This window comes from Shimazuella kribbensis DSM 45090, from assembly GCF_000428065.1.
Lineage (GTDB): Bacteria > Bacillota > Bacilli > Thermoactinomycetales > Thermoactinomycetaceae > Shimazuella > Shimazuella kribbensis.
Genome location: NZ_ATZF01000003.1, coordinates 1 through 115,343, shown reverse-complemented (window position 1 = coordinate 115,343; position 115,343 = coordinate 1). Strand labels below are relative to the sequence as shown.

Genomic DNA, 115,343 nt, shown 5'->3' with positions numbered 1-115,343 from the left:
CGCAGTCTCCAAACGTATATCCAATTATGCCTTATAGGGCTAAGTTTAACAGGAATGACTTTCGCTACCTTGTACTGGGCAGAACAATATATTTCTTCTGGTTTGGCGGCTTTACTTTCTTCCACAGGTCCTATCATCATTAGTTTTTTCTCAGCGATTTTATACAAACAAAAGTCAACACCCTTACAAGTAATGGGGCTGATTATTAGTTTTTTAGGAGTAAGTGTTATAACATTACCTTCTATTCTGGGTACCATTGATACCAAATGGCTGGTGGGAGCAATCGCAGTAATTATTGGAGAGGTATTTTATTCGTTAGGTACAGTTAAATTAAAGTCAATATCTTCCTCCAACTATTCTCCCTTCTTATTAAATGGAATTCAGATGTTTTTTGGAGGTATTGGTTTATTGATTTTCTCTGTATTAACGGAAAGCAAAAGCATTACTCTAGCGATGAATATGCAAGGGATGCTTTCTATTCTTTATCTTACGATTATTGGATCAATAGTTGGTCATGGAATTTATGCTTGGCTGATCAAAAAAACGAATCCACTGTTCCCATCCACTTGGTTATATATTTCTCCTGTGGTGGCATTGATTTTAGGATCTGTTCTCCTTAAGGAAGAGCTTTCTTTTTATATTTTTATTGGAGGATTTATGATTTTGTTGGGGTTATTCTTTGTGAACGTGAGGGCTTTGCAACAACTTTTTTTGAAAAGAAGACTAGTAGAAACAAGTGATACTTCTTCTAAGATATCGTGAAAAATAGTATTTCTTCTTAAATCCTTCTTGCAAGAGATGCGAGAGAAGAGATAGGGAAACTTGTTTATAAGAATATCGAAAAGAATGGATAACTTGCTGGAGAGAACAGAGGAAATGTCTTTATCCAAAATTCGAAAAGTCAAGACGAAGAATGAAAACAAAGCAGTTTAGGAACATTGTTCCTAAACTGCTTTTGTTAACAATTTTTATTTTTACTACTCACTAAACAGGTGATTTTGTCTATATCAATGATGTCGATGTCTACGACATCTTACAACGATTCTAGTTCCTCGTCTTAAGGAAATTACTCTAGTAAAACGAGGTCTACCACAAACAAAGATAAAAATACGTCGAGAACTTCTGCATACAGCTACTAATACTTCTCCGCGACGTATTCTGCGGGTTATCGTTCTACCAGAAAAAGTCCCGCAAGTACGTGTAGCTGTTTGACCTGGACGTAGGAAAATAATTTCTCTTCTAAAACGAGAGGAGCAATTTGTAATAGTGGACAATTCACTCACCACCTTTTCACAGGATTACTATAAGTTATGAAAAAGTAAGGAAAGAGGAAAGAGGAAAATGTCTATTTTTTTCTATATCTATACATATTTCGTAATAAATAGTCGATTGGATGATAGAACTCAATAAGCAGGAAAAATGATAGGAAAGTCATTAGAAAAGGAAATTATATATGGATGGATCTAAGAGCCTTTAGGATGGTTATAGAAAACCTCTTTTTATTTACTAAATTTCGAATAATGGTTTTTTACTAAAAACAGCAATCTATTTTTTTCTGAAATTCTATGTGTGGTTGCCACTCATGAAAAAGATTAAAATAGAGAGAGAAAATATGTTACATAGAAAGGGTTTACATAAATGCTTACGACATTGGTTGCACAAGAAACACCCTTGCATAAGGTTTTCAGTGATGATTATCTGTTTACGATTCCTGCTGTTCAGAGACCATATTCATGGACACAAGATCAAGCGGGTGAATTATTGGATGATTTGCTTGAGTTTATCGAACATCATGGAATAAATGAGAAAAATGTAGAGCAAGTACCTGAACCATATTTTTTGGGCAGTATTGTGTTGGTAAAACAAGAAAAACCTGAATCAGAAGTATTGGATGGACAACAAAGGCTTTCGACTTTGACGATACTGTTATCCGCTTTACGCAGTATTTTGTCGGATGAATATGCAAATGAAATCGATGAACTAATTGTACAAAAAGGAAGTCGGATCAAGAAAACAGAGGATACATACCGACTGCAATTGAGAAAGAAAGACAATGATTTCTTTCGGAAATATATACAAGAACGAGGTGGTCTAGCAAAACTATCTGACAAGACACCAGTTAAAACGGACAGTCAAGGATTGATTCGCGATAATGCACTCTATTTTCTAGATCGATTTAATGATTTGGATGAATCTACATTAGCTACTCTCCCTAGTGTTGTTGCAACTCTTTGCTACATTGTAATTGTTTCTACGCCTAATTTTGATTCCGCTTTTCGTATATTTACCGTCCTGAATGATCGAGGTCTTGATCTGATGACAAGTGATATTCTGAAAGCTAGAGTGATTGGGGATATAAACGAACAGGAGCAAGAGCTTTATACAGAGAAATGGGAAGATGTAGAGAGTGCACTTGGTCGAGATAAATTTAATGAGTTGTTTTCTCATATTCGGATGATTTTACAAAAACGCAAAGGTGTGGGCAATTTAAAAGATGAATATGAGGAAATATTCAAAAGGGTAACAGGAAAACCATTTGTAGATGAAATACTGATTCCTTACAGCGATATTTATATCCAACTAACTAACTATCAAGCTACGAAAGCAGATGTGGAAAAAGCCAAAGTCCTCGAATTTTTAAATAGAATTGATAACATCGATTGGATACCAGTAGCTATGCTGTATTTAAATAAGTATCATCATTCGCAAACGACTGAGTTTTTAAAGCGGCTGGAACGATTTGCGGCGATTCATATGATACTTAGGAAAAATTTCAATTGGAGACAATCCAAATATTCCATCATTTTGAGGGAATTAGAGCAAAACATTGACCCTTTCTCACTGAATAGTACGCTAAATATAACCGTTCAAGAGAAGTTAGAGGCTTTGGAAGCTCTCCATAGCGATGTATATAAGAAGCTAAAAGATACAGCGAAAAGATATATTTTACTCCGATTAGACGCACTTCTCTCGGAAGGTCAGCCAAATTACAATTACACAACAATCACAGTAGAGCATGTATTGCCACAAACTCCAGCACAAGGAAGTGAATGGGAAGAAAGATTTCCTGTCTTAGATCCATATGTGCACAAACTCGGTAATCTGGTTCTACTTACCAGAAAGAAGAATTCGCAAGCGAAAAACTTTGATTTTAAGAAGAAAAAGAATTCCTATTTTCAGTCACGCAATGGAGTGACCAATTTTGCATTAACCACTCAGGTCATTCAAGAGAAAGAATGGACGATTGAAGTATTGGAACGAAGACAAGATATGCTTATCAGTTTATTGGTGGAGGAATGGAAGTTAAATTGATATTTCCATATAGTCAAAATAAGCAAGGAATAATTAGATTATTATTCCTTGCTCTATTAAACTATTGCTCATACCAATTGTTCAGGGTGAGGAATATTTGCACACTTATGTTTTATTATTTTATTTTATATAAATTTATAATATTATGATGTGTATTTGTTATATATATGATATAAATTATATGTCTATTCGCTAGAATTTGTCGGAGGTTAATTAGCTAGTTGTTATTCATTTTCCCAATCACTAGTTATCTTCATTAAGTTGAACTTCTGATCTAATGATGTAAAAAGGAAGTATTCGTATCATAACAACACTAGTAATCAGTTTGTCTGAATACTAACTTCTAAATAACAGAAGCAAATACTAATTTTTCAAGCGAGGTTAACACATCAAATGGAAGAGAACAACCTAACAAAATTCAAATTGTTTTTAATGGTAGCAATTTATTTTGTCACTACTTCGATTGCTGCATTTGCTTTTGGAATCCTACAGCCGCATATTGGTGTTCCTACGGTTATCATTCAATTCACTCAATTTGGTCCAACTATAGGAGTTTTGGTAATCGCACTTATATTCTTTAAACAGCGAGGTTGGAGTGTTTCATATGGGCTTGGATTTACACCCATTGTCTTACGACGATTATTGGTAGTCATTGCAATGGTGGTTGTCATATTTGCTATATCTATCATTTGGTTTCAGATCACTGGCAATCAGGTGGACTATAAACATCCTTTTTCTCTTTCAGAGCCTTTTTGGATTATCATTATTGCACAATTTATTGGAGCTGCTGGGGAAGAATTCGGCTGGCGTTGTTTTTTACAGCCCTTACTCCAATCTAGATTTAGCGTAACTGTTACTTCTATCATAGTGGGGCTGTTATGGGGAGTATGGCATGTGGGTATTTTTGCTGAAGGATGGCTGTATACATTGTCTTTCCTGCTCTTCACTGTATCTATCTCTCTTATTCTTGGCGAACTATTGCGGAAGACAAATGGCAGTAATCTCATTATAGCAACTTTATTTCATACACTTATAAACCTGGGACTTCTTTTGTTTTTTAAAGAAGAAAGTGGAAATGTAGTTGCCATGGCTACCACTGCTGTTGCTTGTTTTATCGTGGCAGTAGCCATCATATGGATTCATGCTATTCGTTCTAAATCTTCTTCTAAAGATACTTGATTTTCAGCAACAAAGCGTTATCTTATCTCAAAATCTAGGGAACATGAGAGTTCTCACTATTAAAAATGATTTTTTGGACAGAGAATGGTCTGAAGAAGCTGTTTCATAAATTTTTCGGAAGCTGTGGAAGAGGAAGTAAGGAATAATATGTGATGGAGTAAACTGTTATTAAGGTATCTGGAAGTATAGATGAACATCATATGTGTAAATAAAAAAGCAGCTTAAAAATTGAAATTTTAAGATGCTTTTTTATAATAAATGGTTTTCGATAAAATAACATACTCCTTCTTCATCATTGGTAGGTACATGAAGAGAAGCACATTGCTTAACAAGGGGATGAGCATTTGCGACAGACGCTGATAGTCCTGCTAATTGCATCATTGTGATGTCGTTGCAATGATCACCGATAACAGCGGTGTTCTTGGCAGGGATTTGGAGCATTCGATTGAGGTAGTGCAAAGCATATCCTTTTGAAATTCCCTTTGGCACAACTTCATAGTAATATTCATGTGATTGAATCAAGTCACATTCTTCTCTCAATAAATGATTTGAAGTAATGGTGTGAATTATTTGCATGGTGCTAAGTGAGCCAATCAATTGTAATTTAATGATTTTCTCTTGAACTTGAGCCAATGAATGGACAGGAGAAGCAGTTATACCTAATTTGGATAATTCGACTGCTTTTTGAGGACTAAGCCGTAAGGAATAGATCTGAGTAGAGCTAAATAACAATATATCGATAGCTGAATCGGTTTCCTGTATATCAGCAAGTATCAGTTCTGCAATATGATGGGGTAACGTTTTAAAAACTTGTAATTCTTCTTCGTGTGGATAATACAGCATTGCTCCGTTACATAAGATCACAGGTAGGCCTAGTTTCAGTTCATCTATGATGGTACGGGTCTCTATTAAACTTCTTCCTGTGGCAATTGTAAACATTCCTCCTTCTCTTTGATATTGATCTATTGATCGTCTAGTACGTGAGGAAATTTGGTTGTTGCTTGTTAAAAGTGTACCGTCAAGATCAGAAACCAAAAGTGAATAGTGGTTCTCCATTTCATCATCTCCCTCTTTAATTGTTACCAACGTATCACTGTGTGGTGTGTAGGTTTTTTATCTGTTTTACTGGTTCAGTATAATCTCTCTTTGTTAATAGAAATTGGTAAATTTAATATGTTTTCTTTAAGGTTTTATAAATGGATTATATGGAAAGATTGTAAAGTTAGAGTATCTTAGATAATAGGGTATGGAGAGGGCCAATCTTATTGCGATAATGAATGAAACAAAGAGGTACAAGGAATAAAAAAGAAGACATTGTTATAAAAGGGCAATGTCTCTTTCGTAAATTACAATATAGTTGCTGGTTGCTTTTCCTACACGGTGATGTTTTTGTATAACATCTCTTATTTTGAATGTATCATTATATTGCGAAATCGGAAATCTATACAGTTATCTGATGATTAAATCTAATTCGAAATTACAGATAGACATCCTGATAAATTTTATATAGGCTATAAAAAAGGAGGCTGATAATTTTGTCAGATCAAAATGAAAACGATTACAGTAAGATTACACAATCTTCGCTCTTCCAAGAACTGATTCAAAAGAAAAAGAATTTTATTATCCCTACTACTATTTTCTTCTTTGTATTTTATTTTGCTCTACCTATTTTGACCTCTTACAGTACGGTATTAAATACACCAGCTTTTGGCCCTATCTCGTGGGCATGGGTCTTTGCTTTTGCCCAGTTTGCGATGACGTGGGGATTATGCCTCCTCTATTCGAATAAAGCAAAATCATTTGATAAGATCGTGGAACAGATCAAGAAGAATGGAGGCGAAACGAAGTGAATTATACTGCTTTTTGGCTATTTTTACTTATCGTTGCAGCTACTTTGGTGATCACTTTTTTCGCAGCCAAAAAAACAAATACGACAAATGAATTTTATACGGCTGGTGGAGGTTTAACAGGTTGGCAGAATGGATTAGCTATCGCTGGGGATTATATGTCAGCTGCTTCGTTTTTAGGAATCGCAGGAATGATAGCGCTTACCGGTTTTGATGGTTTTTTCTATAGCATTGGATTTTTGGTCGCATATTTAGTTGTTTTGTATTTGGTCGCAGAACCATTGCGTAACCTTGGTAAATACACGATGGCGGACGTCATCGCTTCTCGCTTCAAAAATAAAAATATTCGCAGTGTAGTAGCATTGAATTCGATTGCTATCTCTATTTTTTATATGATTGCTCAGTTAGTAGGTGCTGGTGCATTAATTAAATTGCTACTAGGCTTAGACTATGCTACTTCTGTTCTGATTGTTGGGGTTTTAATGACGGTTTATGTCGTGTTCGGTGGAATGATGGCTACGAGCTGGGTTCAGATTATTAAAGCCGTTTTACTCCTCGTAGGAACTTTTATTATTTCCATCATGGTATTTGCAAAGTTTGATTTTAGCATTACAAATATGTTCCAACATATGAAAGAAGCAACTCCACTTGGCGATGCTTTCTTAAACCCAGGGAACAAGTTCAAAGATGGATTGGATAATATTTCGTTAAATTTGGGCTTAGTACTGGGTACTGCCGGATTGCCTCATATTTTGATTCGCTTTTTTACGGTAAAAGATGCTCCTACCGCACGTAAATCTGTTGTTAATGCAACTTGGATTATCGGTATCTTCTATATTATGACCATTTTCTTAGGTTTTGGAGCAGCTGCATTTGTTGGAACAGATGTGATCGAAAAAGCAAATAAAGCAGGAAATATGGCGGCTCCGTTGCTAGCAAAAGCATTAGGGGGAGATTTCTTATTTGCCTTTATTTCCGCCGTTGCTTTTGCGACTATTCTCGCTGTCGTTGCAGGTTTGGTGTTGTCTGCTGCTTCTGCCTTTGCACATGATTTTTATAGTCACATTATTCGAAAAGGCGAAGCAACGGAACGTGAACAAATGAATGCAGCAAAATGGGCGTCTGTAGGTGTATCCATTATTTCTATTATACTTGCGTTGTTTGCTCAAAAGCTAAATGTTGCTTTTTTGGTAGGATTGGCTTTTGCGGTTGCTGCTAGTGCCAACTTGCCAGTTATTTTATTCACCATGTTTTGGCGCAGCTTTAATACAACAGGAGCAATCACCAGTATGTTGGTTGGGCTATTTAGTTCATTGATCCTCGTTGCGATCAGCCCCAATGTGTGGAGTCCAGAGGTGGGGAAAGCGATCTTAGTCGGGGAACCTCTGATTAGTTTGACCAACCCAGGTATCATCTCGATTCCATTAGGGTTTTTAGCAGGATATCTAGGGACGATTTTTTCTTCGAGGAAAGAAGAAGATAACTACGATCAGATTTTAGTGCAGTCTCAGATTGGGATGAAATGAGAACATCATTTGTTAATATTAATTAATGAATATGAGTAATACCTATGAGTAAGTAAAAATATGAGGGAGATCAAATGATGAGCTCCCTCATTTTCGTATGACTTCTAGCAGGAGGATTGACATAAGAAATATTTTTATTAAAATAAAGTAGGGCGTCAAAAGATGCTCTACACTGTTGTTGTCTCAAGGAGGCAAAGTGACCACTCCATCTGGAGAATCCAACGAAACCCCGCAGACCACTCACATGGGAGATGTGGGGGATGTCGCTGTATCTGGCGAGGGCATGGATGAGGCGATGTCGTCTTCTGGTGACGAGTAATACAGGTAGCATGCCGCTAGATAATTAATTATTACGGCATGCGAGTTGGTGTGGCTCAGTTTCAAATATGGACCACACCAACTCCAAATTGATTTCTACCTTTGTTGTATTTGTATAGTACCTATCACTGTCTTGAAAAATAATCTGCATTTTCATCTTCAGCTATATCCAACAATTCTCTCCTTTTTTCTTTAACCTCTGATTGGTCTACAATATTTTCGGAAATAACAATCATTTCGTCTGAAATTGTAATTCATAAGAAGAAAAACTATCTATGCCTTTATTCCGTCTTATCTTTTTTCGTAAGCCTAATTATAGTTACCTTTATGGATTCGCAACATATTCCTGCAATAAAATAGTTTTAAAGTGCTGGAAATCTTTGGCTTTTGTGAGTTCAGCAATTTTTTGTCGATCCGTTAAAATCGGAATCAAATTTTCATATAATAGCATGAAATCTTTTCGTTCCTCTTGTTTAATAACGATTACGATTACTACATGAACAGCATAGTCTCCCCATTTGATGGGCTTTTCCAAGATCATGGTACCAATGGCTGTTTTATTTGCGCTCATTTGCATTGCATGAGGAATCGCAAAATGACTTGCAAATGAAGTAGGAGAAATGTTTTCTCTTTTCAAGATGGAATCCACATACGATTTGGAAACGAAATTTCTTTGAATCAATTCGTTGCCAATATATTGAATAAGCTCAAATCGGTCTTCAAACAGAAGATTTTTGTAAAATAGATCTTCATGAAAATATTGGTCAATGTATGTCTTTAACAACTGCAATTGTTTTTGCTTATGAAACTCAGTCATAAATTTCGCGAACTTGGCTTGATCATTTTGATTGAAAAAGGGCGAGATTTGTACAATAGGAATATTCAATTCTATATCCATAGGTAGAGTAGATAGAATCAAATCGACTTCAAGACTGTTAAGCTTTCTTTGATCATATAATGTGGAAACATGGATAGGATTGATAGATAGGTGATAAAGCTCTTCCATTTTATGAATAAAGTCTGTGATCTCTTTGAAATATTTAGAGTGGATAATGGCCACCTGTAAGGAGTTGCGTTTTTGTTGATTTATTTTCTCATAGGTGGTGCCAACATGAAGTGCAAAATAGCCAATTTCATCCTCACTAAAAGCATAACCAATGTTTTTATAGAGTTCATTGGTGATAAAAATAGCAATCTCAAAGATAAAAGGATAGTTTGATTTCAATTCCGTTAACAAAGGATTTTTAATGAGTAAGCCATTTTGCACGCGTTCTACAGCTGTTTTTGTATGAAGTGCTAGATTCAGATTTAACTCATCATCGTGTAGATGGACACCAAAAGCTGATTCTAACTTTTGCAATAAACGTTGGATGATAGGGGTGTATTTTGTATTTAATGCATTGTTTAATGGCGTGCTTGTATGTGTGCTACGGTTGGAAATCTTTTTCCCGATAATTAAATAGCCTAGATAAATGATTTCTTTTTCAGGGATTTGGATGTTGTACCTTAACGATAATTCTTTCCCGATATCTAATGCACATTTGTATTCAGGCATTTCTTGGCTGATGATTAAGTCCGTGTCTTTGATTAAGTTGGCATCTTGAACCCGATCCAGTGTAATTGCGATGTGGACTACTAAGTTCACAAGGGAAAGATCATTGATGAGCACATCGTATTTACTAGTGATGGATAAAACAACTTCGGATATGAATTCCAATTCATAATGTGGAAAATACGGTTGATAGTTTTGTAAATTAAAAAACGAATTTTTTGTTTCCTGAAAAAGGATTTCACTTACAAGCGCGCGTTTTTCTTTTTCATATCCTTGAATATAAATATTGTCGCCTTTTTTGATGATGGTAATATCGGAAATTTGGTCGAGTAAGGACTGTACTTTTTTGAGATCTTTTTCAATCGTTGAGGTGCTTACATAAATTTCTTCTGATAAATCATAAATATGGATGTGATTTTGTGTCATCATTTTTCGAAGCAAATAAAAGATTCGTTCATTTTGGGTGTGTGGAATAATTTTCGAATTATCATGGTAGATTTGTTTGGTTACAAAATCGTGATCCAACAACTTGTAACCTTGGTTTGAAGATGCAATAACCGTTTTCTTTTGCAATTGGTTAATTTTACGAATATCATTGCCGATCGTTCTTGGTGTCACGGATAGATGAGAGGCGAGCTCCGAACTCCTCATCCATTGATTTTTTTTATGCAGAATGGATAGTAGTTTTTTTTCTCGTGCGTTTAAAAGGGACAAGCCCATCACCTCCATATAGTTATGGATGAAAGATGGATTGGATTCTATACATATCATCCAAACGTTTCCATTCTTTTTGTACATGCTATTTTATTTTACTTAAAGAAGAAAGTATTTTTTTTCCGAGCTCATAGGAAAAGAATAAATGGATCGTACAGTCCTCATTTTACTATATTTACAGTAAACACAAGAATCATTGGAATGTGTAATTACAAGTTTTGGAAGAAGGGTGTGTACGGCATTGGATTATACAGAAACGATAGAAATTGCATTTCGGATCATAAGTAGTGCAGGAGATGCTCAATCTTTACTTTTTCAAGCAATCCAAGATGCAAAAACAGGAAAAGCTACAGATGCAAATCAAAAATTGGAAGAAGCAAATGAATTATTATTACAGGCACATCAATCACAGACCCAATTGATTTCCAAAGAAGCGCAAGGCCAGAAGGGAGAATACTCCATCATCATGGTTCATGCCCAAGATCACTTGATGAACGCAATTCTCATGCAAAAGTTGACCAATGAATTTTGTGAGTTATACCAAAGGTTAGATAAGGAACGTGAGAGTAATGAAGCCTAAATGGGGTATGATTGCCACTTGGCGAATGGCATACGAAGGTATAGTTGAAGCAGTTCAATCATTGGAAAGAAAACAATACGCTAATGATTGTGTGGAACTGGCAATCCGTCATGTAGAAGATTTTCCATTCTATAAATCAGTAGGTTATGGTGGTTTGCCAAATGAACAGTGTGAAGTGGAATTGGATGCAGCATTTATGGACGGAAACACACTCGCTATTGGGGCGATAGGCGGGATAATGGATTTTAAAAATCCTGTTTCTATTGCTCGTAAATTGAGTGAAGAACGCTATAACAATTTTTTGGTAGGTGCAGGTGCAGAGAAATATGCTCATCATAATGGATTTGAACGAACCAATATGCTTACCGATCGTGCGAAAAAATGGTGGGATAAAAGGGTAAAAGCGATCCATGAAAAAGGATTAAGCCCTTATGATGGACACGATACAGTTGGTATGGTTTGTTTGGATTCGATGGGAAATATGGCGACCGCCACTTCTACCAGTGGGTTATTTATGAAGAAAAAAGGCCGAGTTGGAGATTCGCCCTTAAGTGGATCAGGATTTTATGTGGATAGTGACATTGGTGGTGCAACTGCAACAGGGCTTGGTGAGGATATTATGAAAGGATGTCTTTCCTACGAGATTGTCCGATTACTTTCCGAAGGAAAACATCCACAAAACGCTGCTGATCAAGCTTTGTATCAATTGACAGATAAATTGCAACGTAAGTATGGTACAGCAGGTGCTATGTCCGTTGTTTGTATGAATCCTGATGGGGAATGGGGAGTATCGACAAATGTTGAATTCTCTTTTGTTGTCGCTAGCCATGATTTGGAACCAACCATCTACATTGCCAATCCACAGAACAAGCAGACCGTGATCGAAGTAGCTAGTGAAAAGTGGCTGGATCAGTACCAAAAAAGGATTCATCAGCCAGTATGATGGAAATCAAATTCCAGACTTTTGCCAAACACAAATGAGTAGTCCAACAATAAGGGGGAAAAGTTATGAATAGGCTGTTGAAATTAATGGAAGAGAAATTGTTACCGTTTGCACATCGAGTTGCAGGACAGAGACACTTAGGTGCCTTACGCGATGGTTTTATTACATTAATCCCTTTGTTAATCATTGGTTCTATCTTTTTGATTATCCAAAACTTCCCGATTCCAGGATGGGATGTCAAACAAGTAGAATGGTTCGGAGCTGCATTTCCAGATCTCATTACGCTGCCAGCTAAAGCGACCTTTGATTTACTATCTCTTTATGTTGTATTTGCGATTTCATATCGCTTGGCACAACATTATAAAATGGATGCCATTACAACGGGGATATTGAGTCTTGTGTCCTTTCTTATTATCGCACCCAAGACACTGAAAAGTGAGTCTGGTGAGGTAATTTCAAATGTAATCCCAATGGGTGAATGGTTTGGCTCCAAAGGATTACTTGTTGCTATTATCATTGCAATTTTGGTTACAGAGATATATAACTTCTTTTTAAAACGAAAAATTATTATTAAGATGCCAGAACAAGTTCCTCCTACGGTTGCGAAAGCTTTTTCCGCACTTATTCCTGCTTTTACGATGTTCTCTTTGATGTTGGTCGTTAGTATTCTATTTTTACAAACACCCTATCATTCACTTAATGAATTTATCTATGTAATGTTAGCGAAACCGATTACTCTATTTATTGCTAATAATGTATTTGGTGCATTGGCGACTTGTATTTCGATTACCCTGTTGTGGAGCATTGGGATCAACAGTGGGTCTCTAGTCAATGGTGTACTGCGGCCATTCTGGCTTGATTTGCAAAAAGAGAACATGAATGCAATTCAAGCAGGCCAACCTCTGCCTAACATTATTACCGAACAATTTTTCGATATGATTTGGATCGGTGGAGCGGGTACTACCTTGGCTGTTGCAATCATTTTAATCTTCCGAGCCAAATCGCGGCAGTTTAAAGAACTTGGTCGTATCGCGGGTGCTCCAGGGCTTTTTAATATCAATGAACCAATCCTCTTTGGCTTACCTATCATCTTAAGCCCTCTCATGCTTATTCCTTTTAACTTGGCGCCTGTTGCGATCACTGTGGTCAATTACTTCGCCATGTATTTTGATCTCGTCGCTCGACCAACAGGAGTTGTGATACCTTGGACTACCCCGCCTATTATTCAAGGATTTATGATTACCAATAGTTGGACAGGAGCTGTGCTGCAAGTTGTAGACCTGATCATTGCTGGGCTCATCTATTATCCATTCATTAAAATGGTGGATCGTCAAAAATATAAAGAGGAAATTACCGAGAAATAAAAGGGGTAATGCGAATGTTGATTGAATGTATTGCCACCACATTGGAGGATGCAAAGAGACTAGAACAATCAGGTGCAGACCGGATAGAATTGGTTAGTTCGTTAACCGAAGGTGGCTTAACTCCTAGTTTTGGCTTAATTGAGAAAGTGATCAAAGACATAAAAATTCCTGTAAATGTGATGGTACGCCCACACGCGCAATCGTTTTGTTACACTGATGATGAAATCAATATCATGAAAAGAGATATTGAAATGATTCGTGTAATAGGAGCCAATGGCGTGGTTTTGGGTGTATTGGATGAACATCAACAGATCGACCTACTCGCTCTAGAAGATCTTTTAGAAGGAACTATTGGTTTAGATGTGACATTTCATCGCGCAATTGATAGCCTAGCTGATCCGGTGGAAGGGGTTAGAAAATTAACGAAGTATAAAGAGGTCACCACGATCTTAACTTCAGGTGGGTTTGGTGATTGGACAGAACGCTTACAAACGATAAAAGAAATGAATCGTGTTTCCAAGCATATTTCGATATTAGTTGGAAGTGGGTTAACCAAAAATAATATTTCAGATGTCCATGAACGGATACAATTGAACCAATATCACTTTGGTACCTCCTTAAGGGAGAAGCAAAGCCCGGTTCATCCTATCGATGTACAAGCAGCAAGAGAAATAATGGAGATTTTACAAGGTAGAGGAGATGGAAACAAATGAAAATCATATTGGCCTGTGATGCAGGAATGTCTACTAGTATTATGGTTACCAAAATGAAAAATGTAGCAGATGAAAAAGATATAGCAGCAGATATCCAAGCAATTCCACTAAAATTTTTAGATGAAAATTTAGAAGGTACAGATGTTGTTCTTTTAGGACCTCAAATGAAGTACACACTTGAAAAGATTCAAACACGTCTTGCGGACCACAATATCCCAGTTGATGTGATTGATTCACTTGATTATGGAATGATGCGAGGAGACAAGATTTTAGAACAAGCACTACGACTTGTTAAATAAAGTAGACTTGAAGTGAAACTATAAAAAACAAAACAGCGTCCTCTAATGTTTCTCGTCCAAATATGACAAGGGAGAATGTTAGAGGATGCTATGTTTTTTAGAAACATCGTGGCGAAGGCGAGCTGGATCTGGAAAGAAATTCGCTTGTACGTTTTGGGAAAAGGCTGGATTGTTGAGTAATTACTAGTATTGTTCCTCCAAAGGAATTCACTGTATTAATAGATTAATTCATTTATTCAGTATTATCAAAATAAAATATGCGGCACGGCTGCCATAAAAAATAAAAGGACTCCGCACTAAGCGAAATCCCACACTTCAAATAAAAGGAAGAATCGGGTACTACTTTACTCTTGTCTTTCGCTCCGCCAGACCTAATAAATAATCAGCTAATATAGCAAGAATGGCTGTGATGATAGCACTGCTGTATATTTTTACGGGATCTCGTAAGTTGATCCCGGAGTAAATCTCTTTTCCTAGACCGTCTCCTCCAATAAAGGGAGCCAAGGTAGCTACGCCAATGGCGATCACTGCTGCCAAACGAATACCAGAAAATATAAAGGAAAGAGACAATGGGATTTGGACTTTGCGCAGCAGTTGTAATTTGGTCATTCCTACACCTTTACCAGCTTCCATAATGCTCTGATCTACTTCTTTTAACCCCACATACGTATTTCGAATAATAGGGAGTAGGGAGTACAGAAATAAGGCAATGACGACGGAATAAAATCCAATACCGAACAGAACCATTAGCATGGCGAGTAAAGCAAGACTGGGGAAGACTTGAATCAAGTTCGCAATAGCTAAGATGTATTTGCCTGCTCTCTCATTTTTTGCTGATAAAATACCAAGCGGAATGCCCACGATTAATGCCAATATCAATCCACATAACACCATAACAATATGTTGTCCAATGAGTAAGAGCAAGTTATCCCAATTGTGTTGTAGATAGCGGATTACCATATCCATTTCTTCTCCCCTCACTCATTTGAGTAGTCCTTGTTGTTGTAAATATTGTTTTGCTACTTGTTCTGGGTCTTGCATGTCTATATCGACTTTGGCGTTGAGTGTTCGGATGGTATCGATATTTATTTTTCCTTGTAGTTTTGTCAAAGCATCATCGATTTTAGGATACTTTTTCAGTACTTCTTGCAATGCGACTGTAGATGTCTCATAAGGTGGGAAAAAGTTTCGATTGTCCTCCAATGTGACAAGGTTGTACTGCTTGATTCGTGCGTCAGAAGAATAAGCTAATACGATATCCATTTGCTTGTTGGTGACAGCTTTATATACCAAGTTGATTTCCATCGGGAAGACATTTTTGAATGTTAAACCATATGTTTTGACAAATGGTTTGTATCCATCATTATCACGTTCCATCCAAGAAGTATCTACTCCCAACCGCATGTCTTTTGCTACGGACTTTAGGTCCGATATCTTTTTTAAGTTATACTTGTCAGCCATTTCTTTGGAAACTGTAAACGCATATGTATTTTCAAAGCCAATCGGATTGTACCACTTAAACTGATAGTATTTTGCAAAGCCTGCTTGTGCTTGGTTTAACACTTTTTTCTTATCTTTTGTTTGCTGGATCGGGAACCAGTTGTTAAAAATTTCCCCTGTGTACAATGTACCCAGTTCAATTTCTCTTTCCTTTAAAGCGTTTACGATAAACGGGCTAGAAGAAAGATCTGTTTTTACTTTTACTTCTACATTGTGATTACTTTGTTCGATCAAATACTTGTACATATAACCTAATATTTTCGTCTCTGTAAAAGTTTGTGTTCCAACTGTAATGGTGTCTTTGGTAGAACAACCAGCAACAAGCATGCTGATGAAAAGAACAATAGGGATTAATGCTTTTTTTATGCTCATATGCGTACAACAGACGAAATACCTGTTGGTCTACCTCCTTCTTATTGAATGTTAACTAGACGCAGACTGCTCCCTGCTTGTTGTTTGTCTTGTTAATAGACGTTCCAGTGAAGCTAATAGGAGATCGATTACGATAGCAAGGAGCATCGTTGTAATCGAAGAAGCAAAAATGAGCGGTTTGTCATACACGCTCAACCCTCCATAAATCAATTCTCCCAATCCTCCAGCTCCGATCAAGGTAGCCAGTGTAGCCCAACTAATCACATAAATGGTGGTCAATCGAATTCCTGACATCAGATAAGGTATTGCTAAGGGTAATTCAATTCGAAACAGACGTTGTCTACCGTCATATCCCATGCCACGTGCCGCCTCAATTACACTGGGATCGATGGATTTAAATCCAGAATACGTATTTCGCAAAATAGGCAGCAGGGAATAGAGGAAAAGTGCAACGATCGCAGGGAATTTCCCAATTCCAATCAAAGGAATAAGGATCGCAAGTAAGGCCAAACTTGGGATCGTTTGAAAAATGTTTGTAATCGTAAATGCTACCGATCGAAGCCAAGTGTACCTGGTTTTCACTAAATAGATTCCTAATGGTACAGCAATGATAATTCCCAGTAATAATGCAGCTCCAGATATGATGATATGTTCCAACATAGCGCTTCCTAAATCTTTCCAACGAGTAGCAAATATATTGATATAATCCATTTACAACCCTTCATTTCCAGAATAAATATCCGATAGATGCCCCACAATGGTTCCTCTTGTCACTAGACCTACTAAAGTTTGATCATCTTTAACAACTGGAACGTAAGGAAGCTTGTGTTCATCCATCAATTCTATTGTTTGATTGAGCAAAGTATCAGGCGCAATGACATGCTCAAACGTATGCATGATGTCTCCAACCCGTTTTGTTTCATCTTTAAATTGCTGTAATACATCGTAGATGGTGATATAACCTTGTAGTCGATCCTTTGTATCTACTACCATAAGGGAATCTACTTGTTTGCGTTCCATGATTTTAATCGATTCAGCTAAACCTCTAGAAGGTAAGATGGTTACTGGTTTACGAGTCATCACTTCTTCTGACTCTGGAATGGCTTCAAACTGAGCGAGCCGCTTTTTCCCAATAAAGTTTTTGACAAAATCATTAGCAGGACGACGCAATATTTCTTCTGGTGTTCCTTCTTGTAAAATTTTCCCGCTCCGCATCAAGACAATCTTATCAGCGATGCGTATTGCCTCATCCATATCATGGGTAACAAAGATGATGGTCTTTTTAATATCTTTCTGCAAGCGAATCAATTCATCTTGGAGTTGTTCTCGACTGATTGGATCAAGGGCACTAAAAGGTTCATCCATCAAAATAATCGATTGTTCTGCTGCAAACGCACGAATGACTCCAATTCGTTGTTGTTGTCCGCCGCTCAGCTCAGAAGGATAGCGATCAGCATAGGTATCTGCTTTCAGATTTACCATGTCCAGCAGATTTTTTACTTGTTTTTGAATACGGTCTTCCTCCCATTCCAAAAGCCTAGGTACGACTGCAACATTATCTGCGATTGTCATATGTGGAAATAAACCAACATGTTGGATCACATAACCAATACTCCTCCGTAGTTTCACTGGGCTGATGGTAGAAATATCCACATCATTGACGAGTACTTTGCCTTTTGTTGGTTCGATTAATCGATTGATCAGTTTCATCGTTGTCGTTTTCCCACATCCACTGGGGCCGATAAATACAGTTATTTCTCCTTCTTTGCAATGTAGATTTAAATTTTTCAATACGGTATGACCGTTGTCGTATTGTTTATAAACATTTTCAAATTTGATCATTCGTTTTTAATCAGTCCTTTTTGGATATAAAAATTGCGATCCATTCCATCATTATCCTAAAAATTTCGCTTCTTACTTTGCTGTTATATTGTCCAAAAGTGGCGAAAAAAATGAGGAGTAGTTTGGGTAGTTGGTGAGGTTTTTTCAAGAGGCTGGAACTTTATATTTCGTCAGGCGAAGGACATTCTTTGAAATAATGATAAATGTTTTTATATTATCATGCAAATTTAGAAGGTATTGGATCATTTGCAACTTTACAAATTCATAACATTTGCAGCTTAGAACGAAGAAAAATATTTTTATTTTCTATATAATGTAGATAAGGGAGAAAGGAGAATTCCATCAGTATATTATTTGAAATATGTTTTTTAATTGGTATCGTTTTTTGTATATTCAGTTTCTTATTGGGGGATCTTTTGGGAGATTTATTTGCTGCACCATTATCTTTTCTACAGCCTATTTCCTTGTTTGTTGGGTTGAGCCTTTTTGGTGGAGCTGGTTTTATCTTTACAAACTGGACCTCATTTACTTACTTTGAAACCCTTCTGAGTGCTGCTATGGTTGCCCTTATAGGCGTTGTATTTTTTTATTTTATTGTAATACGGCCTTCTGAACGTACAGAGAGTTCAACTGGTTTTCGTTTGGATGATTTAGTAGGAAAACAAGGGGAAGTATGGATCACGATTCCAAGCGATGGGTTTGGTGAAGTGGTGATTACGATAGCAGGAGGAAATACCAATCATATCGCTGCAAGTATAGCTGGTAAGTCGATTCCCGAGGGTACAAAGGTATTGGTGAAAGAAGTCAGAGATCATGTCATTTATGTACAGCAACTGGAAGGATGATTTCATTTGTTAATTATTCAAACTGCTGGAATTGTAGTAGGAGTTATTTTCATTTTCTCCTTAGCATTTTGGACAAGGTATAAAACCGTTGGTGCGGATGAGGCAATGATTGTAACCGGTAACATTTTAGGGAAGAAAAATGTTCTAGCAGATGAATCTGGCAGAAAAATTAAAATTATTCGTGGAGGTGGTGCTTTTGTCGTACCTATCTTCCAGCGAGCAGAAAAATTAAGCTTGTTATCCCATAAATTGATGGTAAACACTCCTGAAGTTTATACAGAACAAGGAGTACCCATTATGGTAAATGGAGTGGCGATTATTAAAATCGGTAGCTCGATAGAAGATGTAGCTACTGCTGCTGAGCAATTTATGGGGAAAACCAATGAGATTTTAAATGATGAAGCACGCGAAGTATTAGAAGGACATTTACGTGCCATTTTAGGTACCATGACAGTAGAAGAAGTGTACAAAAATAGAGAGAAATTTGCGCAACAAGTACAAACAGTAGCTGCACGTGATCTAAAAAAGATGGGTCTGAGCATCGTGTCTTTCACGATCAAAGATGTAAAAGATAAGAATGGTTACCTAGACGCTCTAGGTCGTCCTCGTATTGCGATGGTAAAAAGAGATGCAGATATTGCAGAAGCAAATGCTGTCCGAGATACAGAAATTCAAACAGCAAAAGCGAGAGAAGAAGGTACCAAAGCTGCGTTGATCTCAGAAACCAACATAGAAGAATCTAAAAAGGACAAAGAATTAAAAGTTGCAGCATTTAAGATTGAACAAGATAAGAAAAAAGCAGAAGCTGACCAAGCTTATGAATTACAAGGCAATAAAAATCAACAGCAAGTTGTCGAAGAAGAAATGAAAATTGAACTCGTTCGTAAACAAAAGCAGATCGAATTGGAAGAAAAAGAAATTTTGAGAAGAGAAAAGCAGTATGATGCAGAAGTTCGTAAAAAAGCAGATGCGGATCGTTATGCGAAGGAACAAGAGGCAGTTGCAAATGGTTTCCAACAAGAAGCACAAGCAAAAGCAGAAGCAGCCGCAATCAAAGCCAAAGGCCATGCTCTAGCAGAGGCAGAAAAGGCCAAAGGTTTTGCTAAAGCAGAAATTGAGAAAGTGGAAGGGATCACAGAGGCAGAAGTCATAAAAGCCAAAGGTACTGCAAAAGCTGAAGTCGAACAAATGGAAGGTACAGCAGAGGCTGAAGTTATACGGGCCAAAGGTCTAGCAGAGGCAGAAGCCAAACAGAAGCTTGCTGAAGCTTTTCAACAATATGGACAAGCTGCTGTGTTGGATCTTATTGTAAAAATGATCCCAGAATTGGCTAAGCAAATTGCAGAACCGATGCAAAATATTGATAAATTGACGGTTATTGATTCTGGTGGAAATGAAGGGGCAACAAAAGTTAGCAATTATGTTACAAAGTTAATGGCTCAGACTCCAGAGATGGTAAAACAAGTTTCTGGATTGGATCTAGAAAAAATGTTGACGAATTGGAATGACACTCCAAATAAGAAACAGGACGAAAGAGAGTAATAGATTGTAGGGTGGTTATCTCTTGATAGCTACTCTTTTTGGTCTATTAACCTTTATTGGAATTTACTTTTAAACCTTAATTTTCTAATTTATACCTTTTTTTAAGAGGTTGTAATTGATCTAGTAACAAAACAATGATAATTTTAAGATATATCCTACTCCGAATGAAAAAGAATGCATTTTTTATAGACAAAAACGATTTGAAAGGAGAGCAACGTGAATAGGTACTATTTGTTTCCGCAATGGAGACCAAAAGGGAGCTATTATCAACTCAAAAGAACCCCAAATGCCTCTCCCTCCCAACAAAAAGTAGCTTGGGAAGGAGTTTTAGAGTATCTTTCTCTGAAGAAATGGTATCGACGTTTTCCCTTTCGTTTTAAGGAACCTTGGCTTTCTTGGGAACTGCATGCTACAGGAAAAGAATTATATTATTATTACTGGGCTCCAGACAAGGTACATGGATACGAAATTGCTCAGCGTCTTGCTATTATTGATCCAGCTTTAGAAGTATCTATCGCAGAGCCTCCTGAAGCGTTAAATTTTCAACAAGCACACTATGGGTATAAAATGCAGTTTGAAAAAAACTTTTGTCTCCCAACAGGATGGGATACAGCATCGATTGAACAAGCATTGCATGAATACCTTAGCAAATTAAAAGATAACCAACGAATAATTTGTCAATTTTTGATCCGACCAGTATATGATTATCAAATTACCCGTAAGTTTACAAATGCTCTTCATTCGCTAGAACGGAGCAATGGAATAGATTCAGAAGAAAAAAATCGATTGCATGGAGCTATTTTCCAGAAGCAACAACAAACCAAAGCAGAAGTAGTAATTCGGTTGCTTGCTTTTGCCGATACAATAGAAGAAAGTAAACAAATTTTAGAACCTTGTGCGCAAATATTAGCAGTCTCTGACAATGCAGAACGGAATAATTTGCAATGGCGCGAATGGTGGAGAATGATTCGTCCGTTATTCCGTTATGAGTTTACCCATAAGCTTTTCCCTTTTCGCAAGCAAGAAAATGCTTTGATCATGGGGTCAGATGAGCTGGCAAAAATGATTCATCCTCCCAGCTATACTCCTTCATCTAAAATCCCTTGGTTAGGAGGGAAAAGGGTAGCAGAACCTTTGGATATACGTAACCAACAAAGAGATGATAAGGGTATTCGGATTGGGACAATGGAGAAAAACTTAAATGTTCGAACCAACCAATTATCGATTCGTAACTTAGAAAGTCATTTTGCCGTATTTGGATCATCAAAAACGGGAAAAACAACTACTTTGGTTAATGTGCTTGTAGATTATATGAAACAAAGAACAGATGAAAATCGATTAGGATTTACTGTATTGGATATTCAGGGAAAATTAGCAAATCAGTTGTTGGAGCGTATCCCTCGCTCGCAACATCATCTGGTAAAGATCATTCGTTTCAAGAGGGGACAATATCCATTTAATTATTTTGATATCGATTTTGCTACCTCTGACCATCAAAAAGCACGAATTGTTTTGGAAATTTTCCATAGACTTGGGAAAGGTTATTGGACTCCTTTTGTGTCTGATCATCTCTTATATGGTGCGATGGCTTTGCTCAAACTAGGAAGAGCGACGCTTTTTAATTTACAATTATTAATTGAAGATAATGAGTTCTGTATGCGAGTAATTCGTCAACTCAATCCAGCTCACCCTATTGAAGCATCCATTGCAAAATTTTTTAAGCGTTATTTACAAGACCAACAGCAAAGTAACTGGAAAGAAGAATTTTATATGAGTTCGATGATAACTCGGTTACGCGAACTCAATATGTCAGGAATGAGTACAACTTTGAATCATTATTCCAACGGTATTCGTTGGAATGAAGCGCTAAATGAAGGTCATTTTCAAATCTTTGATCTTTCTGGGTTAAATGCTGGCGATCGACCAAGAATGGGTGCATCTGTAGTTACCTTATTTCAGGCTGCCATGCTTACAAGAGAAGAAAAACGGGCGAAAGGGGATTATTTACCACTTCATCCACTTGTATTAGATGACGCTAGTATTTATTTAAATGAAGCATTTGGGGATTTAGAATATTTTCTTCATGAGGCAAAAAAATATAGGATGCCACTATGGATGGGTTTGCCTGGGATTACGAATTATATAAATCAGTCCGTTGCAGAATCTATATTTCGAAATGTAGAAACTATTCTAAGTTATCGACTTGCGAATGCAACAGATGCTGATTTTATTCATGAACATATGCATACAGTTGGATTGGAGTCCCAAGATTTCCAAATGCTTGATCCGTTTTATGGTTATCTACAAATGGCAATAAATAATGTGGGACAACGAACTTATGCATTTACAAACCGTGGATACTTGCCAAGTGATGCCCTTTTGAATCAAGCAGAAATCGATGAGTTGGAAATGGCTTATTTAGGAGAGATAAGTAAGCGAGAACAAAATTGGGAAATGGCACCATGGAAATCAAGTAGTGAAAAGGAAGAGAGGATGGAACAGATAGAGGCGGGATCTGATGAAATCGATGAATACCTTCGAATTCTCTATGGAGACTCATTAGGGACGAATTATTTGAAACCTTTTTAATCGAAGGAAATAAGAGTAGATTCTCATTTTATTTGGAGGTACCAGTGTCAACGGCCTATTCCTAAGAGGAGGGCGGCTTGTAACAATCCGGTCATGCGAACGTCTTTCGACTCCGACCTTGAATTGATGTTATCAAGGCAGATTGACAGCTGCCCGTTCTCTATCAGACATGCTGATAAAGACACTGTGTTTAGGTACTAAAAATTCCCAAGGTAACAGAACCTTTCCGATAGCTTGAATCTTTTACGTAAGTAGAGCATTACCTACTACAACTTTATAGATACAGTTGTCAAAGAACACAAGGAGTGCCTAAGCCAATAGGCGAACGGTTTTCTCCTGGTGTATTCATTCGACACATATGTTTGTAATCCTTCTGAAAAAAGGTGGTGAAAAAGACAGGAGCAAGGAATGGTCGCTCGAAGCATCCCAATAAGGGATACCGAGCAACGCCGACATTCCTTTACGCCAATGAATTGGCGAGTTTTCTGTCGGCAATCTCATGAAAAGATATCACCTTATGCCTTTTGCGATTCCAAAGGGAGTATATTATAAATTAGCAATTCAAGCTGGCGATAAACCAAAATACAAACCAATGGCGCAAGTTTGGAATCAAATGCTTCGATTTTTAAAGCGGCGATGGTATGAGCGGATGCCTTTTTCGGTGCAGGAGCCATGGGTTGCTTGGGAAATTCATGCTCATGCAGGAAATACACAATATGGGTGTTGGGCTTCCAATCAAATTTATGGGGAAAGAATGGTAGATTCCCTTCAATCTGCTTATCCAGATATACAAGTAAATCCAGTTGAAAAACCACCCACTATCGATTTTTCACGCCCTCATTCTGGTGCCCGGCTTTTACTTGAATATGATTTTGCATTGCCGCTCCATGTTGCATATCCAGATGATCTAGAAACGCATGCTAATTTATTAGAATTGATCAGTCAACTAGAAAAAGATCAATCCATAATCTGTCAATTTCTTATTCGGCCCGTTTACGAACATCAAGTAAAAGGATCTTTTTCAAGGGCTATTCGTGATGTGAAAAGAGATAAAAGTGCTCCCACCGGAGAGAACCAGCTTTATTTGCAAGCGTTGCAAACAAAGAAAACCCATACCAAAGCCGAAGTTGTTATTCGCATCGTAGCATTTGATCGAACCAAAGAACAAGCCGATCAGTTAGCTACACAATGTAGTAAGGCATTTAGCTGGATGGAACATCCGCATTTTAACCGCTTTCTTGTCCGGGAATGGTGGCAAACCATCAAACCTTTGTTTCGATTTGAATTTTCTAATCGCATTTTTCCTTTTCGATTGAAGAAAAATGTCGTAGTGCTGGGAGATCAAGAGTTGTCCGGTTTGGCAAGAGTTCCTTCTTTGTCTCGAACAGCATTTATCCATAATCGTAATATGCAATTGCCATTAGCGCCAATGGAAATCCAAAACTGTGCGAAACAAACAGATACTGTTTATTTAGGAAGTAACTCACGTGGACCAATCGAGTACCCCATTCATCTTCCAATCGAAAACCTTACAGAAAATATGGTTGTCTTTGGAAGAGAGGGTATGGGGAAGACTACTTTTATTCTCCATTGGCTTCTACAATTCTTGGAACAACGAACAGACGAGAATCTTTATGGATGTACAGTATTGGACATGGACGGGACGTTGACAAGTCGGTTGTTGACGAAACTTCCGGAAAAACTCCATTCTCATGTAAGAACCGCAAGAATTCGTGACTGGAAAATGCCATTTAATCCATTTGATATCGATTTTCCACAGGCAGAGTATGGGTATGTAGGTGAGATATTACGAAGATTGGATTCCGATTTTTGGGGACCTCAAGTTCCTGACACCTTTATGATGACTGCTACAGCATTGGACTTGATTGATCAAGGCTCTATTTGGAATATGCAGCGTGTTTTTGAAGATCCGGAGTATGCAAGAGCAGTCTATGATCAAATACCAGAGGATAATGACCGCAATCGCTCCTTACGAGAACAATTACGAAAATATATTCACCCAGAGACAGGAGCTGTCAACTGGCCGCAAGAGTTAATTCGAAGTCCTTCGTTGACAAGGCTACGACTTTGGAATTCCGGTGAAATGGGAAGAATTTTGAACCAACGTACAGATGGTTTTCGCTGGCTTCAAGCAATTAAAGAAGGACATATTCAACTTTTGGATTTATCTGGGTTGACGTATGATCAAAAAAAATATGTCGTTTCCAAAGTATTTATGTTTTTTGAGATCTTTTCGTATCCAAGAGAGATGAAACGGATGCGAGGTCAGTTTATACCGATCCATCCACTTGTTTTAGACGAGGGTTCCTATTTTATCCAAGATGTTATGCCAAATCCATACGGATATTTGCGTGATATGAGCCATAACCGAACCCCTCTGATCATGACAGCATCGGGTTTAAAAGATTACCTTTCTCCGCAAATGATCGATTGTTTGTTTCGGCAAAGTGGGAACATTGTATCTTTTCAGGTTTCCCCAACAGATGCTCATTTGATTGCACGAGGGATGAAAGATCGCGCTGGTCAAGTAACTCCAAAGGACTATGAATGGATTTTGCCTCACCATTGTTATATGAAGTTGGCTCCTAAAAAAGATTCTGTTTTTGTTTTGAAGACTCCTGAACTTCAAATCGTGCCAGATGAGAAGAAAATTCAAACCCATTTGGATCGTTCTTATGAGAGAGCGATGGTATATGAGAGGGAAAGAAGAGCCAATGGTCCAAGAGTACACACACCAATTGTTTGAAATAGATAACGTACCACCCTTTTTTATAGTAATCGGTTAGTATAAAAAGAACTCTTTCGCAAAAGAAAGAGTTCTTTTTATATGCTTATTGCCACCCAAACAATGTAAATAACTTAAATAAGAGAAAAGCGATGATTGCGGTAACTGGAAGAGTTAGTACCCATGCATAAACAATTTTCGTCGCAATGCTCCAGCGTACACTTCGGATACGATCTGCGACCCCTACTCCAATGATTGCACCTGTAATTGTATGGGTGGTGCTGACAGGTATACCGATTTTTGCGATCGTAGTGAGCAAGATTGCGGCTCCGGTCTCTGCAGCAAAACCTTGTGGAGTTTCTAAGCGGCTAAGTCGAGAACCCATCGTCTGAATGATTTTTCGACCTCCAGCTGCTGTACCCAAAGCCATCGCGAGTCCACAGGAAATCATTACCCAGAAAGGTACAGTGAATTCGGTATAATAGCCACCTGCAAGTAATGCCATCGCGATAATCCCCATTGCTTTTTGTGCATCAGATGCACCATGACTAAATGCCATAAATGCAGCAGAAAATAATTGCATTGGTCGAAAGGTGCGTTTTACTTTGGATGGTTGCTTGTTTCGGAAGATAGCACGAATGAGTTTGATAATAAGAAAACTAAGTAAGGCCCCTAAAACGGGAGATAAAACCAATCCCAATAGAATGACTAAGATACCATTAATTTTAAGAATTCCTACGCCTTTAAAGGCAATGGCTGCACCAATCAGACTTCCAATTAATGCATGAGAGGAGCTAGTAGGCAAACCCATTAATACCGTTGTAATATTCCAAATAATAACGGATAAGAGAGCGGCTACTAATACAAGTAAAGATATATTTTTAGCGTCGACAATATCTTTCCCAATTGCTTTGGCTACTTCGGTGAAAAAAAGTGCACCAACCAAATTGAGGATAGCTGCCATAATGATCGCTTTTGTAGGTGACAGTGTTCTTGTTCCAACTACGGTAGCGATTGCATTTGCTGTATCATGCCACCCATTTGTAAAATCGAATATCAGTGCTAGTATGACAACGATGACAACCAACGAGACAAGCGGCTCAGGCATACTTCATTACCACGCTTTCCATCACATCCATTAAATCTTCGAATGTGTCGGTTACCCCTTCTAACCTCTCATATATTTCTTTCATTTTGATCAAATTGAGCATATCTACAGGTTCTTCAAACAAAGTATAAACACTTTCTCTCATCAGACGGTCTGCTTCGTTTTCTAATTCATTGATTTCAATTGAAATTTTTCTTATGGTGCGAAATTCTTTTTTCTCCAGTGCAACAAATGCTTGGTGAAGCAAATTAGCACACTTTCCTAGATTATCTGCAAATTGAATAAGGTAGGGCGTAGTTTGATCGATTCTGCAATATACAAATCTGGCTGTACATGATTCTACTTCATCTAGTACATCATCCAGATGGCTTGCAAGTGCCATGATATCTTCTCGATCCATAGGAGGAACAAAGGTTTGATCCAATTCTTGCAGGATAAGATGGGTATAATCATCCCCTTTGGATTCTAGCTCCTTCATTTTATTTGCATATTGTTCTTTCTCTTGAAGCGTTTCCACATTTTCACGAAATAACTTAACAGCTTCTACAATGTTTAAAGTTATCTCTGTAAGCGTTTGGTAAAAGAAACGGTCTTTCGAGCGATTAAATAGCAAGATGAATTCCTCCTGAACTATAAGTGCTTAGCTACATTTTTATATTACATAAAGAAAATGAAAAAAAAAGCAAATCTTAATGAAATGGAGATAAACTTAACCATACCTTAACAGTTAGTATTGTGTACTTTTTGATTTTTCCCTAAACCCATCAAGCCTATTCTCATTAGGCCCCCAATGGCAATGCCAAGAACATTCATGATGAGATCATCAATATCAAATACTCCTCGATTGGTCATTACTTGTGTGATTTCTACCACAAACATAATGATCAAACCATACAAAATCGATTTTTTGAGAGATGTAGTGAAGGAAACAAAGAAAAAACCCATTGGTACAAATAATAAAGTATTGCCACCAAAATACCAGATTATTTCTGTAAGTGACAAGGACTGGAGCATTTGAAAAGAATGGACAAAGGGAACAAGGTTCCAACCATGTGAAGAAAAATGAACGGATCGAAAGATTAACAGTGTACTCATCCATGTAAAGTATATGGTTCCCATAATGAAATGCCAATTAATTGAAAATCCATTGCGAATGTTAGAAATGAGAAAGACCAATGAGACAGTCAAACAAATAAGCATCATATGAGAACGCGTATCTGTTAAGGTTTGAAAAATGAAATAGCAACAAATAGCACTTATGGCCAAGCTACTGAGAAAAAGAAAAGAAAAAAATCGCAATTTCAAGCAATCACCACCTTTGTTCTTTTGTAAAAGAAAGTAAATTTTTGATGGAGCATATCTTAGTCAAAAGGAAGGGTGTATTCATCTGTGTAAATATTTTATTAGTTATCATCATAAATTCCCATCTACACAAAACGACAAAATCAGAGTATAATTTAGCCATGGGAAACTTTTTTAGTTAAGACTAACAAAATTGTTTTAAACAAATTGATGAAAAATACAAGGAGGAATGGATAATGAATTCTGCGTCGGTAGAAAAGGAAAAAATATCAAAAGAAACGGGATGGCGTAGAGAAAGAGCAAATCCTTCCTTACGTGAAGTGCATCGATCTATGCCGGTACCAAAAAAAGGTTCAACCTTTCGAAAGTTTTTAGCTTTTGTTGGGCCTGGTTATTTAGTTGCTGTTGGATATATGGACCCAGGAAACTGGGCAACCGATCTAGCCGGTGGTTCAAGCTTTATGTATACCTTGCTATCGGTGATTTTATTATCCAATCTAATGGCAATTCTCCTCCAAGCCTTGTCCGGGAAATTGGGGATTGTTACAGGAAGAGATTTGGCACAAGCTTGTCGAGATCATTATAGTAAACCGGTTTCTTTTGTATTATGGATTCTCTGTGAGTTAGCTATTGCTGCGTGTGATTTAGCTGAGCTCATTGGATCTGCTATTGCACTCAACCTTTTATTTGGAATACCGCTTTTATATGGTGTAATTCTTACAGCACTCGATATTTTGTTTGTACTTTTTTTACAAAACAAAGGTTTTCGATATATTGAAGCAATAGTCATATCATTAATTGCTATTATAGGTTTATGTTTTGTCGTTGAACTGGCATTGGCATCACCTGATGTAGCCCAAGTAGTAAAAGGTTTCGTACCAACAACCGAGATCATTACCAATCCTGCCATGCTTTATATCGCTATTGGGATATTAGGAGCCACGGTTATGCCGCATAATTTGTACTTACACTCTAGTATTGTACAAACAAGGGCATATGATGAAAGTCCAGAAGGAAAACGCAGTGCAATTAAATTTGCCACATGGGATTCTACCATAGCGCTCATGTTTGCCTTGTTTATCAATGCGGCTATTTTGATACTATCTGCTGCTACTTTTCATGGAACGGGTAAACCTGTAGATGATATCAGTCAAGCTTATGAGTTGCTCACTCCTCTTCTGGGTACTTCGATAGCCAGTATTTTATTTGGAGTTGCTTTGCTGGCATCTGGGCAAAATTCTACTTTAACAGGGACTTTGGCAGGACAAATTGTGATGGAAGGATTTCTTAATATCCGGTTAAAACCTTGGCTGCGTCGATTAATTACTAGATTAATAGCCATTGTTCCAGCGATTATTGTGACAGCTTTGTATGGATCATCAGGTACAGTGCAATTACTCGTATTTAGTCAAGTTATTTTATCTCTACAACTTTCTTTCGCAGTTTTTCCGCTTATTCAGTTTACGAGTGACAAGAAAAAAATGGGCGAATTTGCGAATCCGCTTTGGCTGAAAATACTAGCGTGGTTCATCGCCTTTGTTATTGCTGGGTTAAACATATATTTGCTCTATAGTACTTTTGTATCTTGGCTTCAATAACTTTCCTAAATAAAAAATGAAAAAAAGCAGAACTTCGTCCATTACGGGTGGAGTTTTGTTTTTTATAATGGAAAAAATATATTTTAAAATTAAGGGATTGACAACGCAAAGAGAAACATACATAATAAGTAATGTAGTTACTTAAAGTAAGTCATTAAGCAATGATAAGTTTATAACATATGGAGGCATAGTAATGACTAACACATTTTTAGATGCTGTAAAAGCAAGACGTACGTACTATGGATTGAGCAAAGAAGAAGTAGTAAAAATAGAGCGAGTACAAGAAATTGTAAACGAAGCGGTGAAACATACCCCTTCTTCTTTTAACTCCCAAAGTTCACGTGTAGTTGTTCTATTTGGCAAAGAATCGGATAAAGTTTGGGATATTACGAAAGAAGAGTTGCGTAAAATTGTTCCAGCTGAAAACTTTGCAGCTACAGTAGAACGCATTAATGGATTTGCTGCTGGATATGGTACTGTTCTATTTTTTGAGGATCAAACCGTAGTCGAAAACTTACAAGAACAATTTGCTTTGTATGCAGAAAACTTCCCAATATGGTCTAACCAAACTTCTGGTATGTTGCAATATGTAGTATGGACTGCGTTGGAGCTAGAAGGTTTAGGTGCATCTTTGCAACACTATAATCCTTTGATTGATGAAGAAGTACGTACAGCTTGGAACTTGCCAAAAGAATGGAAATTAATCGCTCAAATGCCTTTTGGTAAACCAACAGCAGAGCCTAGCAACAAAGAATTTCAACCATTGGAAGAACGAGTGAAGTTCTTTTCAAACTAATAGATGACAGAAGCAAGAAGGGATAACCGAACAAGAGTTATCCCTTCTTTTTTTCTTTTCTTTCCTTTACAATGTATGGAGTAAGAATCAAACTGTAATTCTTACTTTTTGAAATAATAGTACGACAGCCACGGATTTGTAAAGAAAAAAGTATTTTCATCAGTGCACCAGACATGTAGAATATTATTCAAGCACGTATTAAAACTCATTAGGAGGAGAAATAATGGAGCGGTCTCGTCTGATAGACCAAAATTCTGTTGATTATCTATCATCTCTAGTAGTGAAGGGGAATGTGGATCAACATCACACACTACTAGGAGAAGGTTTGAGTGGACAAGTATTCTCCTTTGAAGATTTTGCAGTGAAAGTATACAAAGAAGACTTTAGCGAAAAAGATGACCATTTGATGCTAACCAATCTAAATGCTCATCCTATGTTTCCTAAGCTTCATTTTCAAAATGACAAATTTATGGTTGTGGATCAAGTCAAAGGTTATACTTTGGCACAATTGCGTGATGAAGGGTATAAGCTAAATGATTCACAGTTCCGTCAATTAGAGAAAACAATTGAAGAATGTTATGCATCGGGTATTATTCCTCATGACATTCATCTAAATAATATAATGTTAGATGAGCATGGCAACCTAAAGATTATTGATGTAGGTCGCTTCTTCTATAGTGATCACAAAGAAGATTACCAAGATAAGATTCGCGAAGATTTAGATAAAATCAAATATCATTGCGGTCTGTTTAGTCTGTTCTCTTCTTCTAGGAGAAAACGCCGTCGTCATTACACCAGCAGCCATCCGCGACGTCGCCACTATACCTCTTCATCCCATAAACACCATCACCGCAGACATCGCTCTTCTTTTTCTTTCTCCTTCTCATAGGAGATAGAGGATGCCCTGAAGCACATGCTTTGGGGTATTTTTTTGTCTATAAAATGGGTCCGGCACTGCAACCGATGGTGATGGTCGCAGTGCCGGGGTTGCCCAAGGAGTCGCCGTTACTTGGAGAGTACGGCGTTACGGGACTTCAGCCACTCGATGGCGAGCTTGTTGAGCTTCTCCATGAAGACCGGGTTGGAGGAGTTGTTCGCCGGGTCCTTGTACTGGTCCGCGATGCCCTCGATCCAGTTGAGATCGAGGACTGCCAGCTCCTTGCAGGGGCCGGTAACATTCTTCAGACGCTCGGTGATGATGTCCTTGTTGATGGTGTTGTGATTGTCGTGGTAGAGATTGAAGAAGATGAACCCAGCACGCTTGCCACTACGGTCATTCTTCACCCTGTTGGACATCTCGTTCATGTCCTGCTGGTTCGTCTCGTACCGGAAGTAGAACTTGCCGGCGTAGACGTCCTGCCAGTTCTTGTTCTGCTCGAGGAGCCGCAGGACGGCATCCTGTGCCTTGACGTTGTCGAACGGGGGCTCGAGCGCACGAACGTCGCACGTGTTGCCCTGCCAGGGCTTCGAGCTCGGGACAGCGGACTCCTTCGGAGCCGCCGGAGTCGCCGTCGGGGCGGGCGTCTGCGTACGAGTCGGAGCCGGGGACTTGGTGTGCGTCGGCTTCGGCGAAGCGGTCTGCGACGGGCTGGCGGTGCTGGACGGCACGGCGATCGGCTTGGAGTTGGCGACCGGCTTGGAGTCACCACCCATGTTGAGCAGGATGCCGATCATCAGCACGATTACACCGAAGGCAACGGCAAGCCCGGTGAGAGCCTTGCGGTTGTTCTTGCGGTGAGTGCCCTTGTAGGGCTTCTCATTCAGATCCGACAGGTCCAGCTTCTCGGTGTTGTCGAGGTTGTCGTCCATTTGTCCTCCTTGGACAAATCGGTCCCCAAGTAGGGGATGGCGTATACTTCTATTTATTATTATATATGATATTGTCAATATTGATAATGTACAAAAACTAACAACCTCTTGCAGATGCAAGAGGTTGTTAGTTAGGAATGGAAATTAGAAATCGATTGGCTGATTTGTATAAATATAAAATAATTGTAAGAACAAGAAAAACAGGAGTGGGATCGAGCTGGTGATGAGTCCGATGACAGTAAGGAGACTTCCATTAGTAACATAGTAGCTGTAAATACTAACGATAAGTGCAATAATGCCAATGATGTTGGTGAGGATTTGGATACTCGGGAAAAATACGAAGATAAATGTTACAATTCCTAGTATCATAGAGGCAAGAGCTAAGTTCGTAGGGGTGAGATTTTTTAATGGATTGGGAGTAGTTTGATTCCCATTTGGATTAGGATTTGACTCCATTGCGAGCACTCCTTTGTGTTAACAATACAAAAAGTATAACAAATGATATCTTATGATGGGAACAAATTCATAAAAAGGATGATGAAATATGAACACTCGAATCGATCAACTAACAGATTGGATGCGCTTACATAAAGTAGATGCTGCCTTTCTTACATCAAGTGCGAATGTATTTTATTTGACTGGTTTTTCTTGTGATCCACATGAGCGTTTATTGGGAGTATGGGTTTTTCCAGATCAAGAACCCTTTTTGGTCTGTCCGCTGCTGGAGCTGGATCGTGTGAAGGCATCAGGTTGGTCTAAGCGGGTATATGCCCATCGTGATGGAGAAAACACGTGGGCATGGATGAAAGAAAATATTTTTTCAGATGCTTCAGGGTTGAATGTTGCTGTGGAGGAAGATCATCTTACATATGGTAGAGCATCACGTATGCAGATGGAGCTTGGTATCTCAAACTTGGTTGCGATTGATGAACAAATTCGCACGATGCGAATGGTAAAAGATAAAAAGGAACTCCAAATATTAAAAGAAGCTGCTAAATTTGCAGACAAGGCCATACAATATGGTATAGCATCGCTGAAAGTCGGTTGTACCGAATTGCAAGTTAAAAATCACATCGAACAAAAATTGAGGGAAGATGGCATCACTCATATGGCTTTTGAGACTATGGTGTTATTTGGTGAACGAACAGCTCTGCCGCATGGAGAAGCAAGTAATGTAGAGCTTCGCGATGGTGATTTTGTGTTATTTGATCTGGGAGTGGTGGTCGAGGAGTATCGCTCTGATATTACAAGAACCGTCATTTTTGGATCTGCATCCAAAGAACAACAAAAGATATACGAGACTGTTTTAGGTGCGAATGAGCAAGCCATTGACCTGCTCAAACAAAAAAATGCGAAGACATTTGGTGAGTTGGATCAAGTTGCACGTAATCATATTGCTCGAGCTGGCTATGGAGCCTATTTTACTCATCGATTGGGACATGGCTTAGGTCTGGAAGCTCATGAATATCCTTCCGTATCCGAAAATAATGAACTTCCCTTGCAAACTGGGGTTGTTTTTACCGTTGAACCTGGTGTTTATGTTCCACATATTGGTGGAGTACGTATAGAAGATATGGTGTACATAACAGAAGAAGGATGTGAGATACTCACTTCTTTTCCAAAAAATCTACAAGTTGTGTCACCGTAAAAAGAATGGAGCGATGTGATTGGTTTCTAGAACGACTGGCATGGTACTAACCGCTTTGTTGGTAACTTTTTTGTGGGGAAGTGTAGCTCCTGCTATCAAATTGGGTTATCAGTCGCTGGGGATTGAAACAAATCAAATCGGAAAACAGGTCTTGTTTGCTGGACATATCACATTGTTGGCTTCCTTTGTGTTGTTTCTTTTTCTTCGAACCAATCGTCAATCGCTTCGTTTAGCTTTTTCGGAAATGAAGCTAGTAGGGAAAGTGGCTTTCTTTCAAATTTTCCTTAACTATTTGTTCTTTTTCCTGGGGGTTAGTATCAGTACTGGGGTTATTGGTTCAATTATGGCTGGTACAACTTCTTTTTTTCAACTTTTATTCGCTCATTTTCTGTTCAAAAATGAAAAGCTGACATGGACAAAGAATGTTGGTTTGATTCTTGGCTTAATTGGACTTATGATGCTAAATATAACGCATTCTTTTCATCTTACTTTTGGTTGGGGTGAAGGTTTGCTTTTGGCTAGTGTTCTTGCAGGTGCATGGGGAAACTTACTAGCAAAAGACGTTTCTCGTAAGGTGGATACGAAAAGGATGACAGCATATGCCATGTGTTTTAGTGGCATTGCTTTGTCCCTGATTGGAATCATATGGACTGGTCACTATCCTTTTTCTTTTACCGTAAAAGGGATGCACATCTTGTTTTATTTGGGGATCATGTCAGCTACTGCACTTCTTCTGTGGAATGAGTTGATGCATCGATTTCCAGTAAGTCAAGTTTCCTTATTTCTTTTCTTAATTCCTATTTTTGGTGTAATGATTTCCTCTTTTGTATTGGAAGAGCAGTTACAAGGCAATGCAATAGTGTCACTTTTGCTTGTTGCGTTTGGCATAATGGTCATCCATTTTTCTTTTTCCACGATGAGAAAGGATAGCTAAGTAAGTGTCCTTTGTCCTTCTTCATTTACGGAAATCGATTATCTATATTTTCTTTTTGTCTAGAGTTTTGGTTTACATTATTTTTACCCGAAAAATATTTGATACATATTCCAATTTACGCAGGAATACGCGACGTTTTTGTGCATGGAATTGGTATAAAAACGGGAAATACTATACCTGTTTTTCCTGTCAGGTGGAGCCATCATCTCAGCCCAAAACAGGAATACAGGTGGGGATCGATTTGGGTGTAAAACACCTTGCCACTACCTCGGATGAACAATTTTTATCAGCGCCGAAACATCTGAGAAAATCGGAATCACAAATCAAACGACTACAACAATCTATCTCCAAGAAGAAAAAGGGCTCCAAACGTAGAAAGAAAGTAGTGGAAGTCCTAGCTCGCACCCATGAGAAAGTAGCAAACAGGCGGAAGGATTATGCTCATAAACTAAGCCATTTGCTTGTTCAAGCATATGATTTCATCGCTTTTGAAGACCTTTCCATTCCGAATATGGTAAAAAACCATCGGCTTGCCAAAAGTATCGTCGATGCCGGATGGGGACAACTCGTACAATACACGACTTACAAGGCTGAGAGTGCCAGTAAGCGAGTGGTACTTGTAAATCCTTATCAAACTAGTCAACGCTGCTCTTGCTGTGGGAAGATCGTGAAAAAAACACTTGCTGAAAGGATGCATCGATGTACTTGCGGATATGAACAAGACCGAGATATTAATGCTGCTATCAATATTCTGCACCTAGCTCAACAAGTAGCAGCATCCTAAAACGGAATGGGCTAGGGACTAGCCTTCGTGGAGGGACCGGCATGAGTCGACCCAATGAAACGAGAAGCTCTCCAATTCATTGGAGAGAGGTTCACTAAATTTCGGACCGATTATGTTATTCGTGTTATTCTATATTTAATAGAAATTATGCTCACTATAAAGGAAATGACTCATATACAAATTGTTGAGATATGGGTAAGATGGGAAAGGGTTAAACAAATTAGCGTTGATCCTTTATGAGATATGTTAAAGTGGATAGGAAGAAAGAAAGGTAATACGTTTGGGGAGAGATATATGCTGGAGTTTGCGTTTACCTTTTTAGAGCGTTGTGGAGTATGGGGACTTTTTGGAGCAACAGCAATAGAAGCATCCTCGTTACCTTTTCCAGGAGCATTATTTGTATTGCTCTATGGTTTTATTATGCAAGTAAGTGCGTGGAAGTTGGTATTGATCGGGCTGATGAATAGTCTGATCTTTAGTGTTTTTACACTTATTCCATACGCTATTGGGTATAAGTTAGAAAGTTTTTCATCTAAAAAAATGGGTGATACAAAAAAGATAAAGAAAGCGCAAGAATGGTTTCGTAAATATGGTGAGTGGAGTATTACGTTATCAAGACCATTAAGCGTTGGAAATTATGTATCCTATATTGCTGGTTTAAGTAAAATTAGGCCGATACGTTTTTTCTTTTTTACCCTTTTGGGGGCGTTTCCTTGGAATACAGCTTTGTTGTTTATTGGACGATCAAGTAGTGTCGAAGGGATTCAGAAATTATTGAAGACCATGGGCAAATTTGGAACCATTACTGGAAGTGTGGTAATTGTTGCAGCATTGGTTTGGATTATCATTTGGTGGTATCGCAAAAAAAATCAAAGTCAAAAAGAAGAAAATAAAAGCGGCTTATAGCCGCTTTTTATTTTAGTAAACGAATGTGTGCTTTTTTTATGGATTGGGGTCCGCCTGTGATTTCAAGATATCCTTGGTTTACACCGACTTTTGTGTCAAAGATGAGCATGACATTTTTCCGTTCCAGTGGTTCTATTTGTTGATGGAAAAATCCTTTTCCTCTGCCATTTAGTAGTAAGTCTAAAGATATATCAGGTTCAAATACATTACCTTGGTCATCGATTAATCGAAACATATCGGGTTGGATCGTGACAGGTTGGCTACTCTGGTTTATGATTCCGATACTTACCGTAAGATAAGCAATATCAGCCTTATGGCTAGTGCCATTTAAGGTAAGTTGTTTTTTTTGTTGAACATCAGTAAGGACAATGGAAAAGGGGCGAGCCTTGACATAATCGCCAGCGATTGGATCAGGACTATCTGGTTTTACATAATTTTCTTTTACACCTGCATTAGGTAATGTGGTATTTACAGGTTGGCAAGCGGTTAATAATAAAAAAATCAGCCCTATAATAAGACGTAGTTTCAAAATGAAATCCTCCTAAACCTTGTTTTGCAAGCTATTTTCTAACTATGTTATAGTAGGCACGAGCGCGTTTTCATGGAGGGATTGAGATGTTTTCATCGTTTGTGCCAAATCAATATGTACCATCCATTTATAAGATTAACCTAGAAGAGTTGAAAGAAAAAGGGATGAAATCGATCATTGTTGATTTAGACAATACTTTGGTTGAATCTGATCGACGAGCTGCAACTCCTCTTTTGATTGAATGGTTAGAGCGGTTACAAGAATTAGGATTTCAAGTCATGATCGTGTCCAATAATAATAAAACAAGAGTGTCCCAATTTGCTATACCATTACAAATACCATTTATTCATAAAGCGAGAAAACCTTTGCCCAAATGCTTCCGTAAAGCCATGTTGGAATTAAAAACCGACATAAATCGTACAGTAATGGTTGGTGATCAGTTATTGACCGATGTACTAGGCGGCAATCGTATGGGGTTATATACCATTTTAGTCGTTCCCATTTCTAAAACGGAAGGTTTTTTTACAAAAATGAATAGAAGAGTAGAGCGTTTTGTTTTTCGTTGGATGGATAAGCGCGGGTTGCTTCCGAGAGAGGGGAATCATTAATCATGATGTTTTGTGAAGGTTGTGGAATACAGCTTCAAATGGAAGAGGAAAGCAAGCCAGGATATATTCCTGATGCTGCATTGGAGCGAGAGCATAAATACTGCAAAAGATGCTATCGTATACGTCATTATAATGAACTTTCTACTGTAGACCATGACCCTGGTATTTATTTGCAAATTTTAGGACAAATAGCCCAGACAGATAGTTTGGTAGTGCAGATTGTAGATCTATTTGATATTGCAGGTAGTTGGATCCCTGGTATTCACCGACATATAGGCAATAATCCGCTATTACTATTCGGGAATAAAATTGATTTGTTTCCTCAATCCGTTAAAACAGGAAAATTAAAAGAATGGATGCACAGTTACGCAAAAGAATTGGGCGTAAAGCCAGTGGATGTCGTCGTAGGTAGTGCAGCCAAGCAAGAGAAGATGCAAGAAGTTCGAGAAGCAATTGAACGTTATCGACAGGGAAGGGATGTATATATTGTTGGTGTTACAAATGTTGGGAAATCCACTTTTCTCAATTATTTGTTAGAGGAACCTATTATCACCACTTCTCCTTATCCAGGTACTACCCTCGATGTGATTCATATTCCTCTTGATGATGATCGCAATATTGTAGACACACCAGGCATTGTAAAGAAAAATCGACTAAGTGAATGGATCTCACCAAAAGAATTGGGTGAAGTGATACCAAAAAGTCGCTTAAACCCTAAAGTTTATCAACTCCATAGTGATCAAACTATTTTTTTGGCTGGTTTGGCTCGGATGGATTATGTGGAAGGGAAAAGACAGCCTTTCACTTGTTATTTTTCTAATCGTATGTACTTGCATCGTACGAAGACAGAGCAAGCGGATGTCTTTTCTGAAAAACATCTTGGAGGGATGTTGCAACCGCCTGCTGACCCAAAAGATTTACCTGCACTGCAAAAACATCGCATTGTTCTAACAGGCACACAAAAGCAAGATATAGTAATTTCGGGACTTGGTTGGATTGCATGTGGAAAAGAACGAGGCGTTGTAGATATTTTTGCACCAAAGGGAATCGAAGTGACCTTGCGTCCTTCTATTATATAAATTAGATAATAATCGAGGAGAAAAAGGATGAAATTAACAGCAACTACTCGTCCTCTAGGATTAATTGGACATCCTGTTTCCCATTCCAAGTCACCAGAAATGTTGAACGAAGTATGCAAAATATTAGGGATTCCTGCTGTTTATTTGGCTTATGCAGTAGAGCCGAATCAATTGGAAGAAGCAGTGAGAGGGATGAAAGCTTTGGGTTTTATTGGCTTTAATGTAACCATTCCTCATAAAGTAGCCATCATTCCTTTTTTAGATGAATTAGATGATACTGCAGCTGAAATTGGTGCTGTAAATACTGTAGTGAATCAAGATGGAAAGTTGATTGGGTATAATACAGACGGGGTTGGATATTTGCGGTCCTTAACAGAAGAAACAGCTTTTTCCCTTCGTGATAAAACGGTTACTATTTTAGGTGCAGGCGGTGCAGCTAGAGCAGTCAGTATTACGTTAGCAAAAGCTGGTGTGAAAGAATTGTTCATCGCCAATCGTACAGTAGAAAAGGCGGAGCAATTGTCTGAAGTAGTGACGAAGTGGACTAGAGCTAGTGGTGTTTCCTTGCATGAATCCAATGAAGAAATCGCAAAATCCCATTTGCTGGTAAATACTACTTCAATCGGGATGACTCCTAGTGAAGAACATTCTCCTATTCCATTAGAATATCTTCATCCAGCGCTTTTGGTGAGTGATCTGATTTACCGACCGAAGGAAACCAAATTGTTGCAAAGAGCAGCTTCGATAGGTGCATCTACACATGGAGGGTTAGGAATGCTTTTGTATCAAGCTGCTGTTGCGGTAGAGCATTGGTTTGGACAAAAAGCTCCCATTGCTCAAATGCGAACCATTTTGGAAAACGGGGATTGAAATGAAAATAGGAATAATAGGTGGAACATTTGATCCGATACATATCGGTCATTTGTTAATAGCAGAACAGGCTCGAGATCAAATGCAATTGGATAAAGTGTGGTTTATCCCTACAGGACATCCTCCGCATAAACAAGGCCATCAAATTACAGATGCACAGCACCGGTTAGCAATGGTAAAAATTGCTGCGGAAGAAAATTCCGCTTTTGAGGTGTTAGATTGGGAGATAAAAAGGGAAAAACTATCTTATACCATCGATACAATAAATTGGGCTGTAGAGAGTTATCCTTCTCACCAATTTTCTCTCATCGTTGGTACAGACATGGTCAATAATCTTCCTAGCTGGTATCAGATCGACAAGTTAATCCAGCTCGTATCGATTATTGCTATTCGTCGCCCAGGATTTGCAGCTGAGTCTCTTCCTGATTTCATTCAGGAAAAACTACGTTGGGTGGAAGATGCTGTAGAGATTTATTTATCCGCTTCACAACTCCGTGACCGTATCACAAGTGGTCGTTCTTTTCGTTATGCTGTTCCAAATGAAGTTTTCCACTATATAAAGGAGCATCGATTGTATGAATAGACAAGATTACCTTGATCGTACGCAAGAACAGATGCCCTTAGCAAGGTGGGAACATACATTACGTGTAGTGGAAACAGCTGCCATCTTGGCACGAAGATTTGATGTGGACAAAGAAAAGGTAGATACAGCAGCTATTCTTCATGACTTTTGTAAATTTTGGACGGCAGAAGAATTAATTTTTGCAATAAAACAGTACAAACTACCCCAAGATCTATTATTATATAATCAAGAGCTATGGCATGGGCCTGTAGCATCAGTAGTGGCTACAAAAGAACTAGGGATACAGGATCAGGACATTAAAAATGCGATTTTTTATCACACTACAGGAAAACCCAATATGGGGCTTGTAGAAAAAGTCGTATTTCTAGCAGATTACATTGAACCTGCAAGAAAAATGCCTGGGGTAGAAGCCGTTCGACTACTTGCCCAAAATAGTTTGGATGAAGCCATAGTACTTTCTTTAAAGCAAACGATTCAATTTCTCATTTCGTGTGGTCAGAGGGTGTATCCGTTAACGTATGATACACTTCGTGATTTGGCGAAACATGAAAATGACATCTGAGGGAGGAATCCGGTTGAATCTAGTGGAGATCGCAAAACTTGCGGCTACCGCTGCCGAGGAAAAAAAGGCGCAAGACGTATCTGTGTTGGATATTCGTGACGTTTCTGCTTTTGCTGATTACTTTGTGATTTGTCACGGAGGTTCTCGTACACAAGTAGAAGCCATTGCTACAGCAATTAAGAAAAAATGCGAAGAGGAAAATATTCGCATTAAAGGCGTTCAAGGACTACAAGAGGCTCGTTGGGTGCTGATTGATATCGGTGACGTAGTGGTACATGTTTTCCACCGAGATGAACGGGATTTTTATGATTTGGAACGTCTCTGGGGAGACGCTGAACCCGTTAGAATCACAGGTTAATTGCATAGAAGTACAAAGTCTTTGGGAGAAATCCCAAAGGCTTTTCATATTTATAGAGGAAAAGAACAAATAACTTTTCGATTATTTCATGTTATAATAAACTTCAAACAGCGTCTCTTTACGGGAGTTTGGTATGTCCAAGAAGCGTCCGAGCGGTCTGAACGGCTGGAACAAGATGGTCATCAACTCGCTCCAGCATTTGGAGCGTGCCGGCTGTGGTGATGTCCGAGAACTCCGTCAGCAGTTCTATCTGCTGAAGGGAGCGGTTCTCCAGCACCATCGGGAGTCATGGGGTAGGAAGTGGAAGTTCCGTCTGAAGAGCTTGAACGACAACAAGTTCAACGGGTTGACCTTTCCCCGCAACATGCTCCAGCAGGAGATCGACTTTCTGCGACAGCTCCAGGCATGTTTGGAGGACTGTGGGCTAAAGAAGCTCACGCGCAAGGTCTCCATGGTGATTGCCATGGGGATTGACTCCATGGAGTGGTTCGAGGATATGGATAAGATGCTTGACGATCTGTTCGATCTGTCTTAGCGACGAATTCCAAAGGTGAGACGCGGTACCCGCTGATCTTGGTCATTCAATTGACTTGGATTGGCGGGTACGCGAATTTTATAAGGTTTACCTTTGATTTAGTTATCATTTGATTGGAAAGAATAATCGATTTCCTTATCTACAGGTTTACCAATGTTAATTTCACATTATGAAGTTTTTCTTTCTTTTAGGAGTATGAACACCTAAGTTATTTTGCTGTTTTTTAATTATTGATTCCATCAGATTACCTCTGTAATCAATAAACACCAGCCGGAGTGGAGTGGTGCTTGACTGATCACAATATTCATTTATTTTTCTGTTTCACCGTCTCCGCCTACATAATTATTTGGGTAATCAACTATCGATTTTTCAAAATAAAACATAAGACCTCTCCTCTCTGGGGAGACGCTGAACCCGTTAGAATCACAGGTTAATTGCATAGAAGTACAAAGTCTTTGGGAGAAATCCCAAAGACTTTTCATATTTTTGTTAAATTAGGGTAACGAAAGGACAGATTTATTTTAGAGAAATATCATGGATGATAAGCAAAGATATATTTTTTCATTCAAAGCAATGCGACAAAAGAACCGTCCCCATGTCGCAGGGGGTAAATTTTTCTCTAATATGCGCACTCCCCGCACCGACCAATGTCAGCACGGGGAGCTTTACGCGATGGATGGAGTTGGTCTGTTACCTCATAGGTAACGAGAACTCACGTCCAGCGAGTGTTTAGACGATGACGCAGTAGAACTTCTTGGACAAGGGATTCTGGTAGACCACCAGCCACTGGCCGTCCTCGAGACGGATCGCATCCGCCCTCCCATAGCCGAGATCCCAAAGGTCGTACATGCTGTACTCACCCTCGACTTGACGCCAATCCCAAATGAGCTTGGTCAGCTGATTGGGGATGGTGATGAACCACTCGGAGGAATCAGTTCCGAGCTGTTCGTTGATGAATGCCAACGTTTCGTCAGCAGTCTTCCAGTCCCCATCAGGGAATTCGGTGAGGACGTGCATGAGTCGCTGTCTCATCTCGTTGATGGAGATGACATCATTGGACTCGTCAGCAGTCTTCTGGGCGGTGGGAGTGGTTTCATCAAGCATCTTCGTTACTCTTTTCTGGACGTTGTATAAACATCTAAATCGCGCGAATGGTGACCTTACTATTTCCATTATCACCGCACGATAGCAAATATTCAAGTGAAACTGAGGACAGTCGTAGGGCTAAGAAATAGGTAACGAAAAACCATAGTAGCAGGCTCTCCTGTTCGCAATAGAGGTTCCAGGACTACAAAAGGGACGTTGGGTGCTGATAGATACAGGTGATGTGGTGCATGTTTCCGAAAGATGAACGGGATTTTACGATTTGGAACATCTCTAGGGAGGAACAGAGACCGTTAATATGGTATGAGGAGTATAATGTTCTAAATAACAGAAAGAACGGATTCTTCTCTGGGAATCCGTTCTTTTTCTGCAAGCGGAGGTTCATAATCAGATAATAATTTAATAACCTCTAGTAGCTCACTTTTCATTTTTTACATTTACGTCAAAGGATTGTGGTGTGTTATTGCTATATCCTTCCATATGAATGGTGAATGGTTGGTTAAAATCGATAGCAGGAAACACAATCACACCATCTGCAACAGTACCAGGAAGGTTTTCGTATGGCAATGTCTTATATGTTTTTGGATCAAAGGATTTTTGTTCGACTTTGTATTGTGTTCGATTTTGAATTAGGTGAGTTACATAGGAACGGAACGTGTTCTTAGAATCATTTGTGATTTTTAGATAGACTCGTGTTTGTTTCTCTGCTAATTCTACTCTTTCTACTTTGATCTTGGTTTCAAATTGATTTTTCTCCTGCTTCACTTGTATTGTTTTAATAGTTGGATAAAACGCTGTTATATAATCGGATTTCTCTATTTTTGTGGCGGTAATCATTGGAGAATGGAGGGTATTGTCCAGACTATTTTCGTATTCATAGTCTCCAACAACTACACCACTTACTTTTACATACTCATCTTCTTTCCATTGATCCGTTTTTCCTTTGATAAAAACATCATTGGCTAAATCAGGATCAGAGTAGATTTGAAGCTTTTCGCTTAATACATTGAAGATTTTCCCATAAATAACGATAGAACGATCCTTAAACTTATCTGGTTTTGTGTAGAAAGTAGGCATCTCCTCTGTTTTTATTAAATTTTTATTTGAGAAATTGGCCTTGCTGGTAGGTTCATCTGAAAATATAGAGGCAAAAATAGAGTAGAGTATTAAAAAAATAACAATGGAACCTATTAGTTTTCTCATATGATATTTCTCCTCCATAAATGGTATATGTACGAATAATAGCATAGAGATTTATTTATAAATAGAATCCGATTACGACTGACCGGCTTCGTTGATGAACATGTTACTATTGATTTTGTCATTCATTGATTTGAATAAGCGGGTTATAAGGATCAATTTTGATTTTGTTTTCATTGTTATTCTGCGAAGACTTCTATGAACTACGATTCGTATTTCGTTTGAATAGTGTGACCAATTTATATACTTATCAAGAATAACGGGATTTTTATGATTTGGAACATCTCTGAAGGAGGTGTCGAGCCTGTTAAAATAACAGTTAATCGTATAGAAGAGACAAGAAGTCTTTGGAGAGTCTCGAAGGTTTCTTTTGTTTGGATGTACTTCACTTATTTTTTATGGGAGAAAACAAAAGAGTGCAATTCGGACTCTACAGTGAATAGGTTAACGATCACTTCGTATTTTTAATTTTTTTATTATTGATATGCTATTATTTTGAATAGAAATTTATTTATATTATTGTTATAATTTAAAATCTAATGTTGATGATTTTGCTACTATCGAATGAAGAGAGGATTTTATTTGAATAAGCTTTCTATACCCACGGGTTTACTGATTTTATATCGCCCTTCTCAAGCGGCTGAAAAAATCGAAAATAATCATAATTTTTGGCCTCCTCTGCTTTTGTTGTGTCTATCTTTTTTTCTATTAGGTGCTGTGTCAGGATATTTTGCTCCCTATCTTGATCCTACAATGATGGAACCAGGAGATTCAGTTGAAGTGGTAGCTATCATGATGTCTGTTTTCATGGGATTATTTATGTTTTTTATGGCTGTTCTTTTTTCCATTATCGAAGCTTTATTTCTCTATGGTTTTGCTAAGCCTTTTAAAAGAAAGGTATCGTTTCGAACCTTACTCACATTGACTTCTTTTGCATCTCTTATACTCGAACCTGGATTTTTATTAATCAATATTTTGAACGATCCCCTAATGACTGGATTAGCTATTACAGGATTAGGTTATTGGATTCCTTCTTCTGGAATGGTAGCTATTGTACTAGATCAAATTGAACTATCGTTGATATGGAAAACGATTATTCTGTTTTTTGCTTTTCGAAGGATTGCGAAATTAACTACGCTTCAAGCGGGAATATCTGTAGGTTTTTTCACGCTATGTTCTGCTTTAATGGATATAGCAATGTATGAATTTGAAATGTAGGAAAGTCCATTTTCTAGATGATTGTTAGAACAATTTTTAGCATTATATTTTAACAAAGTACACCTCCATGATCATGGGGGTGTACTTTGTTTTCTGAATTGAAATATACAATGGATAATACTGTTAAGAAATAATTATAGATATTATTTTTATTTTTTACTATAATCATTTTAACGAAATAGAACCAATGGTTCTAATATAGGTACAAGGTGATGATATGAGCTTAAAAACTTTAGAAAATTCTTTGCGTTTATTAGAATTTTTTACGAGGGATACTCCGGTTTGGGGTGTTCGAGAGTTGGCGAAAGAATGCGGGATGAGCCATTCTGTTGTACAAAGAATATTGTCAACCTTTGAAAAAAAGGGTTTTTTGATGAAAGACGCTCAATCGCAAAAGTATGAATTGGGTATTAGTTTTTGGGAATATGGGCAGATGGTGCAAGAGAAAATTCATTTGGATGATCTCATCCATCCCATTATGGAGACGATATCTCACAAAGCAGGAGAGTCCATTTGCTTTACTATTTTGGATGGGAATGAAGGTGTTTGCATTGATATTGTGGAGAGTTCACAAATCATCAAATATGCCATATCGGTAGGCAGCCGAACCCAATTGTATGCAGGGGCATCCAACAAAGTGATGATGGCTTATTTACCAGAAGCACAACAAGAAGAAATTATTAATCAAGGTTTGATACCTGTGACATCCAATACGATTATTCATGCGGAAAAATTAAAGAAAGATTTGAATGAAATTCGGCAAAATGGTTGGTGTTACTCGGTTGGGGAATATACAGAATCCGTCTTCGGAATTGCAATACCTCTTTTTAATTACCGAAACGAAGTGTTTGCATCGCTGACGATATCTGGTCCTGCATATCGTGTGAATGAAGATGAGGTGAAAAATCTGCTGGAACTACTGCAAACAGAAAGTAAAAAAATACAAGACTATTTTTATCGACTGAGAATTTCAAAGATTTGAGCTAGATGACCAAAATTTTTTAGCTCTTAAAAGTATAAAAATATTTATTTTTAAAAGTTTATCTATTCGTAAAAGGAGGTTTATCCATTGGCAGGGTATATCATGAGGCGGCTTTTGTATATGATTCCAGGATTTATAGGAATTATCCTTATCACCTTTGTCTTATCTCGTGTACTTCCAGGCGATCCAGCAGTCATGATAGCAGGTGAACAAGCTCCGCCAGATGTTGTGGCGAAAATTCGCGTTGACCTTGGTTTGGATCAACCTATCTATATACAGTTTATGGATTATGCAAAGAAGCTCTTTCAAGGGGACTTTGGAATTGCTTGGCATACTGGTCACACCGTTTTGCAAGATTTTGCTTCCCGATTTCCAGCAACAATAGAGCTCACTTTATCCAGTATTTTTATCGCCATTTTGGTAGCGATTCCAGTGGGGATTATAGCAGCAGTAAAGAAGGAGTCCATCCTGGATCATATTTCACGTATATTTTCCTTGATCGGGGCTTGCGTTCCACTGTTTTGGCTAGGACTCATGCTTATTTTTCTCTTCTATTCCAAGTGGGATATACTTCCCGCGCCGATGGGAAGAATCAGTGAAGGTATCAATCCTCCGACATCCATAACAGGTCTATACCTATTAGATAGTCTGTTGTCCGGAGATATGATTGCATTCAAAGATTCCCTGATGCATTTGATTTTACCAGCAATTTGTTTGAGTACAGGTACGATGGCTATCATTGCAAGAATGATGAGATCTAGCATGTTGGAAGTAATCGGACAAGATTACATTCGTACCGCTCGTGCCAAAGGGATGAGAGAGTCCCAAGTAATCATGAAACATGCACTTAGCAATGCATTTATTCCGACACTGACCCTGCTGGGACTGCAATTTGGTTTTTTAATCGGTGGGGCAGTAATCACAGAGACCATATTTAGTTGGCCTGGGGTTGGAGGGTACATCACTGATTCGATTCTCTCGACAGACTATGCACCAATTCAAGCATTTACCCTTATCAGCGCGATTGTTTTCAGTTTAGTGAATTTGATCGTAGATCTGCTTTATGGAGTATTGGATCCGCGAATTCGCTATGAGTGAGGGAAAGGAGGGGGATTATGTCTGCAGCTGAAGTGAGTTTGTCACCTGTTTCAGTTAAGAACAAGAAAAAAAAGAAAACATTTTTCACTTTGATGTTACGTAACCGTTTGGCGTTAATTGGGTTGTTTTTTATCATCATATGGACATTGTTTGCGCTTGTTGCTCCTTTTATTGCACCGCATTCACCAACAGAAACAGATACGATCTCTAAGTTACAAGGTCCAACAGCTGCTCATTGGCTGGGAACGGACAATTATGGTCGTGATATTTTAAGTCGGATTCTTTATGGTGCACGTATTTCGATTTGGACTGGCCTGATTGGCGTTGGGATCTCTTTTCTTATCGGGGTTCCGCTAGGAGCGATTGCTGCTTTTTATGGTGGGAAAATTGGAGATTTTATTATGCGCTGTATGGATGTTTTGCTCGCTTTCCCATCATTAATTTTAGCAATGGCTATCGCAGCTTCCCTAGGTCCAGGTTTAACCAGTGCCATGATTGCGGTTGGTATTGTTGGAATACCAGAGTTTGCTCGTTTGATGTATGGACAAACCATTACGTTAAAAGAAAAAGAGTTTGTGGAAGCAAGTAAGGCGATAGGGGTAAAAGATACGACTATTTTATTTCGTCATATTTTCCCCAATGCATTAGGACCAATTTTGGTACACGCTACGCTAAGTATGGGTTTCGCCATTCTTGTGGCTTCGAGTTTGAGCTTTTTAGGTCTAGGGATTCAGCCGCCTACCCCAGAGTGGGGAGCCATGATTTCTGAAGGCAGGGAGTATATCATTACAGGCCAGTGGTGGTTGGTTACCTTCCCAGGACTTGCAATTGCAACATCTATTCTTGGTTTCAATCTACTTGGTGATGGATTACGTGATGTTTTGGACCCGCGCCTTCGCTCAAGTAAATGAAATAGATCATCATTCATATAGAGGAGTGGCTATAATGCTTGTGAAGAACAAATGGAAATCTTCGTTAGCTCTATTGCTTGCAGGAGCTTTGGCTTTAACTGGTTGTGCATCAAATGCAAACTCCAATCAAAGTAACAAAAACAAAGGGACATCGATGACCATCGCTTATTCTGATGGTGGACAAACCCTTGATCCAGCTGAAGCGGGTGATTTGACTTCTGATACGCTGACCATGAATGCCTATGATCAACTGGTTACGTATGGAGTGAAAACAGTAGATGGTAATCAAAAAGCAAATACAGAAGACATTAAACCGATGCTTGCAAAAGAGTGGAAAGCTTCGCCTGATGGGAAAACATATACGTTTACCTTGCAAGATAATGCTAAATTCCATAGTGGAAATCCAGTAAATGCAGAATCTGTTGTTTATTCGATGGATCACGTGAAAAACTCACAAAATGGAAGTTTTATGTACAAAATGGCTTCGATTAAAAAGGTGACTGCCAAAGATGAGAAAACCGTAGTAGTAGAATTAGAACGCCCCAATCACTTATTTTTACAGATGGTTGCGATGTATACCTTTTCCGTCATTGATTCCAAAGAGATGAAAGGGAAAGGGAAAGATTATCTAAAAACAAATACGGCTGGTTCAGGTCCTTATAAAGTAGAAAAATGGGATCCAGCCTCAGAAGCTGTCCTAACTGCGAATGCAAACTACTGGCAAGGTGCTCCAAAAGTAAGTAAAGTAACGATGAAATTTATTAAAGAGCCTTCTAATCGTGTGATGCTGCTCAATAAGGGTGATGTCGATCTTGCGATTGAAATTCCACCGAAAGATGTAGACAGCATCAAACAAAATGCAAAACTTAATGTCACATCTACTCCGAGTAATCGAATTCTCTATTTTGCATTTGATCAAAAAGTAAAACCTTTTGATAATGTGAAAGTCCGTCAGGCAATCAATTATGCAATCCCTTATGATCAATTAGTTCATGATGTCATGTATGACCAAGCCAAACAACTAAAAAGTTCGATTCCTAGTAGCATGCCAGGATATACCGAAGAAGGTTTCGTGTACAAACATGACCTAAACAAAGCCAAACAATTACTAAAAGAAGCAGGCCTATCAAATGGATTTACCTTTGATTTTACCCTTGGCTCAGGATTTGATGATTGGAAAGATGATGCTGTGCTCATTCAAGCAGAGCTGCAAAAAATTGGTGTGAAAATGAACATCAAACCGATGGCACGCCCTGAGTTTTTAACAGGTGTGGATCAAAGAACATTAACTTCTTATATTTCGAAATGGACTTCTTTTGTTAATGATCCTGGATATCATCTTGGTTTGTTGCTTTACAGCAAAGGTTCATCCAATGCATTTGGCTATAACAATCCACAAGTTGACAAACTTTGGGAGCAAGCGGAACTAGAGAAAGATCAACAGAAAAGAGAAGGTTTATACAAACAAATGCAAGTGTTAATCAATGCAGATGCTCCATGGGCGTATCTCTATGAATATAACCGTGTGATTGGCGCAAAGAAAGAAGTAAAAGGATATGTGACTTATCCAGATGAGTGTATCCGTTTCTTCCCGCTTTCAAAATAAATATCATTCCCCCGCGAGAAATGTTCTTGTGGGGGGGCATTTTCAATAGGAGTGTGAAATCAGTGGATTTTCAACAAAAAGTAGTAGATGAAATCGAAAACCATAAAGACGAATTGCTTTCACTTTGTTCTTCCTTGTTGCAGATGAACACGGAAAATCCACCTGGAGATACAAGGGAAATTAGTGATTTTATTATCCGATATTTGTCTTCGTTTGGGATTGAGACCGAAGTTCATGAATCAAATTCCAACATGTTTAATTTGATATCTTCTATCGGCGAAGGAATGGATGACAAGCATCTCATCTTGTGTGGTCATACAGATGTGGTTCCTGTAGGGGATATCGAAAAGTGGGATTTCCCACCGTTTTCTGGTCATATTGAAGATGGCTATATTCATGGCAGAGGTGCTAGTGATATGAAATGTGGACTAGCAGGATTGATCTTTACCATGGGATTTTTTAAAAAGTTGAATATTCCATTGAATGGAAAGCTTTCTTTATTAGTTGTACCAGATGAAGAGACAGGCGGAGAGTATGGAGTTCCTTGGGTATTGGATCGAAGACTCGTACATGGATCAGCTGCAATCATTGCAGAACCTTCACATCCACAACATCCGACTATTGGGCAAAAAGGAAGCTGTTGGTTTGAAGTGGAGATCGAAGGAACTCCTGGACATGGAAGCCTTTCTCCTGTTATTGGAGATAGTGCGATCTTAAAAGCGGTAAAGGCAGTGGAAGTCCTGCAAAAAATATGGAACTTTGAAGTGGAAATTCCAGATGAAATGAAAGAAATAATTGCCATCACCAAAGGCTATATTCGAGAGAGGGAAGACACAGATACGAGTGATGTATTGGACCATATAACGGTTAACATTGGTACGATTCAGGGTGGTACCAAAGCAAATGTAATTGCTGATCGTTGTGTGATTCAAGTAGATACAAGACTTCCATTCGGTGTTTCCAATAAAGAGATGATTCCTAAGGTGAAAAAACTATTAACAGATGCAGGAATAGAAGCAAAAGTCCATCCGATTGGTTTTCAAAGCTCAGCAAATTGGACTCCACCTACGGATGAGATTGTATTTTCTTTAGTAGAGAGTATCAAAGAAGTAAGTAAGAAAGATGCCTATGGAGTACTACAGTGGGCCTCTAGTGATGCACGCCACTTTCGTGACCATGATATTCCTGTTTTGCAATATGGTCCTGCTGATTTGCCAACGATTCACGCTTACAATGAACGAGCGCCAATCGATCAAGTAATCCAAGCGGCAAAAGTATATGCACTCACCTCTCTCAAATACTTGGGTGTGAAATAAAGGAGGGGTAAACAAATGGAGCCTTTACTGAAAGTAGATGACTTACGTACTCAATTTCATACGGATGCGGGATTAGTGAACGTAGTAGACGGTGTTTCTTTGGAGTTGAAAAAAGGAGAGATCTTGGGTGTTGTTGGTGAATCGGGTTGTGGGAAAAGCGTTACTTCTCTTTCTGTGATGCAACTTTTGCCTAAAGATATCAGTAAGGTGGCTTCAGGGAGTATCACCCTTGAAGGACAAGATATTTTAGCCATGTCGCCTTCCCGATTGAGAAAAATGCGGGGGAACCAAATCTCGATGATTTTTCAAGAGCCTATGACTTCCTTAAACCCCGTTTTTAAAATAGGAGATCAAATTATGGAAGCAATCCGCTTTCATATGAAAATATCCAAAAAAGAAGCAAAAGTATATGCGATAGAGATGTTGAAAAAAGTAGGCATTTCTCGGCCAGAATCCGTAGTGGATGAATACCCGCATCAATTGTCAGGCGGTATGCGTCAGCGGGTAATGATTGCCATTGCGATGGCTTGTGAACCGAAAATTTTGATAGCGGACGAACCAACGACTGCTTTGGATGTGACGATTCAAGCACAAATATTGAACTTAATGCGACAACTACAACAAGAAAAAGGTACCTCTATCATGTTGATTACACACGACCTAGGAATCGTCGCTCAGATGTGTGATCGGGTGGTAGTGATGTATGCAGGTCAAGTAGTGGAAGAAACGGATGTGAAATCCCTATTTAAAAATCCAAAACACCCTTATACAAAAGGATTATTAGCATCACTTCCACAACTTTCCGGAAATCAAAATAAATTAAAGTCGATTCCAGGACAAGTACCTGCATTGGATGAAATGCCAACAGGTTGTCGATTTGCTCCTCGGTGTGAGTTTCGTATGGATGAATGTGATACAAGTAAACCGAATTTGCTAAATGTAGCAGAAAATCACACCTGTCGATGCTATCTATATCAAAAGGAGGAAATTCCATCATGAGTACATTGCTCAAAGTGAACAACTTGATAAAGCATTTTCCTGTTACCAAAGGATTTTTTCAAAAACAAGTTGGCGCAGTAAAGTCTGTCGATGGGATTTCCTTTGAGATAGAAGAAGGAGAGACACTCGGGATAGTTGGAGAGTCTGGCTGTGGAAAATCGACAACTGGCAGAGCTTTACTTCGCATATTGGAACCGACAGAAGGCGAAGTGCTGTTTGATGGGGTGGATATTGCAAAATTGCCCAAGAAGGAACTTCGAGCATTTCGTACCAATATGCAAATGATCTTTCAAGACCCATATGCATCATTAAATCCTCGATGGACCGTGCAACAAGTATTAGAAGAACCATTGATTACACATGGTAATCTGACCAAAACAGAAGTAAAACAAAGAGTAACAGAATTAATGGAATTAGTAGGTTTGTCTCCCCAGCAAGCAAGCAGATATCCGCATGAATTTTCGGGTGGTCAACGACAACGGATTGGAATCGCACGTGCATTGGCGTTAAATCCTAAATTTATCGTTTGTGACGAGCCGGTATCGGCGCTAGACGTTTCCATTCAGGCGCAAGTTTTGAACTTAATGAAAGACTTACAGCAAAAATTTTCTCTCACGTACTTGTTTATCTCTCATGATCTATCTGTTGTGAAATTCATTAGTGATCGAGTAGGTGTGATGTATCTTGGTAAATTGGTAGAACTTTCTCCAACAAAATCCATTTTTGCTGAGCCCCTGCATCCCTATACAAAAGCACTCATGTCTGCGGTACCTATACCAGATCCAGAAATCAAAAGAGAGCAAATCGTCCTTTCTGGTGATGTACCCAGTGCGCTGCACCCTCCGGCAGGATGTGCGTTTCATACAAGGTGCCCAGTCGCGATGGACATTTGTAAAACCCTGGTTCCAAAATGGTCAGAAGTATCAGGCGGACGAAAAGTAGCTTGTCACTTATATGAACAAAATCATACAAAAGAGGAGCAAGGATCATGTCATTGAAGCAGACGATTACAGCATTGGAAATTCTTGATGATAGCTATGTAACAGGTGACAAGGTGAAATCATTATTTGCTGATATGGAACACGTTGAAGTAGAAGTAAAGACAGTTCATGGTGCAGAAGGTTCGACTGATTTTATTCAATTTCGGATTGCTGGTACAAATGGAAAATCAATGGGGGGAGATGCACCTACTCTTGGTATTATTGGCAGGCTGGGAGGAATCGGAGCTCGCCCAAGTCGGATCGGGTTGGTATCGGATGGTGATGGAGCAATCGCTGCTGTAGCAAGTGCTTTAAAACTAGCGGATATGGCTCAGAAAGGCGATCGACTTCTCGGAGATGTGCTGTTAGCAACACATATTTGTCCAGATGCACCAACACTCCCGCATGAGCCAGTTGATTTTATGGATTCTCCTGTGGATATTTTAACGATGAATCAATATGAAGTATCAGCAGAGATGGATGCAGTCCTATCGATTGACACAACAAAAGGCAATAGAGTGATCAATCATAAAGGTATCGCGATTTCTCCCACTGTCAAAGATGGATATATACTACGAGTGAGTGAGGATTTACTGCGGATTATGGAAATGACAACGGGACAGTATCCTGTTACTTTCCCAATCACGACTCAAGATATTACACCATATGGTAACGATGTGTATCACGTCAATAGTATTTTGCAACCATCAGTAGCAACTTCTGCACCTGTAGTAGGTGTTGCGATCACTGCCCAATCGATGGTTCCAGGCTGTGGAACTGGCGCTAGCCATGAAGTGGATATTGCACAAGCAGTTCGCTTTGCTGTAGAAGTTGCAAAAGAATATACAGGTGGTACATGTGCATTTCATGATCGTTTGGAATTTGATCGCTTGGAAGAGCTGTATGGTTCGATGAAAGTGCTTCAAACAGCAGGAAAACAAAACGTTAGTTGACGAAGGGGTGATTCCAGTGACGAAAAGAATAGGTATCGTAACCATTGGACAAGCACCTCGTAAAGATATTGCCTCGATTTTTGATGCGTATTTTAAAGATGTAGAGATTCTGCAAGCTGGAGCATTAGATGATTTAAGCAAAACGGAAATCGATGAAACAATGTCCCCAGTGGATGGGGACTATGTACTTACAACACGTCTTGTGACTGGTGACTCTGTTGTCGTAGCAAGGGAAAAAATAGAGCCTTTGTTACAACAGAAGATTTACCAGCTTGAAAATGCTTCTTGTGACCCGATATTGATACTTTGCACAGGGGTGTTCGAAGACCTACGAACCAACAAAAGTGTTTTAGTAGAACCAGATCGTGTACTTCCTCCTGTGGTGGCTGCTTTAGTCCAAAATAGGAAACTCGGCATCATCGCCCCTTTAGTAGAACAAGTTGGCTCCATAGAGGGAAAATGGGTAGATGTAGATCTTTCCCCACTTATTGCTGCTGCATCACCCTATACTGGAAGTCGATCTGATTTTGAGGAAGCAGCGAAAAAGTTAAAAGAACAAGGTGCGCAAGTTTTGTTACTAGATTGCATGGGATATGATGAACAGATGAGGGAGTATGTAATAGAGATCTCTGGTCTTCCAGTCATCTTATCCAATGCATTGATTGCCAAATTGATGTCAGAGCTCGTGTAAGGAGTGTGTCCATTGTCCGATTCAGTAGAGATTTGTGTAAATGTCCTAAAAGACTGTTTAGCATTACAAAAAGAAGAATTGTTTCTCGTCGTTACAGATGAAAAAAAAGCAGATTTGGCACAACATTTGTATCAAGCAGGGAGAAAAATAGGTGCGGAATCGATGTTACTATTGATGGAGGAACGAGAAAAATCAGGGCAAGAACCTCCTGTGCCTGTTGCCGAAGCGATGAAGAAGGCTGATGCAGTTGTTTGTATTACCGAACATTCACTTACCCATACGATAGCGAGAAAAGAAGCAGTAGCCACGGGTACAAGAGTAGCCACGATGCCTGGTATTACTGCGGATATGTTCTATCATGGTGCGATTACTGCAAACTACCAACAAGTAAAAGTATTGACGGAGAAGATCACCGCTTATTTGGAGAAAAGCACAGAAGTGAGAATTGAAAAAGATGGAGAAACGCTAACTTTTTCTATTGCAGGTAGGCATGGAATTGCGAGTACTGGCGTGTTAACTGAACGTGGTGATTCAGGCAATCTACCATCGGGAGAAGCGTTTATTGCACCATTGGAAGGGACAGCATCTGGGAAAATCAAAGTAGATGGTTCGGTGGCCGATATAGGAATTTTACATTCTCCTCTTTGGCTGACAATAGAAGAAGGTAGATTGGTAGAAGTAGAAGGAGAAGCGGCAGAACAACTGCTCACCTTATTGCATTCCGATGAGAGTAGACAACTAGCTGAATTTGGCATTGGTACCAATAACAAAGCACGAATCACAGGTGTCGTTTTGGAAGATGAAAAAGTGTATGGTACGATCCACTTGGCATTTGGAAGTAATGTGACTTTTGGTGGACAGATTGAAGCGGGAGTTCATATAGATTTGGTGATTAAAGAGCCTGATGTGTATTTGGATGGAGAAAAATTTATGGATAAAGGGATTCCTATGGTGGATTGAGTTTAAAGAAGAACGCTTATAAGTAATAGGAAAAGTTACTGATAAGCACTTTTTAAATAGGAAAACGGAAAAGTAAATTTCAGAAAGGATATTTTTATTGTGTGGGACTCGTCTCGCAGGTTTGCGAGCGAGTCCCAACAACAGTTGTGGCTTTTAGCCGCGGCACCACATCTGACGCCACATCCGGCGCCACCAGCTGACACGATGACCGTAGATGCTGCCGCCGGCGATCATGCTGCCGGCTCCAGCAGCCATCCTGCTACCGTTCACCGTCGCCGTGACAGGACCACCGCTGGTGTCAGAGCCACCGGCCGAACAACCGATGATGTCACCTTCCGAGACGATGCTGTCACCAGCGTGGGAGTTCGTGGCGTTTTGAGCGATGATGCTGCCACCAGCGTGGGAATTCGTGACTTTTCGGCCGTAGAGGTCACCATCAGTGTGGGCACCGTTGATGTCGCGGTCGTAAGGGTTCGTCATAGCCAAATGCCTTTCCATGAGGTCACTGTTGTGGAGAAGCACATCTGTAAAAGAAAATGCTTTGATCTATTATAATATTATCAAACTACTCTTTCAATTACATATGTTTTAAAGCAAACTAAAATCCTTTTTTCAATACCTTTCATACAACCTTCCTTCTCCTATCCTTGACATGGAACGCAAAGCAGGGCATAATGATGGCAATATCATTGAATGAAGCTAGGATGGAGAGTAGTAGCTTGTTTTTCTCAGCTTAGAGAGTTGGCATACTGGTGCAAGTCAACCTGAGAGATAGTGAACTCGCTTCATCGCTCCAAAGGGGAATAAAGTATCCTTTGGCGTATGCCTACGTTACAGGTTTGAGCCGAGTGCCATGATGGCACTAATTAGGGTGGTACCGCGGGAATACAACCTCTCGTCCCTAGCATACAGCTAGTGGCTTGAGGTTTTTATTTTTTAGATGAAGAAAGGTTGATTGGCATGAAAGAGTATGCGCATCGGAAGATTGAAACAAAGTGGCAAGCATACTGGGAGGAAAATGCTTTACACCAAACAGAGGAAGACAAAACGAAACCAACATATTATGCATTAGAACAATTTCCATATCCATCTGGAGATGGACTACATATGGGTCATGTTCGTGTTTATTCCATTGGAGATGTCATTGCCCGTTTTCGAAAAATGAATGGATACCGAGTTCTTCATCCTATGGGTGCAGATGCATTTGGTTTGCCAGCAGAAAATGCGGCAATTCAACGTGGGATTAATCCACGTGAATGGACCATTAATAATATGGAACGGATTCGCAAAGAACAAGCGTTATTAGGTGGTTCCTATGATTGGGATCGTTATGTAGGTACCTGTTTACCTGATTATTATCGCTTTACCCAATGGCTTTTCCTTTTATTTTATGAACGTGGATTAGCATACCGAAAAGAAGCTTCGGTGAATTGGTGTCCGAGCTGTGCAACTGTACTGGCCAATGAGCAAGTAGAAGACGGCAAATGTTGGCGTTGCGGATCAGAAGTGATTAAAAAAGAATTGGAACAATGGTTTTTACGGATTACCGACTATGCAGAGCGTTTGCTTGATGGATTAGATACATTACCAAAATGGCCTGACAAAATTAAGACGATGCAACGGAATTGGATTGGTAAAAGCAAGGGAGCAAATGTCACCTTTACATTGCCGTCCGCTGGGGAAGAAGTGAGTGTGTTTACTACTCGACCGGATACATTGTATGGTGTCACCTATATGGTATTAGCGCCAGAACATCCTTTGGTTCCGCAGTTGATTGCTGGTAACAAACAAGAACAAGAAATACTAGATTTCATTCAAACCATGCGTAAATCAACCGAGTTAGAGCGAACTGCAACAGATGTAGAAAAAGTGGGATACGATACAGGTGCGAAAGCTATCCATCCATTAACAGGGGAAGAGATCCCGATTTGGATCGCCAACTATGTATTATTTGATTATGGGACAGGTGCTGTGATGGGAGTTCCTGCCCATGATGAGCGGGACTTTGTATTTGCAAAAAAATACGATCTCCCTATCAAAGTGGTGGTGCAGCCAGAAGGTGAATCTCTAGTGGAACCACTATCTGAAGCCTTTACAGGTGAAGGTAAGCTGGTTTCATCTGATCAGTTTAACGGAGTGTCCAATCAAGCAGCGATATCCACAATTGCTGATCATTTACATGAACAGAACAAAGGCGGTAGTGTCGTTAATTATCGTTTAAGAGATTGGCTGATTTCTCGTCAACGCTACTGGGGCACTCCTATACCGATGATTTATTGCGATAGCTGTGGACCTGTACCTGTTCCAAAAGATCAGCTACCAGTTGTACTTCCTGAAGATGTTGTGTTTGATGGAAAAAGTAATCCATTGACGACATCGGAAAGCTTTGTACACACCAATTGCCCAACTTGTGGTGCAAAAGCACGTCGGGAAACAGATACCATGGATACTTTTATCGATTCTTCTTGGTATTACTTACGCTACGTAGATGCTAAGAATGAAGAAATCCCTTTTGCAAAAGAAAAAGCAGATGAATGGCTGCCCGTCAGAGAATACATTGGCGGAATTGAACATGCTGTTTTGCATTTGTTATACTCCCGTTTCTTTACCAAAGTACTTTATGATGCAGACATGGTATCCGTAGATGAGCCATTTGAGAGCCTTCTTGCTCAAGGGATGGTGCTTCGTGATGGCGCCAAAATGTCCAAATCAAAAGGGAATGTAGTCAGTCCGTTGGAGATTATTGAGAAGTATGGTGCAGATACAGCTCGATTGTTTATTTTATTTGCTGCTCCGCCAGATCGTGATCTGGAGTGGAGTGATGCAGGAGTAGAGGGAAGTTATCGCTTTATCAAGCGCGTTTGGCGATTGGTTCATGAACACCAAGCGTTGTTTACGAGTGATAGCTCTAAGTCTGCCGATCTATCCTCCACAGCAAAAGAACTACGCCGATTGACACATCATACCATTCAAAAGGTAACCATAGAAATCGGAGAGCGTAATCACTTCAACACAGCGGTAAGTGCAGTGATGGAGTTAGTAAATGGTATTTCTAGCTATCCAGCTAATGAAGACCATGGTGTATTACGAGATGCATTAGAAAATGTCGTATTGTTGCTTGCTCCGTTTGTACCGCATTTATCAGAAGAATTATGGCAAGTGATGGGTCATCAAGATTCCGTCAATCACACTGCTTGGCCGACTTTTGACCCGGCAGCATTGGTGCAAGATGAAGTAGAAATCATGGTACAGATTAACGGCAAAAACAAAGAAAAATTAGTTGTAGCAAGCAAAGCAAGCAAAGAAGAAATTGAAGCGATCGCAATAGCGAATGAAAAAATCCAAAGTTTGATCGCAGATAAAACAGTGAGAAAAGTGATCGTCGTACCTAAAAAACTAGTTAATGTGGTCGTAGGGTGACCAAGTTTTAACATAGAAAAGATCCGCAAGGCATGGGAAAAGAAGTCTATCTACGTTCAGATAGGCTTTTCTTTTATGATTGTTGGATATTTGCAAAAACAGTCGATGATGAATAGATAATACTTGACAAAAAAATATATTTATGCTATAATTTACAAATAATATTTGTGGCTATATAATAGGATTCTCCTGGCCGGGGGAATCCTATTTTTTTGTCCAAAAGGAAGGGGTGTATTTGCGTGGAAGATAGCAAATCAAGTTTAACTTCTTTGATCTCTGCTTTTGGCAGAGCTTATCACAGTCGACACGATACGCCAAAAATTTTTGATGACGATATAGCCAAAGATTTAATCTCGCAAAAAGAGTTTAATGATATCAAAGAAAATATGGTGCAAAACATTTCGTTCTTCAACAAAGATATTGCACAAAAATATAAGGGGAATACGGAAGAAATATTAAAATGGATTACCCAGATTCAACTTTCTCCGATTGCCTTGTCACGTGCCGCATATTGCGAAAGGGTATTACTGAATGAAATGATGTTAGGCTTAAAACAATATGTCATACTTGGTGCGGGGTTAGATACTTTTTGTTTTCGACATCCGGAATTAAAAAACATCCTAGAAATTTTTGAAGTTGATCACCCTAATACACAGGAATTTAAAAGAAAAAGATTGGATGAAGCCAATTATAAAATTCCGAGTAATCTTCATTTTATTCCGATGGACTTCACCAAAAAGTTTTCTTTTCCAGCTCTAATAGAAGGAGGATTGGAAAAGAAAAAAACCTTCTTTAGTCTTTTAGGAGTTTCGTATTATTTAACGAAAGAAGAAAATGCGAGTTTGATAAATGAATTCTTCTCCAGAGTCCCGTCAGGGAGTTCCATCATATTTGATTATGCTGACGAACGTTTATTTGAAGAAAAAGGAATTTACAATAGAGTGGAAAACATGGTAAAAATGGCTTCAGTTGGTGGAGAACCAATGAAATCGTGTTTTTCTTATGATGAAATGGAGGGTTTACTAGAAAAATCAGGCTTACTCATTTATGAGCATTTATCACCAGTTCAAATTAACGAGACTTATTTTAGTAATCGAGAAGATTACTTATCAGCCTTTGAAACCATCCATTTCCTTCATGCTGTAAAACAGTAATTACATCAAGGGGAATATTGAAATAGATTTTGCTAGAATTTGTTTAGGCTTTTAACGAAAAAGTGCCGTATGATTGAAAGTTGCAATCTGCTACAATGAAAGGGATTTCATCGTGATCTTATTACAAAGGAGTTTTTCTATTGAAGCAAGCACTACTAATCATTGACGCACAGCAGGCATTAGTTGAAACAGTCTTTCAAAAAGAGAAGCTTTTGGAAAATGTAAATAAGGTTATTCAAAAAGCATTACAAGCCGAAGCGGATATTATTTTTATAAGAGATACGGATGTGGGTGAAGGGAAAGGCGCAGGATTTGAAATTCATTCCGACATAACAGTTCCGCAAATCGCCAAAGTATTTGATAAAACAGCTACCAATGCATTTTATAAAACTCCTCTATTGGCTTACTTAACGGATCGTGAAGTGAGACATATCGTTATGATGGGATGTAAAACGGAACATTGTGTGGATACAACAGTTCGCACAGCAACCGTCCAACATTTTGATGTCACTTTAGTAGCAGATGGACATTCCACCACGGACTCTAACGCCATACCAGCGGAAACCATCATCAAACATCATAATGAAACGTTGCATGGCCACTACAATATAGACAATTTTTCTGTTGTTCGACCTAGTGATGAGGATTTGTTTGATCCGATCCACGATAATTATCGTGATTAGTTTATATAAAAAGAAACCGAGCTATCTTTAAAGAGCTTGGTTTCTTTTTATATTTGACCTCTAAGACAAAAGATTAGTTTCTTAACCTAAATAATTAGATGACAAAAGAGAAAATTCAATCTAAAATAAAAGTATTCGGTATTTCCGTTCGAACGCTGGAGTTGAACATGGGTAAGATCATGGACAAGTTCATCGCTGTTCTCCGCATCGCTGTCGGCCTCGCTCTGCTGTGGTTGCTGTGGCAGTTTGCTGAGAATATTGCCGAGCAGGTCCTCCACACGAGTGACCCGAGTCTGTCAATGGTCTCATTCATCTGGATCGTCATGGTCTATGTCGTCCGCGGCCTTTTGAGTGACTTCATCCGCATGTTCTGAGCGTTCCTAGGTGGTTTCTCAGTATCCGTGCTAATCGCATGTGATACGGGGAAACCACCGCTCATTTTATAGTTATCTGATGACGATTTTCTGTTTTAATTTGTCAGATGGATGATGTCAAAGTTCCAGAATAGATATTTCAATACAAACATTGATCCTTTGTATTCAACTAATTTTTTCTTTTGGAGAGTTCCTACTAGGGATAAATTAACTAAATTTTCTGTTTTTAATCCAAATATAGACCTTAACTCGATATGGCAGGCATACATTCAAATGGTGTCTTTTTTAAATAAAGATTCTATGTGGTTTTTAGCTCTGTCTATCTCTGCTTGCATGATGTAATATCCCAAATAAGCGTAGAGATTAAATAGTTTTTCGTCTGTACACGTTCTTACGAATTTCTTATAGGGAGTGAGGTTCACTTCTGTTAATGCTTCCAGCTTTTGAAAAAATATCAGTAATTTATATCTGCTGATAGTTTCATCATGTAAAAATTTCGAGAGCTCTATTTCTGGATTAGTGTTGATGGTATGGTAAATGATATTTTTAATTTTCATTGCCATATATTAAAATTATACCTGATGGAGTTCGGAAGACAGTGACGTTTTTGAGATGGATAAAACCGATCTCAAAACCTTTGATGGGTTCTATTTCCAGCTCTAATGAAGAAACGTTTAAATCTGATAGAGGTAGTCCTGGTAGTTTTAACATAGAAAACACTCCTTATATTTGATTAGGTCGTTAGTAAAATTATAGGATTTAAAATGAAATATTTCAATATTTATATTTTTCTTATAATTCGTAATGAAATCTTCTGAATTTGCAGGTGAAAGAGGATTTTTCATGAATACGTAATATAAAATTATCTTTATATTACGGGAGCAGTGTTTGATGAATAGAAAACTGTTAGGAGTAAAACTGAAAGAGCGCAGGAAAGAACTTGGAGAGAGTATGGATAGTATTTCTGATGAATTTATATCTGCTTCTACTGTTGGAAATATTGAGCGAGGTTTACCTAATGTAGCTGAAGAAAAGATTCGATATTATGCGGAAAAAATAGGATTGGGTAGTGAACTTTTTGGGATTCTGAGTATGGCAGAGAAAGAAGAGAAGGAGTTAGAAACAGAGCTCTCATCATTAGATGAAGTTTTATCTGCTGACCTTGATAACTCTATGAAAAGACTCCATGAGCTTAGTTTTTTAAATAAAGATAGTAGACTCTCACCTCTTTATCATTTTTTGCTTGGTCGCTGCTATTTTGTGAAGAGAACAACTAGCTGGGAAAAGATGTTGTATAAAGCGCAGTGGCATTACAATGAAGTACTTCAATTACTTGTTAAAACTTTAGAACATGATAGTGATAACTTGAGAGCAGCTACTTTAAACGAATTAGGTAGAATCTTTTATTATTTAGGTAACTTGAACGAAGCGTTAAATTGCACGGAGTTAGGCATAAAAGCTTATAATGAAACTGGTAAACGTCAAGCTACTATGTTTTATCTTCTGGTAAATAAAGCGATGTATTTAGAGCGTTTAAATGAAGATGAAAGAGCATTGCAAACACTGGAATCACTTTGGAAGAGGATATCTAATTCAAACGCTACTAATATTTTGGCTATACTACGTTTGGAAACATTTTTGCAAATCCATATTAATTTTGCAACAGTGCTTAATAAAGTGAAGCATTATCAAAAAGCACTTGAGTTCGCACAAGCAGGAGCAAAAATTGCAAGGCAAAATGGAAACTATGACAAGTTAGCATTACTTTGGTCTACGACTGGGTCTATACTTGAAAATGGAAATATTGATGAAGCAGTTCAATATTACTTAAAAGCATTAAGTATCAGGGAAAAGGTCAAAAAACAAAACATCGTTTATGCACTGAAAAATCTTGGTTTCCTTTATATAAAAATGAAGCGATATAAAGAATCGCAAAAAATTATAGAAGAAGCTGTTGGAATCGCAGAACAACGTAAAGATGAGTTGACAATATTAGATACGTTGGTAGCACAAGGTACCTGTTACCGAGAACAGGGTTTGTTTCAAGACGCAATACCTTCATTTAAAGGGGCACTTAATCTAGCGATCAAACATAAACTGGTTAAAAAGCAATATGAAAATATTGTTAGTCTGTGTTATTGTTATAAAAAAATAAACAATATGGAATCTCACCAATATTATTTAGAAAAGACATTTGACCTTCAAGTTAGTATGATGGAATGGGAAGATACCCATCGATGAGGCTAGGAGGTGTCAAGATGCGAAGTAGAGGTCCCGAAGATACCATTGGAGTTGATTAGAACCTGTTTAATTACAGGTTTTTTTCATGTGTAGATTGAAAAAGGGTGACCTTTGTGGATTACAGAAATATAGTAGATGAAATCTTATGTAATTATGAGGATGTAGATAGGTTAAACACATCATTAAAAGGTATAGCGCTTATGGGAAAAATGCGAAGCGGCAAAGATACGATTGCAGAGTATGTTTATAAATACTATGGATTTACCTGTTATGCCTTTGGTGATGCACTTAAGAAATACGTACATCACTATTCTGGCATACCGCTAGATAGCAACAAACCATGAACTTTGTATCAACAATTTGGGCAAAAATGCAGAGAGATTGATGAGAACATTTGGATTAAATATTTGATAGGCAGATTAAATAAAGAAAAGCCTGCGCTCTTTGTTATTTCCGATTTGAGGCTTCCGAATGAGAGGCTTTTTGCTTTCGAAAATGAGATACCAGTTATAAAAATGGAGAGTGATTACATTGTACGTTTGGAGCGGATGAAAAAAGAAAACGATGACTTTAATCCAAAATCTTTTAGCCATGAAACGGAAATTTGGCCTGATTTGCTTATGTCTGATTTTAAAATAGAAAACAATTCATCTATCGAAGAAGTGACAAAGCAATTTGATGAACTAAGAGAACGTTTTCTATGAAAGATATAATTTACTTACGATGGAGGAAGAATCATTCTAGATAAAACAAAAGTAATGGCTTATTTTAGTGCAGTTGGTGATGAATTTCCTTTGGAGGTAGTTACCAATGTTCTTGGTATTGAGCCCACAGAAACTTTTAAAAAGGGAGATGTTATCGAAAGATCTAATAATCCCAATCTTATATCAACCAAAATCAGATGTAGAAAAGAGACTGATTGGACTTTAAGCACTGGATATCAAGAATCATACGATATAAATAACCAGTTACGTATTATTCTTAAATTGCTTGAATGGAAAACGGAACAATTAAAGCACCTCAAGGAGAAATATGGTTTAGCGTTCCTTTTCATGGTCGTAATTCAAGTAGAAAATAACGAATCACCCGCAATGTATCTACAGAAAGACATTATAGATTTTGCTAGTTTGATTCAAGCGGAGATTCATTTTGATTTATATATATTTAGTTAAAATAAAAACGCTGTTGATCTTGCTATCAATAGCGTTTTCTTATGTAATTATTGTTGAATAATTACTTTGCGATTGTTAGGGAGGAACATGACGTGTTTTATCGCGTCAAAGTAGAACCCATTAATCATAGATGGCACTCTTTATTGTTATCTAGATATCAAATCTTGAGAGGTTTTATATAGATAGAAGCTTAAACCGATATATTAGGTTTTATCATCCCATGTTTCATCCAAATGTTGTGCATAGTAGAGAAGTCCATGTTTAAAGTATTGCAGTTTCTCGTCAGAAGTAGTTTCAAGCAAATTGGTCATAAGAAGTTCTACTGCTTCTTTGTATTGTTCAGTATTATAAAGTGCTAGAGAAAGATGAGCTTGGAGGGCTCGATTGTCTGGGAATTCTCTTACACCATGTTGTAATATTTCTACTGATTTTTGATAGTATCCTAAATAACGATAGGTACTGCCAAGTCCAAGTAAGCATCTTTCTAAATCTGGTCCACTAAGCCCAAGCTCGATTGCTTTGACATAGTAAGGGACGGCTTCCTTTCCTAAGCCTGAGTTATCATGAGCCACGCCGGTTTGAAACTGGATCTCTGGATCATTTGGATACGAAGTGGCAAGAACCAAAAGCATTTGGCGAGCTCGAGCTAATATAGATAGATCTTGTTTGGCTCGTCCTTCTTCACGTAGTTGAACTGCTTGAGTTAATAGATTTTGCTTCATTTGTTACCATCCTTTTTGCGAATTTTAGCTGTGTAAACGAGAGGAAACTATGTGATGTGATCAGTCTAAGGGGTAAAGGCTTTACCACAGTCAATGATAGAATGTTCTTTGTGGGTAAACAGCTCCAAAAGGACGTCTCTTTATATTATTTATTTCAAGAATACTATTGTTTTTGTATCGTAACTCCTATTTTTTTGAGGGTGCTTTTCTTGTTATTGTTCAGTGAAAAGTTCAGAAAGAAAGTAATGTTCAATTATCCATTTGAAGATATGTAATCGTGTGGTGGTAAAACAAAAACCCTTCATTACCATGTTGAATGAAGGGTTTGGTTCCTTATACAGCAGTAGTGGCATACATGATTTCTTCCTCTAAGAGTTGCTTAAAGTGACCTGCTTGTTCTTCGTTCCAGCCAAAATAATTGCGCATGTATTCCAATACAGGTTTCTTCCATTGTTTTACCCAATCAATGTGGAAGAACATCGCACCTGTACGACGAGCAAAGAAATCTACTGGATTGATAACCATCTCTTTTTCTAAACTGTAAACCAGTGATGCGAAGACAGCAGGGGGTAGATTGGCATCTACTGCTTCTTGTTGGCGATGGCTTATAATCTGGAACACTTCATCTATATTGCTGCCATACAGTTTTACAAGTTTCTCGGCTTCGATTTCGGTTAATCCTAAGGAGATACCTTGTTTTTCCTTTCGTTCCAAATAAGAAAGGAGATTTTTTGATCCGCCAACATTCCCTCCAGACAAGGTGATGTTCTTCGTTTTACTAGGACTCAATGGTTTATCAGAAATATTTTGAGCTGCGATGTCTACAACACGCTCAGCCATTTTTCGGTATCCTGTCAATTTACCACCAGCAATGGTGATGAGTCCAGACTCGGCATGAAATATCTCATCATGTCTTGATATTTCAGATGGGGCTTTTCCTTCTTCATGAATGAGCGGACGTACGCCTGCCCAACTGGATTCAATATCATCTTCTGTTAGTTGCAGGGAAGGGAACATGTGATTAGCTGCGGCGACCAAGTATTGTTGGTCTTCCCGAGTTGTTCTTGGATGGATCAGATCTGCATGGTAGTCCGTGTCCGTTGTACCGATATATGTTTTACCATCTCGTGGTATAGCAAAAACCATACGTTTATCAGGTGTATCAAAATAGATGGATTGTTGCAATGGAAACTTGGATTGATCGATAACCAAATGAATCCCTTTTGTCCAGTGAAGGGTTTTTCCTTTTTTGGAACCATCCTTTTCTCGTAACTCATCTACCCAAGGGCCGGCTGCATTAACGATTTGTTTGGCGAATACGTTTCGTTTTTCTTTGGTTAGTACATCCTCGATGACAGCGCCCTTGATTTTTCCATTTTTATAAATGAAATCTACTACTTTTGTATAATTAAAAGCAAGTGCTCCATATTCGATTGCTTTTTTTAATACTTCGATGGTTAGTCGGGCATCATCTGTACGGTATTCTACATAGTAGCCAGAACCTTTTAGTCCTTCTTTTTTCAATAAAGGTTCTTTGTTTAATGTTTCTTCTCGGTTAAGCATTTTTCGTCTTTCGGTTTTCTTCACACCTGCTAAATAATCATACAACCGAATACCAAAGGAAGTAGCGAGTTTTCCAAAAGTCCCACCTTTTACGATGGGTAAAAGCATCCACTCCGGTGTGGTGACATGGGGTGCATTTTCATATACAATGGCTCTTTCTTTGCCTACTTCAGCCACGATGCCAACTTCGAGTTGTTTCAAGTAGCGCAAACCACCATGGACTAATTTGGTAGATCGACTAGAAGTACCTGCAGCAAAATCCTGCATCTCTACCACAGCAGCTTGAAGGCCTCTGCTTTGTGCGTCCAGTGCAATTCCTGCTCCGGTGATCCCACCACCAATAATCAATACATCTAATTCGGTTTCGGTTACTTTGCTAAGTGGCGTAGTCCGATTCATTTAAATTCCTCCCTGTAAAAAAAGAAGACCACAAGCCCAACCACTGTATACAGTGTTGGGATATGCGGCCTTCTCCTCATCTGACGGTCATAATTAACTTTTTATTTAAAAACACGTGTTGCCTCTACAGCTTTTATCCATCCATCATAGTGCATATTTCTCGATTTGTCATCCATACGAGGATTAAATGTCTGATCAATATCCCAATTATCCGCGATTTCTTGTTTGTTTTTCCAGAATCCTACCGCTAGTCCAGCAAGGTAAGCAGCTCCTAATGCAGTAGTTTCTAATACAACTGGTTTTTCAACAGGTACATCTAGCATATCGCTTTGAAACTGCATGAGGAAGTTGTTGGAAGTAGCTCCACCATCCACACGCAATTTTTTCAATTGGATTCCAGAGTCTGCTTCCATCGAAGAGAAGACATCTTTGGTTTGAAATGCCAAAGATTCAAGTGTGGCACGTGTCAAGTGTGCTTTGGTAGTACCACGTGTGATGCCAAATACGGCACCTCTAGCTTCGCTATCCCAATATGGAGTTCCAAGCCCTACAAACGCAGGAACGACATATACTCCATCTGTTGAATCTACTGAAGTTGCCAATTGTTCAGAGTCTGCTGCATGTTGAACGATTCCAAGTCCATCACGCAACCACTGAATAGCTGAGCCTGCTACAAAAATACTACCTTCTAAAGCATATTCAACTTTTCCATCTATGCCCCAAGCGATCGTAGTTAACAATCCATGTTTGGATCGAACCGCTTCTTCACCAGTATTCATTAACAAGAAGCAACCTGTTCCATATGTGTTTTTCGCCATTCCTGCATCAAAACATGCTTGGCCAAAGAGGGCTGCTTGTTGGTCGCCAGCCATACCAGAGATAGGCACTTCTTCCCCAAAGAATAGAATTGGCTCGGATACAGTGTAAACCTCGGATGAAGACCGTACATCAGGCAGCATAGATTTAGGTACAGTTAAAATATCGAGTAGTTCGTCATCCCATTTTAAATCATAAATGTTATACATCAAGGTACGAGAAGCATTGGTGTAATCGGTTACATGTGTTTTGCCGCCGGATAGCTTCCAAACGAGCCAAGTATCAATGGTTCCAAAAAGGAGATCCCCATTTTCTGCTTTTTCACGTGCACCTTCTACATTGTCTAAAATCCACTTTACTTTGGTACCTGAGAAGTATGCATCAATCAAAAGGCCTGTTTTGCTTCGGAATAGGTCATCATGACCCTTTGCTTTTAATTCTTCACAAATATCCATGGTTTGCCGAGATTGCCATACGATAGCGTTATAGACAGGTAAACCGGTATTTTTATCCCATACCACAGTTGTTTCTCGTTGGTTGGTTATCCCAATGGCAGCAACTTCGCTTGCGGAGACTGGGTATTTTGCTAATACTTCGGAAATGACACTTTGTACAGATCCCCAAATTTCCATCGCATCATGTTCGACCCAACCAGCTTTCGGGAAAATCTGCGTAAATTCTTTTTGAGCTACGCCTGCAATTTGACCAGCTTTATCAAAAAGGATCGCTCTAGAGCTTGTTGTTCCTTGGTCAATCGATAAAATATATTGTTTGTTAGACATCAAGTTATCCCCCATTTGGCATTCTTTTTATGGTTATTTAAAACAATCCCATGTATAACAAAGCAGCGATAACAGCACCAATAATTGGACCAATAACAGGTATCCAAGCATATTTCCAATCAGAAGATCCTTTTCCTGCTATTGGCAAGATTGCGTGTGCAATACGAGGACCTAAATCCCTAGCAGGGTTGATGGCGTAACCAGTTGTCCCACCTAAAGACATCCCGATTGCTACGATTAAAAATGCTACAACGAGTGTTTTTAATCCATCTGCAAATACAAGACCCTTTGCTCCAAAAGCCAATAGGACAAATACAAGGAAAGCGGTACCAATAATTTCACTAAGTAAGTTGCCAAAAGTACTACGAATAGCAGGTCCTGTGGAGAATACTGCAAGTTTTGCTTCCTGATCTTCTGTTTCTTTCCAGTGAGGAAGATAATGAAGCCAAACTACTACAGCACCTAAAAATGCACCAATCATTTGGGCTAATATCATGGATGGAACTTGTGCCCAAGCTAATTTTCCAGCTACTGCAAAACCAATGGTCAGGGCAGGATTGAGGTAAGCCCCACTAATGTGTCCTACCATGTAAGCAGCAATCATGACCGCAAATCCCCAACCAAAAGTGATGACTACCCAACCTGCACCATTGGCTTTGGATTTGTTAAGTACGACACCAGCAACAACCCCACCACCAAGTATGATTAACACCATCGTTCCGATAAGCTCTGCCATAAAAATGGACATACATTGTCCTCCTTCAATTATAAAGATGATAGCAGCGGATGAGAGAAAAAGGAGACAATAAAAAATCACAAAAATTACCCCCCTTAGAAAGGGCATTTTTGTGATTCTCCTCGTCTCATCACATGGATTAACTTTTAAATGAATAGCATGTAAACGTTTACAATTAGAATAATATCCTATTTATAGACACAAATCAACTATTTTTTTAAAGTTGTATCCCAAATATCGGGATCAGAAGTCGTAACCGCAATAGCCCCAGCATCAAGAGCCAATTTGACTTCTTCTCTTGTACGAATTAATCCACCTGCTAAAAGCGGAATGTTTGTTTTGATAGCAACTTCATGAATGACATGAGGCATGATCCCCGGTAATACTTCAATGTAGTCTGGTTTAAAAGTGTCCAGTAAACGATAACTTGTTTCTAGTGCATGGGAATCTAGCAGAAATAGACGCTGGATTGCAATAAGTGATTTTTTCTTGGCTTCTTTTACAACAGGAGTTCTTGTGGAAATCAGGCCTGCTGGTTTTATGGTTTGACATAAGAATTGGGCAGCGTGTTCGTCGCTTCGTAAACCTTGAATCATGTCAGCGTGTAACAATACTTTTTTCTTGTGTTTCGTGGCTAGCGATACCAAACTTTGCAGCTGGCCAATATGGGTATCCAATAATACAACATATTCATAATTCGAAAGTAACATCTTTTCCAATTGTTTTACATTTTTAGCGGCAGGTAATATTTTTTGATTTGCGAAATGAGACATAACCATACAATCTCCTTTTTAAATAACCATTCACTTCGTGTAAGCAGATTGTAACATTACCTATGCCTAATTTCATATGATGGAGAAATGGGAAATAACAGAAGGTGACACAAGTGCGCATTCGAGCAAAAATGGAGCTTTCTCCATATGAAATAAAGCAATTAGTTGAAAAATACTATGGATATGAAATTTTGGATATACAAAAAGTAAGAGCAGTGTATAAATTAGAGACAGATCAAGGAACCGTTGCCTTCAAAAGTGCAAAAAAAATAAAAGATATTCATTTTATCGATTCGGTCATCCATCATCTTCATTCGCATGGTTTTTTGTTTGTTCCTTCGTTGAAAAAAACAAATAGGGATACACTGCTTTTAGCCTATGGACAGAATGATTATGTAGTAGAACAATGGCTTCCTTCCGATGTTCACGAAATTCATCCATATGAGCGAGATTGGCTATTCTTCGCTGGTCAAACCTTAGCCGAATTTCATTATGCAATTGCATCTTATCCTTTTCATCATGTCTCTAAAAAACGGGTTCGTCGACCGTGGGGAGAGTGGTTCGATCATAAGCTCCATCAACTAAAGTATACCCGATCAGGGAACGATACAAAGTTGAACTATTGGCTCTTGGATCGTATGAAACATGCCAAAGCACAACATTATCATTATCCTACTATTACAACACAGTTATGTCATGGCAGTTTACACCAAGAGAATATAATGATGAATTCAAATAAAAAGGTGTGGTTGATTGATTTTGAACGTCTTACCTATGATGCGATAGGCAAAGATTTGGCACAAGTGTTGATGTATCATTTTCGATTTCATCCATGGAATAAAGAAGATGTGGAACAGTTTTTAACCGGTTATCAGAATATATCTCCACTAAGGAAAGAAGATTTACACCACTTTTGTACAAGAAGTTTGATTTTAGATAGAAACATCTATGCTTTTTTAGAAGGGAAGCAAGTAGTTTTCGATGTGCAACAAGAAAAAAGAAAAGAAGCGGTACTCCGTGAAATTATTCCGTCTTACTGGGATGGATATAATTAAAGGTGTGAAAGGGTGCGGTAAGTCTTCTTTCCAACACCCGATCACTAACCTTCATGGAAATGATATGGGATTAAAAATCCTTTTTGATCTCTTCTATTTGCAACGCAATTCCTTTTTCAATATCAAAAGTTGGTTCGTAACGGAGTAACTTTTTTGCTTTCGAAATATCTGCCCATGTATGTTTAGGATCACCAGGTTGTGGGGGAAGGTAGTTTTTGAGTGCTTTTTTTCCTGTTTGTTTTTCCATTATGGTAATTACTTCGTTGACCGTGAGATGGGAAATACCACCTATATTGAATATTTCACCGCTCGAAGGCGCATGTGCTGCAAGAATATTAGCTGTGACAATATCATCTACAAAGGTAAAGTCGCGAGATTGTTCTCCATCCCCATAAATAGGAATCGGTTGCTCTGTTAAAATGCGAGTAATGATCCGATGAAAAGCCATATCTGGCCGTTGTCTCGGTCCAAAGACCGTAAAATAGCGAAGGGATTGGACAGGAAGTCCAAAGTTAATATGATAGAGCTGACACAACTGTTCAGCAGAAAGTTTGGTCACACCATAAGGAGAGATGGGATGAGGGGTATGATCCTCAATGGTTGGACCATTCATTCCTCCATAAACAGAAGAAGAGGAAGAGTAGACGATCTTATTAATGGATTTGCTTTCTTTCGCTGTTTCTAGGAGACGTTGTGTTGCCAGTATATTGTTATCTACATAAGAACGAAAATCAGCTCCCCAACTTGTACGAACACCAGGAAGAGCAGCGAGATGAAAAATGACGTTTACACCATCTAGAAGCGGAGAGATTTCTGCTGTGATGAGATCTTGTTCGAGAAAATGAAACCTAGGTTGCTGAGATAGCCAACTTAGGTTTCTTTCTTTTCTGTTTCGGTCATAATTGGAGCGAAAACAATCGATGCCAATTACAGTATGACCTTCTTTTATCAGTTGTTCTGCTAACGTAGATCCAATAAAGCCGGCGCATCCAGTAACAAGTAATTTTGCCATAAGACTCCTCTATTTCTTTTTGTTTTCGTTTGGACTTTCCCAAACAGATAAAATATCATTTGCAACCCGCTTAAATCCATATTTTTGAATAGCTAATTTTCGTCCGACTTCACTCATATGCTTTTTTAGTGCTACATCAGAGAGTATGGTCGAGATGGAAGTGGCAAAGGCTTCAGGATCTTCGGGATTTTGAACAATTAGTCCATTTTCTCTGCTCTGGATAACTTCTGGGTTTCCTCCGCGAGCAGTAGTGACAATCGGCAATCCAGCAGCCATTGCTTCATAGTGTACTCTGGCAAGTGGCTCTTGCCACAGAGAGGTACAGACGAAGATATCTCCTGCCCAAAACCATTTGTGGACTTCTTTTGGATCGACAAATCCTGTTGTTACTACAGGTACGACTGATCGTTGAGCTAAAGCATGGACATAGGCGACATAATCACTTATTCCTTCATCGCTATACCATTTGCTTCCCACTAAGACAAGTGCAATATCAGGGTGCTTTTTTTTGAGTGAATGCATCGCTAGCACTAATTTATCTACGCCTTTTTTTGCAGTTAATCTGCCTACAAATAATATTACTTTTTTGTTTTGCAATTGATGCTGGCGTCTCAGTGCCTCACGTTCTTGTTTGCGGACCATTTCAGAACTAGGAATATAGCGCTGGATATCGACACCGGAATAGATTGTTCTTAATTTCTCTTGTGCTTGAGGGTATTGCTTAGCAATCGTATTTCCAACATAATTGCTGACAGTAACGATTTTTTCCAATGATTCAATCGCTGTTGTTGCTGTTCCAAGGTCGATTTTTTCCAATAAAAACATGTCATTATGCATGCTGAGGATTAATCTGGCATGAGGTGCTACTTGTTTGATTGCAGGAACAAATTTCGGGCGATTGAAAACATGAATGAGATCATACTGTTTTGCGTTTCCTTTTAGGTACTCTACTACATGTTTTATATAGACATCTGGTAATTTCCCTGGGACTCGAACATATTGAATACCTGCTAGTGTTTGCCTATTTGGTAAGCTGGGATCATCTACACTTAAAATGCTAAGGTTGTGACGTTTACTTAATAAAGAAGAGACTCCATCAATATAGGTTTGAATTGCTCCTCCGCGAATAGAAGGGACAGGTAATTTTTCTGTGCATATCATAAGAATATTCATTTCTTTACACCCCTTCTTATTAACAAGGGATTTAACCATATTTCAATTAATCTGATGTTTTTTTTCTTGGGACTTGGTTTTGTTCCGATGCTTCGTTTTTTCTGAATTGGTTTTGTACCGAATGTTCTTTTCTTTGGAACAGGATGTTTGCCAATATGCCTTTTCCTTTTGTTCAATGGTTTTTTAGGCGTACGTAAAGGAGTTCTTCTTCTTCGATTTAATGGGGCTCTGCTTCCATGTCTTGGAATCATTTTTCTTCGTCTTCTACGAGGGATCGGCGTGCGAACCGGGGTTGTTTCTGGTGCGGATTCTGGATTTTGTATTGGATTTTCTGGTGGTGTTACTTTTGTTTGGTCTACTGGATCAAGTCTTCGGAAGCGTTTGGCTGGTGCATTTTCACGCGAGAATTTCTCCCAGTTTGGAATATTTTTACCGCCAACTTTCCACTCTTTGCTGAGTTGTTGTAAGGTAGTCCATTTGGTAGAATCTTGGTTTTCAATATTGGTCAGTAATACCTCTAATTGCTCGTTCATCAGTGTTGTTGGACTGAAAATAATTTCTTTTACATGTTTGTAAAATTCATTTGGCAACATCATATCAGTGAGGAAGACTTCAAATAATTCAGGACTGATTGGATTGGCCTGATGATAAGCTTGAATCATACTATTCATCCATTCCACATCCCAAGCTCCTTTATCTTCCATGGAGCTTGTGACCAATTTACGCAAGTCGCGAATGGGTAAATCGAAAGATACTCCATCTAAGTCGATAACCCATACTCCATTTGGTCCGAGCTGTCCATTGGAAAATCCGTAGTCTTGGTGAGCAAGTCCCCAATACTGTTCTCCTTTGGCGATTAAATCGTAATAAGGAGTTGTATTTAAGCGTTCCAAAGCTTTTATTGCTTGTCGTTCGTATTTGTCCACCATTAAATACAACATTCTGCTAGCTGGCATTTCTGGATAGGCACGAGCTAATTCTCGAAACCAATTGATTTTAGTTGCCATTTTTTCATATTGTTTGGGGTATGAATGGAGTCTGCTTGAAAATTTAGATCCAAATGGAGGATCGTACCCTTTCGAATGCTGGTGAAATTCTCCCAGTCCATAGCAAAGCATACCAAAGCCTTCAACGGTGGTCTGATCAGCAGGTGTTAAATCGATCCAATCTGTTACGATCCATAGCTTTCCGCCAGCTTCTATACAATTTTTTCCTGTTTTCGTACGGATCAGTTTTGGTACTCGAGCCCCCTGTTTTACGACATATTCTTGAGCCCCTACACTAAACAAGCTTCTTTCTGGAGTACGATGTAATACTTTTAAACTACGAAGTCCTTTATCCGTATCAATTCGCCAAATGGCACCGCCTTTGTCAGGCTTAGAGGTGATCATCTCTATACTTATAAGTTTCATGTCGTAGTGAGTTGTTACTTTTTTTGCTAGGTTGGTTAGTTCAATTGGTACATCTTCAAAATCTTGTTCGGCAGTGCCCCAAGGCTGAATGATATACTCGCTCATTCAAAGCCCTCCCACTTAAAATCTTCATTTGTTTCAAAATATGTTTGTAGGAAAGAAAAGTAAGGGCAACTATCTGTTTATCTACAAAAATAGGTGTTTTTCATTGAAATAACATAATTTTATGGATCAAATAATAGACACCAAACATATAGTAAGAGCACCAATGAAATATAGATAGATGGAGAGGCGATGTCATGAACGTTGCAGTGATTGGCATGGGCTATGTCGGAACTACCATGAGCGTTGCTTTGGGTTTAGATGGGCACCAGGTATTTGGGATAGAGAAAGATAAAAAGAAAATCCAATCTTTAGAGCAGGGGAGCCTTCCTATTTATGAGGATGGTTTAGAGGAGAAATTGCGAGAGTTATTGTTATCCAAACAAATTTCATTCTCCCAGTATATATCTGCTATAAACTCATGCAGTGTAGTGATGATTGCAGTCGGAACTCCTGCCTCCGAGGATGGTAGAGCCGATTTAACCTATGTGAAAAAAGTAGCGAGTCAAATAGGGAAACATATGAAATCGGAGAAATTGATTGTCATCAAAAGTACTGTTCCGGTGGGTACAGGGGATGTGGTCAAACAGATTATCGATCAAGAACTTAGAAGAAGAGGGGTAGATATTCCATTTGAGATTATATCAAATCCGGAATTTCTTAGAGAAGGAAGAGCATTACAAGATGCAAGAAATCCAGATAGAATCGTAATTGGATGTACTTCTTCATCTGCCAAAAAAACAATGGAAGCATTATATCAATCTCATATAGATAAACTCTATTTCACGACCGTGCGGAACAGTGAATTGATTAAGTATGCATCCAATGCCTTTTTAGCTACTAAAATTTCATTTGCTAATGAACTAGCACGGCTATCTGAAAAAGTAGGAGCAAATATTACGGATGTAACAAAGGGAATGGGAATGGACAATCGTATCGGAACGCAATTTTTACAAGCTGGTATTGGATACGGTGGTTCCTGTTTTCCAAAAGATACAGATGCTTTGCTTCAGATAGGAAAAGATGCAGGGATTGATTTTACATTGTTGCAAGCTGTAAAAAATGTGAATGATACACAAGTAAAGTGGTTTTTAAATAAAGTAGAGACGACCATAGAGGGATTAGCCAATAAAAAAATTGCTGTACTGGGTCTTACTTTCAAACCACATACAGATGACATTCGAGAATCGCCCGCTATTCGTATCTTGGATTTTCTTTTACACAAAAAAGCGAGAGTATCCGCTTATGACCCCAAAGGAATTCCAGCTATGCAGCGAATTTTTCCAGATGTAACGTATAGTGCTGACCCGTTGGAGGCAGTAGATCAGGCAAATGCAGTCATTTTAGCCACAGAATGGCCCGATATTGTGAAGATGGATTGGGATATGGCGTTGCGCAAGGTGGTTAATCCTATTTTATTTGATGGGAGAAATGTTGTAGAGTCACATTTGTTGCGTGGCTGGGATTATTATGGAGTTGGGGTGTGTGTATCATGAAAGGGGTAATTTTATGTGCAGGGAAAGGGACAAGGATGCAGCCCTTTTCTTTGACTACACCTAAAACCATGTTACCAGTTATGAATCGTCCGCTCGTTGCATATTGTCTCGAAAAATTTTATAAAGCTGGAATAGATGAGATTGCTGTTGTTGTGCATCCGGAGCAAAAGCCGCTTATCGATTATATGAGTAATTTGACTCCGAAACCAGTTATTATATATCAAACGGATCAACTTGGAATAGCTCACGCTCTTACTCTAGTAGAATCGTTCGTAAATAACGATTCTTTTGTTCTCTTGTTAGGTGATAATTTAATCAAAGAGCCTTTAGAAACATTAATTTCAGCATTTCAAGGAAATCATGGATCGATCTTACTTTCCAAAGTAGAAAATCCTAGTGACTATGGAGTAGCAGAAATTGTCGAAGATCGAGCTGTTAATATCGTAGAAAAACCTGTTAATCCGAAAAGTAATCTAGCAGTGATTGGTATGTATCATTTCTCTCCTGCTATTTTTGAGGCAGTCCGAGCAATTCGTCCTTCTTCGAGAGGAGAGTATGAAATCACAGATGCGATTCAATGGCTGATTCATCAAAATTATGCGATCTCTTATTCAATTACAGATAAACATTATACAGATGTAGGAACGATCGATCGTTGGCTAGTTGCAAACAAGTGGATGTTGGAAGATACCATGCATACATCCATTCATATTGGAAAAAATACGAAGTTGGAAAATTGCACCGTGAGAGGTCCAGTCGTAATTGGTGATCATTGTGTTCTCTCCAATTCGATCATTGGACCAAATGTCACCATAGGTAATTATGCGATACTAGAAAATTGTAAAATAACAAATAGCATCTGTTTGGATTATGCAACCATACGAGATGTAGGTAAGCCTGTGATCGATAGTGTAATTGGACAGTATGTTAGGTTAATTGGAGATCATCAAACACACGATCAAGGGGTACGATTTGTGCTAGGTGACCATTCAAGAATGTCGATATCGGAGTAAAAATACCCATCTTGGAAGAAAGATGGGTATTTTTTTCTGCAAACGGACATACTTACCCCAAATAACTAGGAGGGGATAGTATGGATCAGCAAAAAACAGAAAAACTACAAGCAGTTGGAGCAAGTAAAGAGCATGATGAAGAGCTGGCCAAAAAAGGTACACCACTAGGTGAGGCAGTAGAAGCAAATAAAGAAAAGAAGATAAAAGGGAAAAACTTCCCTGCTACCTAGATTGTGATGGGATTGCTGAAAACTCCTGATAAAATAGGAGTTTTTTGTTTTTTTAATAGAGGAGAAACATTTTTTGGGATAATATTCCTTTTTGGTAGGGGATTTATGAACAAACTGCGAATTGGTAAAGGAGTCAGTCGTATTTGGAGGTTATGGTATGAGTCCTTTTACATGGTCACCGAGGGAAAAAAAATTAGCTATTGCTCTTGTGGCAATTTTGGTTTTTGCTATTGGAGCATTACTTTGGAATCAAGACGATCTTTCGTTACAGAATACTTCTTTACCTATGTATCAGCAACAACCCCAAGTTAAACCAGTAGAAACAAAGAAACAAGCTCAAATTGCTACCATTGATGTAAAAGGAGCAATTAAAAAGCCGGGGATATATAAACTTCCCGTTCCTGTACGTCTGTATCAAGTTTTGGAAGCAGCAGGAGGAGCATCCGAACAAGCAGATACGAACCGAATGAATCTAGCTAAAATAATAGCAGATGGATCGATGATTTATATTCCAAAAAAAGGAGAAGCAATACCTTCGGAAGCCTCTCCCATTCAGACGAAAGAAGACAATAAAATTAACTTAAATACAGCTACTTTAGAGGAATTGGAAACATTAGAAGGCCTGGGACCAACAAAAGCCAAAGCGATCATTCAGTATCGTGGAGAGCATGGAGGATTTCGGTCGGTTGATGAGTTGTTACAGGTTTCTGGTATTGGGGAACGTACTTTGGAACGGATAAAAGAAAAGGTATTTGTTAGTTAGAACCTTTTAATAGAACTTTCAATTCAAATTTAATTCGTATCAAAATAAACAAACAAGGTATTCACTTTTAAAATGTTTCATAGTATGGAGGATACATATAAGGATAAAATGGTAATCGCAATCTTGGAGCCAATGGTGCTCTTGAAGGATTTCTAGTTTGTTCTTGAAAAGGTCCAAAAGGTTGTTCATGAGGTTTACGTGGCTCCAAAGGTTCGTGTGGTTCGTGTGGTTCATGTGGTACATGAGGAGCAGGATCGAACGTGATGAAAGGTCTAGACCTTAAATAGTAATGATTCATTTTACACATCCTTTGTTTTATTCCGATATCCTCAACTTATGCAAAGGCAAAGAAAAAGGCGAGGATATCTCCTTGTTTGCGATTCATAATACAAAAAAAGGCCCCTGACTAAGCAGGAGCTTTTTTGTATTAGCTTAATATTTTTTTCACCAAAGCAAGAGCTTGATCTAATTCTTCTCTTGTGATGGTCAAAGGTGGGGCAAAGCGGATGGTGTTGTCATGAGTTTCTTTGCAAAGTAATCCTTCATCCATTAATCGTTCACAGTATGGACGTGCTTTTTCATGTAGCTCCATTCCAACAAATAATCCTTTACCTCGAACTTCTTTAATCACTGGGTTTTCGATTTTTTGAAGTTCTTCTTTGAAATATGCTCCAAGCTCACGTGATTTTTTGGTTAAATCATCTTCTTCCAATACTTCAAGGGCAGCTATAGAAACAGCACAAGCAAGCGGGTTTCCTCCGAATGTGGAACCATGAGAACCGGGTTCAAATACACCCAAAATCTCTTTATCCGCAGCTACAGCAGATATTGGCATCACACCGCCACCAAGTGCTTTACCCATAATATACATATCTGGCTTGACATCTTCCCAATCACAAGCGAATAGTTGACCTGTTCTGCCAAAACCAGTTTGGATTTCATCTGCGACAAATAATACATTGTTCTCTTTACAGATAGATTGAGCAGCTTTTAAGAAACCTTCAGGAGGGATAATAATTCCAGCTTCCCCTTGGATCGGTTCTAAAATGAGAGCAGCCGTGTTTGGTGTGATAGCATTTTTGAGCGCTTCCGCATCTCCATAAGGAACTACTTTGAATCCCGGGGTCAATGGTCCAAAACCTCTTTGATAATCTGGGTTGGATGACATGGAGATGGTAGATATGGTTCTGCCATGGAAGTTATCTGCGCATACGATGATTTCAGCCTGATCTTTTGCTACCTTTTTTACATCATAAGCCCAACGACGAACAGCTTTGATAGCCGTTTCGACAGCCTCAGCACCTGTATTCATAGGCAACACCATTTCTTTGCCCGTAATTTGTGCTACTTTCTCATAGAATGGTCCAAGCGTTTCGCTGTGAAAGGCTCGAGAGGTAAGTGTAATTTTATCTGCTTGATCTTTTAGTGCTTGAATCAGACGAGGATGACGATGGCCATGATTCAGTGCAGAATATGCACTCAACATATCCATATAGCGGTTACCATCTGCATCGGTAACCCAGATACCTTCCCCTTCTACCAATACGATGGGAAGAGGATGATAATTTTTAGCCCCAAATTTATCCGTTAGATCAATAATTGATGCGTTTCTTGACATAGTTACTCCTCCTGAAAAATATTTACCAGTTCTATTTTAACGGAAACGTTTTCAAAAATGCAAAGAAATGTTTAGTTAATCATTTATTTGTATAGTATGTACAAATGGTATAGATAATTATTGATTTTATTTTAATAATAATTATCTATATGAATGAACATGCGTTATCGGTTAAGGTGAACTTGCTTTTCTGTCAGCCACAAAATATAACAGATAGGTAATGCAAATGAGAATAGAAATACAAAGGCAAAGATCTGTACGTAATGGAGAATGAAGCGTAATAGGAATCTGCTTAAGAAATGTTGATCCCAGTAGTGCAAACGATTCATTATTATTTTAGTAAAAAATGGAAGAGTGTACCTTTTGTAGAGAAACCAGTTGTGAGGTAAACATGCAACTAGATAAGCAAAGAAAATGCCTTCTATTAGCACTAGCTGATTTGCGAGTAACCAGTAGACCAAAAATGTTACAATGAGTAGAATATACGAAGTGATCCAGATTTTCTTAGGTGGCGATAAGAGTAAGGATTTCAACTTATTTGTCACTCCTACATAATAAAAATAAGCAATTGAAAGGATAGTTTAACAGTATGACAATTAAATCAGATAGATGGATTCGTAGTATGGCATTCGAACAAAAAATGATAGAGCCATTTGTAGAACGTAATGTCGGAAAAGGGGAATTTGTAAGTTTTGGTTTATCCAGTTACGGATATGATTTACGTGTTTCGGACGAGTATAAAATCTTTCATAATGCACTAAATCCAATTATTGATCCAAAGGCTATTGATGAAAAATCCTTTATTGATTATAAAGGCGAAGTTTGTATCATTCCACCAAATTCGTTTGCCTTAGCAAGATCTGTAGAATATTTTCGAATCCCTGAAAATGTATTAGCTATTTGCGTAGGGAAATCGACCTATGCACGCTGTGGGATCATTACAAATGTTACCCCGTTTGAGCCTGGCTGGGAAGGATATGTTACATTGGAAATTTCCAACACGACTCCGCTTCCTGCGAAGATATACTCACATGAAGGTTTATGCCAAGTGTTATTTCTAGAAAGTGATGAAACCTGTGAAGTATCTTATAAAGATAAGTCTGGGAAATACCAGAATCAAAATGGAATCACCCTTCCAAAAGTATAGGGAATATATGTTTGACTAAATTTTCAAAATATGGTAAATTCGCTCTAATCTGGAAATGGGAGCGAAAAGTGTGCATCGACCACTAATTAGCGTAACATGCGGTTGGATAATAGGCGAATGGCTGGCAAATCAAGTAAATAGTGTCAGTTACTTATGGATCGCTATCTTCATCCTGATAGGCGGGTGTCTCTTTTATTGTAAATACAGGAAAGGGATGCCTGTTATTTTATTATTCATTGGTTTTTCTACAGGAGCAACTTATTTTCAATTATACAACGAAGCAAATACGTCCGCTTTTTCGCGTGAACTCACCACGAGTGGAATAGGGGAAATCTCGCCCAAGCCAATCATTGATGGAAACCATGTTCGTTTTAATTTAGAGGTCAAATATATTCAAAATCAAGGATATACGAAGCAAATTCCAGGAGAGACCATCCATATAACAACAAAAGCGCAAAATCAAATAGAATTAGGTTTCGCTCGACATTGGTATTCTGGTTGCCTTATTAAGTTGCCAATGAAGTTAGAAAGACCACCTAAAGCAAGAAATCCCAGTGGATTTGATTATGCCATTTATTTGCATCGTTATGGAATTCATTGGCAAACTGAAATTCCCTCTGTCTCACAAATACAAGTTATTGGTTGTCAAAGAACCCTTTATTCCAAGATAGAAGCATTACGACAAACATTACATAATCGGCTAGATCATCTTTATACAGCGCCATTCTCTGGTATTTTACAAGCAATGTTGATAGGGGAACAAACACTGGATGTGCCTACTCAAGAAATTTTTTCTACGCTAGGTTTGATCCATGTATTATCCATATCAGGGCTTCATGTTTCTCTTCTCGTGGCAACATTGTATTTTCTTTTGCTATTATGTGGACTTTCTCGAGAAAAAAGTGCTTTGTTGATTATTTTATTTTTACCGTTCTATGCTGTTTTGACAGGGGGAAGCGGTCCTGTTATTCGCTCCGTTATCATGGCTGGTATGATGCTATTTGCTGTGATATTGAGAAAAACTTCGGATTCGGTATCTTTTTTGGCATTAGCACTTTTGCTGCAATTGATCTGGAATCCATATCAGTTGTGGGAAGCAGGATTTCAGCTTAGTTTCTTGATCACTTTGGGATTGATCTTATATGTAGAGCCGTTGTCTCATCACATCCCAGTCCCTTGGCATCGATTTCGACAGGCAATATCCGTCATGATCGTATCGCAAGTACTGTCTTTCCCCATTATTTTAGTATATTTTTATCAGTATTCTTGGCTCTCTGCTCCTATAAATTTGCTATTTGTTCCTATTTATAGTGTGGTTGTTTTGCCCCTATCCAGCTTATCTCTGGTTATTAGCTTTTTATTGATTGGCTGGGGGAAAATTTTTGCAAACATTACTTCATGGATTATGGATCTAATGGACAAATGCCTTTCTTGGATTGCTAGTTTTTCGCAAATCACGTATTCATTTTCTCCACCGAGCCTATGGTGGGTGCTCTGCTATCTTTTTATATTATGGTTTTCGTTTATCACGATTGTATCAGATCGACGTTTTGTACAACGTTTACGTTATGTGACGCTGTCTGTTCTTATCTTCCAGCTGGGAATGTTAATCTACAAAGGGGAAAAACCGGCCACTCTGATTACAATGGTGGACGTAGGGCAAGGCGACGCAATATTAGTAGAAACTGCTAAGGGAAAAACTTTTTTGATCGATGGCGGAGGAACGATGCCTAGGAAAGTAGAGCCTTGGCAAAAGCGTCGGAAAGTTTTTGAAGTTGGACGCGATGTATTGGTTCCCTATTTACGATATCGTGGAATCAATCATATTGATACAATGGTTATGACGCACGGTGATGGAGATCATATTCGAGGGCTTGATGCTGTTGCAAGACGGTTTTCGGTGGGGCAAGTGTTACATAGTGCAGCACCCCCGGCTGATCGATTTGAACAAGATTTACTTACTTCTTTCATGAAGAAACAAGTGCCCATAAAATTAGTCCGTTCCGGAGAAAGCTGGCAAATAGAAGAGGGGATACAGATCAAAGTGCTTCATCCTGCGTCGATCGTACCTTCGTCCAAACCCAACAATGGATCTATTGTTATGTTACTATCCATATATGATACAAATATTCTTTTGACAGGAGATATGGAGGAACAAGCAGAGCAGGATGTTTTATCCAAATACTCTTTCCCTCCTATTCACATTTTAAAAGTGGCTCACCATGGAAGTAATACATCAACAACAGATGCTTGGATTTCCAACATAAAACCACATCAAGCACTTATATCTGTTGGTTTACATAATCGATATGGTCATCCTAAACCAGAGGTTCTAACTCGATTACGTCAAGTAGGTGCTCGAATTTGGCGTACGGATCAACAAGGAGCGATTCTTATTCGGGTCCAACAAAATGGATATCAAATAGAAAGTAATTGGAAAGGTGATGACGAAAAGAGTGATAGATAACCTCCCTGCTGTTTCTTTATACTATGGAGTCGAGTCTTTTCTAATGGAAGAAGCATGTAATCAATTGCGTGATAACATACCTATGGATCAAAGAGATTGGAATTTACTCGTACTTGATATAGAGGATACGCCATTGGAGCAGGTGATTCAAGAAGCTGAAACTCCATCCTTTTTTGGAGGGAAGAGATTAATTTTAGCAAAGAATGCCAATTTCTTGACAACTGCTAAATCGAAAAAAGAGCAAAATCACAATATAGATGCTTGGATGGAATATTTAAAACATCCAAGTGAAAGTAGTGCTATTGTATTTACAGTGAACAATGATAAATTGGATAAGCGAAAAAAAGTAGTCAAGCAAATGGAGAAAATAGCATCTGTTACCAAATTTGATGCCTTAAAAGGACAAGCTTTACTCAAATGGGTAACGGAACGCTTCCGAGCACTTCAAGTAAAAGTGTCGCGCGATGTTTGCATTGTTTTCATTCAAGTAGTTGGTAACGATCTACGGCTGTTGGATAAAGAATGTCAGAAACTAGCTCTATATGTAGGAGTAAAAGGCGTTGTAACGATGGAGATCATGGATCAACTTATTCCTCGAACCTTAGAGAGTAATGTGTTTCAATTAACCCAAAAGTTAGCGGAAAATAAAATTGCAGAAGTATGGCAGATATGGGAAGACTTACTGACTCAAAAAGAGGAGCCTGTACGCGTTCTCGCACTGATGATAAGACAGTTTCGTCTGTTATATCAAACCAAAATTCTCTCGCAGCGAGGGATGGGGGCAAGTGAAATGGCGAAAATGCTTGGCATGCATCCTTACCCAGTAAAACTAGCAGTTACAAACGCAGGAGCTTTTTCCGTGGATCAATTAAAAAAATATTTATCGCTGGCAGTTGCAGCGGATCAAGATATCAAGTCTGGGAAAATAGAAAAAGTGATGGCAGTAGAACAAATATTTTTAGAGATTCATCGAAAATCAGCATAAAGAAAGGTGTCTCATATGGATGAAATACAACTAAAAAACCTACGAAAAAAACAATGGATCTATAGCAATATCATTTTTCTTTTCTATGCGCTTCTTGCTTACAGTGTTATCTTCAGTGGGGCGACTGGATTGGTCGTTTACTTGGTATTAGCAGGTATCTTTCTAATATCTCCTATCGGATTTTTTCTCTTTCGAACACCCCAGCCACTGTTTCTTGTCTTTCCTGGCATGAAAGAGCTTCAAGTATATGAAAAAGAAAAACTAAAGGACGCATGGTTTACCTATCATGTCACTTTTGCCATTTTGCAAGTAGCAGCAACTATCTTTTTTATCATTCAAGCATTTATTCGTAAGCCTCAAATCGCTTTTATCGAAGGAATACCATACTGGCTTATTTTTGCCATTTCGCTTGTGTTGCTCTGGTTAGGGAACACCAACCAAATTTTTCATGCGAAACGAATAGATACCAAAACATATGAACAACTCAAAGTATATGCAGAAGACCGCCGAACGTTTGCAATGGTGTTTGCAGTTGTTGCGTTAGTCATGACTGGTATCGCGATATTAGCTGTGACCATTATGTCGAGAAAGTTTATTTAAATTCTGTTCACTTAGCTATTATGTACTGCTGCATAATGGCTTTTTTATATACGATTATTTTGTTTTAAAAAAAGTGAAAACAAGGTACAATAAGACTTAGCATAAAACCGTTTTATGCTCGGATGGACCCTTTTGGAGGGATCATGGAATTCAGTAATGGATCGGGAAGGAGATATCCTTCCAGGCCTGCAAGGACAAGCCTTTGGAGAAGAATCTTGAGGAGTGTTACCTTCCCCTTCCGGGTGATCTGGTACATCCTCCGAGGAATCTTCAAGGGCATCGGGAAGATTCTCGAGTTCCTGCTGGATATCATCGAGGGAATCCTCGAATTTCTCAGTGGCCTTGCTAACTGATCGAGCTGAGTTTAAAGGGGCTTGGCCACCACATCGTGGTGCCAAGCCCCGCACATTATTTTGAGTATAACCTTTTATTTTTATAATTAAGAGTTATAGTTAAATAGAATTAAGCTAAAGGAAAACAATTTTTTCAAATCAGTAGCATTACTGATCAAATTTTTGAAAATAAATGAGGGACAAGCATGGATGAATCCAGTTTTACAGTAGGTGGTGCGCTTTGGATCAACTTGTGTAACACGATCGCAAATCACAACAAAAAGCGTGCAGATTTACTGGATAATCCTGAAGCGGCAAAACGTTGGCTAGAAGTAAATGAACTGGTGCTAGCACAGGATCGATCAAAGTTAGATGAATCCGATACATGGGAGCAAGTAAGTAGTAGATTGCATGAACTTCGTATCTTGAGCAGAACAGCTATCTCAGATTTGAAGAAGAGAGAATCTTTGTCCAAAACCCTTCTATCATCGTTAGATAAAATACTAAGAGATGTAATGGTGCATCCTAATTTGGTGAACAAAAAAGAGAAATGGGAAATTGATTTCGCAGGGACCAATCCAATTGATCATGTGACCTATCATATTATCCAATCGTTATTGGAGACAGTTCAAACCATCTCACCAGATCGGATTCGTGAGTGCGAACATGAAAACTGTATTCTTTCTTTCATCGATACATCCAAAAGCGGCAGAAGGAGATGGTGTAGGATGAGTACTTGTGGAAATCGCACAAAAGCTGCTGAATTTTATGCGCGAAAAAAACAAAATAAGGGGTAAGTATACATGAAAATAGCGGTCATTGGAGCGACGGGAAAAGCAGGACGAAATATTTTACAAGAAGTATTGGAAAGAGGGCATCACGCTACCGCGATTGTAAGGGACAAGACAAAGCTGACGGTTTCTGCTAGTGATGTTATCGAGAAAGATGTATTTGCATTAACTTCTGATGATTTGAAGTCCTTTGATGTAGTAGTAAATGCATTTGGGGCACCATTTGGCAAAGAGTACTTGCATGTGGATGCTGGAAATGTGTTGATTGACGCTTTGAAGCATACTGATACGAGGCTTTTAGTAGTAGGTGGTGCGGGAAGTTTATTTGTAGATGAAGCAAAAACGACAAAAGTCGTGGATACTCCTGGATTTCCAAAAGAAGTATTGCCAACAGCGACAAATCAAGCTAAAAATCTAGAGATCTTGCAGAATACGAAAGATTTAAATTGGACCTTTATCAGTCCATCTGCCATCTTTGCCCTTGGGAAAAGAACCGGCAATTATACGCTTGGGACAGATCAGTTGCTCATCAATGCTAAGGGAAAAAGCTATGTGAGCTATGAAGATTTTGCTGTAGCTGTACTAGATGAAATAGAACACCCAAAACATAAAAATATGCGTTTTACCGTTGGTTCGGAAGAATAACAGCCAGATAAGCAGACCAAAAACGATTGTTGGTAATGACCAATCAATCGTTTTTTCTCGAATTATTTAGGTTGAAAAGGACATTTTCCTCGGATTGGAACAATGTCATCACCAATGAAAAACTGTTTCCATTCATGATGTGTAGGGTCTCCATAGTGAGAGATATCAGGATGTTTGGGAAGATTATCCCAGACAGCTACTCTTTCTCTCACTTTTTCCCGAGACATCGAGCCCCATTCGCTTGTACCTTCTAATCCCTCAAATATTACACGAGGTTGAAATCCGATAATCAAGCTATTGCCTAGATCTCTTGTTTTTCTTTGTTTATAAGCAGGGCAATTACCAAAAGCAAAATAAGTTTCACCATGAAATCCAAATGTCCATAAATAGTGCTCTGGATCTTTTGGGATGTGTTCTGGCCAAGGTTTCTCATCTTTTTCATGGAGATATTGCAAAACGTTCCAAAAGTAATCACGGTAATATGAGAGTGATTTTTCTTCTTTTTCAGGTTCTACAAAGATAAATAACCCTCGACGAACAAGAGGGCGTTCTTTCATTAATTCATGGAACTCTTTCAATGTTTCTGGTAGATTACTCCAATCATCTTGTGAGATAAATCCATAACGAAGTTCACCTTTTTTTTCACCATTCATTCCAAAGTAACAAGGAAAAGTAGGTTGAAGGACAGTACTGCGGAATGTTTGATATTGTGTGTGAAACCAGTCTGGTAGAAATGAACCAGCGTTTTTTATTAACTCTTGATCTATCAAAGTAACCATCAAGATGCACCCCTCTCTAACTAGAATAAATATGTGAAATAAAGAAAGACATGACTTTTGTAAAAAATAAAAAACACCATCCTTTTTTAATGGGATAGTGTATTAAAAAAAATAAGAGATACCTTTAAAGAGAAATTTCAAGCCAAATCCAAGCAAGATGAGTCCTGTTAGGAATGTAATAATGCGAATCGCCTTGTCTTGCAAAAATCTCCTACTAATATGAACCGTTGTTGCTACATTAATATTCCACACTGCAATACCAAGAAAAAGAAAGAAAATGCTAGTCATGATAAGGCTTGTATCATGTTCTTTGATCAGATTGACATAAAGTGAACCATATACTCCTAGCCAAAAAAGAAAACTTATTGGATTCATTAGTGAGATGAGAAATCCAGTCCAAAATGCGTTCCACTTACTAGGTTGTTGAGCAGCAATGCGAAGAATAGCCTGCTCCTCTTCTTTGATCAAAGAGCCTTTTATACTAGAATAACTGAGTTTTATAAAAAATAATGCACCTAACCAAGTGAGAGTAATTTGAAGCCATTGAATCGACATCCATGTGGAGATACCTTGATTGATCGCGATCAAGTAAAAGATATCAGCTGTAATCGCTCCTAATGAAACAATCCAAGCGCAGAGAAAGCCTTGATCGATTCCTCTTCGGACAATTTCAAAATTTACTGGCCCCATAGGAACGGCAAAAGATATTCCTAGCAAAAAATGGCTTAGTAATAGCTCCATGTTCGGTAATCCTTTCTTGTCCATCTTTTTACTAGTAGATGAGCAACCTAATCAATTTAGAATAGGAACGATAAATTTACAAAAGATAAGGTGAAAGAGGATCGTAGGAGCTTGGATCATGCATAAAATTGAAAATGGAATAGAGAAAATATCAGATTTTACCTGGGGTTTTCCTATGGTTGTTTTTTTATTGCTAGCAGGATGTTACTTTACGATTCGTCTTAAGGTCCTTCCGGTTCGCTATTTTCTTATTATCATAAAAGAAACCATTGGTAAGATATTTAAAAAGCCATCCACCTCTCTGCCTGAAGGTGCTTTGACTCCATTTCAGGCTTTTTCATCCTCTTTAGCAGCAACAGCTGGAGCGACTAATATTGTTGGTGTGCCTGTTGCGATTAGTCTTGGAGGTCCCGGTGCGCTATTTTGGATGTGGGTAGTAGCTTTGATTGGAATGTCTTTGTTATATGCAGAGATAGTTTTGGGTTTAGCATACCGAGAGAAAAACAAGCAGGATGAATGGGTTGGAGGGCCTATGTCCTATATGAAAAAGGGGTTAGGTTGGAAAGGGATAAGTGTCTTGTATGGTGTAGGGTTATTATTGGAGATTATTCCAAGTTGTATGGTTCAAGCAAACTCAGTAGCAGAGCCGATTGTAAAGGCTTTTTCTTTTCCTTCTTGGTGGGTCGGAATCGCTACTTCTATTATAACGGCACTTATTGTGTTTGGTGGTATGAAGCGGATGGGAAAGGTGAATGAAAAGTTACTACCAATATTGGTGATTCTTTATGTCATCACATGTTTGATTGTGATAGGGTTTTATTATGATCAAATCATCCCTGCCTTTCTATTGATTTTTACACATGCTTTTCATCCATCTGCAGCTATTGGAACCTTTACAGGTGCATCTGTTGTCCTCGCTATGCGATGGGGTTTTGCTAGAGGACTGTATACATCTGAGATTGGACTTGGGACTGGTTCCATAGCAAACGCAACAGCCTCTGTGAAATATCCTCCACAACAGGCATTTTGGGCTATTATTACTGTAACCATCGATACGTTAATCATCTGTACACTGAGTGGTTTTGTGGTCTTAACTTCAGGCGTTTGGACAAAGACACCTTCTAAAGAGGCACCTAGTATGGTGATTTATGCTTTTCAAAATGTATTTGGACATACCTTAAGTGATTGGTTTATTTCCTTGCTCTTATTTTTCTTCGTTATTGCTACGTTAAATGTCATTATTTTTTATGGAGAACAGCAGGCCTTGATTTTGTCTGGACGAAAATTGCAGTTAACCATGCGATTTATTTATTTGATTGCCATCGTCATCGGTGCTACAGGTGCATTAACCCTTCTGTGGAAATTGTTGGACTTAATGATTGCTGTCATTTTGGTTCCCAATGTATTAGCAATTTTGTTCCTAGGGAAAAAAGTATGCGAGCTCACTGATCATTATATGGAAAAAAGAAAAAAAGACAGCCTAGAAGAGGCTATCTAAAAAAACTAGTTATTTTCGTGTTTCATGATCCGATTTGTGACTTCATACGCCGATGTAAAGGATAACTCAGACAACTGTCCTTCCCCATGACACCAGTCACCTGCAAAATATGTATCTTTTAAGCTATAAAACTGAACAGGCATGAGTTGTTGATCATGTATGCTTTTAATTTCTTGTACGGTTGCTTTTTTGGAGAGACGCTTGGCCACAAGTACATCTCGCCAGCCTGCTAGGTGCTTATCATAAACAGATTCAATAATCGCTACTTTCTCATCTGCTTTTCCTGCCTGAATTTCTTCTTCATTTAGATAAGCGACTGCCTGCATCAATTGTCCACCTTCAGGGATACAGGTTTTATCATAATGGGAAATATCCGTAATAAATACACGTTCCCCTTTGTGATAAATGTACGTATATGGGCTTGCGATTCTTTCAGATAGACCAATATCATAAACAACAACTTGCGTTGGTTGATATTGCGAATAACTAGTAAACAAAGAAGCGTGTTTTGTTTCAGCAAATAACTTTCCAAGTTCTTTTGGTGGGATACAAAAAATGAATGCATCCGCTTCATAAGACTGTTCTTTGCCATAAATGGTTTTGATTTTATTATCTTCTACATCAATTCGATCGATTTTTGCTTTGGTAACGATTGTTCCACCATTTTTTTCAATAATACTTGAAAATGATTCCACAATTGCTTGCCAACCGCCACCAATATACGCAACAGCTCGCTGGGTAGAGAAAAGTCTTTTATAGTAGGCAAAAAACAGAGGGGAAGGAATATTTTCTGGTTCATTGGTAAAAAAGTTAGAAGAGGCAACAGTTAAGAGCAACTCTCGGATCTGCTCAGGCTGTTTTTTTAGATAATCCCCGATTAATACACCCTCTTCTCCGCGTTCAATAGATGTTAATGTTTTGAGTATTTCAGCAGCAAATCGTACTTTATTTTCGGCATCTAGAACTTTAGTTTTATATAACCCTTCTAGAGTTGCAGGCATCGGAGTAGTGAAGGTGCCCATGTCATAAAAAGCTTTAGAAGGGGAGAAATCGCGCCAATCTACTTCTAATTTGATTTCTTTTTCAAACTTGCGCAAGATAGACTTATCACGTGCATAGATGGCATGTGCTCCAAAGTTAAAATTAAATCCCTTCATGGGAATGGAGATAGCCCTACCACCTAATTTGGGCGCCTTTTCCAGTAGGGTTACTTGATATCCGTGGTAGGCTAACCGGGCTGCTGCGGAAAGGCCAGCTAAACCTCCACCAACAACAACGACAGATGAAGACATGGTAAACACCCTTTACAAATTTCATTTTACAATCGTATCGTAGACATAGGTAAAGTCCCTTCTTCAACAAAAAAAGGGATTCATTCATTAAAAGATCTTTTCATCCCATACATTGTAACAAGTTCTTTTCCATTTCGATAGAGCGCAATCATATTCTTAATATTTAGACATATAGGAGAGTGAAACACATGAAGTTGGTAAGTGCCTGTCTCATGGGAATTCACTGCCGTTTTGATGGGAAAAGTAGTTTGGATACAGACATTCAACAATTGGTGATAGAAGGGAAAGCTGTCCCGATCTGTCCCGAACAAATTGGTGGATTGTCAACTCCGCGTCTCCCAGCCGAAATAATAGGTGGTACAGGAGAAGATGTTTTGGATGGCAAAGCAAAAGTGATGAACATGGAGGGAGAAGATGTGACAGAAGCATTTATACGAGGGGCAGAAGAAGTTCTTCGTATTGCGAAAACGGTAGGAGCTACCGAAGCGATTTTAAAAGAAAGAAGTCCCTCATGCGGTAGCAATGTCATATACAATGGAACCTTTCAGGGTATCAAACAAGCAGGGAATGGAGTTACGGCTGCATTGTTAAAGAGAAATGGCATTCAAGTAAAATCAGAGGAAACAGAAAACGAAACGACATTCAAATAGAGCCTCGTGGATTTTTTTCATAATAGGGCGTTCCATCTAGCTTACTTCTTTTACTTCTTACTACCCACCAACTTCGAAAAAAGTTTTCGATTCTAGAATTATTTTTGTTTGGGACAGATAATTGGTAAAAGGAAAAGGATTCGTTTTTGCTACAAAAAGAAGACATAGAGATGAAACTCTATGTCTTCTTTTATTATTTCCCAAGTACCCACTTACTTTTCAAAAACATTGCATAAGCAAGGAAGAAGGTTAGAACAATGAAGATGGAGGAACTTCCTACCACAAATAGAATGCTCGTGAAGTCGTAAATTCCATAAATGAGTTGTTTGATCAATGCGTAAATATTCATGAACGGGATCAGGAAGTGCGTCGTTGTTAACTCATTTGCTGAAGTTCCAATAAGTAAGAAATACGGTATCATTGCCAATGCTGTGATAGGGGTAATATAGTTTTGAGCTTCTTTTAAATTATTAGCTAGTAGACTAAGAATCATTTGAACACTCGAAACCAGTAAGGCAAAGAAGATGATTCCCACTAAGAGACTGATCGTGAAAAATCCAATGTTTTGATCTAATCGGAGTGCTTTTGCGAGATTTTCTGTAAGCAGATTTACCCCTAAAATGAAGGTGATAACAGAGAAAATCCCACTTATCATACTTAATACTGCAATTGCTAACCATTTACCAATGATGAGATGAAGGCGATTTACAGGAGTCATAAGTAAGGCTTCCATCGTTTTTCGTTCTTTTTCTCCTGCAAATAAATCATTGGCTGCTGGGAGTCCACCCATTAAAACAGCAAGGACAATAATGAGTTGCGCGAAGATCGATACCATGTAAAGAGATATATCGTCACCTTCGATAATACTTTTGGTGTTGATTTTAAATGGTTCCATTTCTTTTGGGTTAATATTATTTTCCACTAATCGTTGTTTAACAAATGCATCCCTTTTTATCGTTAGAGCATCTGCTATTTTGTCCTGCGTACTACTGCCTTTGGTACTTGATGGATCAGCTTGAATAACGACCTCAGGAATTTCGTTACTTTTTAATTTTTGACTGAAATCAGGATCAGATGAGAGTGCAACGGTTGCTTCTCCTTCTTTGATCATTGCTAAAGGATCATGGGAAGAGATGATCTCGATTCCTTTGATATCCTTTAACCAACTCAAAACTTCTGGGGCCGTTTTGGTTGATACAGCTACTTTTACTTGTTCCTTTGAATCTTCCATAAATACATTTTCGATGAAATACACTATACCGATATTGAATAAGATAGGGAGCAAAACACTTAAAAATATCGTTTTCTGATCACGAAGTGAATCTTTTAATTCTTTTATAAATACATGCCATGTCATGAGTTATTCCCCCTGATAATGCGTGACATAAAGATGTAATTTAAATCATCGCTCTCTTCTTGTTGATATAAATCCTCTATCGAACCGTTATAGATCAATTCGCCTTTATGGATCATAATGACAGACTGACAAAGCTGTTTCACTTCTTCCATAATGTGACTAGAGAAAATGATTGTTTTGCCTTCTTTTCGCAGTTGATGGATAAGTTCTCGAAACATATTTGCTGATGTGATGTCTAGACCTGTAGTTGGTTCGTCAAATAGAATAATCTGTGGATCGTGAATTAATGTTCGCGCAATCGTTACTTTTTGTCGCATTCCTTTGGAGAAATTACCTACTCTGCGATCCAAGTATTCGTTCATTCCAAAGCGAACAGTTAAGTAATCCACTCTTGCTTTGGTTTCATGTTGACTAAGTCCATATAGTTTTGCAAAATAAGTCAAGTTTTCCCGTGCCGTTAAACGGTCATATAAGCCAGTTTCACTCCCAAAAAGTACTCCGATTTTTCCTTTGATTTTCATTGGATGCTTATGAATATCAATCCCATCTAAATGAATGCTACCTTCTGAAGGCTGAAGAATAGCAGATATCATGCGAAGCAAGGTTGTTTTTCCAGCGCCATTTTCTCCTAAAAGCCCTACAACATCCCCTTTATTAATTTCAAAAGATATATTTTTTGAAGCTGTAATTGTTTTTTTCTTATCCGTGAAAAATCTGGAAACATTTTGAACACTTATCATCTTTTGCCCTCCTCGTTCCTCGTATCTTTGATCTGTTTTTATCATAAAGAAATAAATCAAAGAAAACATCGATTCTGTCGTAAAACTGCCCTATGATGTCGCGAAACTGTCCAATGACATCTCAATCATGTTAAAGTAAAAGAAACAGACTGTGAGACGAGTGAAAGAAATGATCAAGATAGGCCTAGTAGATGATCAGAAATATGACTTGGAAAAACTCAATATTACGTTAGAAAATGAATCACATTTAAAAATTGTTTTCTCAACGAATAATGCAGAAGAAGCTTATAAATTGATCAAAGAAAATAACATCGATTTACTCATCACGGATATTGAAATGCCAGACCTGTCTGGCTATGAACTCGCTGATTTTATTCGTAGTTATGGTTTAGGTATAAAGGTGATATTTGTAACTGCACAAAGTGGTTATGCTGTTCATGCATTTGAACTAGATGTCTTGGATTACATCATGAAACCTTTCTCGAAGGAGCGGCTTCTGAGGGGAATCAATCGATTGCAACAAAAAAAAGATAAAGTGGATAAAACGAAGCTCATTCTTAAAAACAAATCAGAGATTTTTTTGATTGACAAGAAAAATATTGTTTACATCGAAAGAACAAATAGAACGACCACTATTTTCACAAAAGAAGAAAACTATTCTACCTATCAAACGTTAAATGAACTAGAAGAAGAATTGAGCGGTTCTCATTTTATTCGAGCTCATCGGGGTTTTATCATCAATATTCATTATGTAAAAAATTTTTCCCTTTATACCAAGAACTCCTATACGGTTTCCTTTCAGGGTACAAAAAATACTGCGATTATTACGAAAGCAAATCTAGACAAACTTCAAGATCGATTTTATAACTAGGGGAATTTGCATGAAATATTATTTGTTGCCTGCAATTATTGTAGTGATCCATTTAACAAGCTGGGGGAAGTTGTTATACCAATCGCCGCAGTTATGGGCTGGGATATTCTTCATAAGCTGTGTTAGTTATTTTGTTTTTAATTGGAAAGAAGTGAAGCGGCTACCCTTTGTTTTACATGCTCTACCGTTGAAGAAAACAGGATACCTTTTGTTTGTTCAATGTTTGTTTTTACTCATTATCTTATTTGCAAATCAGCTTCATATACAATTTATTGCCATATTAGGTGTTATCTTATGTGAAATAGTACGTCTGAAACAATATCCTGTGCAAGTGATGGAAAAAGATTATTTGGCCCAACTTTCCAACAAGATGAATGAGATGGATATGCATTTTTTGACCATTCGAGCTCAACGTCACGATTTTTTAAAACATGTAAGTGCAATTGGTTATTTTATAGAGCAGGAAAGGAATCAGGATGCAAGACAATATTTTGAGGATTTACTAGGTGAATATAAGGAAACGAATGACACAATAAAAGGGGAAAAAATACATATCTCGTCGATTTTATGGAAATATAAAAGAATTGCAGAGCAGACAGGAACTATAGTGAATTACCATTTACATGTACCTGTGTCAAGAATGCCCATAAATCGACTCAACCAAGTGCAATTGATTACCAATCTGTTAGAAAATGCAGTTGATGCTACACGCAGTTTTCATACTCGATTTGCTCACTCTGCTATCAGCCTTCATACAGAAGTTCATGGTGGAATTTATATTGTCGAAATAAAAAATAATGCTTTTTTTGACGATAGAACGATATTGGATACGTTATTTGATCAATTTGAAAACAGTTCAAAAAATGGCGATCATCAAGGGATTGGGACATTTATCATTTCTAGTCTCGTAAAATCCCATAATGGAAAATTATCGTATCGCTATCAGAATCAGGAGTTAGTCATAAAAATAAAGCTTCCACTGATTTTAAACCAAAAGAACAAACATATAATAAATAACCCAACCTCTTCATGAGGCTGGGTATTATGTCGTTGGCAAGGGTTCTATTTTTTCATCTTTGATCAATTTCTGATATTGCAGATACATCGCGATCCGCCAAGGTACAAGCATTCCAAATGCTAAGATGAAGAAGAGTCCACCAGTTTGTGGAATAGAAAGAAAATGTTCTATATAGCTATGCAATGCTAATCGTACTGCAAGAAGTCCAAACAAAATGAAAACCAACGCGGGAGAACGCTTTAAGTATATTTGACCTGAACGGTGTTCAAACTTAGATGTCTTGATGAGTGGGATAGAAAACAGTACTGCCCCACATAAAAAAGCAATGCCTGCCCACGTCCAAGGGATGTGCGTCGGTTGGTAGAAAAACATCAAAAATCCAGTACTCATTCCAAGTGGAGGGATCAGGATTTTTTTGGCATTTGTTGGTTTATCTGCAGCTTTGATCCGGATAAAGATCATGGATAATGCCATGAAGATAAAGACAATGGATGCGATTGTATGTAGATGTAAGGTAAAGAAAGTTATCATGTCCAGCACCTCTTAATCCACACAAAAATGGAAAGCTTGACTCTAGTATATCAAAAAAAGCTGTTAAATATGAAAAAGCGACCCCATAGCAGGGTCGACCTTATAGTGCTTGTAACTTTTGTGTAAGACGAGATTTTTTGCGAGCAGCTGCATTTTTATGAATAAGTCCTTTTGTTACTGCTTTATCCAAAGTACGGGTAGCTGTGTTCAAAAGACCAGTCGCTTGTTCTTTATCATTGTTTTCGATAGCAGTTAGAAAACGTTTTACAGCAGTACGCATGGATGATTTTTGGGCAGAACGGTGAAGACGTTGTGCTTCGTTTGTTTTTGCGCGTTTGATAGCTGATTTAATGTTAGCCAAAGTTATTTCACCTCCATAGTAGAACTGTTGGTTCCGACAAAACAACATGCATCATTGTAACATGCACGTCTTGGAATGTAAAGAATAATAGCCAGATAGTAGTGAAAAATAGGGAGGAGAAAATGTCAGGAGTTGAACTTAGATGGAAGAACATCAAATTGATTTGAGTGCCTACAATATTCGAACCGATTTAGCAGTAGAAGCCCATGATATGGCAAGAGAGCAGCAACAAAATAATGAAATTCCAGGCATTCGCATGAACGAAACAGATGCAGAGGGAATTCGTACCAGTTGGATTAAAGTCGAGAACCAAGAGGGATCAGAACGTATCGGCAAAGCTCCAGGTACATATTTAACCATTGAGGTGCCTGCCTTAAGATCAAAAGACAGCATGTTACAAGAAAGGGTAGCAACCCACTTTGCCAATCAATTTTCACAGTTTTTACAAGAGGTTGGCATCGATGCAAATGCCAAAATTTTGTTAGTTGGATTGGGAAATTGGAATGTAACCCCAGACGCTCTTGGTCCACTAGTGATCAAACAATCTATGGTGACAAGGCATTTATTTGTACTCGCCCCTGATCAAGTTGCAGATGGATATCGATCCGTGGCAGCAGTTTCACCTGGAGTCCTAGGGATTACTGGGATGGAGACAAGTGAGATCATTTATGGAATTGTTCAAGAGACCAAGCCTGATGTCGTTATTGCCTTTGATTCGTTAGCATCCCGCGCCTTGTCTCGCGTAAACACAACCATCCAAGTCACAGACACCGGAATAAGCCCAGGTGCCGGTGTGGGGAATAAACGGAAGCAATTGAATCAAGAAACACTCGGTGTTCCGGTTATAGCCGTAGGAGTTCCCATGGTTATCATAATACGGGTATTCTTGTTTCTAGTATGCTTCAAAAAATTGCCAGGACTTTTCCAAGTCCAATAAGGAAGCAAATGTATATAAAAGTAGGCTAGAAGTAAGAAGGTAGGGAAATCAAAATACGGGTGAGTTTGCCTGAAGCCAAACAGAAGCAATGGTATTTAAAAGTGAGACTGCACTTTAAACTCGCCATCATATACCATTATCTTTCCTATTAAGCGGTTTCGAATGTCTACTTGAATCGTAAATACTTCTCGCATATCATCGTATCCTTCTTCAACTGTTACAACTCCTTGAAATAATGGATGAATGGGAAACCCTAGCTTTCCGATGACGACACGTTGAGAACCAGAGCGAATCTGCATACGTCCTTCAGGTGTCACCGTAAACGTTAAATCTGAGTAAAACAAGCTTGGTTCCCCCAAATAATCCTTTACTACGCTACGCTTGGTATCCATAGTCATACATGCAATGAAAAATCGAGTAACCTTTTCAAACTGAAAAGTCCGCACCCAATATATTTCTTCTTGACCAGTAGGCGATATCCGACAAGTATTTTGGATCGTAAATGGCACATCCTTTCCATTTTCGGGAAAGAGAAACTTCCAATGGGTTGCTAATTGCAAAAAAGGTTTAATCCAAATAGCGCCCGTTTCAATCTTTGACATGGTTCCTGTTGCATAAAATGTTTTTCCCATTGAAAACGCATATCGCGCTTGTAGTTTAGGATGAAGCCTTTGGAAATCCTTACCTAAGAGATTTTCGTAGATGGACACGATGAATCACCTTTTCTTGAACGCCTGCAACTTTTTGATGAGGGCAAATCATGTGCTAATAAGAAGCCAATCAGGGAGAGGGCCCAAAGACTGGTATTAAATGTGATCGGATTAAACGGATCTGTTGCGATCGGAGGATTTGTAACGAAGGCACTGATCGTTAATAGTGGGAAAAGAATGAGCTGAAAAACAAGTAAATGCCTTTTCTTTCGGTAAAGAAGCCAAGCGAATGCAAACAAAATTTCGAGTAAGCCCACTAGTCCCACAAGGTTTGCAGCAGTAGCTCCTTTCAAGGAAGTCAAATTGGAAAACATCGATATTTCCTTATGATGTTGGATAATGATTTTTGGTACTAATCCATGGTAGAGCCAAACAAAGAAAAAAAGCATTGTTACAATGGTATTACTAAAGAAACGTACATACTGTGTTCGTGGTGTCTCTCCTTTTTCAATCCAGCGTTTGAGCACATCAAAGCTAAGAGCTGTTGCCCATCCCATAACTGGACGAAATAAAAGATCCAAAAGCTTTCCTATTAAACCATAGCGTACCTCATAGTCATATTGGGTTAGAAAGGTAGTACCATTATTTGTAGGTAAATATCGCCAATACCCTCTTCCTTCAGTTATTGGCGATATTTTTTGATTTGTACCAAAGTGAAGTGATGATGTTTTTGAACCATTCTGTTTATTATGTGTACCTATACTTTTACCCCATCCAGCGATTTTCACGCCAAATCCAATCTTCGTTTGATAGGAAAAAGATTGCGGATCTTCCTCTGATTTTTTAGGTAAATAGGTGATAGAAGAAAAGCGCAAATCCCATTGTTCATGTAGTTCAGGGTTTTGAGTCTTTCGCCATACTTCGTCTATATTTGCTTGTATCGGTATTTCAACATAAATGGATTTGTTTATCATAATGGCACAACTCCTCTGCTATTAAAGTAACATAGGATTCGATGCATTTGATATGAATTCATTTTATTCTTTTTCTTTTTACACATTATGTTGAGAACAAAAAAATCAGAAGTAGGCTAGATTGTTCTTTATAAACCATTTCAAAAGTATAAGTTAGATAAAAGATAATATAAAATTCCCCACTTTTTGAAATATAATCGTTTTTACTTTTGCCTAAATGGGAGATATCTAGTAAGACATTGAAAATAGAATGGATAAAAAAAGGTGGTGCTTTAAAGGAAGCTGTTTAATTAAGTCAAGAAAGTGGTGATTCATAGAATTAGAAACAAATGAACGTTATAATGATTTCATTACACTTAGAAGAAGGTAATGTTGTGATGAATCGGTTCAAACGAATGGATGATTTAAAGTCGCGTTTAGATCAAAAACGTCCGTTTCCCAAACACGTAATCAAAAATTTACATGATCATCTTGTTGTAGAGTGGACATATCATTCGAATTCTATCGAGGGAAATACCTTAACACTGACCGAAACAAAAGTCGTGTTAGAGGATGGTATTACGATTGGTGGGAAATCAGTTAAAGAACACCTTGAAGCATTGAATCATAAAGAAGCGATATTTTTACTAGAAGATATCGTGAAAAGAAATGAGCCATTTTCTGAAAGGATAATCAAAGATTTACATGCCATTATTCTTAGAGGCATTGATAACGAGAATGCTGGTGTTTATCGAAAGACAAATGTTTTGATAAGTGGTGCAGAGCACATTCCGCCTGATTACCTAATGGTGGAAGAACAAATGCATGAATTAATCACATGGTATGAAGCAGAAGCACAACTGTTTCATCCTGTACAAAGAGCAGCAATGTTGCATAGTTGGTTTGTAAAAATTCATCCCTTTGTCGATGGAAATGGTAGAACCGCAAGATTATTGATGAATTTGGAACTGTTGAAAACAGGATTTGTCCCAATTGTAATCAAGAAAGAACAACGTTTACAATATTATCAAGCACTGGATCATTCCCATGTAGTGGGAGATTCTAATGATTTTATACAGATGTTAGTTGATCTTGAGCAGGAGAGACTGGAGTTTTATCTGCGATTTTTATAATTTGGGATAAACCACTGGAGAGTGAGTTCGACAGAGAGGAAGCTTTCAATGAAGTAGCAATTCGTGAAGGAAGAGAAGAAACTGGAGTAGCTGTTAGCGAGGAAAATGTAGAAATGGTGGGTGTAATGCAACGGAAATCGGGAGATAAAAGAGTGGATTTCTTTGGCTGTCGTGAAAGATTGGAACGGAGAGATTCAAAACTTAGAACCTCATAAATGTGATGATTTACGATTCTTCCCATTAAACCATTCCCTGCAAATGTGATACTGTATATTTCTCATGCAATAGAGAACTACAAAAAGAATAGATGGTTTGACAGTTATGGTTGGGAACAAAAGGAATCAGTGCAGAGTTCCTAGTACACAAATGAAAGTGACACATTATTATGAAACTCATGAGTCTTTTTTAATAAAAAATCTACATATATGTGCAATAAACATGAAATGGGCCTTATAAGGCCCATTTCATGTTTATATTTTAATTTTCGCCTTCTTCGGAATTATTGATACCTTCACCACGTAATGGGATTTTATCGGCATCAGCTGGGTTATAATTTTTTAATGTTCCCTCTGCGACTTCTTCTAAAATGCCAGCCATTGCTGCATAGGCAGTACGAATTAACATGCCACTACTTTTTTGTCCGATATCACCACGGAACTCAACAAGAACACTGCCGCTTCCGAGTAAACCATATCCGTTTCTGGCAATTCCTTCATAAGTACCACCTGGATATTGGCTTACTTTTGCAAAGCCATAATGCATTAATGTATTATATATGACCAAACTAACTTGTTTTGAAAGATTTAGAGGATTGCTAGCGACATTTGGATGATTTGGCCAGAAGACAGAAGTTGTAATCATATCTCCATCTCCGCTCACATAGCTTCCTTGGTGGTGGTAGTCTACTACAATATCTGGTTTATAGCGATCATAAGCAGAACGGATTGCAGCTGCTTCAGGCACTGGATTATTTTTAGGTAACATGTTTGGAGAATGGTAACGGTTCATATCATAACCTTCTCCTTTTAAGCCGAACTCAGGTGTTGCATCTGGATCATAGTTATGACGCCAAAACTTCTCAGCCCCATCAGGATTAGCACGAACTACGACATATAATGTAATTTCATCACGAATTTTCTTGACTTCAGGCTGGTTGCTACTTCCTAAATTTTTCAATAAATGTAAAGCTGCTTCCGTACCCAAAGGTTCATTTCCATGTTGTTGTGTGACATACATTACTTTTTTCTTTCCTGTTCCAACTTTAGCTAAATAAATATTTCTATTTTGATTGGATTTCCCAATAACTTCTAATTGGACTTTGCCCTGAGAAGATTTTTCTATCTGGTGTAATTCTTTTACTAACTCCTCATAATTATGTAAACGTTCCAGTTTCATCGTCTGGGTATCTTGTAGCCATGGTCCATTGGGCACTGCTTGTGGATTTCCGTAAACGGGAGTAGCGATTAACAATAATAGTATTAATAACAAAGAAAATTTCTTCATATAGACACCTCCATATTTTTGAAAACGCTTACAAATTAGAGCCTAAACAGATTGTTAATACAGTTTTTTGTGAATAGCTTTAGTAAGGCGATTCGAGTTCTTTTTCAGATATATAGATGTATGTTTAATTCATTATTAACCTCCCTTTAATAAACATTAACTGATCGTACAACTGTTATTATAGCAAATACTATTAAATAATAAATAAAAAAGTTCAATAAAAAAAGATTATTATTTTATATTAGGATGTATTTAAAAACATGAAAAACCGGGAGCAGGTTATATTGTATTACATTGTGTTTCTTTAACAGGATGAGGAATGGATTTATTAGCGATTGGAAGAGTAAAAAAAAAAGAATAAAGAAATCGTCACGAAAGCAACCAAAAAAGCAACTACCACCATTAAGGTTCTCTTCCTATAATAATTGATTTATTGAAAATTCAATGATATTTTATAGATAATCCAAGAGATGCAGCTTCAACTGTGTCTCACGCACTCTGCGAGAGGAATGTCATGAAGATCAATCGACTCAATCTGCCTGAGGGTCTGTCGGAGAACCTTCCGGAAGATAGCCGCATCGCTCCGGATGTGCTGGGTCACCGTGGCTCCAACTGGCCTGTCCAGGTTCCCGTGGACGAAAAGAACGATGTACGCTCCGGGCTGCTGTTTTGTTCGGTCGATTCCGTGTTCCGCAATCCCAACTCGGTCTTCATCGGGTTCGGGATCCCGAACGTCTTCACCATGGTTCCCGGTGGAGAAGGAAAGTGGGACAAGTACACCGCCTTCATGTTCTACCGTCAGCGCTCGTACGTTGCGTCTGACATGGAGCGAATGCAGGTCGGTGTCTACTTCGAGCTGTGTGACCTGGATCCCAAAGCAATCGCAGCGATCCGTCGAGAGATGGAAAACCAGAAGGGGCGCCGTACGGCCAGCTGTGCCAATGCGAACGCCCAGGTCCTGACTGCTGCTGGGTTCACCTCCGGTGGAAAGTCACTCCAGCACGTCTACCGTCCCTCTCATCTTTCTGCTCTCCTCTGGAAGAACGGTCTGGAGTACGAGGGGAAGAAGGTCTCGATTCGTATCCTCTATGCTGGTCGAGGGATCGGCGATCACTTCCTGTCCGTGTGGCGGAAGGAGTTCACCAGTCTCTGCCGATCGGTCAAGAAGAAGTTCATCCGGCATGCTCACTCGACTGGCACTGCCCCTCAGTTCGAGGTGCGAGAGCTGGTAGGTATGTCGGTCGAACGGTGGGAGAACAGCAAGGAATTCGCCGCGGTTGGCATCAGCCGTCCGTCGTGGTTCGGAGTATGGCTGGGGTTCCTCCTCGGTCAGCGTCCCATCTTCAACACGGAGACAGGTGTACCGATCGAAGCGCTGGAACTTCAGGATGCATTGCCTGAATTCGGTGGCAAGCTCGACCGTGTGGGAAAGCTGAAGAAAAAGCTCTTCTCTCGTAGGACCGTGAGGTTCATCCGTCGTCATCTGATTCACAGCGTCGATCAGTACGAGGATGTGCCGCGTCAGGCCATCGTCGAGATGCTCCGCCGCAGTGACGGTCCTTCTCATGAGGAAGCGTTCCTCTACAACATCGTGGTTACGGGTTCGGGCATTCACATTGCCCGCCTCGAAAACCGCAATGGTCGGGACCGGAAGATCATCAACTGGATCATGGCCAAGCATGTTCTGATCTCTGGATACGACGAGGATGTTCGGTTCGCTGGTGAGATCTGGTGTTGTAAGGTGGATGGTGAGTTCGTCATCTTCCTGAACCGCAACTCCGGCACTTACAAGCCGACTGAAGATCGTCTGATCGCCATGGCAGACTACCTGAGCAAGGTGTTCCGTGCGAAGGTAGTCATCTCCGAGTAGTGCCTAGACAGGCTCTTTCTGTCTAGTAGCCCCTCTCTGATTCTATCAGAGGGGGGCGCTGTATTTTTAATTACTAAATTTAAAACCCTTATATATCAACGCTTTTTCAACATACGTTACAAAACTATACTTTTGTAACGTAAAAATCAAAGCGAACGCAACTGTTTTATACGAAAATAGAAATACTTATAAAGTAGAAAAGGGATTTATTAGGTTTTTTTAATATTTTCTCAAAAATCAGTCAAAGGCCTTATATTTATTTAAGAATTAAAAAATATTAAGGAAAAATATACATAAAAAATCGAAGGTGACTGATATATTAACATTCCTATTTTTTCTATTATCACCAAAAATACTAAGAATAATTATCTCTATTTACACGAATGAAATTGGTCGAAGTTTCCGCTTTTATAAGGTTTTTCTTTCTAAAATGGAAATGAATTTTTTTACAATTCTTTTATTACAAGCTAGTGAGATTGGAATGAAAAATTTACATTATTTATTATATATTTTTGATTGCGTTTTTTTAAACTAGCATTTATAATCTAAATAACTCTTTACCGATTTACAATTGCACTAGAAAAACTACTGGAGGTGTATGTTGTGAAGGTGAAAAGATTTCTGAACATTGGGTTTGTTTTTGCACTCGCATTTTCCTTCTTCGTTGCTAGTTTTGCTCTAAATCCAATAGGTGCCGATGCTGCACAGTATGATGGGACCAATCCATACAATACTGGATGTGCTTACAATCAACCGGTGACGTATGATACAGAGTATCTTGTGAACAATAGTGGAACCAGGATAGGATATGTTCAACTAAAAGGAAGTGCTGGATGCCACACGGCTTGGGCTTATATTAAACTGTATAATGCTGCTCCTAAAGACTACTATGCAGAAACTTGGATAAAAAGAAGATACAACACGACTCAATCATTAATACTTAATAAAACACTTTTAGACTGTGACAAAGAAACTGGTGGTAATGGTGTCATAATGAAGGGAGAAACTTCCTGTTTTACAGGACAAGCTTGGGATAAATCGCCATATAATGCCCAAGCAAGTGGTGTGGTTTACGATTTATGGAACTCAAAATCTACTGGATGGTATTAATACGTTAGTATCATAAACTTCTTGACTCACAAAGAAAGCGATTTCAGAAAAGAGAGTATTCTTACTCTCTTTTCTTTTTTTATGTTCCAAAGTATCGAAGTTATTTGTCTTTTGTGCTATATGAATAATTTTAGCTTATGAAAAAGACAATAGGTTCTAAAAGACGCAAGGATGTGATCTTTTGGTGTCTGATTATAAAGTTCGAGTAGAGATTGCAAAGCATAAACTTCCTTCTGTCGATATGGAAACCAAAATCCATGAGTTTCAGAGTATTTTTTCCACAGTAGCTTCTAGATATTACCGTCACAAGTTTCAAGGTAGGGATCAAATGGCAGAGAGTGATAGGAAAAAAAACTAGAAGGGTTTTTTTGTTCTATCTTTTTCTATATAATATATACCTGTAATAATACAACTGTAGATAAGGGAAGGTTGTAGATTAGTATGGCAGGTTTAAGAGTTGCGCTCTTTATGCGGGCGAGTACCAATAAACAAACGACCCAAGGAAAGATGAAGTCAGCTTCCCGTACTGGCAAAGTATCGGCAAGACCTGTATCGGATGAAAATGATCTTCCTCTCCAAAAGAAGAAGTGTATGGAATACATAGAAGCTCAGCCAGATTGGAAGTTTACCGAGTTAGAGTATGTAGAGGCTGGTGTTTCTGGTTTCCATACCCATACAAGTAAACGAACAGGTCTAAATCAGGCTTTTGAAGATGCCAAAAAAGGTCTTTTTGATATATTACTAGTTTATAAACTCGATCGGATTGGACGTCGCTCAACTGAGAGTTTAAATCATGCGATTCGGTTTTTGCGGCACTGTCGTATCTGGGTAGTAGATAAAAATAGAGAGTTTACCAACAATGGAGATGCCGATGAGATCCTCAACTTCATTGAGTTTTGGTCTGCCAAAAAATCTTCGATGGACACCAAGATCCGGGTAACGGATATGATGAAATTAATCCATAAAGAAGGTTATTGGACAGGTGGAAATCCTCCATATGGATACCGAAATCATCCAGAGATGTCCAATATGTTGGAGATAGAACCAAAAGAGGCAGAAGTAGTGAAAGAAATATACCGACTTTATGTTTCGGAAGGTTTAGGGATGTTACGGATTGCTAGTATGTTAAATGAGAGAGGGCTGCAAACAAGGACAGGGAGAGAGTGGAGATCAGAAAGCATTCGGAAAATCCTTCGGAATACGGTCTACAAAGGCTATCTATCTTATGGGAAGACAAAGACTGTTGAAGGTGAGTTTGGTTCTTATCAAAAGTACACCAAACAAGGGGAAGAGCTTGTATCGGAAAAATTTTGGCCAGAGTATGAAATCATTCAACCCGAAATTTGGGACAAATCGCAAAAAATGAAGCAATCCCGAGTAAAAAGCAATTCATTTGGTGGTAAAGCTCCAAGGCGGAATGGAACAGGAAAGGGATTGCTAGTAGGTGTTTTAACTTGTGAATGCGGCAGCAGCATGACATATGGAAGTCAACGGGATTGGTTAGATTCCAAACGGACAAAAAAAGGAGACCTTTACGGTATTTATCGATGTTTGCGAAGACTAAAATCTGGAGTGCAAGTGTGTGGCTCCAAAAAAGGAACGCATAAGACAGAAAAACTTGACAATATTGTGATAGAAAAAATAAAAGAATATACCAAAGAACTCATTACATCCAATGTATTAAGCGAGATTCAGCAAAAAACGATACATGCTTCCAAAGAAATTGAAGCAAAATTAAAGCAAGCGAAACAAGATAGGCAACAATGGCAAAAGGCCAAAGAAAATGCGAACAATCACTTGCTTAAAATTTTAATGGGGGAAGACTCATCCTTTTCAGAATCTCAGTTAAAAGAATTATATGAGCGGTCCGTCCAAGAGTTAGTAAAGGCGGAGCGATTATATGAAGAGATGAAAGCTCTGAAAGACAGCAACGGTCTTTCAGAAGTAGATGTGTTAAAACTGCAAGATGTACTTGCGGATTGGGGAAGCTTATTGGAGATTGCAACTACAGAAGAAAAGCGAGAAATGATCAAAAGTATTGTGAAACAAGTAAATGTAGCAGGAGAAGATGTTACCATTGAACTGCATTTTGATGTACCGAAATTTTTTGAAGCAGTGAGCTGTGCAAGAGAAACCGCTGCTAGTCTTGAAAAACAACGAACAGCACAAGTATCATCTACTTTGCAATATGGTAACGATAGGGGTTCCAACAGTAGTTGATGCTGTGACGATCGCTTTTGATACAGTCAACTACTTACTTGCATACTTAAGCCGTGAGATGGCAGGAGTAAAGGGAAATCCGCTTGATCCACTAAATCGCCCAGCGTTAAAAGAGTTAGAACAACAAGAAATACCAGCGGAGACCAAAACAAAAATGTTAGGGTTAGTTGGTGAGTTAGAAGATGATGAGAAGCGGCAATTAATTCACGAGATTTTATCCCCTTTGGGGCAAAATTTAATGGTTACACCAAAAGAAGTAGATGATTTTATCAATGACATGGCGAAAGTAATCGCTACAGGGTTAAACTGTGCATTGCATGAAGCAGTAACAATGGATAATGTCGTGACCCATCTACATTAAAAAAAGATAAGCAAAAAAGAGATACCCATTTTTGGTATCTCTTTTATATATGTGTAAATCCATTATGATCGGCGGGTGAATCAGCAGGAACAGAATTCCTACGGACCCACCCGAACGCCTAGCTCGCGAGGAGTGTCATGCACTCTTCGATCTGGGACTGGTCGTCCTCAGGGAGGATGAAGCTCCAGAGAAACAGCATTTCCTCCCACATCTTGCGTGTGGAAGGCTTCGGCTTTGATTCCATCGCCTTCGGGAATTCCTTCAGGAGCCGTTCGGGACACTGAGGTGCTCGAGCCTCGCATCCATACATCTTGAAGAGGAAGCGGTAGCACTCCCACTTGAACTCGGTGTTCCAGGAGCTGAGATCGGAAGTGTCACGATGGTCCACACAGTAGTTCACCACCTCATGTGAGAACTCCCTCCACCGACTGAGCAGATCGAAGCTGTCGAGCTGATGGGGCTCGCAGTTCTTGAGCTTCTCCACCAGAATCTGCATGAACTCCTTATCGGAATCGTTGGGTTCGTTGTGCTTCCTGATGTACCACATGCTGGCGAGCATCTCTTCTCGGCTGATCTTCTTTCCGAGAAGGATCATCAGGTGATCCAGTGTAGATCCCGTAGGCGTCAGACCCAGACGTTCGGCTATGGCGTTCATCTTCTTGTTCTTCTGTGCAGGCACAGGATGCCTTTCTGATCAGGTTGACCAATAGAAGTATATCTATTTTATCAACTATTCTTTGTGTTCACAAAATGCGCTCCAAAAAGGGAATTTATATAAATTTCCTTATTATACGACGAGCAGGCCAGTGAGACGAATCTCTCCGACCTGCTCGAACGCCGTTACCGCATCAAAAACTCACCAGCCTGTGTCTGACATCGGTCGTAGAGCGGCTTGAGTCCGATAAAGGGACTCTTCCATCCGCTGATCTGACCGAGCACGGTGAGCAGTTTCCTCCACAGCATTTTTGCCTCATCGGAAGGATGCTCTTCCATTTCCTTCATCGCATTGTTGAAGTTTCGCTCCAAGGCTGCGGATTCGGAAGTGAGATCGACCAGTCCTTTGTGCTGTGTGTCCCACAACTTCTGGGCGTACTTCTTGATCGCTAGTTCGAAGGTACAAACCCACGTTGCAAGATAGTCTGCTTGTTCGGATAGTTCCCTTTTTTTTGTCTGGAGGGTAAGACGACTATGCAGAACCACGCTCAGCAGGTCAGCATGACGGATTCCACTTTCTTTTCGCTGTTGGAGGTTTTTCTCTTTTTTGGCTGCTGTGAACAGCTCCTCCATCCGCTCACCCATTTTCCACGAGTCCTCGATATGGGCTTTGAGCAGCTCCAAAAGGTTGGAGATTTCCGTGTTCGCACCTTGACGGTGACTGATCCAAAGGTGTAGATCCGTTGAGCTCATGGAAGCTATTGCTTCCATGACTTCTTCGATATCAGTGACGACGTTCTCGTTGATAACAGTCATCTTGCTGCCTTCTTGAGACAAGTAGACGAACATTACTGCTACTATTCTACCAACTTCCTATCTTTGGAACAAATCTATATTTTCGTTCTACTCTCGTATTTGCCTTCATAGGTATTGATAGAAATGGAGTGCACGGATGGGGGAGTTTGAATGAGACGAACGCAATTTCGAATGGAAACTTATAACCTATCAGATCCTAGATATCGAAGGGTGTTCGTTGTATTTATGATGAGCACAGCTGTTATTTTTCTAGTTCTTGGTGTTTTCTTTGTGTTGCAAACTGAGTCTAACCATAACTCGAAACTAAGTAGAGTTACTTCTAATATTACTTCACACACATTGCTCCAAGTGATGGGAGACAATGTCCCTTACTTACAAGAGATGATTCATCGACCAGGAAGTGAACAGATGGTTTCTCGTTTGTTTTTTGAAGTAATGACTAGCTTTGATCCAAATGATCCTCGGACGTTTTTAAGTAATGAAATTCCGTTGTTTGCTCTTTTTGATACGGATATCGACACAGCGAGCAAAGATGTTACTTTTTCTGATGTGCCAATCGAGTCCTCACCACCTGCAAATCTGGAAGAGCAAGTGATGAGTCAAATTCGAAAACAAGAACAAGGAAAGAAAGCATCATCAACTACAATCACGAGTCCAAAGATAAAACAAGTATTTATTTATCATTCGCATTTTTCGGAGTCTTATATTCCAGAGTTGGATCAATCCCGTGGGATGAAAGCAAACGATGCGAACAAAAATATTACATTAGTAGGGAAACACTTGGCAAAACAGCTCGCTAAAATGGGTGTTGGATCTGTCACTTCTCATGTGCCTTATTCCTATCGTGGTGCATACTCTTCATCGCGTAAAACAGTCGTACAAGCATTAAAGAAGTATGATGACCTTACTTATTTGATCGATATTCATCGGGATTCTCAGCGCAGGAAGGTCACTACCATAAACATCAAAGGAGAGCCTTATGCAAGATTGGCATTTGTAGTTGGCAGTGCGAGTAAGCATTACACAGAAAATCTCAAGTTAGCTCGTTCTCTCTATAAAGAGATCAATAAATTGGCTCCTGGATTGGTTCGTGGTGTATTTATCAAACCACGTACACGAGGCTCCAATGGAGAATACAACCAATCCTTGTCCAAAGGTAGTTTTTTAGTCGAAATTGGCGGAATTGATAATAATTTCCAAGAAGTGTATCGATCAACTGATATTTTGGCAAAAGTGTTAAGAGAACGAATTTCAGATGCGGTTCCGGTTCAAAAATAGAAAGGATGAGCAAAAATGCGTTTTTCGATTCAGATGATAGGCCTAGCATTTGTCTTGTTGATCGGGATATTCGTAGGGATCGATTCAGCAGAAAAAAATATCCAAAAAATGCAAGGCGTAGAAGGTGCTCCAAGAGCAGTACAGTTAAGTAGCAAAGGAAATAAGTTGGAGTTAAATGTGCTTGGACAAGTGGTTCAAACCAAAAAGATAGACACGATAAAAGTAGAGAAAGTCCAAAAAACCATTGCAAAGAGCGAAAATGTACTCTCAAATATTGGGAATGCGATTGGCTCCAATATGCGGTATTATTCCCGCATGATGCTTGGATCGGTTTTTTCATGGGATGAATAAAGGTTTAAATTTAAAAAATCAATAGTTATATTTGTATAATGTAAATCGACTCTTAAAAAAGTCGGTTTTTTTTTATATTTTCAACCTGAAATATCTATACAGAGTCCAGTGGATGATTTATGATGAAATCAAGTAGCACAGTTTTTACTTTTTTATAGAGAGATGGGTGAGAGGTATGATGAAAGCTGCTAAGTGGGTAAGTATTCTCACCGCGTTGGCTTTGGTCTTTACCGTTGTATTTAGTTTTGGAGCTACTAATTCCTCGTATGCTGCTGGTGGACCTGATGATTACAAAATCGAAGTCAACAAGTCCAACAATACACTTTACTTGTATAACAAATACGGTAAAGTAGCCAAAACGTACCAAGTGGCAACAGGTAGAACAACTAGTTTGACTCCAGAAGGAACGTTCCCAATTATTATCAAGATCAACCAACCAGGTTGGAAAGGTATACCTGGTGGAGATCCCAAAAATCCTCTTGGACCTAGATGGCTTGGATTGCAAGTAGGAGGCGACAATGGTCGCATGTATGGAATCCATGGTACCAACAACCCTTCTTCGATCGGTTCTTATGCTTCCAGCGGCTGTGTACGTATGTATAGCAATAAAGTCATTGAACTATACAACACAGTAGGAACTGGTACATTAGTATGGATTACCAAAAATAAGCATGATGGTGTATGGCATGGGAAACATCGTACATCCACACCAAGTCCAGCAGGAAAATTGACTGTAACCGCGAGTGCAGCAAACATTCGTGCAGCAGCATCCTTAACGGCCAAAGTACTACAAGTAGTACCTCGTGGAACAGTACTCAACAAAGTAGGTAAAGTTGGCGATTTCTACAAAATTAAATTAAAAAGCGGCGCATATGCGTATGTGCACAATTCCGTAGTAAAATAATGGAATGAAACAAAAAACGCTCACAATGATGTGGCGTTTTTTTTAAGGAAATTTATATGAAAAAATGAACAATAGGATATCGTTGCTTGCTCTAACAGCAGACTGCTATAATGATACAATGCAGTCTGCTCTTTTTGACTAGCAGGGAGGATTAGAACGGATGAGTAAACAAGCAAAAATACGTAATTTTTCTATTATCGCACACATTGACCATGGGAAATCGACATTAGCTGATCGTATCCTCGATTTTACGGGCGCCCTTTCGGAGCGTGAAAAACAGGATCAGTTTTTAGATAAGATGGATTTGGAAAGGGAGAGAGGCATTACAATTAAACTACAGTCCGTACGTCTCCCTTATCAAGCAAAGAATGGACAGGAGTACATATTAAATTTAATTGATACCCCTGGGCATGTTGATTTTTCATATGAAGTATCCCGCAGTCTGCAAGCGTGTGAAGGTGCTCTGCTTGTGGTAGATGCTGCTCAAGGTGTAGAAGCACAGACATTGGCAAACGTGTACCTTGCATTAGAGAATGATCTCGAAATTATTCCTGTCATAAACAAAATTGATTTGCCAAGTGCAGACCCAGAGCGCGTAAAGGAAGAAGTGGAAGAAGTGATTGGCCTGGATGCTAGTGAGGCTGTACTCGCTTCTGCTAAAGCTGGTATAGGGATTGAAGACATTTTGGAGCAAATCGTAGATAAGGTACCAGCGCCTACGGGAGATCCTGATGCTCCATTACAGGCTTTAATATTTGACTCTTTTTATGATGCCTACAAAGGTGTCATCGTTTATATGAGAGTAGTCGAAGGCACCATCCGTAAAGGCATGAAAATTAAAATGATGGCAACAGGCAAAAGTTTTGAAGTTCTGGAAGTAGGGGCTTATAATCCACATCCTGTTTTAATGGATGAGCTCTCCGTTGGTGAAGTAGGTTTTGTCGTTGCAAGTATAAAAAACGTGAAAGATACACGAGTGGGAGACACAATCACGGACGCGTTAAATCCAGCAACAGAAGCACTTCCTGGTTACCGGAAAACCAATCCGATGGTTTTTTGTGGATTGTATCCAGTTGATTCATCACAGTATGAAGATTTACGGGAAGCTTTGGAAAAATTAGAATTAAATGATGCTTCCTTAGCGTATGAACCCGAGACATCCAATGCCCTTGGTTTTGGTTTCCGATGCGGATTTTTGGGGCTTCTTCATATGGAAATTATTCAAGAGAGAATCGAAAGAGAATTTCAGATCCCTCTTATTACAACAGCTCCAAGCGTTGTCTATCAAGTTTATTTGACAGATGGTACAATGCTACAGATCGAAAACCCTACACTCATGCCTCCAGTGCAAAAAATTGATCATGTAGAAGAACCATATGTACGTGCAAGCATCATGGTACCAAATGATTTTGTAGGTACAGTAATGGAACTATGTCAAACCAAACGTGGACAATATATTGATATGAAGTACTTAGATTCAAATCGAGTCAATTTACAATATGACTTGCCTTTATCTGAGATTGTCTATGATTTCTTTGATCTTCTAAAATCGAGTACCAAAGGCTATGCATCTTTTGATTATGAATTAATTGGTAATAAAACTTCGGATTTGGTCAAGATGGATGTGCTCTTAAATGGAGAAGTGGTGGATGCTTTATCCTTTATTGTTCATCGTAATCGTGCCCAACATCGGGGAAGGTTGTTAGTCGAAAAGCTGAAGAAGCTTATTCCAAGACAAATGTTTGAAATTCCCATTCAAGCTGCGATCGGAAATAAAGTAGTAGCAAGAGAAAATATTAGTGCCATCCGCAAAAATGTATTAGCCAAATGTTATGGAGGAGACATCAGCCGTAAACGTAAACTTCTTGAGAAACAAAAAGAAGGGAAGAAGCGGATGAAAGCGGTTGGTAGTGTAGAGGTACCTCAAGAAGCATTTATGGCAGTATTAAAAATGGAGGAGAAATAAGGTGATTTCTCCAAAAGCGGTTTATATTCACATTCCATTTTGTGCTACTAAATGCTACTACTGCGATTTCACCGCTTACGTAATGGATGGACAACCTGTAGATGATTACATTGATGCACTAATCAAAGAAATAGCGATAACAGTTAAGGATTCTCCACCTGGTGAATTGGAAAGTATTTTCATTGGTGGAGGAACACCCACTGTTTTAACTCCCAAACAAATGGAAAAATTGCTTAAAGCGATTGATTTTTATTTTCCAAATAAATCCAGTTTGTTGGAATATACCATAGAAGCAAATCCAGGAACTACGACTCCAGAGTTATTAAAAGTAATGCATACTGGAGGAGTGAATCGTCTTAGTTTTGGGGCGCAAACATTCGAACCTCATTTATTAAAGGAGATTGGAAGATCTCATGGGGTGGGTGAGATCGCCACAAGTGTACAAGATGCTAGAGAAGCGGGTTTTTCCAATATTTCTCTTGATTTGATGTTTGGATTGCCAAATCAAACTGTAGAACAAATGAAAGAAACATTAAAACAAGCAGTAATGCTGGCACCGGATCATTTTTCTTGCTATAGCTTGAAAGTGGAAGAAGGGACATTGTTTTATCATTTGGAGGAGTTAGGGCAATTGCCACTACCAAGTGAAGAAACAGAGTTTAGCATGTATCAGTTGATTCGAGACGATTTACGAAGTCATGGATATGTACAATATGAAGTGAGTAATTTTGCAAAAGAAGGCCGAGAAAGCATTCATAACACTACTTATTGGCATAATGAAGCTTATTATGGTTTTGGTACAGGTGCACATGGGTATGTTCACCACATACGACATGCGAATATAAAAGGTATAAAAGAATATATAGGCCGTATAAATGCTGGGGAAAGACCTATTCTTCAGAAAGAACAGATTTCTGCTCAAGAGCAAATGGAGAATTATTTTATCTTAGGATTGCGATTACTCAAAGGTGTCAGCCTGAACCAGTTCCAAGCCCAGTTTGGTATCCCAGCAGAAAATGTTTTTGGAGACACATTAAAAACGTTACAATCCAAAAAATTTCTTGCGAAAGAAGGGGATATTCTCCGTTTGACGGAGCAAGGTTTGTTATTTGGAAATGATGTTTTCGCCCAATTTCTCTATTGATAACATTGACACCGTACCAGTGGTTTGATAACTTATAGAGTAGATTTTAGCACTCATGTGAAACGAGTGCTAATAAAGAAAACTTGCCGACTGGCAAGCCAAAGGCGCAGACAGAGGCTTAGTTGCCCTTATGCAGATTGGATAATAATTTCATCTGCTATCACAATCT

112 protein-coding genes, 1 pseudogene and 1 other annotated feature (1 of these 114 running past the window's edge) are annotated in these 115,343 nt (G+C 38.7%); of the genes and pseudogenes, 74 read left to right on the top strand and 39 right to left on the bottom strand.

Annotated features, from left to right (window positions below):
- From A3GQ_RS0106390 to A3GQ_RS23595, 3 genes are all read left to right on the top strand, one after another.
- Positions 1 to 762: the 3' portion of a DMT family transporter gene (locus A3GQ_RS0106390; protein ID WP_028776342.1), read on the top strand. Its footprint begins 171 nt before the window's first position; only the last 762 of its 933 coding nucleotides appear in the window; its start codon lies beyond the left edge, outside the window; it ends in the stop codon at positions 760 to 762.
- Positions 763 to 1,638: 876 nt separating this feature from the next.
- Positions 1,639 to 3,312 carry a DUF262 domain-containing protein gene (locus A3GQ_RS0106385; RefSeq protein WP_028776341.1) on the top strand — a complete coding sequence of 558 codons (1,674 nt, stop codon included), beginning with the start codon at positions 1,639 to 1,641 and terminating at the stop codon, positions 3,310 to 3,312.
- A 393-nt stretch (positions 3,313 to 3,705) separates the two neighbouring features.
- The gene (locus A3GQ_RS23595; protein WP_051271294.1) at positions 3,706 to 4,491 is read left to right on the top strand and encodes a CPBP family intramembrane glutamic endopeptidase; all 786 of its coding nucleotides are present in this window, start codon (positions 3,706 to 3,708) and stop codon (positions 4,489 to 4,491) included.
- A gap of 249 nt (positions 4,492 to 4,740) precedes the next feature.
- Here the strand turns inward: A3GQ_RS23595 and A3GQ_RS0106375 are convergent, their stop codons facing one another.
- A complete protein-coding gene (locus tag A3GQ_RS0106375; protein WP_028776340.1) occupies positions 4,741 to 5,547 on the bottom strand; it encodes an HAD family hydrolase in 807 nt (268 codons plus the stop codon).
- A 479-nt stretch (positions 5,548 to 6,026) separates the two neighbouring features.
- Here A3GQ_RS0106375 and A3GQ_RS0106370 point away from each other — a divergent pair, with 479 nt between their 5' ends.
- The gene (locus A3GQ_RS0106370; RefSeq protein WP_028776339.1) at positions 6,027 to 6,341 is read left to right on the top strand and encodes a DUF485 domain-containing protein; all 315 of its coding nucleotides are present in this window, start codon (positions 6,027 to 6,029) and stop codon (positions 6,339 to 6,341) included.
- On the top strand, positions 6,338 to 7,864 hold the full coding sequence (locus A3GQ_RS0106365; protein ID WP_028776338.1) for a solute symporter family protein: 1,527 nt from the start codon (positions 6,338 to 6,340) through the stop codon (positions 7,862 to 7,864). The genes A3GQ_RS0106370 and A3GQ_RS0106365 overlap by 4 nt, the downstream gene beginning before the upstream one ends.
- A gap of 643 nt (positions 7,865 to 8,507) precedes the next feature.
- Here A3GQ_RS0106365 and A3GQ_RS0106355 read toward each other — a convergent pair.
- Positions 8,508 to 10,448: a BglG family transcription antiterminator gene (locus A3GQ_RS0106355; RefSeq protein WP_028776337.1), complete on the bottom strand. Its 1,941-nt coding sequence runs from the start codon at positions 10,446 to 10,448 to the stop codon at positions 8,508 to 8,510.
- A gap of 241 nt (positions 10,449 to 10,689) precedes the next feature.
- On the opposite strand from A3GQ_RS0106355, the gene A3GQ_RS0106350 reads away from it, so the two are divergent.
- From A3GQ_RS0106350 to A3GQ_RS0106330, 5 genes are all read left to right on the top strand, one after another.
- On the top strand, positions 10,690 to 11,028 hold the full coding sequence (locus tag A3GQ_RS0106350; protein ID WP_028776336.1) for a PTS lactose/cellobiose transporter subunit IIA: 339 nt from the start codon (positions 10,690 to 10,692) through the stop codon (positions 11,026 to 11,028).
- Positions 11,018 to 11,971, top strand: coding sequence for a glycosylasparaginase (locus A3GQ_RS0106345; RefSeq protein WP_028776335.1), 954 nt, complete (start codon positions 11,018 to 11,020; stop codon positions 11,969 to 11,971). The genes A3GQ_RS0106350 and A3GQ_RS0106345 overlap by 11 nt, the downstream gene beginning before the upstream one ends.
- Positions 11,972 to 12,036: 65 nt before the next feature.
- Positions 12,037 to 13,335 carry a PTS sugar transporter subunit IIC gene (locus A3GQ_RS0106340; protein WP_028776334.1) on the top strand — a complete coding sequence of 433 codons (1,299 nt, stop codon included), beginning with the start codon at positions 12,037 to 12,039 and terminating at the stop codon, positions 13,333 to 13,335.
- Positions 13,336 to 13,349: 14 nt separating this feature from the next.
- On the top strand, positions 13,350 to 14,048 hold the full coding sequence (locus A3GQ_RS0106335) for a copper homeostasis protein CutC (RefSeq protein ID WP_211227711.1): 699 nt from the start codon (positions 13,350 to 13,352) through the stop codon (positions 14,046 to 14,048).
- Positions 14,045 to 14,347, top strand: coding sequence for a PTS sugar transporter subunit IIB (locus tag A3GQ_RS0106330; protein WP_028776332.1), 303 nt, complete (start codon positions 14,045 to 14,047; stop codon positions 14,345 to 14,347). The genes A3GQ_RS0106335 and A3GQ_RS0106330 overlap by 4 nt, the downstream gene beginning before the upstream one ends.
- Positions 14,348 to 14,686: 339 nt before the next feature.
- On the opposite strand, the gene A3GQ_RS0106320 is transcribed toward A3GQ_RS0106330, so the two are convergent.
- Genes A3GQ_RS0106320 through A3GQ_RS0106305 form a run of 4 tightly spaced genes read right to left on the bottom strand, consistent with a single transcriptional unit; the run spans position 14,687 to position 18,061 of the window.
- A complete protein-coding gene (locus A3GQ_RS0106320; RefSeq protein WP_028776331.1) occupies positions 14,687 to 15,313 on the bottom strand; it encodes an ABC transporter permease in 627 nt (208 codons plus the stop codon).
- 15 nt (positions 15,314 to 15,328) lie between these two features.
- Positions 15,329 to 16,219, bottom strand: coding sequence for a glycine betaine ABC transporter substrate-binding protein (locus tag A3GQ_RS0106315; protein WP_028776330.1), 891 nt, complete (start codon positions 16,217 to 16,219; stop codon positions 15,329 to 15,331).
- 51 nt (positions 16,220 to 16,270) lie between these two features.
- Positions 16,271 to 16,930 (bottom strand): ABC transporter permease, encoded by a 660-nt coding sequence (locus A3GQ_RS0106310; protein ID WP_028776329.1) that lies wholly within the window; start codon positions 16,928 to 16,930, stop codon positions 16,271 to 16,273.
- Complete coding sequence (locus tag A3GQ_RS0106305) at positions 16,931 to 18,061, bottom strand: ABC transporter ATP-binding protein (protein WP_028776328.1); 1,131 nt, start codon at positions 18,059 to 18,061, stop codon at positions 16,931 to 16,933.
- A gap of 341 nt (positions 18,062 to 18,402) precedes the next feature.
- Between A3GQ_RS0106305 and A3GQ_RS0106300 the strand changes: the two genes are divergently transcribed.
- The 4 genes from A3GQ_RS0106300 (at position 18,403) to A3GQ_RS0106285 (ending at position 25,804) form a co-directional block, all read left to right on the top strand.
- Entirely contained in the window at positions 18,403 to 18,906 is a 504-nt protein-coding gene (locus A3GQ_RS0106300) for an NfeD family membrane protein (RefSeq protein ID WP_028776327.1), read from the top strand.
- Positions 18,907 to 18,912: 6 nt separating this feature from the next.
- Entirely contained in the window at positions 18,913 to 20,448 is a 1,536-nt protein-coding gene (locus tag A3GQ_RS23590) for a flotillin family protein (RefSeq protein ID WP_037464203.1), read from the top strand.
- Between the two features lie 216 nt (positions 20,449 to 20,664).
- A complete protein-coding gene (locus tag A3GQ_RS0106290) occupies positions 20,665 to 23,037 on the top strand; it encodes a type IV secretory system conjugative DNA transfer family protein (RefSeq protein ID WP_028776326.1) in 2,373 nt (790 codons plus the stop codon).
- Between the two features lie 517 nt (positions 23,038 to 23,554).
- Entirely contained in the window at positions 23,555 to 25,804 is a 2,250-nt protein-coding gene (locus A3GQ_RS0106285) for a DUF8128 domain-containing protein (RefSeq protein ID WP_028776325.1), read from the top strand.
- An 85-nt stretch (positions 25,805 to 25,889) separates the two neighbouring features.
- On the opposite strand, the gene A3GQ_RS0106280 is transcribed toward A3GQ_RS0106285, so the two are convergent.
- The 3 genes from A3GQ_RS0106280 to A3GQ_RS25590 form a co-directional block, all read right to left on the bottom strand.
- Complete coding sequence (locus tag A3GQ_RS0106280) at positions 25,890 to 26,891, bottom strand: inorganic phosphate transporter (protein WP_028776324.1); 1,002 nt, start codon at positions 26,889 to 26,891, stop codon at positions 25,890 to 25,892.
- Positions 26,884 to 27,504: a DUF47 domain-containing protein gene (locus A3GQ_RS0106275; protein ID WP_028776323.1), complete on the bottom strand. Its 621-nt coding sequence runs from the start codon at positions 27,502 to 27,504 to the stop codon at positions 26,884 to 26,886. The genes A3GQ_RS0106280 and A3GQ_RS0106275 overlap by 8 nt, the downstream gene beginning before the upstream one ends.
- A 107-nt stretch (positions 27,505 to 27,611) precedes the next feature.
- The gene (locus A3GQ_RS25590) at positions 27,612 to 28,196 is read right to left on the bottom strand and encodes a VanZ family protein (protein ID WP_051271287.1); all 585 of its coding nucleotides are present in this window, start codon (positions 28,194 to 28,196) and stop codon (positions 27,612 to 27,614) included.
- Between the two features lie 233 nt (positions 28,197 to 28,429).
- Between A3GQ_RS25590 and A3GQ_RS0106265 the strand changes: the two genes are divergently transcribed.
- The 3 genes from A3GQ_RS0106265 (at position 28,430) to A3GQ_RS0106255 (ending at position 31,476) form a co-directional block, all read left to right on the top strand.
- On the top strand, positions 28,430 to 29,791 hold the full coding sequence (locus tag A3GQ_RS0106265) for an Nramp family divalent metal transporter (protein WP_028776322.1): 1,362 nt from the start codon (positions 28,430 to 28,432) through the stop codon (positions 29,789 to 29,791).
- 193 nt (positions 29,792 to 29,984) lie between these two features.
- Positions 29,985 to 30,587, top strand: coding sequence for a nitroreductase family protein (locus A3GQ_RS0106260; RefSeq protein ID WP_028776321.1), 603 nt, complete (start codon positions 29,985 to 29,987; stop codon positions 30,585 to 30,587).
- 223 nt (positions 30,588 to 30,810) lie between these two features.
- Positions 30,811 to 31,476 carry a serine/threonine-protein kinase gene (locus A3GQ_RS0106255; RefSeq protein WP_028776320.1) on the top strand — a complete coding sequence of 222 codons (666 nt, stop codon included), beginning with the start codon at positions 30,811 to 30,813 and terminating at the stop codon, positions 31,474 to 31,476.
- 116 nt (positions 31,477 to 31,592) lie between these two features.
- Here the strand turns inward: A3GQ_RS0106255 and A3GQ_RS26745 are convergent, their stop codons facing one another.
- Together A3GQ_RS26745 and A3GQ_RS0106245 are read right to left on the bottom strand one after the other, a co-directional pair.
- The gene (locus A3GQ_RS26745) at positions 31,593 to 32,396 is read right to left on the bottom strand and encodes a hypothetical protein (protein ID WP_156877580.1); all 804 of its coding nucleotides are present in this window, start codon (positions 32,394 to 32,396) and stop codon (positions 31,593 to 31,595) included.
- Between the two features lie 144 nt (positions 32,397 to 32,540).
- Positions 32,541 to 32,852: a hypothetical protein gene (locus A3GQ_RS0106245; protein WP_028776318.1), complete on the bottom strand. Its 312-nt coding sequence runs from the start codon at positions 32,850 to 32,852 to the stop codon at positions 32,541 to 32,543.
- A gap of 88 nt (positions 32,853 to 32,940) precedes the next feature.
- Here A3GQ_RS0106245 and A3GQ_RS0106240 point away from each other — a divergent pair, with 88 nt between their 5' ends.
- The 4 genes from A3GQ_RS0106240 (at position 32,941) to A3GQ_RS0106220 (ending at position 36,668) form a co-directional block, all read left to right on the top strand.
- Positions 32,941 to 34,044: a M24 family metallopeptidase gene (locus A3GQ_RS0106240; RefSeq protein WP_028776317.1), complete on the top strand. Its 1,104-nt coding sequence runs from the start codon at positions 32,941 to 32,943 to the stop codon at positions 34,042 to 34,044.
- Between the two features lie 19 nt (positions 34,045 to 34,063).
- The gene (locus A3GQ_RS0106235; RefSeq protein WP_028776316.1) at positions 34,064 to 34,978 is read left to right on the top strand and encodes a DMT family transporter; all 915 of its coding nucleotides are present in this window, start codon (positions 34,064 to 34,066) and stop codon (positions 34,976 to 34,978) included.
- A 4-nt stretch (positions 34,979 to 34,982) separates the two neighbouring features.
- Entirely contained in the window at positions 34,983 to 35,762 is a 780-nt protein-coding gene (locus A3GQ_RS23580) for an RNA-guided endonuclease InsQ/TnpB family protein (RefSeq protein ID WP_083964129.1), read from the top strand.
- Positions 35,763 to 36,056: 294 nt separating this feature from the next.
- Positions 36,057 to 36,668: a DedA family protein gene (locus A3GQ_RS0106220; protein ID WP_028776314.1), complete on the top strand. Its 612-nt coding sequence runs from the start codon at positions 36,057 to 36,059 to the stop codon at positions 36,666 to 36,668.
- Between the two features lie 7 nt (positions 36,669 to 36,675).
- Here A3GQ_RS0106220 and A3GQ_RS0106215 read toward each other — a convergent pair whose 3' ends face one another.
- Positions 36,676 to 37,197 (bottom strand): DUF4352 domain-containing protein, encoded by a 522-nt coding sequence (locus tag A3GQ_RS0106215; RefSeq protein WP_028776313.1) that lies wholly within the window; start codon positions 37,195 to 37,197, stop codon positions 36,676 to 36,678.
- 86 nt (positions 37,198 to 37,283) lie between these two features.
- Here A3GQ_RS0106215 and A3GQ_RS0106210 point away from each other — a divergent pair, with 86 nt between their 5' ends.
- The 7 genes from A3GQ_RS0106210 (at position 37,284) to A3GQ_RS26740 (ending at position 41,792) form a co-directional block, all read left to right on the top strand.
- Positions 37,284 to 37,805 carry a YqeG family HAD IIIA-type phosphatase gene (locus A3GQ_RS0106210; RefSeq protein ID WP_028776312.1) on the top strand — a complete coding sequence of 174 codons (522 nt, stop codon included), beginning with the start codon at positions 37,284 to 37,286 and terminating at the stop codon, positions 37,803 to 37,805.
- Between the two features lie 2 nt (positions 37,806 to 37,807).
- The gene (gene yqeH, locus A3GQ_RS0106205; RefSeq protein WP_028776311.1) at positions 37,808 to 38,884 is read left to right on the top strand and encodes a ribosome biogenesis GTPase YqeH; all 1,077 of its coding nucleotides are present in this window, start codon (positions 37,808 to 37,810) and stop codon (positions 38,882 to 38,884) included.
- Between the two features lie 27 nt (positions 38,885 to 38,911).
- On the top strand, positions 38,912 to 39,754 hold the full coding sequence (locus tag A3GQ_RS0106200; RefSeq protein WP_028776310.1) for a shikimate dehydrogenase: 843 nt from the start codon (positions 38,912 to 38,914) through the stop codon (positions 39,752 to 39,754).
- A 1-nt stretch (position 39,755) separates the two neighbouring features.
- Positions 39,756 to 40,337, top strand: a complete 582-nt coding sequence (locus A3GQ_RS0106195; RefSeq protein WP_028776309.1) for a nicotinate-nucleotide adenylyltransferase — start codon at positions 39,756 to 39,758, stop codon at positions 40,335 to 40,337.
- Positions 40,330 to 40,899 carry a bis(5'-nucleosyl)-tetraphosphatase (symmetrical) YqeK gene (yqeK, locus tag A3GQ_RS0106190; RefSeq protein WP_028776308.1) on the top strand — a complete coding sequence of 190 codons (570 nt, stop codon included), beginning with the start codon at positions 40,330 to 40,332 and terminating at the stop codon, positions 40,897 to 40,899. Before A3GQ_RS0106195 ends, yqeK begins: the two co-directional genes overlap by 8 nt.
- The gene (rsfS, locus tag A3GQ_RS0106185; RefSeq protein ID WP_156877579.1) at positions 40,889 to 41,257 is read left to right on the top strand and encodes a ribosome silencing factor; all 369 of its coding nucleotides are present in this window, start codon (positions 40,889 to 40,891) and stop codon (positions 41,255 to 41,257) included. The genes yqeK and rsfS overlap by 11 nt, the downstream gene beginning before the upstream one ends.
- Positions 41,258 to 41,390: 133 nt before the next feature.
- The gene (locus tag A3GQ_RS26740) at positions 41,391 to 41,792 is read left to right on the top strand and encodes a hypothetical protein (RefSeq protein WP_156877578.1); all 402 of its coding nucleotides are present in this window, start codon (positions 41,391 to 41,393) and stop codon (positions 41,790 to 41,792) included.
- A gap of 729 nt (positions 41,793 to 42,521) precedes the next feature.
- On the opposite strand, the gene A3GQ_RS0106165 is transcribed toward A3GQ_RS26740, so the two are convergent.
- The gene (locus tag A3GQ_RS0106165) at positions 42,522 to 42,896 is read right to left on the bottom strand and encodes a hypothetical protein (protein ID WP_028776305.1); all 375 of its coding nucleotides are present in this window, start codon (positions 42,894 to 42,896) and stop codon (positions 42,522 to 42,524) included.
- A gap of 417 nt (positions 42,897 to 43,313) precedes the next feature.
- Complete coding sequence (locus A3GQ_RS0106160; protein WP_028776304.1) at positions 43,314 to 44,099, bottom strand: hypothetical protein; 786 nt, start codon at positions 44,097 to 44,099, stop codon at positions 43,314 to 43,316.
- Positions 44,100 to 44,678: 579 nt separating this feature from the next.
- On the opposite strand from A3GQ_RS0106160, the gene A3GQ_RS0106155 reads away from it, so the two are divergent.
- The 11 genes from A3GQ_RS0106155 to A3GQ_RS0106105 all read left to right on the top strand — a co-directional run bounded on the left by A3GQ_RS0106155 (position 44,679) and on the right by A3GQ_RS0106105 (position 55,810).
- Entirely contained in the window at positions 44,679 to 45,314 is a 636-nt protein-coding gene (locus A3GQ_RS0106155) for a YIP1 family protein (RefSeq protein ID WP_028776303.1), read from the top strand.
- 217 nt (positions 45,315 to 45,531) lie between these two features.
- Entirely contained in the window at positions 45,532 to 46,296 is a 765-nt protein-coding gene (locus A3GQ_RS0106150; RefSeq protein WP_028776302.1) for an IclR family transcriptional regulator, read from the top strand.
- Positions 46,297 to 46,383: 87 nt separating this feature from the next.
- Positions 46,384 to 47,394: an ABC transporter permease gene (locus tag A3GQ_RS0106145; RefSeq protein WP_028776301.1), complete on the top strand. Its 1,011-nt coding sequence runs from the start codon at positions 46,384 to 46,386 to the stop codon at positions 47,392 to 47,394.
- Positions 47,395 to 47,411: 17 nt separating this feature from the next.
- Positions 47,412 to 48,305 (top strand): ABC transporter permease, encoded by an 894-nt coding sequence (locus tag A3GQ_RS0106140; RefSeq protein WP_028776300.1) that lies wholly within the window; start codon positions 47,412 to 47,414, stop codon positions 48,303 to 48,305.
- A gap of 34 nt (positions 48,306 to 48,339) precedes the next feature.
- Positions 48,340 to 49,911, top strand: coding sequence for an ABC transporter substrate-binding protein (locus tag A3GQ_RS0106135; protein ID WP_028776299.1), 1,572 nt, complete (start codon positions 48,340 to 48,342; stop codon positions 49,909 to 49,911).
- A 20-nt stretch (positions 49,912 to 49,931) separates the two neighbouring features.
- Positions 49,932 to 51,227: a M20 family metallopeptidase gene (locus tag A3GQ_RS0106130; RefSeq protein ID WP_051271341.1), complete on the top strand. Its 1,296-nt coding sequence runs from the start codon at positions 49,932 to 49,934 to the stop codon at positions 51,225 to 51,227.
- A 15-nt stretch (positions 51,228 to 51,242) separates the two neighbouring features.
- Positions 51,243 to 52,226, top strand: a complete 984-nt coding sequence (locus tag A3GQ_RS0106125) for an ABC transporter ATP-binding protein (RefSeq protein WP_028776297.1) — start codon at positions 51,243 to 51,245, stop codon at positions 52,224 to 52,226.
- Positions 52,223 to 53,224, top strand: coding sequence for an ABC transporter ATP-binding protein (locus tag A3GQ_RS0106120; RefSeq protein ID WP_028776296.1), 1,002 nt, complete (start codon positions 52,223 to 52,225; stop codon positions 53,222 to 53,224). Before A3GQ_RS0106125 ends, A3GQ_RS0106120 begins: the two co-directional genes overlap by 4 nt.
- Positions 53,215 to 54,159 carry a DUF1177 domain-containing protein gene (locus A3GQ_RS0106115; protein WP_028776295.1) on the top strand — a complete coding sequence of 315 codons (945 nt, stop codon included), beginning with the start codon at positions 53,215 to 53,217 and terminating at the stop codon, positions 54,157 to 54,159. Before A3GQ_RS0106120 ends, A3GQ_RS0106115 begins: the two co-directional genes overlap by 10 nt.
- Positions 54,160 to 54,175: 16 nt before the next feature.
- Entirely contained in the window at positions 54,176 to 54,850 is a 675-nt protein-coding gene (locus A3GQ_RS0106110) for an AroM family protein (protein ID WP_156877577.1), read from the top strand.
- Between the two features lie 12 nt (positions 54,851 to 54,862).
- The gene (locus tag A3GQ_RS0106105) at positions 54,863 to 55,810 is read left to right on the top strand and encodes an aminopeptidase (protein ID WP_028776293.1); all 948 of its coding nucleotides are present in this window, start codon (positions 54,863 to 54,865) and stop codon (positions 55,808 to 55,810) included.
- A gap of 153 nt (positions 55,811 to 55,963) precedes the next feature.
- On the opposite strand, the gene A3GQ_RS26735 is transcribed toward A3GQ_RS0106105, so the two are convergent.
- Positions 55,964 to 56,290 carry a hypothetical protein gene (locus A3GQ_RS26735; RefSeq protein WP_169818255.1) on the bottom strand — a complete coding sequence of 109 codons (327 nt, stop codon included), beginning with the start codon at positions 56,288 to 56,290 and terminating at the stop codon, positions 55,964 to 55,966.
- A gap of 212 nt (positions 56,291 to 56,502) precedes the next feature.
- Positions 56,503 to 56,716: a binding site (T-box leader), on the top strand.
- A 54-nt stretch (positions 56,717 to 56,770) separates the two neighbouring features.
- Between A3GQ_RS26735 and leuS the strand changes: the two genes are divergently transcribed.
- From leuS to A3GQ_RS0106080, 4 genes are all read left to right on the top strand, one after another.
- A complete protein-coding gene (gene leuS, locus A3GQ_RS0106095; RefSeq protein WP_028776291.1) occupies positions 56,771 to 59,230 on the top strand; it encodes a leucine--tRNA ligase in 2,460 nt (819 codons plus the stop codon).
- Between the two features lie 239 nt (positions 59,231 to 59,469).
- Positions 59,470 to 60,384, top strand: a complete 915-nt coding sequence (locus A3GQ_RS0106090) for a class I SAM-dependent methyltransferase (RefSeq protein WP_028776290.1) — start codon at positions 59,470 to 59,472, stop codon at positions 60,382 to 60,384.
- A 140-nt stretch (positions 60,385 to 60,524) separates the two neighbouring features.
- Positions 60,525 to 61,067 carry an isochorismatase family protein gene (locus tag A3GQ_RS0106085; protein WP_028776289.1) on the top strand — a complete coding sequence of 181 codons (543 nt, stop codon included), beginning with the start codon at positions 60,525 to 60,527 and terminating at the stop codon, positions 61,065 to 61,067.
- 167 nt (positions 61,068 to 61,234) lie between these two features.
- Positions 61,235 to 61,441 carry a hypothetical protein gene (locus A3GQ_RS0106080; RefSeq protein ID WP_028776288.1) on the top strand — a complete coding sequence of 69 codons (207 nt, stop codon included), beginning with the start codon at positions 61,235 to 61,237 and terminating at the stop codon, positions 61,439 to 61,441.
- A 269-nt stretch (positions 61,442 to 61,710) separates the two neighbouring features.
- On the opposite strand, the gene A3GQ_RS0106075 is transcribed toward A3GQ_RS0106080, so the two are convergent.
- On the bottom strand, positions 61,711 to 62,004 hold the full coding sequence (locus tag A3GQ_RS0106075) for a hypothetical protein (protein ID WP_028776287.1): 294 nt from the start codon (positions 62,002 to 62,004) through the stop codon (positions 61,711 to 61,713).
- A complete protein-coding gene (locus A3GQ_RS26730; protein ID WP_156877574.1) occupies positions 61,988 to 62,152 on the bottom strand; it encodes a hypothetical protein in 165 nt (54 codons plus the stop codon). The genes A3GQ_RS0106075 and A3GQ_RS26730 overlap by 17 nt, the downstream gene beginning before the upstream one ends.
- Positions 62,153 to 62,332: 180 nt before the next feature.
- On the opposite strand from A3GQ_RS26730, the gene A3GQ_RS0106065 reads away from it, so the two are divergent.
- The 4 genes from A3GQ_RS0106065 to A3GQ_RS0106050 all read left to right on the top strand — a co-directional run bounded on the left by A3GQ_RS0106065 (position 62,333) and on the right by A3GQ_RS0106050 (position 64,854).
- Positions 62,333 to 63,682, top strand: coding sequence for a helix-turn-helix domain-containing protein (locus A3GQ_RS0106065; protein ID WP_028776286.1), 1,350 nt, complete (start codon positions 62,333 to 62,335; stop codon positions 63,680 to 63,682).
- A gap of 113 nt (positions 63,683 to 63,795) precedes the next feature.
- A complete protein-coding gene (locus A3GQ_RS0106060) occupies positions 63,796 to 64,026 on the top strand; it encodes a deoxynucleotide monophosphate kinase family protein (RefSeq protein ID WP_028776285.1) in 231 nt (76 codons plus the stop codon).
- A 63-nt stretch (positions 64,027 to 64,089) separates the two neighbouring features.
- Positions 64,090 to 64,386: a hypothetical protein gene (locus A3GQ_RS0106055; RefSeq protein ID WP_028776284.1), complete on the top strand. Its 297-nt coding sequence runs from the start codon at positions 64,090 to 64,092 to the stop codon at positions 64,384 to 64,386.
- 54 nt (positions 64,387 to 64,440) lie between these two features.
- Positions 64,441 to 64,854, top strand: a complete 414-nt coding sequence (locus tag A3GQ_RS0106050) for a DUF4279 domain-containing protein (RefSeq protein WP_028776283.1) — start codon at positions 64,441 to 64,443, stop codon at positions 64,852 to 64,854.
- 203 nt (positions 64,855 to 65,057) lie between these two features.
- Here the strand turns inward: A3GQ_RS0106050 and A3GQ_RS0106045 are convergent, their stop codons facing one another.
- The 5 genes from A3GQ_RS0106045 to A3GQ_RS0106025 form a co-directional block, all read right to left on the bottom strand.
- Positions 65,058 to 65,576, bottom strand: a complete 519-nt coding sequence (locus A3GQ_RS0106045; protein WP_028776282.1) for a tetratricopeptide repeat protein — start codon at positions 65,574 to 65,576, stop codon at positions 65,058 to 65,060.
- A gap of 333 nt (positions 65,577 to 65,909) precedes the next feature.
- Positions 65,910 to 67,538 (bottom strand): glycerol-3-phosphate dehydrogenase/oxidase, encoded by a 1,629-nt coding sequence (locus A3GQ_RS0106040; protein ID WP_028776281.1) that lies wholly within the window; start codon positions 67,536 to 67,538, stop codon positions 65,910 to 65,912.
- Between the two features lie 101 nt (positions 67,539 to 67,639).
- Positions 67,640 to 69,136: a glycerol kinase GlpK gene (gene glpK, locus A3GQ_RS0106035; protein WP_037464196.1), complete on the bottom strand. Its 1,497-nt coding sequence runs from the start codon at positions 69,134 to 69,136 to the stop codon at positions 67,640 to 67,642.
- Between the two features lie 37 nt (positions 69,137 to 69,173).
- Positions 69,174 to 69,884, bottom strand: a complete 711-nt coding sequence (locus A3GQ_RS0106030; RefSeq protein WP_028776279.1) for an MIP/aquaporin family protein — start codon at positions 69,882 to 69,884, stop codon at positions 69,174 to 69,176.
- Positions 69,885 to 70,081: 197 nt separating this feature from the next.
- Entirely contained in the window at positions 70,082 to 70,645 is a 564-nt protein-coding gene (locus A3GQ_RS0106025; RefSeq protein ID WP_037464193.1) for a glycerol-3-phosphate responsive antiterminator, read from the bottom strand.
- A 113-nt stretch (positions 70,646 to 70,758) separates the two neighbouring features.
- On the opposite strand from A3GQ_RS0106025, the gene A3GQ_RS0106020 reads away from it, so the two are divergent.
- Positions 70,759 to 71,700 (top strand): phosphotransferase, encoded by a 942-nt coding sequence (locus tag A3GQ_RS0106020; protein WP_028776277.1) that lies wholly within the window; start codon positions 70,759 to 70,761, stop codon positions 71,698 to 71,700.
- Positions 71,701 to 71,770: 70 nt separating this feature from the next.
- Here A3GQ_RS0106020 and A3GQ_RS0106015 read toward each other — a convergent pair whose 3' ends face one another.
- Genes A3GQ_RS0106015 through A3GQ_RS23570 form a run of 3 tightly spaced genes read right to left on the bottom strand, consistent with a single transcriptional unit; the run spans position 71,771 to position 75,402 of the window.
- Entirely contained in the window at positions 71,771 to 72,712 is a 942-nt protein-coding gene (locus A3GQ_RS0106015; protein WP_028776276.1) for an NAD-dependent epimerase/dehydratase family protein, read from the bottom strand.
- A 9-nt stretch (positions 72,713 to 72,721) separates the two neighbouring features.
- On the bottom strand, positions 72,722 to 73,885 hold the full coding sequence (locus A3GQ_RS23575) for a glycosyltransferase family 4 protein (RefSeq protein WP_037464188.1): 1,164 nt from the start codon (positions 73,883 to 73,885) through the stop codon (positions 72,722 to 72,724).
- The gene (locus A3GQ_RS23570; RefSeq protein ID WP_051271281.1) at positions 73,882 to 75,402 is read right to left on the bottom strand and encodes a CotS family spore coat protein; all 1,521 of its coding nucleotides are present in this window, start codon (positions 75,400 to 75,402) and stop codon (positions 73,882 to 73,884) included. The genes A3GQ_RS23575 and A3GQ_RS23570 overlap by 4 nt, the downstream gene beginning before the upstream one ends.
- A gap of 194 nt (positions 75,403 to 75,596) precedes the next feature.
- Between A3GQ_RS23570 and A3GQ_RS0106000 the strand changes: the two genes are divergently transcribed.
- From A3GQ_RS0106000 to A3GQ_RS0105985, 4 genes are all read left to right on the top strand, one after another.
- Positions 75,597 to 76,895 carry a UDP-glucose dehydrogenase family protein gene (locus A3GQ_RS0106000; protein ID WP_028776275.1) on the top strand — a complete coding sequence of 433 codons (1,299 nt, stop codon included), beginning with the start codon at positions 75,597 to 75,599 and terminating at the stop codon, positions 76,893 to 76,895.
- The gene (locus A3GQ_RS0105995; protein ID WP_028776274.1) at positions 76,892 to 77,908 is read left to right on the top strand and encodes a sugar phosphate nucleotidyltransferase; all 1,017 of its coding nucleotides are present in this window, start codon (positions 76,892 to 76,894) and stop codon (positions 77,906 to 77,908) included. The genes A3GQ_RS0106000 and A3GQ_RS0105995 overlap by 4 nt, the downstream gene beginning before the upstream one ends.
- Positions 77,909 to 77,988: 80 nt before the next feature.
- Entirely contained in the window at positions 77,989 to 78,138 is a 150-nt protein-coding gene (locus A3GQ_RS26725) for a hypothetical protein (protein ID WP_156877571.1), read from the top strand.
- A 157-nt stretch (positions 78,139 to 78,295) separates the two neighbouring features.
- The gene (locus A3GQ_RS0105985) at positions 78,296 to 78,901 is read left to right on the top strand and encodes a ComEA family DNA-binding protein (protein ID WP_051271278.1); all 606 of its coding nucleotides are present in this window, start codon (positions 78,296 to 78,298) and stop codon (positions 78,899 to 78,901) included.
- Between the two features lie 67 nt (positions 78,902 to 78,968).
- Here A3GQ_RS0105985 and A3GQ_RS0105980 read toward each other — a convergent pair whose 3' ends face one another.
- Positions 78,969 to 79,199, bottom strand: a complete 231-nt coding sequence (locus tag A3GQ_RS0105980) for a hypothetical protein (protein ID WP_028776272.1) — start codon at positions 79,197 to 79,199, stop codon at positions 78,969 to 78,971.
- 129 nt (positions 79,200 to 79,328) lie between these two features.
- On the bottom strand, positions 79,329 to 80,519 hold the full coding sequence (locus tag A3GQ_RS0105970) for an ornithine--oxo-acid transaminase (protein WP_028776271.1): 1,191 nt from the start codon (positions 80,517 to 80,519) through the stop codon (positions 79,329 to 79,331).
- A gap of 589 nt (positions 80,520 to 81,108) precedes the next feature.
- On the opposite strand from A3GQ_RS0105970, the gene dcd reads away from it, so the two are divergent.
- The 6 genes from dcd to A3GQ_RS0105930 all read left to right on the top strand — a co-directional run bounded on the left by dcd (position 81,109) and on the right by A3GQ_RS0105930 (position 87,486).
- Complete coding sequence (gene dcd, locus A3GQ_RS0105965; RefSeq protein WP_028776270.1) at positions 81,109 to 81,666, top strand: dCTP deaminase; 558 nt, start codon at positions 81,109 to 81,111, stop codon at positions 81,664 to 81,666.
- Between the two features lie 70 nt (positions 81,667 to 81,736).
- A complete protein-coding gene (locus A3GQ_RS0105960; protein WP_169818254.1) occupies positions 81,737 to 84,133 on the top strand; it encodes a DNA internalization-related competence protein ComEC/Rec2 in 2,397 nt (798 codons plus the stop codon).
- Positions 84,123 to 85,118 carry a DNA polymerase III subunit delta gene (gene holA / locus A3GQ_RS0105955; protein ID WP_028776268.1) on the top strand — a complete coding sequence of 332 codons (996 nt, stop codon included), beginning with the start codon at positions 84,123 to 84,125 and terminating at the stop codon, positions 85,116 to 85,118. Before A3GQ_RS0105960 ends, holA begins: the two co-directional genes overlap by 11 nt.
- Before the next feature lie 15 nt (positions 85,119 to 85,133).
- Positions 85,134 to 85,718: a hypothetical protein gene (locus tag A3GQ_RS0105950; protein WP_028776267.1), complete on the top strand. Its 585-nt coding sequence runs from the start codon at positions 85,134 to 85,136 to the stop codon at positions 85,716 to 85,718.
- Positions 85,719 to 86,256: 538 nt separating this feature from the next.
- Positions 86,257 to 86,847, top strand: a complete 591-nt coding sequence (locus A3GQ_RS0105935; RefSeq protein ID WP_028776266.1) for a CGNR zinc finger domain-containing protein — start codon at positions 86,257 to 86,259, stop codon at positions 86,845 to 86,847.
- 6 nt (positions 86,848 to 86,853) lie between these two features.
- Positions 86,854 to 87,486, top strand: coding sequence for an NAD(P)-dependent oxidoreductase (locus A3GQ_RS0105930; protein WP_028776265.1), 633 nt, complete (start codon positions 86,854 to 86,856; stop codon positions 87,484 to 87,486).
- A 62-nt stretch (positions 87,487 to 87,548) separates the two neighbouring features.
- Here the strand turns inward: A3GQ_RS0105930 and A3GQ_RS0105925 are convergent, their stop codons facing one another.
- Together A3GQ_RS0105925 and A3GQ_RS0105920 are read right to left on the bottom strand one after the other, a co-directional pair.
- Positions 87,549 to 88,265: a YqcI/YcgG family protein gene (locus A3GQ_RS0105925; RefSeq protein ID WP_037464186.1), complete on the bottom strand. Its 717-nt coding sequence runs from the start codon at positions 88,263 to 88,265 to the stop codon at positions 87,549 to 87,551.
- A gap of 102 nt (positions 88,266 to 88,367) precedes the next feature.
- Positions 88,368 to 89,006, bottom strand: coding sequence for a LysE family translocator (locus tag A3GQ_RS0105920; protein WP_028776263.1), 639 nt, complete (start codon positions 89,004 to 89,006; stop codon positions 88,368 to 88,370).
- A gap of 118 nt (positions 89,007 to 89,124) precedes the next feature.
- On the opposite strand from A3GQ_RS0105920, the gene A3GQ_RS0105915 reads away from it, so the two are divergent.
- Positions 89,125 to 90,504, top strand: a complete 1,380-nt coding sequence (locus A3GQ_RS0105915) for an alanine/glycine:cation symporter family protein (RefSeq protein ID WP_028776262.1) — start codon at positions 89,125 to 89,127, stop codon at positions 90,502 to 90,504.
- Positions 90,505 to 90,509: 5 nt separating this feature from the next.
- Here the strand turns inward: A3GQ_RS0105915 and A3GQ_RS0105910 are convergent, their stop codons facing one another.
- The gene (locus tag A3GQ_RS0105910; protein ID WP_028776261.1) at positions 90,510 to 91,796 is read right to left on the bottom strand and encodes a phytoene desaturase family protein; all 1,287 of its coding nucleotides are present in this window, start codon (positions 91,794 to 91,796) and stop codon (positions 90,510 to 90,512) included.
- Between the two features lie 188 nt (positions 91,797 to 91,984).
- On the opposite strand from A3GQ_RS0105910, the gene A3GQ_RS0105905 reads away from it, so the two are divergent.
- Positions 91,985 to 92,446, top strand: coding sequence for a 2-thiouracil desulfurase family protein (locus A3GQ_RS0105905; protein WP_028776260.1), 462 nt, complete (start codon positions 91,985 to 91,987; stop codon positions 92,444 to 92,446).
- Between the two features lie 193 nt (positions 92,447 to 92,639).
- On the opposite strand, the gene A3GQ_RS0105895 is transcribed toward A3GQ_RS0105905, so the two are convergent.
- Positions 92,640 to 93,803: an ABC transporter permease gene (locus tag A3GQ_RS0105895; protein WP_028776259.1), complete on the bottom strand. Its 1,164-nt coding sequence runs from the start codon at positions 93,801 to 93,803 to the stop codon at positions 92,640 to 92,642.
- Entirely contained in the window at positions 93,800 to 94,543 is a 744-nt protein-coding gene (locus A3GQ_RS0105890; RefSeq protein WP_028776258.1) for an ATP-binding cassette domain-containing protein, read from the bottom strand. Before A3GQ_RS0105890 ends, A3GQ_RS0105895 begins: the two co-directional genes overlap by 4 nt.
- A 169-nt stretch (positions 94,544 to 94,712) precedes the next feature.
- Here A3GQ_RS0105890 and A3GQ_RS0105885 point away from each other — a divergent pair, with 169 nt between their 5' ends.
- Positions 94,713 to 95,414, top strand: a complete 702-nt coding sequence (locus A3GQ_RS0105885; RefSeq protein ID WP_028776257.1) for a LytR/AlgR family response regulator transcription factor — start codon at positions 94,713 to 94,715, stop codon at positions 95,412 to 95,414.
- A gap of 10 nt (positions 95,415 to 95,424) precedes the next feature.
- The gene (locus tag A3GQ_RS0105880) at positions 95,425 to 96,447 is read left to right on the top strand and encodes a sensor histidine kinase (RefSeq protein WP_028776256.1); all 1,023 of its coding nucleotides are present in this window, start codon (positions 95,425 to 95,427) and stop codon (positions 96,445 to 96,447) included.
- A gap of 9 nt (positions 96,448 to 96,456) precedes the next feature.
- On the opposite strand, the gene A3GQ_RS0105875 is transcribed toward A3GQ_RS0105880, so the two are convergent.
- Both A3GQ_RS0105875 and rpsT read right to left on the bottom strand, forming a co-directional pair.
- On the bottom strand, positions 96,457 to 96,963 hold the full coding sequence (locus A3GQ_RS0105875) for a CcdC family protein (RefSeq protein ID WP_028776255.1): 507 nt from the start codon (positions 96,961 to 96,963) through the stop codon (positions 96,457 to 96,459).
- Between the two features lie 100 nt (positions 96,964 to 97,063).
- Positions 97,064 to 97,324 (bottom strand): 30S ribosomal protein S20, encoded by a 261-nt coding sequence (rpsT, locus tag A3GQ_RS0105870; RefSeq protein WP_028776254.1) that lies wholly within the window; start codon positions 97,322 to 97,324, stop codon positions 97,064 to 97,066.
- A 142-nt stretch (positions 97,325 to 97,466) separates the two neighbouring features.
- On the opposite strand from rpsT, the gene gpr reads away from it, so the two are divergent.
- A complete protein-coding gene (gene gpr / locus A3GQ_RS23565) occupies positions 97,467 to 98,261 on the top strand; it encodes a GPR endopeptidase (protein WP_051271275.1) in 795 nt (264 codons plus the stop codon).
- A 95-nt stretch (positions 98,262 to 98,356) separates the two neighbouring features.
- Here gpr and A3GQ_RS0105860 read toward each other — a convergent pair whose 3' ends face one another.
- Entirely contained in the window at positions 98,357 to 98,971 is a 615-nt protein-coding gene (locus tag A3GQ_RS0105860) for a DUF4166 domain-containing protein (RefSeq protein ID WP_028776253.1), read from the bottom strand.
- On the bottom strand, positions 98,947 to 99,885 hold the full coding sequence (locus tag A3GQ_RS0105855) for a DoxX-like family protein (protein WP_028776252.1): 939 nt from the start codon (positions 99,883 to 99,885) through the stop codon (positions 98,947 to 98,949). Before A3GQ_RS0105855 ends, A3GQ_RS0105860 begins: the two co-directional genes overlap by 25 nt.
- A gap of 377 nt (positions 99,886 to 100,262) precedes the next feature.
- On the opposite strand from A3GQ_RS0105855, the gene A3GQ_RS0105850 reads away from it, so the two are divergent.
- Positions 100,263 to 100,997: a Fic family protein gene (locus A3GQ_RS0105850; RefSeq protein WP_028776251.1), complete on the top strand. Its 735-nt coding sequence runs from the start codon at positions 100,263 to 100,265 to the stop codon at positions 100,995 to 100,997.
- A gap of 477 nt (positions 100,998 to 101,474) precedes the next feature.
- Here A3GQ_RS0105850 and A3GQ_RS23560 read toward each other — a convergent pair whose 3' ends face one another.
- Positions 101,475 to 102,500, bottom strand: coding sequence for a M14 family zinc carboxypeptidase (locus A3GQ_RS23560; RefSeq protein WP_051271270.1), 1,026 nt, complete (start codon positions 102,498 to 102,500; stop codon positions 101,475 to 101,477).
- A 514-nt stretch (positions 102,501 to 103,014) separates the two neighbouring features.
- Between A3GQ_RS23560 and A3GQ_RS0105840 the strand changes: the two genes are divergently transcribed.
- The 5 genes and pseudogenes from A3GQ_RS0105840 to A3GQ_RS0105820 all read left to right on the top strand — a co-directional run.
- Entirely contained in the window at positions 103,015 to 104,370 is a 1,356-nt protein-coding gene (locus A3GQ_RS0105840; protein WP_028776250.1) for a hypothetical protein, read from the top strand.
- A 603-nt stretch (positions 104,371 to 104,973) separates the two neighbouring features.
- Entirely contained in the window at positions 104,974 to 105,480 is a 507-nt protein-coding gene (locus tag A3GQ_RS0105835) for a DUF2690 domain-containing protein (protein WP_028776249.1), read from the top strand.
- 184 nt (positions 105,481 to 105,664) lie between these two features.
- Positions 105,665 to 105,838, top strand: a complete 174-nt coding sequence (locus A3GQ_RS26720) for a hypothetical protein (RefSeq protein ID WP_156877569.1) — start codon at positions 105,665 to 105,667, stop codon at positions 105,836 to 105,838.
- An 83-nt stretch (positions 105,839 to 105,921) separates the two neighbouring features.
- Positions 105,922 to 107,700 carry a recombinase family protein gene (locus A3GQ_RS25585; protein WP_051271268.1) on the top strand — a complete coding sequence of 593 codons (1,779 nt, stop codon included), beginning with the start codon at positions 105,922 to 105,924 and terminating at the stop codon, positions 107,698 to 107,700.
- Positions 107,669 to 108,061: pseudogene (locus A3GQ_RS0105820) on the top strand (GPR endopeptidase); the annotation flags it as partial. The gene A3GQ_RS25585 and the pseudogene A3GQ_RS0105820, both read left to right, overlap by 32 nt.
- A gap of 118 nt (positions 108,062 to 108,179) precedes the next feature.
- Here the strand turns inward: A3GQ_RS0105820 and A3GQ_RS0105815 are convergent.
- Both A3GQ_RS0105815 and A3GQ_RS0105810 read right to left on the bottom strand, forming a co-directional pair.
- A complete protein-coding gene (locus A3GQ_RS0105815) occupies positions 108,180 to 108,740 on the bottom strand; it encodes a hypothetical protein (RefSeq protein WP_169818253.1) in 561 nt (186 codons plus the stop codon).
- A 161-nt stretch (positions 108,741 to 108,901) separates the two neighbouring features.
- Positions 108,902 to 109,531: a hypothetical protein gene (locus A3GQ_RS0105810; RefSeq protein WP_028776246.1), complete on the bottom strand. Its 630-nt coding sequence runs from the start codon at positions 109,529 to 109,531 to the stop codon at positions 108,902 to 108,904.
- Between the two features lie 150 nt (positions 109,532 to 109,681).
- Between A3GQ_RS0105810 and spoIIP the strand changes: the two genes are divergently transcribed.
- The 5 genes from spoIIP to hemW all read left to right on the top strand — a co-directional run bounded on the left by spoIIP (position 109,682) and on the right by hemW (position 115,174).
- Positions 109,682 to 110,809 carry a stage II sporulation protein P gene (gene spoIIP / locus A3GQ_RS0105805; protein WP_028776245.1) on the top strand — a complete coding sequence of 376 codons (1,128 nt, stop codon included), beginning with the start codon at positions 109,682 to 109,684 and terminating at the stop codon, positions 110,807 to 110,809.
- A gap of 15 nt (positions 110,810 to 110,824) precedes the next feature.
- Positions 110,825 to 111,160 carry a DUF3679 domain-containing protein gene (locus tag A3GQ_RS0105800; protein ID WP_028776244.1) on the top strand — a complete coding sequence of 112 codons (336 nt, stop codon included), beginning with the start codon at positions 110,825 to 110,827 and terminating at the stop codon, positions 111,158 to 111,160.
- Between the two features lie 178 nt (positions 111,161 to 111,338).
- Positions 111,339 to 112,064, top strand: a complete 726-nt coding sequence (locus A3GQ_RS23550; protein ID WP_051271266.1) for a L,D-transpeptidase — start codon at positions 111,339 to 111,341, stop codon at positions 112,062 to 112,064.
- 160 nt (positions 112,065 to 112,224) lie between these two features.
- Positions 112,225 to 114,030: a translation elongation factor 4 gene (gene lepA / locus A3GQ_RS0105790; protein ID WP_028776243.1), complete on the top strand. Its 1,806-nt coding sequence runs from the start codon at positions 112,225 to 112,227 to the stop codon at positions 114,028 to 114,030.
- Positions 114,031 to 114,034: 4 nt separating this feature from the next.
- Positions 114,035 to 115,174, top strand: a complete 1,140-nt coding sequence (gene hemW, locus A3GQ_RS0105785) for a radical SAM family heme chaperone HemW (protein WP_028776242.1) — start codon at positions 114,035 to 114,037, stop codon at positions 115,172 to 115,174.
- Positions 115,175 to 115,343 lie beyond the last annotated feature (169 nt).

Coding starts and splice junctions, on each gene's coding strand:
- A3GQ_RS26730 (WP_156877574.1), bottom strand. CDS start 62,152: ATGTTAAAACTACCAGGACTACCTCTATCAGATTTAAACGTTTCTTCA.
- A3GQ_RS0105980 (WP_028776272.1), bottom strand. CDS start 79,199: ATGAATCATTACTATTTAAGGTCTAGACCTTTCATCACGTTCGATCCT.
- A3GQ_RS0105910 (WP_028776261.1), bottom strand. CDS start 91,796: ATGTCTTCATCTGTCGTTGTTGTTGGTGGAGGTTTAGCTGGCCTTTCC.
- yqeK (WP_028776308.1), top strand. CDS start 40,330: ATGAATAGACAAGATTACCTTGATCGTACGCAAGAACAGATGCCCTTA.
- A3GQ_RS0106195 (WP_028776309.1), top strand. CDS start 39,756: ATGAAAATAGGAATAATAGGTGGAACATTTGATCCGATACATATCGGT.
- A3GQ_RS23560 (WP_051271270.1), bottom strand. CDS start 102,500: ATGAAGAAATTTTCTTTGTTATTAATACTATTATTGTTAATCGCTACT.
- A3GQ_RS0105840 (WP_028776250.1), top strand. CDS start 103,015: ATGAAGATCAATCGACTCAATCTGCCTGAGGGTCTGTCGGAGAACCTT.
- A3GQ_RS0106065 (WP_028776286.1), top strand. CDS start 62,333: ATGAATAGAAAACTGTTAGGAGTAAAACTGAAAGAGCGCAGGAAAGAA.
- A3GQ_RS0106115 (WP_028776295.1), top strand. CDS start 53,215: ATGTCATTGAAGCAGACGATTACAGCATTGGAAATTCTTGATGATAGC.
- A3GQ_RS0106210 (WP_028776312.1), top strand. CDS start 37,284: ATGTTTTCATCGTTTGTGCCAAATCAATATGTACCATCCATTTATAAG.
- A3GQ_RS0106240 (WP_028776317.1), top strand. CDS start 32,941: ATGAACACTCGAATCGATCAACTAACAGATTGGATGCGCTTACATAAA.
- A3GQ_RS0106375 (WP_028776340.1), bottom strand. CDS start 5,547: ATGGAGAACCACTATTCACTTTTGGTTTCTGATCTTGACGGTACACTT.
- A3GQ_RS0106315 (WP_028776330.1), bottom strand. CDS start 16,219: ATGAGCATAAAAAAAGCATTAATCCCTATTGTTCTTTTCATCAGCATG.
- A3GQ_RS0105920 (WP_028776263.1), bottom strand. CDS start 89,006: ATGGAGCTATTACTAAGCCATTTTTTGCTAGGAATATCTTTTGCCGTT.
- A3GQ_RS0106285 (WP_028776325.1), top strand. CDS start 23,555: ATGCCTTTTGCGATTCCAAAGGGAGTATATTATAAATTAGCAATTCAA.
- A3GQ_RS0105915 (WP_028776262.1), top strand. CDS start 89,125: ATGCATAAAATTGAAAATGGAATAGAGAAAATATCAGATTTTACCTGG.
- A3GQ_RS0105925 (WP_037464186.1), bottom strand. CDS start 88,265: ATGGTTACTTTGATAGATCAAGAGTTAATAAAAAACGCTGGTTCATTT.
- A3GQ_RS0106255 (WP_028776320.1), top strand. CDS start 30,811: ATGGAGCGGTCTCGTCTGATAGACCAAAATTCTGTTGATTATCTATCA.
- A3GQ_RS0106160 (WP_028776304.1), bottom strand. CDS start 44,099: ATGAGAAAACTAATAGGTTCCATTGTTATTTTTTTAATACTCTACTCT.
- A3GQ_RS0106385 (WP_028776341.1), top strand. CDS start 1,639: ATGCTTACGACATTGGTTGCACAAGAAACACCCTTGCATAAGGTTTTC.
- A3GQ_RS0106260 (WP_028776321.1), top strand. CDS start 29,985: ATGACTAACACATTTTTAGATGCTGTAAAAGCAAGACGTACGTACTAT.
- A3GQ_RS0106335 (WP_211227711.1), top strand. CDS start 13,350: ATGTTGATTGAATGTATTGCCACCACATTGGAGGATGCAAAGAGACTA.
- A3GQ_RS0105855 (WP_028776252.1), bottom strand. CDS start 99,885: ATGATAAACAAATCCATTTATGTTGAAATACCGATACAAGCAAATATA.
- A3GQ_RS26745 (WP_156877580.1), bottom strand. CDS start 32,396: ATGGACGACAACCTCGACAACACCGAGAAGCTGGACCTGTCGGATCTG.
- A3GQ_RS0105800 (WP_028776244.1), top strand. CDS start 110,825: ATGCGTTTTTCGATTCAGATGATAGGCCTAGCATTTGTCTTGTTGATC.
- A3GQ_RS0105895 (WP_028776259.1), bottom strand. CDS start 93,803: ATGACATGGCATGTATTTATAAAAGAATTAAAAGATTCACTTCGTGAT.
- A3GQ_RS0106015 (WP_028776276.1), bottom strand. CDS start 72,712: ATGGCAAAATTACTTGTTACTGGATGCGCCGGCTTTATTGGATCTACG.
- A3GQ_RS0105970 (WP_028776271.1), bottom strand. CDS start 80,519: ATGTCAAGAAACGCATCAATTATTGATCTAACGGATAAATTTGGGGCT.
- A3GQ_RS23570 (WP_051271281.1), bottom strand. CDS start 75,402: ATGAGCGAGTATATCATTCAGCCTTGGGGCACTGCCGAACAAGATTTT.
- A3GQ_RS0106165 (WP_028776305.1), bottom strand. CDS start 42,896: ATGCTTGATGAAACCACTCCCACCGCCCAGAAGACTGCTGACGAGTCC.
- A3GQ_RS0106280 (WP_028776324.1), bottom strand. CDS start 26,891: ATGCCTGAGCCGCTTGTCTCGTTGGTTGTCATCGTTGTCATACTAGCA.
- A3GQ_RS0106000 (WP_028776275.1), top strand. CDS start 75,597: ATGAACGTTGCAGTGATTGGCATGGGCTATGTCGGAACTACCATGAGC.
- A3GQ_RS0105985 (WP_051271278.1), top strand. CDS start 78,296: ATGAGTCCTTTTACATGGTCACCGAGGGAAAAAAAATTAGCTATTGCT.
- yqeH (WP_028776311.1), top strand. CDS start 37,808: ATGATGTTTTGTGAAGGTTGTGGAATACAGCTTCAAATGGAAGAGGAA.
- A3GQ_RS0105905 (WP_028776260.1), top strand. CDS start 91,985: ATGAAGTTGGTAAGTGCCTGTCTCATGGGAATTCACTGCCGTTTTGAT.
- A3GQ_RS0105890 (WP_028776258.1), bottom strand. CDS start 94,543: ATGATAAGTGTTCAAAATGTTTCCAGATTTTTCACGGATAAGAAAAAA.
- A3GQ_RS25585 (WP_051271268.1), top strand. CDS start 105,922: ATGGCAGGTTTAAGAGTTGCGCTCTTTATGCGGGCGAGTACCAATAAA.
- A3GQ_RS0105995 (WP_028776274.1), top strand. CDS start 76,892: ATGAAAGGGGTAATTTTATGTGCAGGGAAAGGGACAAGGATGCAGCCC.
- A3GQ_RS0106340 (WP_028776334.1), top strand. CDS start 12,037: ATGAATAGGCTGTTGAAATTAATGGAAGAGAAATTGTTACCGTTTGCA.
- A3GQ_RS0106345 (WP_028776335.1), top strand. CDS start 11,018: ATGAAGCCTAAATGGGGTATGATTGCCACTTGGCGAATGGCATACGAA.
- dcd (WP_028776270.1), top strand. CDS start 81,109: ATGACAATTAAATCAGATAGATGGATTCGTAGTATGGCATTCGAACAA.
- A3GQ_RS0106220 (WP_028776314.1), top strand. CDS start 36,057: ATGCTGGAGTTTGCGTTTACCTTTTTAGAGCGTTGTGGAGTATGGGGA.
- A3GQ_RS0105885 (WP_028776257.1), top strand. CDS start 94,713: ATGATCAAGATAGGCCTAGTAGATGATCAGAAATATGACTTGGAAAAA.
- A3GQ_RS23550 (WP_051271266.1), top strand. CDS start 111,339: ATGAAAGCTGCTAAGTGGGTAAGTATTCTCACCGCGTTGGCTTTGGTC.
- A3GQ_RS0105950 (WP_028776267.1), top strand. CDS start 85,134: ATGGATGAAATACAACTAAAAAACCTACGAAAAAAACAATGGATCTAT.
- leuS (WP_028776291.1), top strand. CDS start 56,771: ATGAAAGAGTATGCGCATCGGAAGATTGAAACAAAGTGGCAAGCATAC.
- A3GQ_RS0106245 (WP_028776318.1), bottom strand. CDS start 32,852: ATGGAGTCAAATCCTAATCCAAATGGGAATCAAACTACTCCCAATCCA.
- rsfS (WP_156877579.1), top strand. CDS start 40,889: ATGACATCTGAGGGAGGAATCCGGTTGAATCTAGTGGAGATCGCAAAA.
- A3GQ_RS26725 (WP_156877571.1), top strand. CDS start 77,989: ATGGATCAGCAAAAAACAGAAAAACTACAAGCAGTTGGAGCAAGTAAA.
- A3GQ_RS26740 (WP_156877578.1), top strand. CDS start 41,391: ATGTCCAAGAAGCGTCCGAGCGGTCTGAACGGCTGGAACAAGATGGTC.
- A3GQ_RS0105850 (WP_028776251.1), top strand. CDS start 100,263: ATGAATCGGTTCAAACGAATGGATGATTTAAAGTCGCGTTTAGATCAA.
- A3GQ_RS0106150 (WP_028776302.1), top strand. CDS start 45,532: ATGAGCTTAAAAACTTTAGAAAATTCTTTGCGTTTATTAGAATTTTTT.
- A3GQ_RS0106140 (WP_028776300.1), top strand. CDS start 47,412: ATGTCTGCAGCTGAAGTGAGTTTGTCACCTGTTTCAGTTAAGAACAAG.
- A3GQ_RS0106050 (WP_028776283.1), top strand. CDS start 64,441: ATGGCTTATTTTAGTGCAGTTGGTGATGAATTTCCTTTGGAGGTAGTT.
- A3GQ_RS0106130 (WP_051271341.1), top strand. CDS start 49,932: ATGTTCTTGTGGGGGGGCATTTTCAATAGGAGTGTGAAATCAGTGGAT.
- A3GQ_RS0106200 (WP_028776310.1), top strand. CDS start 38,912: ATGAAATTAACAGCAACTACTCGTCCTCTAGGATTAATTGGACATCCT.
- A3GQ_RS0106305 (WP_028776328.1), bottom strand. CDS start 18,061: ATGATCAAATTTGAAAATGTTTATAAACAATACGACAACGGTCATACC.
- A3GQ_RS0105880 (WP_028776256.1), top strand. CDS start 95,425: ATGAAATATTATTTGTTGCCTGCAATTATTGTAGTGATCCATTTAACA.
- A3GQ_RS26735 (WP_169818255.1), bottom strand. CDS start 56,290: ATGACGAACCCTTACGACCGCGACATCAACGGTGCCCACACTGATGGT.
- A3GQ_RS0106310 (WP_028776329.1), bottom strand. CDS start 16,930: ATGGATTATATCAATATATTTGCTACTCGTTGGAAAGATTTAGGAAGC.
- A3GQ_RS0105810 (WP_028776246.1), bottom strand. CDS start 109,531: ATGACTGTTATCAACGAGAACGTCGTCACTGATATCGAAGAAGTCATG.
- A3GQ_RS0106265 (WP_028776322.1), top strand. CDS start 28,430: ATGAATTCTGCGTCGGTAGAAAAGGAAAAAATATCAAAAGAAACGGGA.
- A3GQ_RS0106040 (WP_028776281.1), bottom strand. CDS start 67,538: ATGAATCGGACTACGCCACTTAGCAAAGTAACCGAAACCGAATTAGAT.
- glpK (WP_037464196.1), bottom strand. CDS start 69,136: ATGTCTAACAAACAATATATTTTATCGATTGACCAAGGAACAACAAGC.
- A3GQ_RS0105935 (WP_028776266.1), top strand. CDS start 86,257: ATGGATGAATCCAGTTTTACAGTAGGTGGTGCGCTTTGGATCAACTTG.
- A3GQ_RS0106330 (WP_028776332.1), top strand. CDS start 14,045: ATGAAAATCATATTGGCCTGTGATGCAGGAATGTCTACTAGTATTATG.
- spoIIP (WP_028776245.1), top strand. CDS start 109,682: ATGAGACGAACGCAATTTCGAATGGAAACTTATAACCTATCAGATCCT.
- A3GQ_RS0106120 (WP_028776296.1), top strand. CDS start 52,223: ATGAGTACATTGCTCAAAGTGAACAACTTGATAAAGCATTTTCCTGTT.
- A3GQ_RS0106025 (WP_037464193.1), bottom strand. CDS start 70,645: ATGTCTCATTTCGCAAATCAAAAAATATTACCTGCCGCTAAAAATGTA.
- A3GQ_RS0105875 (WP_028776255.1), bottom strand. CDS start 96,963: ATGATAACTTTCTTTACCTTACATCTACATACAATCGCATCCATTGTC.
- A3GQ_RS0106125 (WP_028776297.1), top strand. CDS start 51,243: ATGGAGCCTTTACTGAAAGTAGATGACTTACGTACTCAATTTCATACG.
- A3GQ_RS0106135 (WP_028776299.1), top strand. CDS start 48,340: ATGCTTGTGAAGAACAAATGGAAATCTTCGTTAGCTCTATTGCTTGCA.
- A3GQ_RS0106030 (WP_028776279.1), bottom strand. CDS start 69,884: ATGTCCATTTTTATGGCAGAGCTTATCGGAACGATGGTGTTAATCATA.
- lepA (WP_028776243.1), top strand. CDS start 112,225: ATGAGTAAACAAGCAAAAATACGTAATTTTTCTATTATCGCACACATT.
- A3GQ_RS0106075 (WP_028776287.1), bottom strand. CDS start 62,004: ATGGCAATGAAAATTAAAAATATCATTTACCATACCATCAACACTAAT.
- gpr (WP_051271275.1), top strand. CDS start 97,467: ATGGAAGAACATCAAATTGATTTGAGTGCCTACAATATTCGAACCGAT.
- A3GQ_RS0106320 (WP_028776331.1), bottom strand. CDS start 15,313: ATGGATATGGTAATCCGCTATCTACAACACAATTGGGATAACTTGCTC.
- A3GQ_RS23575 (WP_037464188.1), bottom strand. CDS start 73,885: ATGAATATTCTTATGATATGCACAGAAAAATTACCTGTCCCTTCTATT.
- A3GQ_RS0105930 (WP_028776265.1), top strand. CDS start 86,854: ATGAAAATAGCGGTCATTGGAGCGACGGGAAAAGCAGGACGAAATATT.
- A3GQ_RS0106080 (WP_028776288.1), top strand. CDS start 61,235: ATGGGTAAGATCATGGACAAGTTCATCGCTGTTCTCCGCATCGCTGTC.
- A3GQ_RS23595 (WP_051271294.1), top strand. CDS start 3,706: ATGGAAGAGAACAACCTAACAAAATTCAAATTGTTTTTAATGGTAGCA.
- A3GQ_RS0106045 (WP_028776282.1), bottom strand. CDS start 65,576: ATGAAGCAAAATCTATTAACTCAAGCAGTTCAACTACGTGAAGAAGGA.